Raw genomic sequence first — 90,509 nt, 5'->3', positions numbered from 1 at the left:
CCCCGAAAGGCCTTACCGCTCGACTTGCATGTGTTAAGCACGCCGCCAGCGTTCGTCCTGAGCCAGGATCAAACTCTCCGTTGAAGACTCTAGATATCACCAACCCGAAGGCCGGCTAATCAGTCATAGACAAAAAGAGTCAAATCACTAGCAAAAAAACTCAACTAGCAAAAAATGTGTCGGCAACCATTCAGACGGAAGAATGAACAATCACCGACGAAAAATACTCACACCACACACAAACCAACCAAACCCCAAGAGGCGGTTGATCATTCGCGGATGTGAAGTACCAAAAAATTTTGGCACTGACATTCATCGACACACTGTTGAGTTCTCAAAGAACACGCACACACCATCACCACGACCCTATGGCCGCCGCTCCGGGGCAACTTTTCCAGCCTACCCCAACCAGATCACCGGCGCAAACCGGAACCTCGTGAAGAACAACTGGATTGTGTTCGCCAGGCACTTCGTACAACCTCGTGTCACTCACCCTCGCAGGTGGGAGTCGGTGTCCGTGTCGCTCTGACCTGGACAAAGTTACGCGAAGATCAACACAACACCAAATCGCCAGGTCAGAGCACTGCTGGGGGTTAACAACCGAAAATTTCCGCGAATTTTCTCCGACCGCGATGATTTTCTGTTGCCGTTGCAGTCTGTATGAGCAGGAACCAACAGGAACCGAAGCGATCAGTAATCAGTCCACCGACTTCAAGGAGCACTCCATGTCTCGTCTTCTCTTCGTCAACATGCCGGTCAAGGACGTCGCTGCCACGCGGGCATTCTTCAGCGGCCTCGGCTTCGAGTTCAACGACATGTTCAGTGACGAGAACACCGTTTCGATGATCGTCAGCGATTCCGCCACCGTCATGTTCCTGAACGAACCGCGTTTCGGGGACTTCATCGCCGACGACATCTGTGACACGTCGAAAGCTCGCGAGGCACTGATGTGTGTGTCGGCCGACAGCAGGGAGGAAGTTGACACCTTCGTCGACGCGGCTATTGCTGCCGGCGGTAGCAAGTGGATGGAGCCCCAGGATCACGGCTTCATGTACGGACGCGCATTCCGCGACCTCGACAACCACGTCTGGGAGGTCATGTGGATGGACCCGGCCGCGACGGTTCCCCAGCAGTAACGCACAGCGAGAGCAGTAACGAGCAGCTGCGCGGGTCCTCCAAACCGGAGGGCTCGCGCAACTCCTTGCCCCTACAGTTCTGCGGGCAATCCGAACCGTGCGAACAGGCTCAGATCGAAGAAACACGTCACGTGCGAGATCCCTGACTCGGTGACATCGAGAACGTGCAGCTGAAAAGCTCGGTGAACGCCGTCGGGCTCGCGCATATAGAGGCCGAACGCCGGCTGTCCGTTGGCAGCGGTCGGAAGTAGGCGCATCGCCCCTGGTCCGTCGGCCGGGCATTTGGTTCCGATGAGCTGCCCGATTGCCTCGGGGCCCTGGTACCAACCCTCGAACGGCGGCATCTCCCAGATGGCCTCGCGCGTGAACAGCTCAACGATGGCCTCGACGTCGTAGCTCTCGAAGCTGTGCACGTAGTCGCGAAGCAGTTTCCGGGCAGCCTCGGTAGTCGGTTCCACGAGGTCGTCCTCAGTGGGCGCGATGTGATTGATCTGTGCGCGAGCCCGCTGCAGCAGGCTGTTCACCGCAGTGGTTGTGGTGTCCAGGGCCTCCGCAACTTCCGATGCCTTCCACTGCAGAACGTCGCGCAAAACCAGAACTGCACGTTGGCGCGCGGACAAGTGTTGCAAAGCGGCGACAAGCGCGAGCCTCACCGAGTCGCGATTGACGACCATGACGGCCGGATCATTGACGTCGCCCAACGCAGAATCGGCGATCGGTTCCAACCAGGCGATCTCGTTGCGCTCGATCAAATCGTCGGCCGGGTCCGAACTAGGTGCGCCGAGGCCGGTCGGGAGGGGACGCCTCGATCTCCCCTCCAGCGCGGTCAGGCACGTATTCGTCGCGATGCGGTAGAGCCAGGTCCTGAGCGACGACTGGCCTTTGTAACCGTCGAACCCGCGCCAAGCCCGGATGAACGTCTCCTGGACCTGGTCTTCGGCGTCGTGAATCGACCCCATCATGCGATAGCAGTGCGCCAGCAACTCGCGGCGGTACGGATCGGCAAGAGTGAGGAAATCACTGTCCAACGCCTGATCGACTGTCATTTGTTCAGACTAGTGGCCGAGCGCCCGAAACACAGGCGTCGGCGAGAATTCGATCAGGCAGGCGCCTGCACCGCGGTCAACCGGGACTTCTTCCGCAGCACGAATCCCAGCGATTCGTAGAGTCTGATCGCATTCGTATTCGATTGCACTGCATGGAGAAACGGCAGCTCGCCGCGCTCGCGAATCCCGGCGGCGACGGCTCGGATCAGGGTCGTACCCAGTCCTCGACCTCGAAAATCGCTGTCAGTGCACACCGCGCTGATTTCCGTCCATCCCGGAGGGTGCAGCCGCTCCCCCGCCATGGCTACAAGTCTTCCGTCGACGCGAATGCCGTAGTAGCTCCCCATCTCGACGGTGCGAGCGAGAAAAGGCCCGGGTTTGGTGCGCTCGATCAACGCGAGAATTTCGGGAACATCGCTCGTTCCGAGAAGTTCGACCGACGGATCAACAGAGACTTCGAGTGCGGAGCCGTCCATCTGCACCGAGCCGAACTGATCCACAACGCGCCACCCCACCGGCGGATGATGGTCGAATCCTCGCAAACCTACTGTGCCGCCCGGACCTACGAGTGTGCGCAGGTTCTCCCAGTCTTCGGCGTCCAACTCGGGCGGATGACCGACAAACGGCGCGACCGTCGGGTCGTATCGTGCAACCCTCCCTGCCCAGTGAGCGAACTGCGCATGTTGTCCGCGAAGACCTTGTCGCACAGGGTCGTCCAGTGGATGGATGTCGACATCCGTGTGAACTGTCTCGACAAACGACGCCAGGGTCGCCTCCGTGGTCATCGAACCTCTTCCTGCCCTAGTCTGCTTGTGATGGACGCGAACGAAACTCCCCGCCGACCTCGATGACAACGCTAGGAACACTTGCTGTCGCAGTCGCCGGATAGAATCAAGATGATTCTGACCTCGGCCCGTATTTCCGGCGTCAACCAGGGCTCGATCGCAGATCCGCACCAGGACATTCGTCGCGACGCCTCACCAAGCGGAAGGCTATTCGGCATGAGCAACTCCGACCCGATCAGATCTGCATTCGATCAGTTGCCCCTGAAAGAGATGGACGCTGCGACGCTGGTCTTCGCCATCGAGAGCGCCGTCGACGAGCTGGCGATCCCGGGTGAAACCCTGCGGCTCGCCATGGAGGTCGCGACCCTCGCGCACCTCGATCAGTTCAGAAAGAACGGGATAAAGTCCGACGAGGATCCCTACATCGTTCATCCCCTACGAAATGTATTGCGCCTGCTTCGGTACGGGTGCTCCGATGTCGAGATCCTGAGCGCAACTGCGCTTCACGACACGGTCGAGGACCGACCACACGCCGTCATCGCGCTCCTCGGTGGTCAGACTGCAGACGATATGTCCCCTTCCGATGCGCAAGAACGTGCGTCAACACTCATCGCCTCGCGCTTCGGCCACAGAATCTCCGAACTTGTTGAGGCAGTTACCAATCCGATCGAATACCCGCACGACAACACCACCGCCGGATACCAGGATCACGTCATCCGCGCGATCACGGATCCCGCAGTGTTCCTCGTGAAGTTCAGCGACTTCGTCGACAACGCGGGAAGCTTGAAGTACCTGAACGAGACCGACAGACTGAGACTGGTCACGAAATACGAACCACTTGTCGAGCACTTCAAGCGGACTTCACTTGCCCTCGGCGACGCATTGGAACTCCCTTCCGGAGGACACGATGCGATCGCAAAGCACATCGCAACCATCGAAAGCGATTTCTCGAAAACGGTCCGACAGGACATAAAAAATACTCGCCAGTAGTACCGATCAGTAATAATCGAGCAATCGGGAGAATTCTCCGAATATGCGATTTTGTTACCAGCGAGTATTCACTTTCTTGCCAATTTCATTACCATCGTGATCCGTGTCACAAGAGCGAATCCTGTTGCACTGCAATGGTTTAACACCATATATGTAACCGTGGTTCACGTTGACTAATATTCTTCAATTCGCCCAGGTGACATGAGCGTCGACATACTGCATCCTTAGATAAACCAGGGATTCCCTGGAAGCAGACACAATATGTTGCTGATTCGTGATTGGAGCGGTTCTGAGTCCACGCCTGCAGGGTGGCGTACAAGGCACACGTGGTGCATCAGCGCACACGGTGCTTCGGCGCAAGGGACTCGACGAACCGGAAGAGCAATCACCTGCCGACGCGCAACCGGGGGAAAGACAGCGCATCGCGGCGTAGTTCACGAACCGGACAATCCGGGTATGTGGGACACGGTCGGCTCATATCGCAACGTACGTGACGAAGAATCTCATCAAGGGACGGTGGCAGTGACAATGTTCAAACGAATCGCAGTGGTCAATCGAGGTGAGGCCGCGGTCCGCCTGATCAGGGCTGTACGCGAACTGAACGCCGAACACGACCACGGCATTCGCGTCATTGCACTGCACACAGAGGCCGAGCGTCGGGCCATGTTCGTTCGCCAGGCCGACGAAGGTGTCACTCTCCGCAGCACCGGCACGGGCAGCCCGTACCTCGACTACGCCGAACTCGAGCGAGCACTTCTCGCAGCCAAGGCCGACGCCGTCTGGGTCGGCTGGGGCTTCGTGGCCGAGGACCCCACGTTCGCCGAGATCGTCGCGAAGCTGGGCATCACGTTCATCGGTCCGAGCGCCGACGCGATGCGCCTGCTCGGCGACAAGGTTGCCGCCAAGATCCTCGCCGAAAAGGTCGGCGTACCGGTCGCCCCGTGGAGCGGCGGGCCGGTCGAGACTCGCGCCGACGCACGCCGTCACGCGCAGGCGATCGGCTACCCGCTGATCATCAAGGCTCGCAGCGGCGGCGGCGGACGCGGCATCCGCAAGGTGTGGGCCGAGGACGAGCTCGAAGTTGCGCTCGAGCGCACTCAGGGTGAGGCCGAGCGCTCGTTCGGCGACCCCGTCGTCTTCCTCGAACGCCTTGTCACCGATGCGCGCCACGTCGAGGTACAGATCATCGCCGACAACCACGGCAACGTCTGGGCTCCGGGCGTTCGTGACTGCTCGATTCAGCGTCGCAACCAGAAGGTCATCGAAGAATCCGCTTCCCCCGTCCTCACCGAAGAACAGTCGGACCACCTCAAGGAGGTCTCGGCCGAACTCGTCAAGGCAGCCGGGTACCACGGCGCCGGCACGGTCGAATACCTCTACCAGCCCGAGAACAAGCTCTTCACCTTCCTCGAGGTCAACACGCGCCTTCAGGTCGAGCATCCGATCACCGAGGTCACGACAGGCATCGACCTCGTCAAACTGCAGATTCTCGTGGCCAGCGGTGAAGAGTTGGTCGGCGACTGCCCACCCGCGTTCGGTCATGCCGTCGAGGCTCGCCTCAACGCCGAAGACGCGGACAACGATTTCGCTCCGGCGCCGGGCACCGTTCAGCTGCTGAAGTTCCCGCTCGGCTCGGGCATCCGCGTCGACACTGGTATCGCAGCCGGCGACGTTATTCCGCCTGACTACGACTCGATGGTCGCGAAGGTCATCGCGTGGGGCCGCAACCGCTCGGAGGCACTCGCGCGTCTACGCACCGCCCTCCGTGAAACCACCGTCGTACTCGACGGCGGCACCACCACCAAGTCGTTCCTCCTCGATCTCCTGGATCGCGACGAGGTCATCTCGGCATCCGCAGATACCGGCTGGCTCGACCGCACGGGCGCCCTCACCGGCGCCACGCGCCGCGCCGACGTCGCACTGATCGCCACCGCCATCGACGCCTACGACGCCGAAGAGTCCCTTGAGCGTGCGGCCTTCCTCGCCTCGGCACGTGGCGGTCGTCCCCGCGCGAATCACGCGATCGGACGTAGTGTCGAGCTCAACTACCAAGGTCAGGCATACAAACTGACCGTCGGGCGCATCGGCCCGCACCGCTACCGCGTCGACGGAGACGCAGGCGACATCGAGGTCGACGTCGATCGTCTCGGTGACTTCGAGTCACGTCTGGTGATCGGTGATCGCCGCTTCCACGTCGTTTCCGTCGTGAGCCCGGCTCGCTATCTCGTCGAGGTCGACGGCATCAGCCACCAGATCAGCCAGGACGACGCCGGAGTGGTCCGCGCGCCGGCTCCTGCCGTCGTGGTAGCCGTACCGGTCGCGGTCGGCGACGACGTCGAAGCCGGCTCCACTCTGGTCGTGCTCGAATCCATGAAGATGGAGACCGCAGTTCGCGCTCCCTACGCGGGCAAGGTGCGAGAAGTTCTCGCCACCGTCAACTCGCAGGTCGATGCCGGCGCGCCGCTCCTGCGCGTCGACCAGGTCAGTGAGGAAGCTGTCGCGGAAAAGGCTCCGCGCGTCGAATTCGACCTTCCTGCTGCGACTTCCGGTACCGACGCCCGCGACGACGCGCTGGCACAGCTCGAAGCGCTGACCGCGATGCTCAGTGGCTACGACGTCAGCGGCAAGCACGCCAACGCTGTTCTGGCCGAGTACGACGCACTTCGCAGCGCACTCGAATCCGAGGACCGCGAACTGGTACAGGCCGAACTCGCCGTGCTGACCACGTTCGCCGACATCTGTGAGCTCTCGCGCAACAAGCCCACCTCGGGTGAGTCGGCGAAGGACGAATCCGTCCACAGCCCCCGCGAGCACTTCCACACCTTCCTGCACTCGCTCGACGCCGAGCGTGAAGGTTTGCCCGCGTCGTTCCGCACGAGACTCGAACGCGCACTTCGCCACTACGACGTCACCGACCTGGAAGATCGCCAGGCAGTCGAGGAAGCGGTCTACCGACTCTTCCTGGCTCTGCAGCGCATGGAAGCCCAGATCCCGGTCATTGCAGCACTTCTCGAAGGCTGGCTGGTCGGCGACAAGGCTCCCGGTTGCTCGGCTCAGGAGCTGAACGAGGTTCTCGATCGACTCATCGTCGCGACGCAGGTCCGCTACCCCGTCATCGGCGACGTCGCCCGCAACCTTCGCTTCCGGTTCTTCGACGAGCCGCGAATCCGTAAGGTTCGCGAAGACGTCTACGACGGAGTACGCGGCAACCTCGCCTACCTCGAAGAGCAGCCGGACGCTGCTGATTTCAACGAGCGGATCGCCAACCTCGTCGCCACCCCTGAACCGCTTCTGGACCTGCTGGGTCGAAAGATCGGCCTCGGCAACCGCGACGGCGGACCGCTGCTCGAGGTCATCACACGTCGCTACTACAAGATTCACTCCTTCGAGGACGTCCGCGTTTTCGAGCACGTCGACCGCCGTTTCGTAACCGGCAACTTCGATCTGAAGGGCGACGGTCTGCACCTGGTCTCGACGGTGGCCGAATTCGACGCTCTCGGAACCGCTCTCGACGATGTCGCCACGATCGCGCAGGATGCTCCGTCGGGTCGCGGCCTGGTGGTCGACATCTACCTCGACTGGCCGAATCAGCCCGCTGACGGCGACGCGCTCGTCGAGACGCTGCGTACCGAACTCTCGCGCAACGAGACGATCACCCGTTCACGGCGCGCCACGGTGATCATCTGCAACCCCAACGGGGATCCGGTCCGATGGGTCACCTTCCGGCCGGTCGACGGTGAACTGGTCGAAGACCACATCATTCGCGACATGCACCCGCTCACGGGTCAGCGTCTGGACATGTGGCGCCTGAAGAACTTCAACGGAAAGCGCCTACCGGCTCCGGAGAACACCTACTTGTTCCATCTCTCCGCCAAGGAAAACCCGAAGGACGAGCGTCTGATCGCGCTGGCCGAAATCCGCGACGTGACACCGCAACTCGACGACGAAGGTCAGATGGTTGCTCTGCCGGCCATCGAGCGCACTCTTGCAGCCTGCCTCGACGGCATCCGCCGTGCGCAGTCCCAGCGCGGGGACAAGCGTCGACTCGCGGCCAACCGCGTCGTGCTCTACGTGTGGCCGGTCGCCGACGTTCCCAGCGAACGCTTCTCGGTGATCGCTCAGAACGCAGCCCGACTGACCGTCGGTGCCGGGATCGAAGAGATCACGCTCATCACCCGCTTGAAGGACCGGAAGGGTGGCGCACCCAAGGAAGTTGCGCTGCGCTTCTCCTACCGCGCGGGTGCCGGTGTGGTCATCAACAAGACCACTCCCCCCACCGAACCTCTGCTCCCCCTCGACGCCTATGCGCAGAAGGTTCAGAGTTCGCGGGCACGTGGCACGGTGTACCCGTACGAGCTGATTCCGCTCCTGACCGGTACCAAGGGCACCTTCGTCGAGCACGACTTCGACGAAGCGGGCATCCTGTCCCCCGTCGAGCGTCCGTACGGACTCAACAAGGCCGGAATCGTCGTCGGCCTCGTGAACACTCCGACGCCGCGTTATCCCGAGGGAATGACCCGCGTAGCGCTTTTCGGTGATCCGACCAAGGCGCTCGGCACTGTCGCCGAGGCCGAGTGCTCACGCGTGGTAGCCGCCATCGACCTGGCCGAGAAGTTGAACGCTCCGGTCGAGTGGTTCGCACTGTCCTCGGGTGCCACCATCTCGATGGAGAGCGGCACCGAGAACATGGACTGGGTCTCGCGTGGTCTGCGCCGGATCATCACGTTCACCCAGAACGGCGGCGAGATCAACATCGTCGTCACGGGAATCAACGTCGGCGCTCAACCCTACTGGAACGCCGAAGCCACCATGTTGATGCACACCAAGGGCATTCTGGTGATGACCCCGGACAGCGCAATGGTGCTGACCGGCAAGCAGTCTCTCGACTACTCCGGCGGTGTGTCGGCCGAAGACAACTTCGGTATCGGTGGTTACGACCGCGTCATGGGCCCCAACGGCCAGGCCCAGTACTGGGCCCCCGACCTCACCGCGGCGTGCGAGATCCTGTTCCGTCACTACGCACACTCGTACCTCGCTCCCGGCGAACGGTTCCCGAGGCGCGCGGCGACCACGGACCCCGTCGATCGCGACGTGCGTAGCTTCCCGCACACCCACCCGTCGAGCGACTTCGAGACTGTCGGCGACATCTTCTCCTCGGCGAAGAACCCGGATCGCAAGAAGCCCTTCGACATTCGCACCGTCATGCGTTCGGTGGTCGACCAGGACCACTCGGTACTCGAGCGTTGGGCCGACATGGCCGGCGCCGACACCTCGGTCGTTCTGGACGCGCACCTCGCCGGACATCCGGTCACGGTGGTGGGCATCGAGTCCCGCGCGATCCCGCGTAAGGGTCGATTCCCCGCCGACGGACCCGACACCTGGACATCGGGAACGCTGTTCCCGAACTCGTCGAAGAAGACGGCCCGCGCGATCAACGCTGCGAGCGGCAACCGTCCGATCGTGGTGCTGGCCAACCTGTCCGGCTTCGACGGTTCGCCGGAGTCGCTGCGCAACATCCAGCTCGAGTACGGCGCCGAAATCGGCCGCGCCATCGTCAACTTCGACGGACCGATCGTGTTCTGCGTCGTTTCCCGCTACCACGGCGGCGCGTTCGTCGTGTTCTCCGGCGCGCTCAACGACAACATGGAAGTTCTTGCTGTCGAAGGTTCCTTCGCCTCGGTACTCGGCGGCGCCCCGGCCGCCGCAGTGGTCTTCACCCGCGAGGTGAACACCCGCACCAACAACGATCCGAAGGTGCAGCAACTCGAAGCAGACTTGGCAGCAGCCAAGGACGACACGGAGAAAGCACATCTGCGCGTCGAACTGAACGCTCAGCGCATCGCCGTCCGCTCCGACAAGCTCGGCGAAGTGGCATCCGAATTCGAAGCGATCCACAACATCCAGCGGGCCCGAGAGGTCGGCTCGGTGGATGAGATCGTCCCTGCCGCAGAACTGCGTCCGCAGATCATCGCAGCAGTCGAACGCGGCATGAAGCGCGCACTCGCGCAGTAAGTTTCTCCGCACGTCGAGCGGCCCCCGCGATATGCGGGGGCCGCTCGATTTGTATTCGTACCGCAGGATCGTCTCCAGACCGCACCTCGCTCAGACGCCTTCGAGGATTTCATTGTGCTGCTCTGTTGCGAGCAGATGCCCCGCGGCGCCGATCGCCCTATCAGCAGTCCATCGAAGAATTCAGTATTCGGGGCCAACCTACGCCGACGGCGGCCATCACGATCCGATACATTTTTCGGCGAACCTGGCGAGGGCGCGCCATCGTCAGTGCCATGAGAGGGTACGGTGCGGGATGCAGCGACCACCTTCATCGACGGGAGTTCCACACAGTGGCGATCATCGGAAATTCGGACCTCGACATCTTCCGACTTAGCTTGGGCGGCAACCCTTTCGGTTGGACCGCAGACGAGAAGACGTCCTTCGAGATCCTCGACTCGTTCGCCGAAGCCGGTGCAAACTTCATCGACACCTCCGACTCGTACACGGCGTCGGCTCCCGGAAATTCCGGTGGGGAATCCGAAACAATCATCGGGAATTGGATCACCGATCGCGGACTACAGAACGACATCGTCGTCGCCACCAAGGTGGGTAGCCATCCCGATTTCAAAGGGTTGAAGGCAGACAACATCGCAGCCGCAGCAGAGGCGTCGCTGCGCCGTCTGCAGACGGACTGCATCGATCTGTACTACGCGCATTTCGACGACCCGCAGACTCCGCTCGAAGAAACGCTCGAAGCCTTCAATGCATTGGTCGTCGCGGGCAAAGTTCGCTACCTCGGAATCTCCAACTACAGCGCCGACCGCATCCGGGAGTGGTTGCGGATCACCGAAGAGAACGGTTACGCCGCGCCGATCGCGCTGCAACCGCATTACAACCTGGTGCACCGTAAGTCGTACGAACCCGAACTCGCCGAGATCGCCACCGACAACAACATCAGCGTCTTCCCCTACTTCGCTCTCGCGTCCGGCTTCCTGACCGGAAAGTACAAGACCCGCGCAGACATCGAAGGCAGCTCCCGCAAACGACTGACCGCTGGATACTTCAGCGATGCCGGACTCGACGTCGTTGCAGAACTGGCGACAATCGCGCAGGCACACGACACCGAGATCTCGACCGTCGCGCTGGCCTGGCTGCTGACTCGACCGGGCATCACCGCACCGATCGCGAGCGTCAGCCGGCCGGAGCAGCTCCCCGCGCTACTGGACGCCCCGAACCTCGTGCTGTCGTCGAATGAACTGGACACGCTCGAACGGGTGTCGGCGGCAGTCGGCGCCTAGATCAGGCAGTTTTGAGATGGGCACCGAGCGCCGTGTTGTTGATCGTCCAGAACGACCAGCCGTCATGGCTCTCGGTGTCGCCTGAAATGTGACCGGTGACGGCATTAGCGGCCGCGGTCGGATCGGGGAACCGGCGGCCTTCCATCGGTCCGCGCATGATCTCGACCACCTCGGTGGTTTCGTCGAAGCGTCCGACCCAGCGGTATCCGTGGCAATCAGCCGTCATCTCGAGGCGATTGTCGACAACTTCGATCTCCTCGACTCCGCTGGCGCGGCGCTTCTTCGCCGCGACCGGCGAAGCCTTGCGCTTGGCTGCGACCGGTGTCTCGACGTGAATGCTCGGATCCTTGACGGCAGCGAGGCCCAGAGCGTCCCAACGATCATGGCCGTGCACGACGCGTCCGCGCGGGATCGCATGATGACCGGTGCGATTGCGTCCGGGGCTGTCCATGATCCACAGGTCGACCTCGGCACGGATGTCGTCCGCGACCTCGTTGGAGGGCAGCATGAAGAACTCGTGCGGATCTGCCGCCAGGTCCACGAACACCCAGAACTCGGAGCGCGTGTCGTCACTCTCGAGCGACTCGTCTTGACGCCTGGCCTGCCAGTCGCCTTCGAGCTTCGAACGCACTCGGACGATACGACTGGTGCCGTCTGCACCCGTCACCTCGACGGGATTACGACGCGAGTGTGTGAGCCGGACGGCCTTGCCCCCACGCTGCGTAGCTTCGGAAATGAACGCATTGATGCCGCGGCTTGCGGTGTCTTCCATGATCGACCTGTCTTGAAGCGGATACGCCCGCATCACCGGATCGGCACGGGGTCGAGCAAGGAGCGAATTCTCGGCCTGTTCTTCGATCGTGCGGCCGGTCAGTACCTCCGACCTTACAGCTCCGACGTCGGCCTGACTACGGCGCCCGACGCTCGTTCCCAGAGGTCAGCAGTGCAATGTCCCCGTAAAGAGCCGCGCGGTGAGCGAACATCAGCTCTTCCACACCGTCGAATTGATCCCCGACGTAGTGCGTGTTTGCGGCCGAAAGTTCACGTGAACCGGAGCGCGCAAGTAGGTCGTCGATCCGGCTGTCGAGGCTCGCTGCATGCGCAACCGCGCGCTGCGAACTCAACTGATCCTCGGCCCGCGCGACCAGGTCACCGATCCGCGCGAGCGCCGCGACACGTTCGACCAACTGGTCCCAGACCGCGCCGAGCGCTTCCTTGCGCGAAGCGATCCCGGCTCGGGTTCCCTCGTCGCGTGCCAACGCAGCCGCGTCGTCCAACTCCGCGAGAATCGAACGCAGCGCTACGGTATCGACCGCGATCTGGGTGATCTCGTCGGCCAGGTCGAGTTGATTGCGTTGAATGACAAAGTGGTCGGAATGCCAAGCACTGGAGCTTTCGATCCGGTCGAACAGATTTCCGGCGAGGTAAAGCAGAGCGTCGTACTCCCCTGCACGTCCTTCGGGCTCGGAATCGACCAGTCCGTCGAGGACCTCCGCGATCCGCCTACCCGCGTCGGCGATGACACCGGTTCCCTGAACCTTCCCCAGCTGGGCGGCAAGTTTGTCGAGCGCAGCGTTTCCACCACTTGCCACGACCCCCAACCCCACCGGCAGCTTGGCTGGAACCGGGGTGCGGGTGAGCCCGGCAAAAAGTGCCTCTCGTTGCTCGACGTCGAGATGAAGGCCGTCGCGGCGGTCCTTGCGAATGGCACGGACGCTGCTCGCGAAGTGGCGATTGGAATGCACTATCGCCGAACGCATCGACTGCACGCGCTTGTCGAGCGTCTGCACCCGCCGTTCGAGGACTACCTGAACAGGACCGATGCGGGTCGCGAGCAGTCTGCGTCTGGTGCGAGCCAGTTCGTCGGTGAGGTAGCGCAACTCCGAGAAGCCGCCGATCTCCGGGAACGAGCGCCCGACACTGCGCCGGTTCGCCAGGATCGATCGCGTCGACTCGTCCGCACAGCCACCGGCAATCAGCAGTGCGACGTCGTCGGACAACTCCGGCCGGTTCGACTCGACGGTTCCCGCCGCACACCACTCCCTCACTCGGGTGGAGATGAGCGTTCGCCGTTCGGTCACCGACGCCACGACAAAGGCGTCGTCAGTTCCGTCTGTCATCTCACGCCTCCTGCTGGTCGCCGGTTACCACTGTTCCAGAATCTGCCGACACGCGCCCGACCCCTGCCCCTGAGCTCGACGCACCCCTGCCATACCGTAGGCGGGTGACCTCCCTGCGATCAGACGCGCACGCAGGTCACTCGCGCGCATCGAAGACTGATCCAGTGATTCAGCCGCTGCTTCCCGACCTCGCGATCGAACAACTTCAGTCTCTGTTGCAGGTTCGTTCCTGGACGCTCGCGGAATGGTTCGCGGTGGCCGACCAACGCGGATTCCTCGCGCCCGCTGCCAGCGTTCCGCTCTTCATGGAAGCCGCGCTGAAATATCCCGAGCACCGCGAAGCGCTACTACGCCTCGCCGGTCGACGTGGGCAGTATCTGGCGGAGCAGAACCCGGATTGGGCACAGCTACGACGAATCGGATCACGCCGGGACGAGCTGTGGCTTTCGCCCGATCCGGACGACCGTACGGCCTGGTTCGATTACATACGTACGGTCGACCCGGAACTGGCGAGCGAAGAGCTCGAGATCGCTTGGGACGACGAGGCCACGGCAAGCCGCCTGCATTTTCTCGACCATCTCGACGTCGGGCTGGGCGAACACGACTACGCCCTCCTCGAGCGCGCACTCGACGATTCAGCCGTGCGGGTCCGTGAGCGCGCAATTCAACTCCTGCGGCAACTCCCCCGATCTCCGTTTGCCTCTCGCATGGTCACTCGCGCTCAGTCGTGGGTGCGGCTCGAGACGAAGCCGTTGCGACCCCGCCTGGCCGTCCGATTGCCGGGATCGCTCGACGACCTCGCATTTCGAGACGGCATCGAAGACGTCCACTACAAGAACAAAGGCATCCGGCGCTGGTGGTTGCGGCAAGTCGTGACCGCAACTCCCCTGACGCTCTGGGAATCGATGGCCGGTTCACCGCGCGGCGCCCTCACCATCCCCGTCGAGAAGCAGTGGCGCGACGTGATGATCGAATCATGGACTGCGGCAACTGTTCTCCAGAATAATACGGCATGGGCGTCGGCATTTCTGGAGCGGGACGGGCGCACGACGGACCGCAGAATCGTCGCCATCGCGGACCCGCGCGAGCGCGTCGAGTACATCGTCGCCGGACACGCGGACGAGTACCTTCTGGGAGTCGACGGCAGCGCGCTACTCGACGGCATCGACCGCCCCTGGCCACTGGCCGTCGCCGAAAAACTGTTGAATGCCTTGGAAAACGAAGCGTTGGAGCACGCTGCGACGGGCGAGGACTTGGGCATCCACTCGCGTCACAGTCACTTCTCCACCCTGCGAAGTGTGCAGGCGCGCTTCCCTTTCGACGCAATTCCGCTTCTGCACGACGCGGCGTCCCGAACGGGCGACCCCGGCTGGAAACAAGCATTCACCGACAGCGCAGTCAATATCGAGCAGCGCCGACTCCGTTTGGATGTATTGCGCAATCACCGCTGAACGACGAGAGGGCCGCATCCTTGGAACGGAATGCGGCCCCTCTGTCGTTCGTGAAAGATCAGACCACGCTGACCATCTCGTGATCAGCCACACCGGCAGCCAACACCCGAAGGTGGTCTTCGGCACTACCGAGCGTGTGCTCGATGGCGACGAGTCGGCTCACGTAATGACCCACCGGATATTCGGCGGTCATACCGATACCACCGTGCATCTGGATTGCTTCTTGACCGATGAGCCGAGCCGAACGCCCGATCTGCAACTTCACCCGCGAAGCGATCACGGGATCGACGACGCCGTCGGCAAGGGACATCGTCGCGTAGAGACTCATACTGCGCGCCAATTCGAGCGAGACGTACAGGTCCGCAGCGCGGTGCGTCAGCGTCTGGAACTTTGCGAGCGGAACACCGAATTGCTTACGCGTCTTGAGGTATTCGGTGGTCAGTCGCAGCGCCTCTTCCATCGCTCCGACAGCCTCGGCACACAGAGCAGCCTGCTCACGGATCTGCGCTGATTGAATCAGAGCGGAAGCGTCGCCGCCCTCACCGAGCGCTTCGGCCGGAGTGTCCGTGAACTCGATCTGCGCACCGCGCAAACCGTCGTGAGTGGCGTAGGACTTGCGCACCAAACCGGAGGCATCGCTCTTGACGAGGAACAGTCCGACGCCACCGCCGGGGAGCGCAGCGCTCACGACGAGGATGTCCGCCGTCGCGCCGTGCCCGACGGGATTCTTGATCCCTGTCACGACCCAACCGCCGTCGACCTGCGCCGCGGCTGTCGCACGTTCGGTTGCCGGCCAACGGATTCCGGGTTCCTGATCGGCGAACGCCAGGAACGTGACGCCCTCGGCAACACCGGGAAGAATCGACGACCGCTGCTCTTGGCTGCCGCCTTCGGAGATCAGCCCGCCCGGCGTCACGACCGCGTCGAGTACCGGCTCGGGTGCCAAGCGTCGACCGATCTCGGTCATGACCGCGCCGATTTCCACCGGGCCGGCGTCCATGCCGCCGTCGTCCTCGGAGAAGGTCAGGCCAAGCAAGCCGACCTCGGCCAACTGCTTCCAGACCTGCGGGCTCCACCCGGGATCGGAGTCGATGATCGCATTGCGCTTCTCGGCGTCGTAGCTGCGCGCGAGGAGATCCTTGGTGGTGTCGCGGAGAAGTTTCTGCTCGTCGTTGAGTTCGAAGTCCATGCCACGCCTCACAATCCGAGGATCGAGGAAGCGATGATGCTGCGCTGCACTTCGCTCGATCCGCTGTAGATGGATACCTTGCGGTAGTTCAGGTACGTCGGGGCAGTGTGCTGCGCCCAGCTCGCGGAGGCGATGTCACTGCCCGCGTCGTACGGCAGTGAATCGGGGCCGGCCACGTCCATCAGCAGTTCGACACTCGCCTGCTGCAATTCAGAACCGCGAAGCTTCAGCAGCGACGAGGCCGGATTCGGCTGGCCGTCAGCGGAACTGGCGACCACCCGGAGCTGAGTGAGCTCGAGGGCAAGCAATTCGTTTTCGAGTTCGGCGAGGCGGGCAGCGAAGAGCGGATCTTCGAGCAGTGTTCCGTTACCGACCTTGACCTCGGCAGCGCGAGCCTTGGCCTGCGCGAGACGAACCTTCGAGAAACCGACGCGTGTGACACCAGTGCGCTCGTTGCCGAGCAGGAACTTGGCGGAACCCCAGCCCTGGTTCTCTTCACCGACCAGGTTCTCCCCCGGGACGCGGACGTCCTCGAAGAACACTTCGTTGACCTCGTAGCCGCCGTCGATCAGCTTGATCGGGCGGACCGTGACGCCAGGCGTCTTCAGGTCGACGAGGATGAACGAGATGCCCGCCTGGCGCTTGGGCGCATCGGGGTTGGTACGCACGAGGCAGAAGATCCAGTCGGCGTACTGTCCCAGCGTCGTCCACGTCTTCTGGCCGTTGATGACCCAGTCGTCTCCGTCGCGGACCGCGCGAGTCTTGAGCGAAGCGAGATCGGAACCGGCCTCGGGTTCGGAGAATCCCTGGCACCACCAGATGTCGAGGTTCGCGGTCGCCGGAAGGAACTTCTCCTTCTGCTCTTGCGAGCCGAAGGCCGCGATGACCGGACCGACCATGTTGGCGTTGAACGCCAACGGTTCGGGGACAGACGCGAGCTGGAGTTCGTCGAGCCAGATGTTGTGCTGGACCGGGGTCCAGTCCTTACCGCCCCACTCGACCGGCCAGTGCGGCACCGCCAGACCGTGAGCGTTGAGGATCTGCTGCGCCTCGACCATACGGTCGCGCCCCAACTCCTCGCCGTGGGCGTACGCCTCCCTGATGTCCGCGGGGATTTGCGTACGGAAGAACGTCCGCATCTCGTCGCGGAACGCTAGTTCCTCGTCGGTCAATGCCAGGTTCATCGGAATTCCTTCGCACTCGAAACCGGATTCATGTTCGGTTCGACCGTACCCCGACGACACTGGAGGCGGAACAGGTACCGCGAAAGACGGCCCCCGAACTGCGCTCCTACACGGTTTTGAGGACCAACAGGTAACCCCCACCCGCGGCGTCGATGCTCGTTTCGACGTTCAATGCGGGAGCCAGACGCGACAACCGATCGATCAGCCAGTCGGAGGCTTCCTGGGCGTCGTCCTTGCCGGGGCAGCGAGCGACGGCGACGCGGCCACCCTTGCGCTCGAGCTGCTCCACAACCCCGATGATCGGAGCGGGATCGACGACGAACAGCCGATCCGGCCATTCCACAACAGGTTTGACCGCACCTTTCTTGGTGTTGCATGCGCGATGTGCCAAACGTTCGACGCCACCTTTGGTCTTGCCACCCTTTTTTGCGGTGTTGATGCTGTCGATGCTCGGGCCACGCGGATCGTTGACGGACATGTCGGGGTCGACCGGTTCGTCGCACAGCCAGCAGCGCCAGGATTCACGTTCGCCGACTTCTTGAAGGGTGCTCATGCGGCAACGGTACCGTGCGCACTTTCGGCTGCTTCCGCTACCAAAAGTGCGCACGGGGCCGAAGGCCCTACATGTCCGCAATCGCCTCCAGCGGCTTCGTCTTCGCCGCTCTGTTGGCCGGCCACAGCGCCGCCAAGACGCCGACCACACCGGAGCCGATCAGCATTCCGACTACCTGACCCCACGGGATCGTGATCTTGTCGAGGCCCTGATCCGCGAGAGTGCTCACGAACGCCCAACCGAACGCGATGCCGAGAACAACTCCGACTGCCGCGCCGTACACCGCGATGAGCACCGATTCGAGGTAGATCGTGCGTCGCATCTGTCCTCGCTGCATGCCGACGGCTCGCAGCATTCCGATTTCTCGTCGCCGCTCGACCACCGAGAGTGCCAACGTGTTGATGATGCCGAGGATCGCGATCACGACCGCGAGTGCTAGGAGACCGTAGAGGATCGCCAACAACGTATTGATCTGCTGACCCTGAGTTCCCTTGAACTCCTCACGATCCTGCACCTGGACGACAACGTACTTCTCTGTCGCCGTTTCGAGTTCGGATCGCAGCGTCGTCAGATCCGCCCCCGGCTTCGCCTTCACCAGAACCACGAAGTCCGGCAGGCTCTCCGCCGGCATCAGCTTCCGGTACGCCTCGTCCGAGACGATCCACGAACCGATCAGCTGGTTGTCCTCGAACACTCCCGCGACAACGGTCTGGTACTCGACGCCGCCGGGACCGGTGAGCGTCTGAGTCGAGCCGACAGTCCACCCCTTGTCGTCCGCAGTCGACTTCGAGACGAGCATGTTGTTGCCGGTCAGATCGACCGTGCCCTCGAGGATCTTGTACTCGAGCACGCCTTCGATCGGGCCGTCGAACGAAGCGCCCTGCTCGTCCTCACCGTCGACCTTCGCGCGCACTCCGTGCAAGGACGTCGCGCTCTGCACGTCGGGCACCTGCCGGACGGCGTCGGCCGCACCGCGCGGCACACCGATCGCGTTGGGACCGGTCAGGATGTAGTCGGCCGAGACACCCACGTCCACAAGAGCATTGATGCTCGCCTTGGCCGAAGATCCGAACACTCCGATGACGGTCACCAACATCAGGCCGAGAGTCAGTGCGAATGCCGTTGCGGCCGTGCGACGGGGATTGCGCACCGCGTTGGTACGAGCCAGCCGCCCGATGGCACCGAACGGCTTGGCGAACACGGCACCGAGCGCACCGACGATCGGCCGCGACAGCGCCGGAGCACCGAGAAGAACCGCGATGATCAACGAGAACGCGCCGAGTCCGACTATCAGAGCGGCGCCGCCGCCGGTCCCGCGAGAGCCGAACACGAGCAGTGCCACACCGATCACGCCGAGGATCGCGCCGATCAGCGTCCGCACCCGCAGCGAGTCGCCCGTGGAGGCGAACTCCTCACGCATGGCCGCTACCGGCGGGATCTTCGACGCACGCCGAGCGGGAGCGTAAGCGCTGAGCGTCGTGACGACGACGCCCACCACCAACGCGACGATGATCGTGCGCGCGCCCACCTGAAGCGGGCCTTCCGGCAGACCGACGTCGAATGTGTTGAGCAGACTGCGCAATCCGTAGGCGAGACCGATACCACCGAGCAGACCGATGATGCTGCCGATGAGCCCGACCACCAACGCCTCGGTGACCACCGAACGACCGACCTGCGCTCGGCTCGCACCGATCGCACGCAGCAGCGCCAGCTCACGAAGACGCTGCGCCACGATCATCGAGAAGGTGTTGTAGATGATGAACGTGCCGACGAGCAGAGCAATCGCACCGAACGCCAGCAGGAAGTAGTTGATGAAGCTCAGCGCCGAGTCGACCTCGGCCTTGGTCTCCTCGCGAACCTGGTCACCGGTCTGCACCTTGAGATCGGGGAAAACCTGCTCGACGCGTTGCTGCAGTTCCGTCTGCGAGACCCCGTTGCCCGCGACGTCGATGTACTCGACATGCCGGCCGTCGGTGAAAAGTCCACGGGCCTGTTCGTCGGTGAAGAGCGCGCCGATGAATCCACCGGTGTCACTACCGGCCCCTTCGTAGATGCCGGACAACGTCACGTCCACGATTCCGCGGGCCGGAGCCAGAACCTTGGCAGTGTCCCCCACCTTCAGACCGGCTCGCTCGGCGGCGCTCGTGTTCAGCGCGACCTGACCGGTCTGCGTCGGAGGCGCGCCCTCGACGAAGGTGTCGGGTTCGGCAATCGCCTGGCCCGGAGGTAGGTAGGACTGCCCGATACTCGGCGCGCCGCCGGTCTGAACGGCACCACCGTCTGCGTTGATCAGGACGATCTGTCCGCTGACGGCCGGCGCGATCGCCCGGACGCCGTCGACAGCCGCAAGTTTGTCGACGTCCTCCACCGGAACGCCGCTGGTGTTGCGGTCTTCCATCGATACCCGAACGTCGACGCCCTGGGCAGTGTTCTCGAAGATCGAATCGAAAGTCTTCTGGAGGGTGTCGGTGAAAACGAAGGACCCCGCGACAAAAGCCGTGCCGAGCACGACGGACAGAACCGTCAGCGCAAGTCGCACCTTGTGTGCCGCCAAATTGCGCAGGGAGACCTTGCGCATCGGCGAGTTGCTTACCGAAGCCATGTGCTCAAGCCCCGGCTTCCACGTTCACGACCGCCTGCGGAGCGTCGAGGCGCTTCATACGATCGAGGACCGAATCCGCCGTCGGCTCGCGCAATTCGTCGACGATCTTGCCGTCCGCGAGGAACACGACCCGATCGGCGTACGCCGCTGCCCGCGGATCGTGCGTCACGATCACCACGGTTTGGTTGAACTCGTCGACCGCTGCGCGCAGGATCGAGAGCACTTCCCCGGAGGACTTCGAATCGAGGTTTCCGGTCGGCTCGTCGCCGAAGATGATCTCCGGCTGACCCGCCAGCGCACGCGCGCACGCCACACGCTGCTGCTGACCACCCGACAACTCTCCCGGCCGGTGATCGAGCCGATCCCCGAGCCCTAGCTTGGTCAGGACGCTGTTCAGCCAGGTCTGATCCGCTTTGCGTCCTGCGATGTCGAGGGGCAACGTGATGTTCTCGAGCGCCGTCAGCGTCGGCACCAGGTTGAACGCCTGAAAGACGAATCCGATGCGATCGCGTCGTAGTTGCGTCATCTGTTTGTCGGAGAGCGTCGTGAGTTCAGTGTCGCCGATGAGGACAGAACCCGAACTGGCGGAATCCAGACCGGCGAGGCAATGCATCAGCGTCGACTTGCCGGAACCGGACGGCCCCATGATCGCCGTGAACTCACCGCGGGCAAAATCTGCGGACACCGAACTGAGGGCGTGCACCTGGGTATCTCCGGTGCCGTAGGTCTTGGACAGGCCGACTGCGCGGGCCGCGACATCCTGGGCGTGCGAACTCATGATCGCCTTTCCTGTTCACTTCGGTGCTACTTTGCGGGCGTGACGGGCGCCCGTGAAAACACGGACGCCCGCGATGGTTGGTTCCATCCTGTCGGGTGTGGGGCCCGCCCGCCATCGGGGACCACCCTGATATCCACGGCCGAGCCGATCAGGGTCTGAGAATTCACGGCCCTCCAAGGGCGTGCATTGGCGAGAAACAGCGATATGAATGACGGGCGCACACTAACCTTGTGACACCAATCACACGAGAGAGGCGGCCGAATGTCCGACGCCACCGCTGGAATCATTTTCGATCGGCTAGAGCACTGGGCGACGGTCAAGCCTGATCAAGCAGCGATGACCTTCCAAGGGACCGAGTACACGTGGGCCCAGTGGCGGGACCGCATCTTGCGTATCGCCGCCGCCCTCGCCGAATCAGGCATCGGTGCCGGCGACACTGTCGCGTTCGTCGACAAGAATCATCTGTCCTGTCTCGAAGTCACGTACGCCGCCTCACTGCTCGGGGCCGCGAATGTCATTCCCAACTGGCGACTTTCGGGCGAAGAGCTGGATTACGTCCTCGCGGACTGTGGCGCACGCATTCTGTTCGTCGGCAGCGACCTCCTGCCCCAGATCGTCGCCATGCGCGATCGATTGACGGCCGTCGAGTCGATCTTCGCCGTCGGCGGTGAACACGACGAGTTCGAACCGTGGATCGACGAGGTCACTCCACTGAGTTCCCGACCTGAGGTGAGCCCCGATGCCACCGCTCTGGTTCTCTACAGTTCCGGAACGACCGGTCGACCCAAAGGTGTCCAACTCACTCATCGAAACCTGTTCGCGCACAGCAACAGTGTTCTCGAAATCCTGCCGGCTCACGAGGATCATCGATTCCTGATCGCGATGCCGATGTTCCACGTCGGCGGAACGTGCTACGCCATCATGGCAATTCACACCGGCGGACGCTGTCACTTCACCAGAGAAGCCGACGGGCCGTCGATCTTCGCCGGTCTCGCCGCCGGAGCGAACATCGCCTTCCTCGTCCCACCGGTCATTGCCGGAGTCCTGGCCGCCGGCGAGCAGGCAGTCGCCGCCTTCAAGGCACTCAAACGCATCACCTACGGCGCCGCCCCCATGCCCCTCCCTTTGTTGCGGGCGGCACTCGCAGCCTGGCCGGACACCGAATTCGTCCAGGTCTACGGCATGACCGAAATGGCAGGTGTCGTCACCGCGTTGATGCCGGACGTTCACCGCGACGAGTCGCAGGTCGAGCGCATGGCATCAGCAGGTACAGCGATCCCCGGCGTCGAGATGCGCGTGGTGGACCCCGTCACGCTCGAGGACGTGCCCACCGGTACGACCGGCGAACTGTGGTGGCGATCCGAACAGTGCACACCCGGATATCTGGGCAAGCCCGAGGCGACGGCCGAAACCATCACCGCCGACGGATGGTTGCGCAGCGGCGACATGGGCCGCGCCGACTCCGGCGGCTTCGTGTTCATCGAGGACCGTCTCAAGGACATGATCATCACCGGCGGCGAGAACGTCTACTCCCCCGAGATCGAACGCGTATTGGTGGAGCATCCGGCAATCGCGGAGGTCGCGGTCATCGGCGTTCCCGACGACCGCTGGGGTGAAACCGTCAAGGCCGTCGTGGTTCTCACCGCCGATGCGCAGATCGACGAAACCGAACTGATCACCTATACACAAGAACGCCTCGCAAAGTTCAAGTGCCCGACCAGTATCGACGTCGTCGAGATCCTTCCTCGCAATCCCACCGGAAAGATCCTCAAACGCGACCTCCGCAAACCGTACTGGGAGAACCGCGAACACAAGCTGGTCTGAGAACCCGTGCTGTAATGGGGCGGTGACCTCGAGCCGCCCCACCACACCCCGACCGAACGATCCATGCCCGTGCGGCAGCGGCAACGCGTTGGTCGAGTGCTGCGGCAAGTACATCAGGGGGGCCGCGCATGCTCCGACCGCCGAAACCCTGATGCGTTCGCGCTACACGGCTTTCACTGTGAAGGACGACGAATACCTCACGCGAACTTGGCATCCCGACAATCGCCCCACCGATCTCGATCTCGACCCCGACCAGAAATGGCTCCGGTTGGAGATCCTGGACACCGAACGAGGTGGCCTGTTCGATTCCGACGGCATCGTTGAATTTCGCGCTCACTACGCATTCGGGCGCGAGCGGGGAATGCTCCACGAACGCAGTCGATTTGCGCGAACGGATGGCAAGTGGCTCTACGTCGACGGCGATATCGGTTAGGTAACTCCGGGCACCGCCGCCGCGGAACCCGATCACGCGAGCCCTACGATCGAGTCATGACAACGAACCGGACGAGATCATTTGCCGCTGTCGCTGCCATCGCAGTGGGCGTGAGCCTGACTGCCTGTTCGCAGGACGCGGAGACCACTCCCACGGCAGCCACCTCGGCCGTCACCTCGACCTCGAGTGCCGCAGCGTCGACCACAGAACAAGTCCCGACGGACAGCTCCGACAAGACATCGGCAGCGGGCACCGAATCCAAGCTCACCGTCGTCGACGTCCGCGTGGGCGAGCACGACGGATTCGATCGCGTCGTCTACGAGATGGGCGGCACCGGCACACCCGGATGGCGCGTCAAGTACGTCGACGCGGCGACGCAGGAAGGCAGCGGCAAGCCCGTGGACATCAATGGTGCCGCAGTGATCCAGGTCCTGATCGACGGTTCCGCCTATCCCTTCGACAGCGGAGTCGAACAGTACTCCGGACCCAACCCGGTGCCCGGCGTCGGCGGCGTCGTGACCGAGGTCAACGGGTCCAACGTCTTCGAAGGAGTCACACAGTCGTTCATCGGGGTGACCGAGAAGCAGCCGTTCACGGTGACGACGCTCAGCGACCCTCCGCGAGTGGTGGTCGACGTCGCCCGCTGAGGCCACACTTGACCTGAAGTTTGGTTTAGGTTCTACCTTCGTGTCGTACCGGCCGCGTAATCTTCGTGGCCGGCGACCGGAGGGGCGAAGTCATGAGTATGGAAGTCACCGCGTGGAACGCGATGTACAACGCGATGCACGCGCAAGAAGATCGGCGCCCGTTCTCGAAGGCAACACTGAAGCGGATCGCGACGTTCGCAGTCCCGCAGAAACGCAATCTCAGCTGGTACCTCGTACTGAGCGTCGTCACGGCTGCGCTTGCCGTGGCAACACCCGTCCTCGCCGGGCGCGTGGTCAACGCGATAGTCGGCGGCGACGCCGTCGACGTGGTCGTCAAACTTGCCGCCTTGATCGCACTGGTCGCAATTCTGGAAGCTGCGCTGGGCCTGTTGACCCGGTGGCTCTCGGCCAGCATCGGTGAAGATCTGATCCTGCACCTGCGCACCACCGTCTTCGATCACGTCCAGAAGATGCCGATCGCGTTCTTCACCAGAACTCGAACCGGAGCACTGGTCAGCCGTCTCAACAACGACGTCATCGGCGCTCAGCGCGCCTTCAGCGACACATTGTCCGGAGTGGTCAGCAATCTGGTCACGCTGGTGATCACGCTGATCGTCATGCTCGGGATCTCGTGGCAGATCACCGTGCTCGCGTTGTTACTTCTCCCGATCTTCGTGATCCCCGCACGGCGGATGGGCGCAAAACTCGCGGCACTCAATCGTGAAGCTGCCAACCATAATTCGATGATGAGCACCCAGATGACGGAACGGTTCTCCGCTCCCGGCGCGACTCTGGTCAAGCTGTTCGGTCGCCCTTCGCAAGAGTCTGCGGAGTTCGCGGTTCGTGCCAGGCGTGTGCGCAACATCGGAGTCCGGACCGCGATGCTGCAGTCCGTCTTCGTCACAGCACTGACGCTGGTCTCCGCGCTTGCCCTTGCCCTCGTCTACGGCCTCGGCGGCTTCTACGCGCTGCGCGGTCAGTTGGACGCAGGCGCCGTCGTCGCGATGGCGCTGCTGCTCACGAGGCTGTACTCGCCGCTGACCGCACTGGCCAGCGCCCGGGTGGACATCATGAGCGCTCTGGTCAGCTTCGAGCGGGTATTCGAGATTCTCGATCTGGCACCACTCATCACCGAGAAGCCCGATGCACGCACGGTGCCGGAGGGCCCGATATCCGTCGAGTTCAAGAACGTCACTTTTGCTTACCCCTCTGCCGACAAGGTGTCACTCGGTTCGTTGGAGGAGGTCGCGATCCTCGACACCCGCGGCGGCGAGGACGTGTTGCACGACCTCTCGTTCCGCACCGAAGCGGGACAGATGGTCGCCCTGGTCGGCACGTCCGGTGCCGGAAAGTCGACCGTGGCGCAGATGATTCCGCGCCTCTACGACATCGACTCCGGATCGGTCGAGCTGGGCGGCGTCGACGTCCGAGACCTCAGTTCCGATTCCATCCGTGCGACCGTCGGCATGGTCACGCAGGACGGGCACCTGTTCCACGAGAGCCTTCGATCCAACCTGCTCCTCGCGCGACCGGATGCCACCGAAGAAGATCTGCGTGAGGTTCTGGAGCGAGCACGGCTCACCGACCTGGTTGCGTCGCTACCCGACGGATTGGAGACAGTGGTGGGTGAACGCGGATACCGCCTCTCGGGCGGTGAGCGTCAACGCCTGACCATCGCACGACTGCTCCTGGCCCAGCCTCGCGTCGTCATTCTGGACGAGGCCACCGCGCATCTCGACTCGACGTCGGAAGCCGCGGTTCAGGAAGCACTCGGCGAAGCACTCGCCGGGCGGACTGCTGTGGTGATCGCACACCGTTTGTCCACAATCCGGGCAGCCGACCTGATCCTTGTCGTCGAGGCGGGCCAAATCATCGAGCGCGGCAACCATGAAGAACTGCTTGCACGCGGTGGTCGCTACGCCGAGTTGTACCGCACGCAGTTCGACACCAACGCGAGGAAGAACGGCGCCCTCGAACCGACGCCGATCTGATACTGCCCGCCCCTGCCACCGCCCCACAAAAACAGGCGCTGACCTCCTCACGGAGGGCAGCGCCTGTTTCAGTCTTCATGTCACGACGTTGAAAGCTGTACGTCAGTCGTTGTAGCGTTCGCGTCCGCCACCACGGCGGTCGTCACGTCCACCGCGATCATCGCGGCCACCACGGTCGCCACGCCCACTCGGACGTCCCTGCGGCGGGCCGAAATCAGGCTGCAGTTGGATCAGAACTCCGGAGATGCGTGTGCGACGCAGAGCTTCGAGAGTCTCGTTGGAGAGATCGGCCGGCAACTCGACAATGCTGTGATCCGGGCGAATGCTGATGTGCCCGAAGTCGCTTCGACGAAGCCCGCCCTCATTGGCGATTGCACCGACGATGGCACCGGGCACGACGCGGTGACGCTTGCCGACTGCGATGCGGTACGCGGCCAATTCCTGACCCTCGGGTCCACGCGAGCGAGGAGCCGGGCCGTCGTCGAAACGGCGAGGGGGACGAGGTTCACGGGGCTCACGCTCACGACGCGGCGGTGCCGGCGGCTCGGGAGCGAGCAGGAATGCCTCACCGTCGCGCGACTGCAGCGCCAAGGCGGCAGCGATGTCGATGAGCGGAACGTCATGTTCCTGGTCGTAGTCCTCGATCATCTTGCGGAACATCGCGAGATTCTCCGATGCCAAGCTCTCGGTGATGGAGTCACCGAACTTGGTCACACGCTGGGCGTTGACGTCGTCGACACTGGGAAGCTGCATCTCCGCAAGCGGCTGACGCGTCGCCTTCTCGATGGACTTGAGCAGATGACGCTCACGCGGAGCGACGAACAGCAACGCGTCACCCTGACGACCGGCGCGGCCGGTACGACCGATGCGGTGAACGTACGACTCCGTGTCATGGGGGATGTCGTAGTTGACGACGTGGGAGATGCGATCCACGTCGAGGCCTCGAGCAGCAACGTCGGTCGCGACGAGGATGTCGAGGGCGCCGTTCTTGAGCTGACCGATGGTCCGCTCACGCTGTGCCTGCACGATGTCGCCGTTGATCGCGGCAGCCGAGTGCCCGCGGGCCCGCAGTTTCTCCGCCAGGTCTTCGGTGGCCTGCTTGGTACGGACGAAGATGATCATCGCCTCGAAAGCCTCGACCTCGAGGACTCGGGTCAGTGCATCGAGCTTGCGCTGATGAGCAACCTGAATGTAGCGCTGCGTGATGTTCGAGGCGGTCGACGTCTTGGACTTGACGGTGATCTCGACCGGATTGTTCAGGTATTGCTTCGAGATCCGGCGAATCGAGCCGGGCATCGTTGCCGAGAACAGGGCAACCTGCTTGTCGCCGGGGGTGTCGCGGAGGATGCGCTCGACGTCCTCCTGGAAACCCATCTTGAGCATCTCGTCGGCCTCGTCGAGAACGAGGTACTTGAGATTGGTCAGGTCCAGGGTGCCCTTTTCGAGATGGTCGATGACTCGACCCGGGGTGCCGACGACGACGTGCGCACCGCGGCGCAGGCCGGACAGCTGGACGCCGTAGCTCTGGCCACCGTAGATCGGCAGGACGTTGAGTCCGGGGATGTGGGCGGAGTACTTGCCGAATGCCTCGGCAACCTGAAGCGCCAGCTCACGCGTGGGAGCAAGCACCAGCGCCTGGGTCTGCTTGATCGACGTGTCGATCCGCGACAGAACGGGAACTGCGAAGGCTGCGGTCTTGCCGGTACCGGTCTGTGCGAGACCGACGACGTCCTTGCCTTCGAGCAGTGGCGGAATGGTGGCAGCCTGAATGGGCGAGGGCGACTCGTAGCCCACGTCTGACAGTGCCTTCAGTACCCGATCATCGATGTCGAGGTCGGCAAATGTTGGGGGTTCGGGGTCACGCTCAATATCACTCATTTGACCAGCAGTTTAGCGGATAGAGTATAGACACGACGACATACCGGGGGTGCATTTACGACAGATCCACCCTCCCAGCGGGTTTCGCCTAGCGTAGGAAGCATGACCGCAGCCACCACAGCCACCCCCTCCCAGACCGTTGTCGCGATTGCCCAATTCGCTCCGGGGACGGACAAGAAAGCCAACCTCGAATCACTGCGATCACTGGCTTCCGACGCAGCAGCACGGGGCGCGAAAGTTGTCGTGGCGCCGGAGTACTCGATGTTCACCGCCCCGAAGACGGACGAGCGACTGATCGAGTCCGCGGAGGCCCTGGACGGCGAATTCGGTTCGGCACTGGCGGCGGTCGCCGCGGAGTTCGGAATCTTCCTCGTGGCAGGAATGAACGAGCGAATCGACGACGTGAGCAGAATCTCCAACACCCTCGTCGCGGTGGACCCCAACGGCGAACTGGTGGCGACCTACCGCAAACTGCATCTCTACGACGCCTTCGGCTACCAGGAATCGGCCGTGATCCGCGCGGGTGACATCACCGAACCGCAGACTTTCGGGTGCGACGGCCTGACCTTCGGCCTCCAGACCTGCTACGACCTGCGCTTCCCGGAAGTCACCCGACGCATCGTCGACGTCGGCGCTGACGTCTTGCTCCTGCCCGCCCAGTGGGTGCCCGGGCCGCTCAAGGAAGACCACTGGACCACTCTCGTGCGCGCCCGGGCCATCGAGAACACGATGTACATCGCAGCGGCGGATCAGAGCGCGCGCGGCGGCGCGGGTGCCAGCATGATCGTCGACCCGATGGGCGTCGTGATGTGCTCACTGGGCGAGCAGGTCGGGGTCGCCACCGCGACTGTCACGGCCGCTCGAATCGCCGAAGTACGCGAGAAGAATCCCGCTCTCGCGCTGCGGAGGTTCACAGTCTCGTCGCGGTGACGTGCAGCGAGTAGCGTCGAATTGGTCGGGGTTCGAGCTTCTCGAGGACAAAGCAGTGGCCCAATATCGGGATCGATCTTCCGCCGGCAAATTTCTGGCCGGGCGGCTCGAGGCTCTGCGTATGGACAAGCCGGTCGTTCTCGGACTCCCACGCGGCGGAGTACCCGTCGCAGCCGAGGTTGCTGCAGCACTGAACGCACCCCTGGACATCGTGGTGGTGCGCAAGCTCGGCAGTCCGTACAACCCGGAACTCGCGATGGGCGCTATCGGCGAGGGCGGGGTGCGAGTCCTCAACCAGGACGTCATCGCAGCGGTTCGCGTCTCGAAAAGAGAACTCGCCGCCGTCGAACACGACGAACGACTCGAGTTGGAGCGGCGAGCGCGTCTCCTGCGTGAAGGACGGACCCCGGTTTCCCTCCACGGACGCACCGCGGTGATCGTCGACGACGGAATGGCGACGGGAGCGAGTGCCGCTGTTGCCTGCCGGTGTGCGCGCACCGCGGGTGCTGCCTGCGTGATCGTCGCTGTACCCGTCGCCTCCCCCGAAGCCATGAGAGTGATCGCGTGCTCGGCCGATCGCGTCATCTGCCCCTTCGTTCCTGCCCTGTTGGGCGGCGTCGGTGCTGCATTCGAGGACTTTCATCAACTCAGCGACGACGAAGTTCTGACCTTCCTCGCCTGAGCCCTGACTCTTTCTCACCTGAGCGCAGTCCAAGAAAACTATGTGAATTTGTGATGTGTGCAACATTTCGCTCCTCGGTGCCGATAGCCCAAATGGAACAAAAAGAATCAGCTTTCTGGAGGAACCGTGACCATCTCGACCGATACCGTCGACGCCGTCGCAGCTGCGTGCCGTGACCGCCTGGGCGACCCGTCCGCATGGGTTGCGTCAGACGCTTATCGACAGAGCCTCGCCCTGTGCATCATCGAATCCGTTCAGTCCACTTCGGGCCACAGCGAAGTGACCGTCGTCGATCGCTACCTCGCCTACCGGAAAGCCCGCGAAGACAAACCCGTCACGGACGGCGCACGCGAACTCCTCCGCACGTTCGAGGAAGCCGGGAGCTCGGACCAGTGGGCAGGCAAGATCGGCTCGTACAAGCGCCGCTACACGGCGACGGGCGTCCCGATCGAAGCACGTCACATCCAACAGGTCGCCGAGAAACTCCATCACTTGCGGATCAACAGCGTCGAGGACCTGCTGTCCGCTGCTGATTCCGACAACGCTCTCGATGCGGTTCACCACGCCTGGGTCGACGCCTGTGGCGACGGTTCCGAAGTGACCTGGGCGCACCTGTTGATGCTGGCCGGAATCCCCCACACTGATCTGGGCACCGCCGCCGACACCTTCATCAGCGCAACACTCGGCACCACCGAACTGCCGGGAGACACCTCGGAGATCCTTGCAGCTACTGCAGAGCAACTCGGAGTGGATCCGGACCGATTGGACTACGCGATTCGCCGCTGGTTGTCCGTGCACGGCCGCACGCTTCAGCACGTCGCCTGAGTACCTGTAAACAGCCGGTCACACTAAACTGCAGGTCAGCGCCCGACCAGTTCTACCGAATAGTAACGACAGTGCAAAATGACGACTAATGTGATGCAATGCACATCAGAAATGTCAGTAGTCACTGGAGGGGTCAATAGTGCGCGAGTTCTCAGTTCCACAGTCGTTCTCAATTCCGGAGAACGTTTCAATGGCCGACTCCGTGTTCCGTCATGCCGAAGAAGACCCCACATTCGTGCCGTTCAAGAGGCCGTCGAACGGTGGATGGGTCGACGTCACCGCAGCTGAATTCGCGAAGCAGGTCTCCGCAGTTGCCAAGGGTCTGATCGCTTCGGGTGTCGAGCTCGGCGACCGCGTCGCTATCCTGTCCGCGACTCGCTACGAGTGGGTCGTTCTCGACTACGCCATCTGGACAGCCGGCGGATGCACCGTCGCGATCTACGAGACCTCCTCCCCTGATCAGGCACAGTGGATCCTCGAGGATTCCGCGACGACGCTTCTGGTCGTCGAAACGGCCAAGCACGCGGAGACCCACAAGGAAGTTACAGACGGCGCAGAAGCCCTACGCGAAGTCCTGGTCATCGAGTCGGGTGCGATCGACGAGTTGTCCAGCCGCGGTTCCGCAATCACCGACGAAGAACTGCACACTCGTCGTCACCAGGTCACCGCAGCCTCGCCCGCGACCCTGATCTACACCTCCGGAACCACCGGACGCCCCAAGGGTGTCCAGCTGACGCACTCCAACTTCTACGCCGAGTCCAACGCCTGCCGCCTGGCGATGCCGGAGTCGATGGTCCCCGGCAAGAAAACGCTGATGTTCCTGCCGCTCGCCCACGTGTTCGCGCGAGCGATCTCGTTCGGCGCATTCGACGCCAAGGTCACCGTCGCCCACACGTCGGATCTGACGACGCTCCTCGAGCAGTTCGCCGGCTTCAAGCCCAACTTCATCCTGTCGGTGCCCCGCGTGTTCGAGAAGGTATACAACTCGGCTCGCCAGAAAGCCGTCGACGGCGGCAAGGGCAGCATCTTCGACAAGGCTGCGGCCACAGCCATCGAATACAGCGAATCCCTCGAAAAGGGTGGCCCCGGACTGGCACTCAAGCTCAAGCACGCGGTATTCGACAAGCTCGTCTACTCGAAGCTGCGCGCAGCACTGGGCGGCGAGTGCGAGCGTGCGGTCTCCGGCGGCGCAGCTCTCGGTGCGCGCCTCGGCCACTACTTCCGCGGCGTCGGCATCCCGATCTACGAGGGCTACGGACTCACCGAGACCAGCGCCGCAATCACCGTCAACACCTCGAGCGCGCAGCGCGTCGGCACCGTCGGCAAGCCGATCAACGGCCACGCCGCCCGGATCGCCGAAGACGGCGAACTCCTCCTGCAGGGCCCGGTCGTGTTCGCCGGCTACTGGCACAACGAGAAGGCCACTGCCGAATCCATCGTAGACGGCTGGTTCCACACCGGCGACCTCGGATCGATCGACAACGAGGGTTACGTCTCGATCACCGGCCGCAAGAAGGAAATCATCGTCACCGCCGGCGGTAAGAACGTCGCACCGGCAGGCCTCGAGGATTCCCTGCGTGCGCACGCTCTGATCAGCCAGTGCCTCGTGGTCGGTGACGGTCAGCCGTTCATCGGTGCACTGATCACCCTCGATCCGGAAACACTGCCCGGTTGGGTCGAGCGCAACGGCCTGCCCGCAAACACCGCGATTGCCGATCTGGTGAAGAACGCCGATCTGATCGCCGAGATCGACTCGGCCGTTGCCGACGCCAACAAGAAGGTCTCCAACCCCGAGCAGATCAAGAAGTACACGATCCTCGAGGTCGACTTCACGCAGGAGACCGGCGAATTGACGCCGACGCTCAAGCTCAAGCGCAACATCATTCACGAAGCTCACAAGACCAAGATCAGCGACTTGTACGCCTGATCCTCGTCTTTCAAGCGTCTGGCCCGGTTCGAATGCGAACCGGGCCAGACGCGTTTCAGTCTCCGGCGGAAAGAAGTTCTCTTTCGATCTCCGGAGGCAATCCGTGCACCGCACGATCCTCCCGCTGGGCCGGCAGAGTTTCCTGTTGCATCCACGCCCAGGTATCTCGCACGGTGTCTTCGACCGGACGGCATCGCAGCCCCGCCTGCCCTGCGTGCCCTGCTTGTGCCGCCTTGGCGGTGTCGGCTTCGAGGAAGCCTGCGAACTCACCCTCTTGCGGCACCCAACACGGAAGTTGTGTCCACGGCTGCGCTCCAGCGGCCGCCAGCCTGTCCTCGTCGATCCACACTAATTCCGCGCCCGAACCGGTGGCGTCCACGCACGCCTGAAGGAGCCCGGAGGTTGTGGTGTGCCCGGACGGGCTGATGACGTCATATGCCCCGCCGATCCCTGCGGCCAGTCCGGACAGGACAAAGGATGCGATGTCACGGACATCGACGTATTGAAGTGGCCTGGTCGGCACCCCGGGAGCAACGACGCGGCCTCCTGCGCCGATGCGCTGCAGCCACCACGGCAATCGCCCGATGTCCTCGTGTGGTCCGAGGATCAGCCCTGCCCTCGCGAGCAGTGCATTCGGGAACAATTCCAGGACAGCGAGTTCGGCGCCGCGTTTGGCGGACGCGTAATCGCTGCCGTCGTCGGACGTCGCGGAAGCGGCAACCACAGGTGAGCTCTCGTCGACGTGCAAGCCCCACTGGTAGACGGATCCGCTGGAAATGTATGCGTACCGTTCGACGTGACCGCGCAAGACGCGTGCATTCTCACCGACCACCCGCGGGCTACCCGACCACGTGTCGACGACGAAGTCCCATCGACGGTCACCGAGCGTCTCGGCCATCGCTCGCTGGTCGGTGCGATCAGCGAGCAGGACCTCCGCCGTAGACGGCGGTGCTCCGGTGAGCCCCCGATGGAGCACTGTCACTTCCCAGCCCCGCGCCAGAGCGTCGTCGACGAGGGCGCGGCCGAGGAACCGTGTTCCTCCGAGCATCAACAGCTTCATGACGGCCATCGTCACTCGAAAAGCGTCGTGCTGCAACACGTTCGTCTGGTAGCGCAATTCCCGGCGAGTGAGGCTCGTACGAAACGCTCAGATACCTCGTCCGGGATTGAGAATGTTCTTCGGATCGAATGCGGCCTTCACTGCAAGCATCATCTCGCGTTCGGTCTGACCGACCATGTCTGCCATGTACGGTGCTTTGAGCACGCCGATGCCGTGTTCACCGCTGATCGTTCCGCCCAACGCCAGCGCCCCGGCGACGATGTCGTCGAACGCTCCACGCGCACGATTCTGTGCTCCGACTTCGGCGGCGTCGAACACGATGGTCGGGTGGAGATTTCCGTCGGCGGCATGACCGAAGGTTCCGATCGTGACACCGTGACGCTCGGCCGCCTCACGAATGCACCCCAGCATCGACGGCAACGCGGGCACGGGCACCGCGACATCGTCGAGTAGCACCGTGCCCATCGCCTCGAGAGCGGGTAATGCCATCCGGCGAGCCGCGGTGAACTCGTCACCTTCCACCGGATCGTCGGTGTGGAAAACCTCTCTCGCCCCGACGCTTTCGCACGCTGCGGCACAGTCCGCAGCTTCGGCGGCAGCTGACCTACCGTCGCACTGGATGAGCAGCATCGCCCCGGCCGACTCGTCCAGCCCCATCTTCGTCAGGCGGTTGACCGCGCCGATGGTGACGTCGTCCATCAACTCCATCTGACACGGTTCGGCCACTGCCGACACGGCGAGGACCGCATCGATCGCGGACTCCGCGGAATCGAAAAACGCGACGACGGTGGTCGCTGCAGTGGGCGCCGTTCGCAGTCGCATCGTAGCTTCGACGATGACGGCCAACGTGCCCTCAGACCCCACGAGCAGATGTGTCAGGTCCAACCCCGCGACATTTTTGCGCGTCCGCGCACCGGTACGGATCAGACGCCCATCCGCCAGTACCGCCGTCATGGCCGCGACGTGATCGCCGGTGACACCGTACTTTGCGCAACAGATGCCGCCCGCATTTGTCGCCAGGTTGCCGCCGATACTCGAGATCGCCCGGCTTCCCGGATCAGGAACGTACCAAAGGCCCTGCTGCGCAGCAGCTTCGGCGAGGTCGCCGTTGATCACTCCGGGCTCCACCGTGGCGGTGCGCGCGGCGGGATCGATCTCCAGAATGCGATCCATGCCCGCGACGCTCAGAACGATGCATCCGTCGAGCGCGTTGGCGGCGCCGGCCAACCCGGTACCCGCCCCTCGCGTCACCACCGGAACGGAGAGTTCGTGGGCCACCGTCATGACGGCGACGACGTCGTCGACCGTCTGCGCCTTGACCAGTGCAGCAGGCTTTCCGGCCGCAGTGAGCAGTGATTGATCCCGGACGTACGCGCCCATTCGGTCGGGGTCGGTTGTGGCCCTGTCCCCCAACGCTTTCTGCAAGCGTTCGCCCAACAGATCGATACTCGTGGTCATTCCGTTCGTCCTTCGTAGAATCCGCGCACGTGGCGCTCGACCAAATCGGCAGCCTCGTCGGAGGCGCCGCGCTCGATGGCGTCGGCGATTCCCTCGTGTTCTTTCAGCAGTGCGCCGAGTGTGGCTTCCGAGTTCTCGCGCGCGTCGAGTTCGCTCAGCAAGTAGCCGGCGATGCTGTCCCGCAGAACCGTCATGACCAACCCGAACGCCTTGTTCCCGCCCGCTCCGGCGAGCGCGACGTGAAAGTCGACGTCCGCGTCGTGGAAGGCGACCGAGTCGTCGGCAAGCGTCGCGACGCGCATCCGCTCGATCGCGTCCCTGGCCTCGCCTGGAACCCCACCGACTGTGCGCAGTGCGGCGGCTTCGAGCAGCACTCGTAGTTCGACAAGATCGCCCAGGGGAACTGCACCCACCTGCAACGCCGTACTGAGGGCGGTGGCTGCGGAATCGGCCGTATGCTCGTGCGTCACCCGAGGTCTGGCAGTCGACGTAGTGTCCGCGCCGGTCAGCAATCCCTGCGCTTGCAGGACGCGAAGTGCCTCACGGACCGTCGATCGACCCACCGAGAACGTCTGTGCAAGTTCCTGTTCGGTCGGCAATGCCTCACCGACGGGAAGCGAGCCGTCGAGAATGGCAGCGCGGATTCTTCCCGACACGGCAAGGCTGAGCGGCATGCGCGACAACGGAGTCGTATCCATGCCGCGACGCTACCACCCCTTGCCTGCTTGTCTGACAAACTGTTTAATTGAGAAGATTCGTGACCCGGACCACAACAGAGAAGGTGCCGACCATGCCCGACAAGCTCGAATTGGACCCCGCAACCACCGCCGTCGTGCTCATCGAGTACCAGAACGACTTCACCACCGAAGGCGGCGTCCTCCACGAGGCCGTCGCACCTGTCATGGAATCGAACGGACTCCTCGCGAACACCGCCGCACTGGTCGATGCGGCCCGCGCGGCGGGTGTCACCGTGATGCACGCACCGATCACCTTCGCCGAGGGGTACAACGAAATCACCTCGCATCCGTACGGAATCCTCAAGGGCGTCGTCGACGGCAAGGCTTTCGTGAAGGGTTCGTGGGGCGCCGCGATCGTCGACGACCTCACCCCGAAGGACGGCGACATCGTCATCGAGGGCAAGCGTGGACTCGACACATTTGCCAGCACCAACCTCGATTTCATTCTGCGCAGCAAAGGAATTCGCACGATCATTCTCGGCGGTTTCCTGACCAACTGCTGCGTCGAATCGACCATGCGCACCGGATACGAGAACGGCTATCGGGTCATCACTCTCACCGATTGTGTAGCCGGAACTTCGGTCGCCGAACACGAGAACGCGATCACTTACGACTATCCGATGTTCTCGCATCCCGTCACGTCGAACGAGGTGCTTGACGCGCTCTCCTGAGAGGCCTATCTGGAATGCGCGAGAAGGAATTCACGGCTGACGTTGGTGACGCTGGCGTGAACCTTCTCGTGCAACAGGTCGTGACCGGCGTCCTCGAACTCGCGCATCTCGACGTTGCGCAGCGTCCGGGCCCAGTCTCGGACCGGATCGACCGGCGCGATCCGGTCGTCGGTGCCGTGGACGACCAACACCGGAATCCCGGCTTCGGAGAGTTCCGCCCACCCGTGTTGCTCGACCGCACTGCGCGGGATGCCGCACAGCACTGCGGAGGCAAAATCGTGATCGCGATGAGCCAGCATCGTCAGCGCCGTCACCGCACCCAAGGAATGGCCCATCACCGCCTGCGGGACTTCGGGCAATTCCGCCAGAGCGATGTCAGCGAGCGCGGCTGCGTCGGCAGCAAGATCCGACAGCGGAGCGCCTACCCCCGGGTCCCCCTCCGACAAGCCGTGCCCCGTGTGATCGATCGCCCACACGTCTATCCCCGACGCCGCCATAGCGCCAGCGAAGCGGTGATACTGCCCGCTGTGCTGACCGAGACCGTGCAGAAAGACCAATGACACCGTGGGCACCACACCCCCTGCCGCCGGCCAATGCCGAAAGTGCACCTGACCGGTTCGTCCGTCGAAGAAAGGCATGATCGTCATTCTGCACTCCGCGACCGGTATCCGCGGCGCGTGGGCGATTACTGGTGGGTTGCCTTGTCGGTGAGCGATGGCACAATCGCCCTGTGTTCCTACTCGATGATCAGATCGTCTACAGCGCCAGCGACCTCTCGGCTGCGGCCTCGTGCGAGTTCGCACTGCTGCGGCAACTCGACGCCCGTACCGGTCTGATCGCGGCCGAGGCCGCCGAGGCGGATCCGATGCTCGAGCGAACGTCGAGCCTCGGCGACTCGCACGAGCGCGAACAGCTTCAGAAGTTCATCGATCAACACGGTGACGGCGTCGTCGTCATGCCGCGGCCGGAACACTCACGCGCGGGGTTGACCGCCGCCACCCTGTCCACCGTCGAGGCCGCCCGATCCGGTGCGCCCGTCATCTATCAGGGAACCTTCTTCGACGGCCGATTCCTCGGTTTCTGCGATTTCCTCGTCCGTGAGGGCGACACGTACGCCGTCTACGACAGCAAACTCTCCCGGCATGCCAAGGTGTCGGCGCTCCTCCAACTCGCCGCGTACGCAGACGCGTTGGAGCGCAATGCAATCGCCGCCTCCGATCAGGTTCATCTACTGCTCGGAGACGGCAGCACGTCGTCACACGACATCGGAGACATCGCACCGGTGTTCGCGGCGCGCAGAGCTGAACTCGAACGAGTCCTCGACGAGCACCGCGCCGAAGGAAAACCAACCCAGTGGCTCGACGATCGGTACCTGCGTTGCGGCCGCTGCGACACTTGCAGCGTCGAGGTCGAAAGCCATCGGGACCTCCTGCTGGTTGCGGGTGTCCGCGGCAATCAGCGCGAACAACTGATCGTCTCGGGGATCACGACAATCGACGAACTTGCCTCGAGCACTGGCGCAGTTGAGGGAATTCGCCGGGAAACCCTCGACAAACTCCGTGCGCAGGCAGCCGTTCAACTACGCCAGGAACAATCCGGCGACGCCGAATTCGAGGTCTACGAGCCCTCGGCGCTCGGCGGTCTACCCGTCCCCGACGACGGCGACATCTTCTTCGACTTCGAGGGCGATCCACTCTGGGCCGAGGACGGATCCACCGACTGGGGATTGGAGTACCTGTTCGGCGTGGTCGAAGGGCCGGCGGACAACTATGTGTTCAAGCCGTTCTGGGCACACGACCGCGAGGGTGAGCGCCAAGCGCTCCTCGACTTCCTCGACTACGTCACCGCGCGCCGTGAAGCCCACCCCGGCATGCACATCTACCACTACGCCGCGTACGAGAAATCGGCGCTGTTGCGCTTGGCCGCACGTCACGGTGTCGGCGAGCAGACAGTGGACACGCTGCTCAGCGAGAACGTGCTCGTCGACCTGTATCCGATCGTCCGCGCGTGCCTGCGGATCGGACAACGCTCGTACAGCATCAAGAAACTCGAGCCGCTCTACATGGGTGAGCACGGCCGCGACGGTGACGTGACCAACGCCGCCGCCTCGGTCGTCGCTTATGCCGACTACTGCGAATTGCGCGACGGCGGACAAGCCGACCAGGCCAGGGAACTTCTTCAGGGCATCTCCGACTACAACGAGTACGACTGCGAATCCACTCTCCGCCTGCGTGATTGGCTCGCCGAGCGCGCCGCAGAACATGGTGTCGAACTTCGTGAGCCGACCGGACAGATCAAGATTCCACTCGAAGAACTCACCGAATCGGAAATCGCACTCCGCGACTTCGCCGGCCACAAGGCCGGTTCGACACGCACCCCCGATCAGCAGGCTGCTGCTCTATTGGCCGCAGCAGTCGGTTACCACAATCGCGAACGGAAGCCGTACTGGTGGGCCCACTTCGACCGATTGGTCACACCGATCGAAGACCTCGTGGACATCCGCGACGTCATGGTGGTCGAGCAGTCCGAAATCGAAGCGGACTGGCACAAGAGCACCCCGCGGCAGAAGAAGTTTCGTCGCCACATCCAGTTGACCGGAAGTTTCGGCACCGGAACGTCTTTGAGCCCGGGCAGTGATCTTTTCGCGCTCTACGCAACCCCCTCCCCGGATGCCGTTGCAAGCGAGAACCCCACCCAGCGCGGCACCAGCAGCGTCAAGGTCACCGCCGTCGTCAAGTCCGAAGGGCTCGACGTGGTCACCGTGGAAGAACTGCTCAGCGGTGACGAATACATCGATTCCCCGGTCGCGTTGGCACCTGGTCGTCCGATTCCCACCGGACGTATGGAGAAGTCCATCGCCGCTGCCGCGTCCGGCGCCAGTGAGAGCCTGCCCGAACTGCCACACATCGCGGCAGTCGACATTCTCAGGCGCAGCACCCCGAGAACCCTCTCGGGTTCACCGCTGCCACCTGTCGGCGCCGACAACAACTACGCCGACGCCATCACCGCCGCACTTCTCGACCTCGACGATTCCTACGTGGCGGTGCAAGGTCCTCCCGGTACGGGCAAAACCTACACGGGCGCTCGCGTCGTCAAGACACTGATCGAACAACACCATTGGCGAATCGGCGTGGTGGCACAATCACATTCGGTGGTAGAGAACATGCTCGGCGGCATTCTGAAGGCCGGCGTGGACCCCGCACTGGTCGCAAAGAAGGGTAGCCGCAGCAAGACCGCGGAATGGCAGGACATCGCGTCCGAGGAATACGCCGGTTTCATCGCCGAAGCGGAAGGCGTCGGCTGCGTCATCGGCGGCACTGCATGGGACTTCGCGAACACCGATCGTGTTCCCGCCGGCAGTTTGGACTTGCTCGTGGTCGACGAGGCAGGTCAATTCGCGCTGGCCAACACGATTGCCGTCGCGATCTCCGCGCGAAACCTGTTGCTACTGGGCGATCCACAGCAACTGCCGCAGGTCAGCCAAGGCACGCACCCCGAACCTGTCGACGAATCGGCACTCGGTTGGCTCGCCGAGGGACACGGTGCACTGCCACCCCAACTCGGCTACTTCCTCGAGAAAACGTGGCGGATGCACCCTGATCTGTGCGCCCCCGTGTCTGCACTGTCGTACGAGGGCAAACTCCACTCCCAGGAAACCGTCAGTGCAGCAAGGAAACTCGACGGACTCGCCGCCGGAGTGCACACGGTGTACGTCGATCACCGCGGCAATTCCACGTACTCTCCGGAAGAGTCGCAGGAGATCGTTCGCCAGATCCAGGAACTTCTCGGTACACCGTGGACCGACCCCAGCGAGTTCGAGGGAACCAGGCCGCTGGAGCAGTCGGACATTCTCGTGGTCGCGGCGTACAACGCCCAGGTGGGCACCGTCGAGCGCGATCTCACCGAGGCCGGTCTCACGGAGGTTGAGGTCGGCACCGTCGACAAGTTCCAAGGACGCGAGGCCGCGGTGGCAATCGTGTCGATGGCTGCCTCCGCCGTCGAGGACGTCCCGCGAGGAATGTCGTTCCTGCTGTCGCGGAACCGCCTCAACGTTGCTGTCTCACGCGGCAAGTGGTGCGCGATCATCGTCCGATCGCACGCATTGACGCAGTACATGCCGAGCACGCCCGCGGGATTGGTGGAACTGGGCGCGTTCATGAGGCTGACGAGCTAGCCGAAGCCTGCCTTACCCGAAACACTGCCCTACCCGAAACACTGTCCTTCACCGCGGTAGGTGGGAACCGAGGTTCGGGTGCCGTCGGCTTCGACCACGTACACGCGGTCGAAACGCTCGCACAACTCGCCGGCCTTGGCGTGCCGGAACCACACGCGGTCGCCGATCGCGATGTTTCCGGCTTCCTTTCCCGTGACCGGGGTCTGAACTTCGCCTGCCCCTTCGTTGCGGAGCAGTTTGAGACCGGCAGGCCAAATCGGCGACGGAACGCGGGTGGCTCCCGCAGGTCCCGACGCGATGTATCCGCCGCCGAACAGGGTCGTGACGGACGGAGTCGGCTTGCGCACTGCCGACAGAGCGAAGAACAGCGCAGGATCGGGCCGGAAGGCGCGGTAGCGGTCGAACAGGGTCGGTACATACAACCCGGAGCCTGCTGTTACCTCGGTCACCACAGGATCGGCCGAGCTGACCTCCAGCGACCCCGTGCCGCCGCTGTTGACGATCTCGAGTCCACCCACGGCATCGGTGACGGCCGCGACCACAGCGCCCCTTCTGGACGCCAATTCGCGCGCAGAGGCTTTCTTGACCCAACCGATCGGAGCACTGGTGTCAGGAAGGCCGGCAATCTGAGCTTCGTAGAACATCACTCCTACGACGGAGAATCCGCGTTGGCGCGCACGCGCCGCGAGTGCGGCGACCGCGGCAGGTTCGCGCAGCGGTGAGCGTCGTACGCCCAGATGGATCGGGCCGATTCGCAGCGACGCGTCGACGTCGAGGCACACCCGGACAGGCGCATCCCCCGTCGACGCCGAACGAATGAGATCCAACTGTGCATCGTCGTCGATCATCAAGGTGATCGATTCGAGAGCGGTGTCGTCGGCAGCGAGATCCGCGATGGCGCCGCGATCGGCGGTCGGGTATCCCATCAGGATGTCCCGTGCGCCCAACCCGACCAGCCACAAAGCCTCGCGCAATGAGTACGCCATGATTCCGCGGAATCCGCCGGACGCGGTCAGTGTGTCGCCGAGAGTTTCAGCCAGAACCGTCCGACAACGAACCGATTTGCTCGCCACTCGCACCGGCGTTCCACCGGCGCGGCGCACCAGGTCGGCTGCATTACTGCGCAGTGTGGTCAGATCCAGAGCGGCCAGAGGCGGGTCGAGTTCTCGCGTGGCAGCAGTGAGTCGATCGAGGGTCCGGGTCACAGATGATCCAATCGTCGCGGCGTGCGACCAGTCAATCACCAATACTGGACGTATGTCCAGGATGGCACTTCTACTGGGGCGCGATCACTGCTTTGTTGGCAATTACCTGAACCATTTCTCCGAACTCCGCAATAGTCGCGTCGGAGTCACGATCGACCAGCCAACGCAGGACGAGGCCGTCGATAAGTGCAAGGCTCAGGCGCGCAATCGAACTCAACGGCTCGGTCCACACGGTGCCGGAAATCTTGGCGCACTCCTCGAGAAACGAAACCGCAAGCTCGTCCATGATTCGGTACTGCTCGAAAGCAACAGCCCCAGCGCGTTCGGCACCGAGATTACGACTGCGGAGAGCCTGCGCGGTGATTTCGTAGGTCAACAACTGCCTGTCCGGCGTTGCCTCGATAGTGGGCCACATTCCGGTCAACCCGATATGCAGCAATTCCTTGAGCCCCTGCACGCCACTGAGATCCGGTGCGTGTCGGACCTGCGCAAATGCGTACTGCATCGACGCACTGAGCTGCAGAATGAGCGTCTCACCCATTGCCGCGATCAGCGCTTCCTTGCTCTCGAAGCAGTAATGAACGACGCCGAGCGATACGCCGGCCTCCTCTGCCACCGCCCTTACCGTCACAGAACTGACACCGCGCTGTTCCGCAATGGACAAAGCGGACTCGACCAATTGTGTGCGGCGTTCGTCCGCCGGGAGCCTGTTCAGCATCCAATGATCGTAGAACGCAAATGACAAAATCTTCGCGCAATACTTGCCTGGACGACCGTCCAAGTACATTATTGCGTAATGGCTTCGGACACTTGGCAGAACTGGGCGGGCACTCAAAGCGCCGCGCCGCGTCGCTTTGCGACGCCGACAAATACCCGTGAACTTTCGTCGTTGGTCGCCGAGGCTGCGGCGCGTGGCCAACGTGTGAAGGCCGTCGGCGCAGGCCATTCGTTCACCGGTGTCGCGGTCACCGACGGAATCCTCGTCAGCCTGGACAACCTGAGCGGAATCGATTCGATCACGCCGACCGACGACGGCGCGCTGGTCACTGTTTTTGCAGGCACTCGCCTTCACGCCCTCAACGACGCCCTGTGGCAACGCGGATATGCGATGGCCAATCTCGGCGACATCGACGTCCAGTCACTGGCCGGCGCGACATCCACCGGCACGCACGGAACCGGCGCCCGATTCGGCGGTATCGCCACACAGATTCGCGGAATCGAGATCGTTCTCGCCGACGGATCCGTGGTTACCGCAAGTGCCGACGAAAATGTCGAATTGTTCGAAGCGGGGCGCCTCGGATTGGGTGCAATCGGCATCATTTCGAAGATCACCCTCGCCTGCGTACCGCGATTCACGCTCCGCGCAATCGAGGAACCCGACACGCTGTCTCACATACTGGACACCCTCGAGAGCGATCGTCTGGGCCTGGATCACTTCGAGTTCTATTGGTTTCCGCATACCGACCGTGTGCTCACGAAGAGCAACACCCGACTCCCCGGAGACACCGAACCCGATCCGGTGGGCAAGGTCCGCGCGTTCGTCGACGACGAACTCCTCTCGAACACACTCTTCGAAGGCGTCAATCGCGTCGCGACCCTGGCACCGGCCGCGATCCCGAGAATCAACAACGTGTCGTCTCGACTGCTCGGCGCCCGCGAGTTCACCGATCGCAGCTACCGAGTATTCGCGTCCTCGCGCCGGGTGAAGTTCAAGGAGATGGAATACGCGATTCCCCGCGAACACGTCACCGAGACGCTCCACGAAATCGATCGCTGGATGAAGAAGTCCGGAACGAACGTCGCTTTCCCCGTCGAAGTACGTTTTGCTGCCGCCGACGACCTCTGGCTTTCGACCGCTCACGGACGCGACACCGCCTACATCGCGGTCCATCAGTACCACCGCCGACCTGAAACCGAATACTTCGCCGCAGTGGAAGCCATCGCGCGCGCCGTCGACGGCCGGCCGCATTGGGGGAAAATGCACAACCGGACCGTCGACGACCTGCGTCCTACGTACGATCGACTCGACGATTTTGTCGCCGTTCGAGACAAGTACGACGCGAATCGAGTGTTCGACAACGAATACCTACGTCAGGTGCTCGGCGACTGACGGTCAGTGCCGCAGCAGTTAGTGCCGCAGCAGTTAGTGCCTCAGCAGTTCCGCTTTTCGCGCGTCACTGGCGAACGAGGCTTTGATCGAGTTCCGGGCGAGGGTGTCGCGCTCGGCCTCGGTCAGCCCCAAGGCTCGGCCCAGTTCGGTGAAATTGTCGTCGACGTATCCCCCGAAATAGGCCGGGTCGTCGGAGTTGACCGTGACGATCAAACCCATCTCGAGCATCGATCGAAGCGGATGGTCCGACAGCGAATCGAACACTCGCAGACGAACGTTCGACAAGGGGCAGACCGTCAGTGGAATCTCCTCGTCGACCAGACGCTCGATGAGGGCAGGGTCCTCGAGCGCCCGGACGCCGTGGTCGATGCGCTCGGCGCCGAGAATGTCGAGCGCCTGCCAGATGTACTCGGGCGGTCCCTCCTCACCGGCGTGAGCAACGACGTGCAAGCCCTCGGCACGCGCACGGGCGAAGACATCCTCGAACAGTGAGGGCGGGTTGCCGACCTCGGCGGAGTCGAGTCCGAGTCCGACGATCGGCGCCTGCAAGCGAATGATCTCGGAGAAGACCTCTTCGGCGTCCTTGACCGGCTGATCACGGAGAATGGCGGCGATTGCCGCACTGCTGAGCCCGAACTCGCGCTCACTCGATGCCACCGCATCCATGATCCCGTCCAGGACCTCGGTCAGCGGAACACCGCGGACTACGTGCGCCTGCGGATTGAAGAAGAACTCGGCATGCGCCACTCCAGCGGCTGCTGCCCGACGGAAATACGCCCGCGTCAGGTCGGCAAAATCCTCCGCGGTACGCAGGACGGCCATGTTGGCGAAGTAGAGATCGAGGAACGACTGCAGGTCGGTGAACTCGTACCTCGACTTCAGATCGTCGATGTCCTTGTACGGCAAATCCATTCGATTGCGCTCGGCGAGCCGGTAGATCTGTTCGGGTTCCAACGAACCCTCGATGTGCATGTGCAGTTCTGCAACAGGAGTAGCCATTTCGGTTCAGCGCCCCTTCCAGACCGGGGCACGCTTCTCGGCGAACGCCGTTGCACCCTCGCGTGCATCTTCGGATGCGAACACCGGCGCCATAACCTGCAACTGCTTCGCGAAAGCTTCGTCGTCGGACCAGCCGCCGGCCTTGACGATGATCTCCTTGGTGACGGCAACAGCGAGCGGTCCGTTGCGGGTGATTCGATCTGCCAGGTCGAGTGCGCCTTCGAGCGCCTTGCCCGGCTCGGTCAACGTGTTCACGAAACCGTAGCGGTATGCCTCCTCGGCGGTGAAACTGTCGCCGGTCAGGGCCAGTTCCAGTGCCTTCTGGTACGGAATCCGCTTGGGCAGGCGCAACAATCCGCCGCCACCTGCAACCAGTCCTCGCTTGACCTCCGGGATACCGAACTTCGCTTCGGACGACGCCACCACCAGGTCGGTGGCGAGCACGAGTTCCGTGCCGCCTGCCAACGCGAAGCCCTCGACCGCCGAAATGATCGGCTTACGTGGGGGCCCTTCCGTGAATCCGAGGCCGCGTCCCGGCACGAGTACGTTCTCGCCGGCCACAAATGCCTTCAGATCCATACCGGCACAAAAGTTTCCGCCTGCACCTGTCAGCACCGCCAAGGACAGATCGTCGTCCGCATCGAGCTCTTCGACCGCAGCGGCCAACGCGTGACTGACCGCCGAGTTGATGGCGTTGCGCGCCTCGGGTCGGTTGATGGTGATGATCAGTGTCCGCCCGCGCCGCTCGGTGAGAACCTCGTCCGCCATGATGTCCCTCTCGTTTGTCGACCACACTCGCGTGACTACGCGACGTTGCGTTCGACAATACGGACGAAGCCATCGGGGTCGATCTGCGCGGTGTCGTGAGTGCAGAACCACCCCTGGGTGAATCTCGTCGAGGTCGCTTCCGGCGAATTCCAATACCGACGCGTGACACTCGGCCCGCGGCACAGCAACTCACCGAAACCACCTGGCGCGTCCGGGCCGTACAACGCCACTTCCATTCCGCCGAAGGCGATTCCGACGCTGCCGAGGTGTGTGGGTGCCGACTCGGTCGGCAGAATGAGACCGGCCCCACAGGTTTCGGTTTTACCCCAACCGATCACATGTCGAGCGGCCGGGAACATCGTCAGCAGCTTCGCTTCCTGCTCGGCCGTGATCGGCGATCCACTGCAGTCGATCCACTGCACCGACCTCGAACCGGCACGCGCCGCCGGTCCGAGGGTGAGCAACCGTGGCTCGAGCAAGTCCTCGGGTCGCCCCGTCACGATGTCGACGGTGTGCACACTCTCGCGCCAGAAGTCGCCGGCGAGGACCACCGTTCCACCGACCACCAGCGTCGCGAGCACGTGCACGAACTGACGCACGGACTTGAAATCATTGTCCACCAGCAGATTCCGCACACCTTCGACGCCGTAGTCGCGCGAGTGCAGAATACCGACGATAGCGGAGAGCACGTTCTCGTTACTCAACTCGACGCCCAGCATCTCGCCCGAAGAATCGGCGGTGTACGCGAGGATCGCCATCTCGTCCGGGGCCGCGCCGTCGTCAATGAACGGAACACCGTGTGGGAGTTCCCCATCGAGCACCAGCACCGAGCCACTGTCCGCGATGACGAAGTCCGCTGCGTCGTCACTCAGGTGCACACCGACAGAGACCGGGACACCTCCCGCGAGGATGACGCCGAGGCACGCCTCCATCCACCGCACCCCCGCGGCGACACGAATCGCCACACGATCGCCGATCTCGACGCCTCGCGACTTCAGTCCGCCTGCCACCCGCGACGCCTCGGCCCACAGTTCCGCGAAGGTGACGTGCTCGCCGTCGACCTCCTCGACCGCGATGCGCGAGGAGAACCGATGAACGGCAATATCTAGGAGTTCGGACAGCGACGGGTCCAGTTGGCTGTACCGAAGCACTCCGTCCCCCGCGCGAGTGACGCGGGCGTCGGCGAGGAGCAGATTCGAACACGGGTATTCCACAAGCGTCGACCGCATCGATACCTCCACGTCACTGACGAACCCACCGGCCCTTCGACTATATGACGTGGATCACAGTTCGTGGAGGTCTCTGACGATAAAGGTCGTATATCTACTTTCCGGAGTAGACGGCCTTACCCGGGCCGACGTCGAGGAAACTGCGGACGGCGCCGCGCAGGTCGTCGGTGTCGAACAGCGCGCCGGACACCCCGGGAGTCACCGAATCCGCATGAGCGATGCCGCCGGAACGCCACGCCGCCACGATCTGCTTGGTGGCGTCGTGTGCTCGCGTGGGTCCGTCCGCCAACCTGGTCGCGAGGGACCGCGCCGCACCGTCGACGTCGTCGTGAACTGCATTGACGACGCCCCAGGCGTGCAGGGTTGCGGCGTCGTACAGATCGCCGGTCATGACCAACTCCCGAGCCCGTCCGGAACCGGCGCGCTCGGCCAGGCGTTGCGGTCCACCCATGGACGGCGTCAGACCGACCACTGTCTCGACCAGCCCGAACTTTGCCTTGGGCGCCGCGAGAATGATGTCGCAGGCCAAGGAGATCTCGAATGCCGCAGTCAGCGTCAACCCGTGCGCCGCGTAGATCACCGGGCACGGCAACGCCTCGAGCGGATGGCAGATCTGGGCGAACAGCTCGCGCCACAATTCCGCGCCTTGCTCCGGGTTCAGTCCGTCGAAGACGTGGACGTCGACGCCGGCCGAGTTGACCTTGCCCTCCGCGCGCAGGAGGACAGCCCGCGGCGGATTCTCGGTCAACGCCGCAACGTCGGCGATGACCGCGTCGAACATGGCCTGGTCGAACAGATTGAGTGGTCCGTGCGCGAACGTCAGGACAGCCACCTCGGCACCACCATCGGTGGTGAAGCGCTCGAGACGGGTGGGGTGCGATTCGGGAGCAGTCATGCCGCCACACTGCCACATGGAACCGGCCTACGATCGTCGGGTGGACGGTCTGAGAAATGCACTCGCGGACGTTGTGGGACACCGGTTCGTCGTCGACGACGCCGACGTGTTGGCTACCCGTTCCACCGACCAGACGGGGCGCTACAGCGGGCACGCCAGCGCCCTGGTCCGACCCGGAAATACCGCCGAAGTCTCGGCGGTGCTGAACGTGTGCCGCTCCCACGGCGTACCGGTCACCGTTCAGGGCGGACGAACCGGCTTGGTCGCGGGCACGGTGCCCGAGCACGACGACGTCCTGCTCTCCACCGAACGTCTCACGACGACCGGTGAAGTCGACGCGGCCGGCAGGCGGATCACCGTCGGAGCGGGAGTGACACTCGCGCAGGTACATTCCGCTGCGGCCGACGCCGGCCTGAAATTCGGCGTCGACATAGCTTCACGGGACACGGCGACCATCGGCGGCATGGTCTCCACCAATGCCGGTGGCCTGCACACGGTTCGATACGGGAACATGGCCGAGCAGGTGCTCGGCCTCGAGGTGGTGATCCCCGACGGAACCACCGTGCGCCGGTCACCGAAAGTGTTGTCCGACAATTCCGGATACAACCTGCCCGCACTGTGGGTGGGCAGCGAAGGAACTCTCGGTGTGGTCACGGCAGTCGATCTGGAACTGCGCCAGGTGCCGGCTCACCGGGTCACCACACTGACCGGTTTCGACAGGCTGGAGGACGTCGTCGATGCGGGGCGAACGTTGCGCACTCTCGACGGCGTCGACGCACTGGAATTGTTGGACGGCCGCGGACTCGAACTTGCCGCCCGACACGTGAACGCCGCGGTGCCGACGGGGCGGGCGTGGTACCTGCTCGCCGAGGTGTCAGGTGCCCACGATCCGCTGGAACGCCTGGGCGAAGTACTCGAACGCATCGGCCCGCCGGAAACCCCGGCGGTAGCGGTCGACGATCCCGGCTCGACGCGCTTGTGGGCAGCGCGGGAGTGCTTCGCCGAAGTGGTCGGACTGTTCGGTCCCCCACTGAAATTCGACGCGGCACTGCCCCTGGACTCGCTTGCCACCTTCGCCGAAGACGCCGCGGCCGTGATCGCGAGTCGCGCCCCCGAAGCGATTCCGATCCTCTTCGGCCACGTCGCCGAGGGAAACATCCACCTCAACGTCCTGAACTGCCCGAACGCCGACACCGTGTACCGCAGCGTCCTCGAACTGGTTCGCGATCACGGCGGAAACGTCAGTTCCGAGCACGGGGTGGGCTCGCTCAAACGCAACTATCTGGACCTGGCCCTCTCCGCGGAGGACATAGCCACGATGTGGGCGATCAAGCGAGCCCTGGACCCGAGCGACTATCTCAATCGTGCAGTGATGTTTCCCGACGCGCTTCGGCACTGACGGCCATCGCGTCGTCGTGTGCATCTCCGCGCAGAGGCCGAGCGAAGCACACCGAAGCGACGAAGCCGATGAGCAGCACGCCTGCAGGTAGCCAGATCGACTCCGACATCGCCGTGCTGAACGGTTCACGAACGAACTCGGGCAGGTGACCCACTCCAGCTTCGGAACTGCCGCCGGTCAGACCCTGAGCCGCCAATCGTGCGGTGATCAGTGCGCCGATCGCGGCACTACCGAGAACCGCGCCCACCTGCCGGGTGGTGTTGTAGACGCCTGCGCCGGCGCCGGCCTGCATCGGAGGCAGGTTGTGTGTGGCGGTGGCCGCGAGCGGCGACCAGATGCATGCGTTGGCGAAGCCGATCAGGCCGATCGGCAGGAGCAGTTCCCAGATCGCGACGTCGGGAGACATAACCAATGCCAGCCAGCCCAGGGCGATCGCGAACAGCAGGAAGCCGGTGCCCGCGATGTAGCGCGGATGCGTCTTGTCGACGAGCTTGCCGATGATCGGCGCAAAAATGCCGGTCAGCACGGCCATCGGAACGAGGAGGAGCGCCGACTGCGTCGGGGAGAGTCCGCGAACTGCCTGGGTGTAGAACATCAGCGGAAGGACCATCGACGTGATCGCGAAGCCCATTGCGGTGATGGCGACGTTGGCGAGCGAGAAGTTGCGGTCCTTGAAGAGTTCGAGTGGGAGCAACGGCTCGTTCTTGTTGCGCGACTGGTAGAACACGAACACCGCGAGCAGCACCACACCGGCGCCGATCAGGCTCCAGACGAATCCGTTCCAGTCGTACGAACTGCCTTCCTGGATTCCGAACACGAGCAGGAACATGCCTGCGGCGCTGAGAATCACGCCGGGAATGTCGAACTTGTGCTCGCTGGTCGGCAACGACGGAACAAGCTTCCAGGCGAGCAGGAAAGCGATGACACCGACCGGGACGTTGACGATGAAGATCCATTCCCAGCCGAGATTGTCGACCAACACACCACCGGCAAGCGGACCGACCAGCGTCGCAACACCGGCAACCGCGCCCCACAGGCCCATTGCGGCGCCACGCTTGTTCGGCGCGAACGTGCGCGTGATGACCGCCATGGTCTGAGGCGTCATCATTGCGGCGCCCAGACCCTGGAAAGCCCTTGCCACGATGAGCATCTCGACACTGCCGGACAGACCACACCACAGTGAAGCGCCGGTGAACAGTACGAGGCCGATCATGTACAGGTTCTTCGGTCCGAACCTGTCACCGAGCCGGCCGGTGACGAGCAGCGGCACCGCGTACGCCAGCAGGTACGCGCTGGTGACCCAGACGACCTTGTTGATGTCGGTGCCGAGGTCCTCCATGATCGCAGGGTTGGCGACAGCGACGATGGTGCTGTCCACCAGAATCATGAAGAACCCGATACACAGCGCCCACAGCGCGTGCCAGGGATTGACCTGCTTTTCCATCTTCAGTCCTTAGGTAGTGCGGACGAGCCTGCGGAGCCGGCCAGCCGGTCGAGAAGTTCTTGTGAGAGCCAGGGCATTTCGCCGCTCTCGATGTCTGTCACCAACGCGCCGATCCACTCTCTTTCGGCGATCGTGAGTGCGTGGGCGTAGTCTGCGCCCACCGTGAAGATTCGTGGTTTTTCCGCGGCCTTCACCGCTTCGTAGTCGACCTCGAATTTCGCAATCGTCTTGTCGAGGTGCGCGAGACGGATCCGAAGCATCTGACACGCAGTTGATGCGGAAAGGTTGTGCATTTCGGCGAGCGCGAGCGGCAACCGCGGATACTCCCGCACCGGAACCGCCAACATCTCACGTAGTTGGTGCTCGAGAGCATCACGGCCTCGGGCGGTGATTTCGTACGTCGTGCGCTCTGGCCGATTGCCCTCACGATCGGTCCCGATCGAAGCCAGCAATTCCTGCTTCTCCAGCCGCGAAACCGTGTGATAGAGCGATCCCGGCTTGATCTTCACCAGCTGATCGCCCCGACGAACCGAGGCGAGTTGATACATCTCGTACGGGTGCATCGAACGCTCGGACAGCAGACCCAGAACGGTGATTCCCAAAGGCGTCAGTGACACGTCACCCATGAGTCCCCTCCCTGACAAGCCGCAATTGACTATTTCTTGACTATTCCACGCGAAATAGTCCACATGGAATATACGACCTTCGGCCATCTCGATCAACCCGTTCGAACCGGACTAGCCTGTAGCGAGTGGACGATCATCACCTCGACATCATCCGACTCGCATGGGCGCGCGAACTGGGCCTCGGCGACTCCGCGTTGCGACCGGCACACACCGCCAGGGTGGTCGGCGACGACATCCACGTACTGGACCTGGCCGGCGGTGGCGCGATTGTCGGACCGCAGTGGTTCATCGAGCGCACGGCGGACATCTCCGTCGAAGCGCTTCTACAACCTGCACGCCTACTCGACGTCACCGGCGATCACGGCGGCCGAATCACCGGACCCGTCGACCTCGCTTTCCTCGGCGACTACACCGAGACACCACCAGAGGAACACCTGTTGATCTCCCACGAGATCGACGACGCCCTCGCGGTTGCCGCCCTGTGCCCACCCGACGACAGCACCACCGCTGACCTCGAGAACCGCACGCGGTGGTTCACCGCACTCACCGACGACAACGAGGTACTCGGATGCGCGGCGTACTCCGAATTCCAAGGTTTCGTGGCAGATCTCACGACCCTGACAGCCCCAGCGCACCGCCGGCGCGGAATCGGCTGCGGAGTAACACTTCTGGCTGCGGAGGACGCACTGGATTCGGGATTGATCCCACAACTACGAACGAGTCGGGGCAGCGCCATCAGCGCAACGCTTCCACGTAAAGCCAAATTCGACGTTCTGGGGGCATACGCTCGAGTACACGTGCACCTGCCCAGTTGACACTCGAACGAGAGGAACCGCAGATGAGTACGGAAGATGGCGCGAGCGAACCGACATTCGTCGAAGAGGGTCGTGAATTCAAACGCGACACCAACTACATCCAGACCCGGATCACCGAGGACGGTCGCGACGGTTACCCCGTCGAACCGGGGCGATACCGGTTGATCGTGGCGCGTGCCTGCCCCTGGGCAAACCGCGCCATCATCGTCCGCCGCCTGCTCGGCCTCGAAGACGTACTGTCGATGGGCATCTGCGGTCCGGTCCACGACAAGCGAAGCTGGACTTTCGATCTCGATCCCGGCGGCGTCGATCCGGTACTGAAGATCCCGCGACTACAGGACGCGTACTTCGCCCGAGATCCCGACTACCCCAGGGGAATCACGGTGCCCGCCATGGTGGAGATCTCCACGGGCAAGGTGGTCACCAACGACTACCCACAGATCACCCTCGATTTCTCGACGCAGTGGAAGAAGTACCACCGCGAAGGTGCACCGGATCTGTACCCGGAGCCTCTGCGAAACGAGATCGACGAAGTGGCCGAGTACGTGTTCCGCGACGTGAACAACGGCGTCTACCGATGCGGGTTCGCCGGTTCACAGCAGGCGTACGACGAGGCATACGACACGCTGTTCGCCCGGCTCGACTGGCTCACCGAACGTCTTGCGCGGCAACGCTTCCTGGTAGGCGAGAGCATCACCGAAGCTGATGTACGCCTGTTCACGACACTGGCGCGATTCGATCCCGTCTATCACGGTCATTTCAAGTGCAACAGAAGCAAACTCAGCGAGATGCCGGTGCTGTGGGACTACGCACGCGATTTGTTCCAGACCCCAGGATTTGGTGACACCATCGACTTCACGCAGATCAAAGCTCACTACTACATCGTGCATTCCGAGATCAATCCGTCCGGAATCGTGCCCAAGGGACCGGAATTGACGCACTGGCTCGAACCACACGGCCGCGAACAGTTGGGCGGCCGACCGTTCGGAGACGGCACACCGCCTCATCCGCCCATCCCATCCGAAGTGGTTCCAGCGCAGCACTGGGCCACCAGATAGATCGCGGCTACTCCCCTGCGTACGTCCCGAAACTCCAGTACACACCTTCGGGATCACGGCAGGTGAATCCTCGCGAACCGTAGTCTTCGTCGCGCAATCCCTGCGTGATCGTGGCGCCGGCGGCGACAGCGCGTTCGTAGAGTGCATCGGCGGCGTCTGCGTCGTCCACCACGATGTACACCGAACCGATTCCGGGTGGTAGGCCGGCGATCGCCGAATCGGTGCGCGGCGAACCCAGCATGATGCCGCCACCGCCGGGCCAGTCGAGTTGGGCGTGGTCGACCACGTCGCCCTCTCCGTAGACGGCCTTCTCCACGAAACCGAAGGTGCTCACCAGAAAGTGGATCGCCGAACGGGCGTCGAGGTAGCGCAGTGTCGGCCAGATGGTCGTCGAACGAGGTTCCGAAGTGGCGGTCATAACACTCGAACTCCTGCCTGGGAAAACTCACGAAGAAAACCGAGTCTCGTACGAGCCTATGGCCCCTGCGATCACCGCCGCTACCGAAAACTTCACCTATTCTCGAGATACGGTCCACCTCGTTTCAGAGGAGGACAACTGTGGAGGGGCAGCAATGAGCAAGTCGACGAACAACGACAGCGGGCGTATCGAGAAGGTCCTCGTTTCCGTTCTCGACAACGGAAGCCGCCTGCAAGCGCCCGCAGTGGCCAAATACGTCAACCATGTCCGTAAGGCGCACCCCGACGAGTCGCCCGCTCAGATCGTCGAGCGGATGGAGAAGATGTTCATTCTCGCCGTGACCGGAAGCGGCAGTGCCGTCGGTGCCACGGCCGCGGTGCCGGGCGTCGGCACGGTCGCGTCCATCGCTGCCGTCGGTGCGGAATCGGCTTTCTTCCTCGAAGCGTCCGCGCTGCTGACGTTGGCGATTGCGTCAGTGCACGGAATCTCCGTGCAGGATCACCAGCAACGGCGCGCCCTGGTCCTGGCAGTCGCCCTCGGCGAATCCGGCATGGAGATCGTCCAGAAGGCCACCGGTATCACGGCCAAGAACTGGGGAACCGCGATCACGAGCAAGATTCCCGGACCCACGATGAAGGGAATGAACAGCACCCTCGTGCGGAAGTTCGTGACGAAGTACGCCGCCAGGCGCAGCGCACTGATCCTCGGCAAACTCGTTCCCGCCGGGATCGGAGCCGTCATCGGCGGTGCGGGTAACCGGGCCATCGGCAAGGGCGTCGTCAAGAACGCGCGTGAAGCCTTCGGACCCGCGCCCGCCAGGTGGACCGATCACCTCATCGTGATGCCTGCCGACGATGCCGCCCTCCTCCCCGAAACGAAGACACGCCGGGCAATCCGCAGATAGCTGTCCGGGCCGTAGGCTCGCATCACGTATTCGCCGCCGACCCGGGAGCAGCATTGACGAACACCGCACTGGGATCCTTCTCTGCGCCGATCGAGATTCGTGGGTTGACGAAGACGTTCAAGGCGGCGCACGCGGTCAACGACCTGAGCTTCGACGTACAGGCGGGCTCGATCACCGGCTTTCTCGGCCCGAACGGTTCGGGCAAGACAACCACGTTGCGCATGCTCCTCGGCCTGGTGTCGCCGACATCGGGATCGGCCACCGTCAACGGAGCGCCGATGCGTTCGCTCCCCAACCCGGCGCGGACCGTCGGCGCCGTCCTCGACGTGGGCAGCCTCCATCCGAAACGCACTGCGCTGGCACACCTCGAGATCTACGCGGCCGCGATCGGTATGCCGACTCAACGCGCCGCGCAGGTACTCGGAATGGTCGGTCTGGGTTCGGTCGGAGCCCACAAGACCGGCACATTCTCGCTCGGGATGCGCCAACGCCTGATCCTTGCCACCGCGATGCTCGGTGATCCCGAGATCCTCGTACTCGACGAACCCGCGAACGGACTCGATCCGGAAGGCATGGCGTGGCTACGTCAGTTCCTGCAGACCTTCGCCGGTTCCGGCCGAACAGTTCTGATCTCCAGCCACGCGCTCCGTGAGGTGGAAGCAACCGTCGACAGCGTGGTCATCGTCAGTGCCGGCTCACTCGTCTACCAAGGGACCATGGACGAACTTCGCCGCTCCCAGCGCAGTCGACTGCTCGTCTCCTGCTCCAACCCCGCGCTCCTCGCCACGGCATTGGCCGCTCGCGGAATCATCGACGCCCAGATCACTCAGGACGGACGGCTCGCGGTGGGCGGCACGGACACGTCCGCGCTCCCACCGGTGGCGACGGCGGCCGGAGTCACGATCTTCGGCGTCGCGTCCGAAGGCGCAGATCTCGAGCAACTGTTTCTGGCGATGACAACGCCGCAATATGCCGTCCCCCAGGTCGGATACCACCGCCCACCCGGCCCGGGTTCGGGACCGGGCTACTACGGCCCTGCCGCATACGGACCCTCCGGAGGACACCGATGACCACGCTCGTGCGCGCGGAGACACTCAAAGTTCTCACCCTGCGCTACTGGTGGGCACTGGCAATCGCCCCGGTCGTCGTGGCTGTGCTGATTGCTGCCTCCACCAGGACGTTCGTCGAAGTTGTGGCCGATTCCGCCGACACGACTTTCGACGTCAATGTCGTCTCCACCGGCGTCAGCCTGGGTGTCTCCAACACTCTTGTCCTGGTGTTCGCGGCGGTCTTCGGAGCGCTCACAGCCGGTTCCGAATTCGGCTACAAGACTCTCACCACGACATTTCTCACCGCTCGTGGGCGCGACGGCGTTCTCGGCGCGAAGCTTGCCGTCGTCGCGGTATTCGCCGTCGGCTACGCGCTGGCGGTCGAAATTGTCAGCATCGGTGCGATGTTGCTCTTCGGCCGGGATTTCAGCTTCACCACCGATCTTTTTGCCATCTGCGCCGCAGGCATTCTGGCGTGTGCGCTGTGGGCACTGCTGGGTGCCGGGGTAGCACTGCTCACCGGATCGTCGATGGCGGGTGCACTCTCGGTCATTTTGTGGTTCGTCTTCGGTGAATGGATCGTCCGCGCAGTGCTGCTCGCGATGGATCTCGGCGGGATCGGCGCCGCGCTTCCCGTTTCGGCCACGATCGGCACGATCGTCAACGCGGCACCGTCGATCGACGTCGACGCCTTTGCGTCCTGGCCGAGTGGCCCGATGATGCTGGCCGCTTGGGTCGTTCTGTTCTGCGGACTCGGTTGGCTGCGAACCCGGACCCGCGACATCACCTGAAAAAGCTGTCTGGGGCCGGGTCTACCGTGGATCTCGATGAACACGATCAACACGGACAGTCCGGTAGCTGGAGACGTGGATCGAGCTCCGGGCTGGATCCGCCGCTTGGCCCACGCATGCTGGTTGCACCGAAGAGTTGCCATCGGCGCGCTACTCGTCACCGTCATCGCCTCTGCGATCGACATCTCGTTTCCGCTCCTGACCCGCTATGCGCTCGACGCCGCCGGCCAGGAGAACCCTGGCAAGGTGATCGGCTTCGTCGCGTTGGCGATCGCGTTGCTAGCGATCGTCCGCTTCGCGTGCCAGTACGGCCGACGGATGCTCGCCGGCCGACTCTCGCTCGACGTTCAACACGACTTGCGGCTCGCCCTCCTCGGTTCGCTGCAACGCCTCGACGGACGAGGGCAGGATCAGATCCGCACAGGCCAGGTGGTCTCCCGCTCCATCACCGATCTACAACTCGTCCAGGGTTTGCTCGCCATGGTGCCGATGTCGGCGGGTGCACTCCTGCAATTCGTACTCGCGATCGGCATCATGGCATGGCTCTCCCCGCTGCTGACTCTCGTCGCTGTCGCCGTCATCCCCGCCGTAGGACTCGTGGTGTTCCTAATGCGCCCGATGCTGTTCGCCGCAACGTGGTCCGCGCAGCAGCGGGCAGCCGACCTCGCCCAACACGTCGAGGAAACCGTCACCGGCGTTCGCGTCGTCAAGGGATTCGGGCAGGAACAACGAGCAGTCGACCAGCTCGAAAAGCACAGTCGCACGCTGTACTCCGAGCGCCTTCGCGCCGCGTGGTTGAACGCGAAATTCGCGCCAACTATGGCCGCCTTGCCCCAGCTCGGGCAGGTGGGTGTGATCGCCCTCGGTGGGTATCTCGCGCTACACGACAAAATCACTGTGGGAACGTTTCTCGCGTTCGCCACCTACATCGTCACGATGACCGGAGTCACCCGAACCCTGTCGTCGGTGATCGTCATGGCGCAGCTGGCGCGCGCCGCTGTCGAGCGTGTCTACGACGTCATCAACGCCCAGCCGGACATCGCCGATCCTGACCATCCGGTGGACCTGCCCGACGGTCCGCTCGGAGTCACCTTCGAAGACGTCGCTTTCGGGTTCGACACCGAACGCGACGTCCTGACCGGGCTGAACCTTCGCATAGAACCAGGCGAGACCGTCGCCGTCGTAGGTCCGGCTGCGTCGGGGAAGACCGCCTTGTCTTTGCTTCTCCCCCGGTTCTACGCGCCGACATCGGGTCAGGTCAGCGTCGACACCGCCGGCGAGACGTTTCCCATCGCCGAACTGCGCACCGAACAGTTGCGTGCCGCCGTCAGCCTGGTCTTCGACGAGCCTTTCCTGTTCTCCGACACCATTGCCGCCAACATCGCACTCGGCCGCGAGGACGCCTCCGGCGAGGACATCCGTGCCGCCGCGGCTTTGGCACAGGCAGACGCCTTCATCGAGGCACTCCCGGACGGGTACGACACCGTCGTCGGCGAACGCGGCCTGACGCTGTCGGGTGGACAGCGTCAGCGCATCGCGCTTGCCAGAGCCCTGCTGGTCGACCCGAGGATCCTGGTCCTCGACGACGCGACCTCCGCGGTCGACGCGGCAACCGAAGCCGCGATCTTCGACGCTTTCCGAGCCAGACGACGGCAGACCACCCTGATCCTCGCCCACCGGCGATCCACCCTGACGCTGGCCGATCGGGTCGCAGTTCTCGACGGTGGGCGGATCATCGACTCCGGAACCGTGGACGAACTGGAAGCGCGATGTCCGCTCTTCCGAGCCCTGTTCTCCTCGCCGCCGGAACTACCAGCCGAACTCGACGTAGGCGCCCCCGATGCCTTCGGTCGTGACCACCGCGAGCCGACAACCGCGCAGTTGTGGCCGCAGGCACCTGAATCCGAAGCCGACAACACAACGAATGCCTCGCAGGGTGCAGGCGGTCCGATGGCCGGAGCACTCAGCGGAATCGCTGTGACGCCGTCCTTACGGGCGGCAGTCGATGCTCTTCCACCCGCTCGCGAAGATCCCGGAGTCGCACCCGAAAGTCTGCGCGAATCGAATCCGCACTTCTCACTCCGACAGATCCTGAGGCCGGTTCGCTGGGTTCTGCTGGCAGTAGTCGCATGTCTCGCTCTGGACTCCGCCGCAGCGATCGCCTTCCCCTCCCTCGTCAGATATGCGATCGACCACGGGGTCGTGACCGCGGACAGCAACACGCTCTGGATCGCGACGGCTTTCGGCGCGCTCCTGGTCGCCGCAGACTGGGTTGTCGTCGCGGTCATGACGGTGCTCACCGCCAGGGCAGGCGAACGCGTGTTGTTCGGACTCCGCGTCCGCAGCTACGCACACCTGCAGCGGCTGGGCCTCGACTACTACGAACGAGAACTGTCCGGGCGCATCATGACGCGCATGACCACCGACGTCGACGCGCTCTCGTCGTTCATCCAGACCGGCATGTCGACGGCGATCGTGAGCGTCCTGACCGTCGGCGGAATATCGATCGCACTCCTGGCGACCGACGTGACGCTCGGTCTGGTGGCGCTGGCCGTCATCCCACCGCTCGTGGTTGCGACCGTGATCTTCCGCAAGATCTCCTCGGTGGCCTACAGCCAGTCTCGCGAGCGGATCTCGCTCGTCAATGCCGACTTCCAGGAGAACATCGCCGGTCTGCGAGCGGCCCAGGCATACCGCCGCGAGGAAGGTGCGGCGCGTAGGTTCGCAGAACGCTCCGAAAGCTACCGTCGATCGCGGATGCGGTCGCAGCGAGCCATCTCGGTCTACTTCCCGTTCATCTCGTTCCTGTCCGACCTGGCGTTGGCCGCGGTCGTGTTCGTCGGCGCGCACCAGATCGCCAACGGGTCGACGTCTCCCGGCGTGCTGATCGCGTTCGTGCTCTACCTCGGTCTGCTGTTCGGACCGATTCAGCAACTCTCACAAGTGTTCGATGGTTACCAACAGGCAAACGTCGGATTGCAGCGAATCGGCGACCTGCTGCGCACTCGAAGTTCGATCGAGACTGCCGACAGCGAGGATCTGATCGCGATCTCCGGAAGGCTCGACGGCTCCGTCCATCTCGACGGGGTCGGGTTCCGGTACTCGGGTGCGGACGTCGACGCGCTCTCCGACTTCGATCTGCAGATTCCGCCGGGCACGACGGTCGCTCTCGTCGGCCGAACCGGCGCCGGTAAGTCCACGGTGGTGAAGTTGCTCGCCCGCTTCTACGACCCGACATCCGGATCCGTCGACGTGGACGGAACCGACATCCGGAACTTCCACCTCTCGCAGTACCGACGTCGCCTCGGCGTAGTACCGCAAGAAGCGCATCTGTTCACCGGCACGGTCGCCGACAACATCGCGTACGGCAGGCCTTCGGCTTCGCATGCGGAGATCGAGGAAGCAGCGCGTTCCGTCGGCGCGCTGAATTCGATAGCCGACATGCGTGGAGGCATGAATCATCCCGTCGGCGAGCGCGGCCAGGGGCTCTCGGCGGGCCAACGCCAACTCATCGCATTGGCCCGTGCCGAACTGGTCGACCCGGACCTTCTGCTCCTCGACGAGGCGACCGCGACGCTCGATCCCGCGACCGAACGAATGGTGCTCGAAGCAAGTCGGTCGGTCACCCGGAAACGGACTTCCGTCGTCGTAGCTCACCGCCTCGCGACAGCTGCCCGAGCGGACCTCGTTGTCGTAGTTGACCGGGGACGTATCGTTGAATACGGCCCGCACGATGTTCTGCGGTATGCCGGTGGTCACTACTCGGGACTCTGGGATGCATCGCAGGCGCGTGAGGGGAATAATCTGACGTCGAGAACTGTCATCGAAGGCAACCCCGTCGCGTGACAGTCGGCACGGATTTGTACCGCCGAGAGGTAGTGCGCGATCGCAAGATCACGGACTTCCGTGAGACAGCTCACAAATTGTGTGCCGCACAATTGCTCGTCACACGCTCGGGCTAATCTCACATATATAGGCGCTCTGATCGGGTACCGAAATAGAAACGAGGCGAACACCTGCCGTGAGCAGCAGTTCTACATCCCAATTCGGACAGAACCAGTGGCTGGTTGACGAGATGTACCAACGCTTCCAGGACGATCCGTCGTCCGTGGATCCCAGTTGGCACGAATTCTTGACCGATTACTCGCCGGACTCGGCGAACACGGGAGGTGGAAACGGGACTGCCTCGAACGGCAACGCGGCTGCACCCGCCGCTGTTGTAGCTCCGCCTGCTGCTCCCAAGGCCACGCCTCCCGCCCCCAAGACCGCACCTCCTGCGCCGCCCGCCAAGGCGGCCGCACCGGCCCCCGCGAAGACGGCAGCGCCCGCCGCCAAGGCCGCCCCTTCCAAGCCCGCAGCAGCCAAGCCCGCGGCCGCTCCTGCGAAGCCCGCCCCTGCCGGTGGAGCTGAGGAAACCAAGGTTCTCCGCGGTGCCGCAGCCGCAGTCGTCAAGAACATGTCGCTCTCGCTCGAGATCCCGACAGCAACCAGCGTGCGTGCCATCCCCGCGAAGCTGATGTTCGACAACCGCATCGTCATCAACAACCACCTCGCACGTACTCGTGGCGGCAAGATCTCGTTCACCCACCTCCTGGGTTACGCGATCATCCAGGCAGTCAACGCGTTCCCCAACATGAACCGGCACTTCGCCGAAATCGACGGCAAGCCGAACGCGGTCACGCCCGAGCACACCAATCTCGGACTCGCGATCGACCTTCCCGGCAAGGACGGCAACCGCTCACTGGTAGTTGCCGCCATCCGGAACACCGAGTCGATGAACTTCGTCCAGTTCCACGCGGCATACGAGGACATCGTCCGACGCGCCCGTGAAGGCAAGCTCACCGGCGAAGACTTCACCGGCGTCACCATCTCGCTGACCAACCCGGGCGGCATCGGCACGGTTCACTCCGTTCCCCGCCTAATGAAGGGTCAGGGCGCCATCATCGGCGCCGGCGCGATGGAATACCCCGCCGAGTTCCAGGGCGCCAGCGACGAGAAGCTGGCCGAGATGGGCGTCGGCAAGTTGATGACTCTCACCTCGACCTACGATCACCGCATCATCCAGGGTGCCGAGTCGGGCGATTTCCTGCGCACGATCCACAACCTGCTGATCAGCGACGAGTTCTACGACGAGATCTTCCACGCGCTCGGCAACCCGTACGAGCCGGTGCGTTGGCGCAAGGACGTGCCGGAAGGCGCCGTCGACAAGAACACCCGTGTTCTCGAACTGATCGCTGCATACCGTGACCGCGGCCACCTCATGGCCGACACGGACCCGTTGCAGTTCGTCAAGGACAAGTTCCACAGCCACCCCGACCTCGACGTCATCAGCCACGGCCTGACGTTGTGGGATCTGGACCGCGAGTTCAAGGTCGGCGGCTTCCACGGCCAAGAGAAGATGAAGCTGCGCGACGTGTTGAGCGTGCTGCGCGACGCGTACTGCCGCCACGTCGGCGTCGAGTACACGCACATCCTCGAAACGGATCAGCGTCAGTGGATCCAGGACCGCGTCGAGGGCCATCACGCCAAGCCTTCGGTCGCTCAGCAGAAGTACATCCTGAGCAAGCTCAACGCCGCCGAGGCCTTCGAGACGTTCCTGCAGACCAAGTACGTCGGCCAGAAGCGCTTCTCGCTCGAAGGCGCCGAAGCCGTCATCCCGATGATGGACGCCGTGATCGACCAGGCCGCCGAGCACCAGCTCGACGAGGTCGTCATCGGTATGCCGCACCGTGGCCGACTCAACGTGCTGGCCAACATCGTCGGCAAGCCGTACTCCAAGATCTTCACGGAGTTCGAGGGCAACATGAACCCGGCAGCCGCTCACGGCTCCGGTGACGTGAAGTACCACTTGGGTGCCAGCGGAACGTACATCCAGATGTTCGGTGACAACGACATCGCTGTCTCACTGACCGCAAACCCGTCGCACCTCGAGGCCGTCGACCCGGTTCTCGAAGGCCTGGTTCGCGCCAAGCAGGACATCCTCGACAAGGGCGAAGAAGGCTTCACCGTCCTGCCGCTCATGCTGCACGGCGACGCTGCATTCGCCGGTCAGGGTGTTGTCGCCGAGACGCTCAACCTCTCGCTGCTGCGCGGTTACCGCACCGGCGGCACCGTGCACATCGTCGTGAACAACCAGGTCGGCTTCACCACCGCACCGGAACATTCACGTTCATCCGAGTACTGCACCGACGTCGCGAAGATGATCGCCGCACCGGTCTTCCACGTCAACGGCGACGACCCCGAGGCTTGTGTCTGGGTTGCTCAGCTGGCCGTCGACTTCCGTGAGAAGTTCGGCAAGGACGTTGTCATCGACCTCATCTGCTACCGCCGCCGCGGTCACAACGAGGGCGACGACCCGTCGATGACCCAGCCGGCCATGTACGACGTCATCGACACCAAGCGCAGCGTTCGTAAGAGCTACACCGAGTCCCTCATCGGTCGCGGTGACATCTCGCTCAAGGAAGCCGAAGACGCACTTCGCGACTACCAGGGCCAGCTCGAACGGGTCTTCAACGAGGTCCGTGAACTCGAGAAGTTCCAGCCCGAACCGTCCGAGTCCGTCGAACTCGACCAGACGCCGCCGGCCCGCCTCACGACGGCTGTCGCTCCCGAGGTTCTCGAGCGCATCGGCGACGCGTTCGTCAACGTCCCCGAGGGCTTCACCGTGCATCCGCGCGTCAAGCCGGTAGCCGAGAAGCGTCGCGAGATGGCTCGTGACGGACACGTCGACTGGGCGTTCGCCGAGTTGCTCGCGTTCGGCTCGTTGGCCGAGCAGGGTGCTTTGATCCGCCTCGCGGGTCAGGACTCCAAGCGAGGAACGTTCACGCAGCGCCACTCGGTTCTCATCGACCGCAAGACCGGCAACGAGTACAGCCCGATCGCCAAGATCGCGGCAGACGCCGAAAACGGCGGCAAGTTCATGGTCTACGACTCCGCACTCACCGAGTACGCAGGCCTGGGCTTCGAGTACGGCTACTCGGTCGGCAACCCCGACGCCCTCGTCCTGTGGGAAGCGCAGTTCGGTGACTTCGTCAACGGCGCGCAGACCATCATCGACGAGTTCATCTCTTCGGGTGAGGCCAAGTGGGGTCAGCTCTCCGACGTCGTGCTGCTCCTGCCGCACGGTCACGAGGGTCAGGGTCCGGACCACACCTCCGGCCGTATCGAGCGTTTCCTTCAGCTGTGCGCCGAAGGCTCGATGACCGTTGCGGTTCCGTCGACTCCGGCCAGCTACTTCCACCTGCTGCGTCGCCATCACCTCGACGGCATCCGCCGTCCGCTGGTGGTCTTCACGCCCAAGTCGATGCTGCGCAACAAGGCTGCAGTCAGCAACGTCGAGGACTTCACGACGGGCAAGTTCCGTTCGGTCTTCGAGGAGCCTGCATTCGAGAGCGGCGAAAGCGCCCGCGAATCGGTCAAGCGGGTTCTGCTGGTCAGCGGCAAGCTGTACTGGGAACTCCTGGCGAAGAAGCACAAGGACGAGCGCGACGACATCGCCATCGTGCGCATGGAGCAGCTGTACCCCGTGCCGAAGCGTCGCCTCAAGGAGACCCTGGACCGTTACCCGAATGCGGATCAGTTCCGTTGGGTCCAGGAAGAGCCCGCGAACCAGGGTGCGTGGCCGTTCCTCGGACTGGCACTGCCGGACCTTCTGCCGGAGACCTTGACCGGCATCAAGCGCATCTCGCGTCGTCCGATGTCCGCTCCCTCCTCGGGATCGAGCAAGGTGCACGCGGTGGAGCAGCAGGAGATCTTGGACGAGGCGTTCCTGCCGACCAACTGAACAGTGGCGTTCCTGCCGACCAACTGAACAGTGGCGTTCCTGCCGACCAACTGATCTCAGTAATTTGACCAGGGCCGGGCCCCACATTCCGCAAGGAGTGTGGGGCCCGGCCTTTTTGCAGACATGTCAATTCGATTGCAGCAGACCCAGATCCGGCCCGGCATCGAAGCCGACGGCAGCCAGTGCCAACGCAGGCAACGACTGAACGGTCAGGTCGATCAGTTCCTCGCGGGTGATGGCGGGCGCGCGGAGCCAACTGATGGTGGCTTCCTCGACAAACGCGATCCAACCGCGAACGGCCAACTCCACCTGAGGCGTTCGAGTCAGGCCGATCTTCGGGAGCTGATCGAGGGTCCTCTTCGCCATGATGTCGCGGGTCTGCTCGAACACCTCGCGCATCTGCGGATCCCCGCTGGCGGTCCCGCGGAGCAGTGAGACGTAGGTATTGCGGTTCTCGGTCACGTAGTCGACATACGACGCCAGCACCGAGCGGAGGGTGAGCATCGGATCGTCCGATTCGCTCGGCTCGGTGCGCTGAAGCATCTGCTCACTGCTGTGTCGGACGATGGCCAGATGGAACTCGCTTTTCGACGCGAAGTAGTGGAACAGAAGCCCACGAGATACTCCCGCTTGATCGGCGATGTCCTCGACGGAAATCTGTTCGAGCGGCCGTTCGGCCAGCATGCGTGCGCCGAGGTCGATCAGTTGAGCTCGGCGTTGCGCAGGGTCGAGTCGCGTTCGCTTTACTGCGTCCATGCCCAATAGACTACTGAATATTCGTCAATAAGCTATTGACCGTGACTCAACAAAGGCATATCGTTCCCTACATGAGTCTTCCAGTTACAGATACCTCAGCACCTGCCGCGGATACTCGCCACGTCGGCACACTGATCATCGGCAGTGGTTTCGCCGGTCTCGGTGCGGCGATCAAACTGGCTCAGGCCGGCATCACCGACTACGTCGTTCTCGAGCGCGGCAACGACGTCGGCGGAACCTGGCGTGACAACAGCTACCCGGGCGCCGCGTGTGACGTGCCGTCGCATTTGTACTCGTACTCTTTTGCACTCAACCCGGAGTGGACACGCTCCTTCTCCACTCAGCCCGAGATCTACAAGTACATCCAGTCGGTGGCCAACCGCCACAAGGTGCTCGACAAGCACATCTTCGGCTGCGACGTACTCTCCGCCCGTTGGGACGAGGCGTCTGCTCGGTGGCATGTCAGCACCAACAAGGGCGAATTTGTCGCAAAGATCGTGGTCTCGGCCGTCGGTGCACTGTGTGAGCCTTCACTTCCGGACATCAAGGGCATCGACGGCTTCAAGGGCGAGATCTTCCACTCCTCGCGTTGGAACCATGACGCCGATCTGACCGGCAAGCGCGTCGCCGTCATCGGAACCGGCGCCTCCGCCATCCAGATCGTGCCCGCCATCGGCAAGAAGGTCGCACATCTCGACGTGTACCAGCGCACCGCGCCGTGGATCCTGCCCCGCGCAGACCGCGAGTACACCAAGATCGAGCACCTCGCGTTCAAGTACCTCCCCGGCTTCCAGAAGCTGTGCCGTACCGGCATCTACTGGATGCGCGAGACGCAGGTCGTCGGCCTGGCCAAGGCACCGGTGTTCATGAAGCCGCTGCAGTTCGCCGCCGAGCGTCATCTGAAAGCTCAGATCAAGGACAAGGACCTCCGTAAGAAGGTCATGCCCAACTTCCAGATCGGCTGCAAGCGCATGCTGATCTCGAACAACTACTTCCCCACCCTCGCCCAGGACAATGTCGATCTGGTGACCGAAGGCATCGAGGAGGTCACCGCCAACGGGATCGTCTCCAAGACCGGCACCACGCGTGAGATCGATGCAATCGTCGTGGCGACCGGTTTCCACGTCACCGACTCCCCCACCTTCGCGGGAATCTTCGGCAAGGACGGGCGTTCGCTCGCCGAGGTCTTCGAAGAGACCGGCATGCAAGGATACAAGGGCGCGGCAGTGGCCAACTTCCCCAACATGTTCTTCCTCGTCGGACCCAACACCGGCCTCGGACATTCGTCGATGGTCTTCATGATCGAGTCGCAGATCAACTATTTGGTCGACGCGATCGCCACCATCGACAAGTACGACATCGGCACCATCGAGGTGCGCAAGGACAAGCAGGACAAGTACAACAAGGACCTGCAGGCAGCTATGTCCAAGAGCGTGTGGAACAACGGCGGTTGCGCCAGTTGGTACATGGACAAGCACGGAAACAACACCACCCTGTGGCCGGGCTTCACCTTCCAGTTCCGCAATGCCACCAAGCATTTCGACCTCGCGGCATACCGCAGCGTCGCCACGTCGGATCTCGGCGCCGTCGGCACCGCGACCACTTCACAGATCGACCTCGACGACGAGAAGGCAGTAGCACAATGAGTGATTTTGCAGGCAAGGTCGTAGTCATCACCGGAGCGGGATCGGGCATCGGTCGCGCACTCGCACTGAACCTGGCCGGCCAGGGCGCCAAGTTGGCAATCTCCGACGTGGACACCGTGGGTCTGGCCGAGACGAAGCGTCTGGTGGAGGCCATCGGCGCCGAGGTGAAGTCGGACCATCTCGACGTCACCCAGCGCGAAGCGGTTCTCGAGTACGCAGACGCGGTTGTCGCCCATTTCGGCAAGGTCAACCAGATCTACAACAACGCCGGAATCGCGTACCACGGCACCTTCGAGAAGTCCGAGTTCAAAGACTTCGAGCGCGTCATGGACGTCGACTTCTGGGGAGTTGTCAACGGCACCAAGGCATTCCTCCCCCACGTCATCGCCTCCGGCGACGGGCACATCGTCAACGTGTCGAGCCTCTTCGGTCTGCTGTCGATGCCGGGTCAGAGCGCCTACAACTCGGCTAAATTCGCCGTTCGCGGCTTCACCGAGTCGCTTCGCCAGGAAATGCTGATCGCCAAGCACCCCGTGAAGGTGACCTGTGTGCACCCGGGCGGAATCAAGACGGCCATCGCGCGCAACGCCACCGCAGGCCCGGGCGAAGATCTTGCGGTCTTCTCCGAGTTCTTCGACCGCAAGCTCGCGCGTACCACTCCGGAGGACGCCGCCAAGACGATCGTCAACGGCGTTCGCAAGAGCAAGCCGCGCGTTCTCATCGGCATGGACGCAATAGCACTCGACGCCTGGGTTCGCCTCGTAGGATCGGGCTACCAGCGCATCGTTTCGATTGTCGCCGGCCGAATGATGCCCAAGTCCAGCTGAGATTTTTCAGAGTCAGGAGCCCTGCCGGTGAGCACGTTCACCCTTCCGCTGCCCGTGGTCGCATTCTTGTTGAAGCCGTACTTCCGTCTGGCTTTCAACTCGCGACTGCCGTACCGGATTCAGCGTCTGTTGCTCGAGGCCGGGGCACCGCTACAGCAGGTTCCAGCGGGCGCCGTCGTGCGCCCGCTGGAGCTCGCCTGCCGACCGGCGGAGAAGATCACCGTCGGCGCAACCGAGCGCCCCACCGCAGTTCTGTACCTGCACGGCGGGGCGTACACACTGGGTTCGCTGGCCACCCACCGTTCTCTCGCAGCGCATCTCGCGCGTGAATCGTCCAGTGCGGTCTTCACCTTGGACTACCGTCTCGCACCGGAGAACCCGTATCCCGCCGCGCTCGACGACGCGGTCTCCGCCTTCATGCAGTTGGTGACCGAGTTCGACTATTCCGAAGACCGCGTTGCCATCGCGGGCGATTCGGCCGGTGGCGGTTTGGCCGCCGCGACCGCTCTGCGTCTGATCGAACGTCACGGTGTGACCCCGGGTGCGCTTGCACTGATCTCACCGTGGGTCGATCCCGGCGATCGGGGTGCCACCAAGAAGGCCGACCTGGTGGTCAACACGGCGTGGTCCTTCGATGCCGCCGACGCTTACCTTGCCGGCGGCGATCGCACAGATCCGGGCTACGCACCGATGCACGGCAAGCTCGACGGGTTGCCGCCCACCAGGATTCACGTCGGTTCCGAAGAAGTTCTCTATCCGCAGATCATGACGTTCACCGACAAGCTCTCCGCTGCCGGCGTCGATGTGTCCCTGGTCGAGTACGCAAGACTGTGGCACGTGGCCCACGCACAGGCGTCACTGGTCAAGGAAGCAGCAGACGCCGTCACCGATCTGGGCCGCTTCATCGCATCGAAACTGATTCGTGCCAAGGATGATTCGAGTTCAGCGGTGGGATCGAACAGTCACTGACGGGTCCCACTCCGTTGCTGTTACTGACGGGTGCCCCACTCCGTCCATGTCACTGACGGGTGTCCCACCAGGTGCGGGCGACGTCCGAGGCTGATGCCTTGCCGGTCCGCACCTGATCGATCATCGCAGCGAGGTCGGTGGTGGACAGTTCACCGGCCACGACGCTGAGCGCCCTGATCGCCGAGTCTCCGAGTGCGCCCGTCCGAAAGAGCGGAACGACATTCTGTGCGGCCAGAACGTGATTCGAATCAGCGAGCACCGTGACGGCATCGGACTGCGCCAGCGCTGACAGCGTCGTGGTTCCGAATACTTGCGCACCGCGCACGTCCGCCGATGTTGTCTGATCGATGCCGGCGAAGACACACTCGGCGCCCTCCGCCAACTGCTCCACCGCCCCGTCCTCGACGAATCTCGCAGAGACGAGCGGCGTCGCCGCGGCGCACGAAGGGGCAAAGGCTTCGATTGTCTTCGCTCCCAACGACTGTGCGTATGCGGTGTCGAGCGCAACGACCGCGCGGTCTTCGGCCATCGCGTAGTCGGAGACCGAAAGGCCCTCAGGCAGAGAGCGACTCAAGGCTTCGAAGACGTCGTCCGCCTTGCGAGCCGGGGCGGACGGGTCGTAATGATCGAGTAGCGCGCCGGTGAACTCGGGCACCAACGTGACCCTCGCAGCGTCCAGAGCCTCGAGGGATTGGTTCCTGCCCCCTCCCAGCGATTCGACGCGAGCCGACAGGCCGGAGGAGGAGAGCACTGTCGAATACACCTCGGCCAACACCGAACTCTCCACCGATGCGTCAGCGGCCACCACGATCTGGTCACGAGACTCCGCTTCGGCGCCCTCTACCACCGAATCACCGTTTGCGCATCCGCTGAGAATCGGCAGGACCATCAGTGCTGCAACAACAGTCGAATACTTCGTGCGCGTGCTCATCACCGAAATCCTCACATCCAATCCCATGGATCGAAAACCGTGCCATGTCGGTACCTATCGTTACACTTGTCGGGCGATGCGCGGTAACCAGTCCTGACGCAGCCACTCGGTGGCGGCGCCGTCGAAGCCACTCGGGTGGCTTCGCCACAAGGGGATGGTTACCGACGCCCGAAACACGGGACGCCCGAAAAACCGGAAGGACGCTCATGCGCACCTCACGATTTCGTTCCAACCGTTGGCTCGTAGCCGCGGCAACTGTCGTCTCTCTCACTGCGCTCACAGCGTGCGGTAGCAGCGACGGTGACTCCAACAGCGATCCCAACTCGGTCGTCGTCGGCTCCGCCAACTTCACCGAATCCGAGACGATCGCCAACATCTACGCCGAAGCACTGCGTGTCAACGGGTTCGATGTGTCCACGTCGTTCAACGTCGGCAGCCGTGAGGCGTACATTCCGGCGCTCAAGGACGGGTCCATCAGCGTCATTCCGGATTACACGGGAAACCTCCTGCAGTACTTGGATCCCGACAGCACAGCCACCAGCTCCGCTGACGTCCTCGCTGCCCTTCCCGCAGCTCTCGGGTCGGAATTGGCGATTGCGACACCCGCGTCCGCCGAGGACAAGGACGCCGTCGTCGTCACCAAGGAAACCGCGGACAAGTGGAACCTGAAGACGATCGCCGATCTGGCTCCGCATTCCGCCGAGGTCAAGTTCGGTGCTCCGGCCGAGTTCCAGGAACGTCCAGCCGGATTGCCCGGTTTGAAGTCCAACTACGGCCTCGACATCTCGGCTGCCAACTTCGTCCCGATCGCCGACGGCGGTGGACCGGCAACCGTGAAGGCTCTCTCGTCCGGTGACATCACCGCGGCAAACATCTTCACGACGTCGGCCTCCATCCCGGAAAACAACTTCGTGGTTCTCGAAGACCCGAAGAACAATTTCCCGGCTCAGAACGTGGTGCCGGTGCTGCGTGCCTCGAAGTCTTCCGACAAGTTGAAGACGGTCCTCGATGCGGTGTCCGCCAAGCTCACCACCGAAGAATTGTTGGCACTCAACGTCCAGGTGTCCGGTGACACCAAGACGGAGCCGGCAGCGGCGGCCAAGGCGTGGGTGACGGCGCAGGGCCTCGACAAGCCGGTCTCGTAGTCACGTGATCACCTTCGAGGGTGTCACCAAGCAGTATCCGGACGGCACCACCGCCGTCGACCGTCTCGATCTCACCATCGAGGCCGAGTCGTTCACGGTGTTCGTGGGGCCGTCCGGGTGCGGCAAGACGACGTCGATGCGCATGATCAACCGGATGATCACACCGACGTCGGGCAAGATCTTCGTCGACGGTCGTGACATCGCCCAGACCGACGCGGTGAAACTGCGCCTCGGCATCGGGTATGTCATTCAGAATGCCGGCCTGCTTCCCCACCGCACCGTGATCGACAACGTCGCAACGGTTCCGGTGCTACGCGGTGAGTCCCGCCGCGCCGCACGTAAAGCCGCGTTGGGTGTGCTCGAACGAGTCGGACTGGACATTTCACTTGCCACTCGCTATCCCGGGCAACTCTCGGGTGGGCAGCAGCAACGTGTGGGAGTTGCCCGCGCTTTGGCAGCCGATCCGCCGATCCTGTTGATGGACGAGCCCTTCAGTGCCGTCGATCCTGTGGTGCGTGAGGATTTGCAGACCGAAATGCTCCGTCTGCAAAGCGAACTGAAGAAGACGATCGTCTTTGTCACCCACGACATCGACGAAGCAGTCAAACTCGGCGATCATATTGCCGTCTTCGGTCCCGGTGGGCGTCTTCAGCAGGTGGCGGCGCCTCGCGACGTGTTGGCCGCTCCGGCAACAGATTTTGTCGCCGGATTCGTCGGACGCGATCGCGGCTATCGGGGATTGTCGTTCCGCGCTGCCGACGAGGTTCCTCTTCACCCGGTCCGTACGGCCGTCGAGAACGAATTGAAGGCTCTGCGTCTCGAATTGGGCGAATGGGTTCTCGTGGTCACGGACAGCGGAAGCCCCCAGGGATGGATCGACGTGACCGGCGTCGAAGGTCTGCGCTCGGGACGCACCCTTGCTCAGTCGACGTCGGCCGGTGGTTCGCTGTTCTCCCCCGGCGGCGATCTCCGTCAAGCACTCGACGCGGCAATCTCGTCGCCTTCCGGTATCGGCGTTGCGGTCGACGGCGAGGGTTCGGTCATCGGCGGGATCCTCGGTTCCGAAGTCGTTGCGAAATTGGCAGATCAGCGTCGACGCGAGGACGAGGAACGCAACCAAGTCGCCTTCACCGAGGGATTCGGGGCGTAGCGGCATGCGCTGGCTCATCGACAATTTCTCGACGGTTGTGGACTACTCGAAGACCCATCTGTATCTGGCGCTGCTGCCCTTGCTGATCGGTCTCCTGATTGCCGTGCCGGTAGGAACAGCGATCCGCAACGTCCGGTGGCTGCGCCGAATCACGTTGACCCTGGCGAGTATCGCGTTCACGATTCCGTCGCTCGCGCTGTTCGTGACAATCCCCCAGTTGTTCGGTCTCAAGACCCTTGATCCGCTCAACGTGGTGATCGCACTCAGCGTGTACGCGACGGCACTGCTCATCCGGGCTGTGCCCGAAGCACTCGACTCGGTGCCGGACAACGTCATCGACGCCTCCACCGCCGTCGGGTTCACACCGCTACGACGCGCCCTGACGGTCGAGTTGCCGTTGGCGCTGCCGGTGATGATCGCGAACATCAGAGTTATTGCCGTTACCAACATTTCGCTGGTTTCGGTCGGATCACTGATCGGAATCGGCGGTCTGGGAGTGCTGTTCAAACAGGGCTACGACCGTGACTACCCGGATCAGATCGTTGCCGGCATCATCGCGATCGTCGTGCTGGCACTGGCGCTCGATCTGATCCTGTATCTGATCGGCCGATTCCTGACCCCGTGGACCAGGACGTCGCGCTCGTCGAAGGTTCCGGCCGTCCTGTCAGCCGAGGGGGAACCCGTATGAGCATCTTCACCGGAGCCTGGGACTTCATCGTCGATCCCGGAAACTGGAGCGGCGACACCGGTATCGGCACCCGCATTCTCCAGCACCTGTGGTACAGCGTTCTGGCCGTGGCACTTTCGGCCGTGATCGCGGTACCGATCGGATTGCTCATCGGGCATCTGCGCCGCGGTGAGATCGTGGTCGTCAGTCTGGTCAACGCACTGCGGTCACTGCCCACACTCGGCCTGCTGACCTTCCTCGTTCTGCTCATGGGACTCGGAGTCATGCCGCCGATTCTCGCGCTCGTGATCCTCGGCATTCCTCCGCTCCTCGCCGGCACGTACGCCGGAATCGCCAGCGTCGACCGTGGCGTCGTCGAGGCCGCGCGAGCGATGGGCATGACCGAGCTCCAGGTGCTCTTCCGAGTCGAGATTCCCAACGCGCTCCCGCTGATTCTCGGCGGACTGCGTAACGCGACGCTGCAGGTGATAGCCACAGCGACCGTCGCCGCCTACGTCAACCTCGGCGGCCTCGGCCGGTACATCTTCGACGGTCTCGCGCTCTACAAGTACGACCGCGTGGTCGTCGGCGCAATCCTGGTCGCGGTGGTGGCTCTTGTCGTCGACGGATTACTGGCACTGGTGGTCTGGGCTTCTGTTCCCGGTACCGGCAGGCTGCGTCGAACACCTGACCTCGCCCGTCTGTAGCTCGGATACCCACGAAAAAGCCCCGATCGGAACCTTGTGTGCGGGTTCCGATCGGGGCTTTCGTAGTCCCTCTTAGCTGGTCACGCCCTCAGCATGCGCTGCGGCCGCGACGGCTTCCGCTACTGCGGGTGCCACGCGAGGGTCGAGTGGGCTGGGGACGATTTTGTCCGCTGCTAACTCGTCGCCGACCACCGACAGGATTGCCTCGGCGGCAGCGAGCTTCATACCTTCGGTGATGCGACGGGCGCCGGCGTCGAGCGCGCCCTTGAAGACACCGGGGAAGGCGAGAACGTTGTTGATCTGGTTCGGGAAATCGCTACGGCCCGTCGCCACGATCGCCGCGTACTTCGACGCGGTTTCGGGGTGAATCTCCGGGTCCGGGTTGGAGAGTGCGAATACGATCGACTCGGGAGCCATCGAAGCGATGAGCTCCTCGGGGATCTTGCCCGCCGAGACACCGAGGAAGACGTCGGCACCTTCGAGCGCCTCGATGGCACCACCGTGCAGGTCGCGCGGATTGGTGCGGGCCGCGAGTTCTGCCTTCACCTCGTTGAGGTCACTGCGCTCACCCGAGATGATGCCCTTCGAGTCCAGCACGATGACGTCGGCGATTCCCGCGGCGAGCAGGATGTTCGCGCAGGCAACACCAGCAGCACCGGCGCCGGAGATGACGACCTTGAGTGCGGTGATGTCGCGGCTCTGGACCTTCACTGCGCCCTTGAGCGCCGCGAGGACCACGATCGCGGTTCCGTGCTGATCGTCGTGCATGACAGGGCAGTCGAGAGCTTCGATGACGCGCTTCTCGATCTCGAAGCAACGCGGCGCCGAGATGTCCTCGAGGTTGACCGCGCCGAAGCTCGGACGCAAACGGATGAGCGTCTCGACGATCTCGTCGGGATCCTTGGTGTCGAGAACCAGCGGAATGGAGTTCAGTCCGGCGAAGTTCTTGAACAGTGCCGATTTGCCCTCCATGACGGGCAGCGACGCGCGGGGGCCGATGTCGCCGAGTCCGAGAACCGCGGTGCCGTCACTGACCACGACGACAAGTCGGTTGGTCCAGGTGTATCGATCGGCGAGGGTTTCGTCTGCAGCGATGGCGCGGCTCACCTGAGCAACACCCGGTGTGTAGGCGATCGAGAGGGCGCGCTGCGTATCGAGCGGCGCGGTGGTCTCGACCGAGAGCTTGCCACCGACGTGAGCGGCAAAGATTTCTTCGTCGGTCAGCTCGACCTTGGGTACGTTGATGGCTTCAGTCACGAGGGACACGATGACACTCCTGATTAGTCCAGCCTCATTCGGGGCTGGGTTACTGGGAAGTAATCCTTCGGACCGGTGCAAAATCACGTTCACAACGGTCAGAGATCATTTCTTCCGCGAACGACTACTGAGAAGAAGAGCATTCGGCGTGCGCGAAAAAGTGGGCCGCAATACATCCGAAGCGTCATGGTGTGGGGCGGGTGAGCCCTGGCGTATCCATGCAATCTAGGTTCCGGGAGAGATTCTGACGAAACCTGCACTTCGGGGCCGGGCTGTGGCGCCGCCTCGAAGTAACTCCAGTTTGCCACCACAGTCGGATCACAATCAAATCCTCCAAGCGGTCGGATTCCTCACCAGACTCGAAACCGAGCCGTCATCCCCGCCGTGTCATCCCCACCGTGTCATCCCCACGGTGTCATCCCCACCCAGTCATCCCCACCGTGTCATCCCCGCCGTGTCATCCCCACCACTGCGTCACCAACAACAGCCCCGCCACCACGAGCACGACCACCGATCCGGCAACCGCCGCGATACCCCGCCTACGGTCACACCAGATCTGCGCGGCAAGAGCAACCACCGAGGCCGCAATGTGCGCGGTGATCGATGTCGTTCCCGGCCCCGGGAATCCGCGGTTTCCGCCAAGATATGCCGAGCCGATGATCACGAGCGTCAAAACCACGATCCCGGCCGCCACGGTGCCGCTCAGGGCACGTAGAGCGCGGACCAGCAGCCATTGACGATTGTCGGCGGGATAATGGCTGTAGTCGTCTTCGTACTGATAGTCCTGATAATTCTGGTACTGGTATTCGTCCTCGTACCTGTCGTTCCGGTCGTACCGGTCGTCGTATGTCATCTCTTACGCTCCCGCGACGAATCCGCGGACTGATTCCGCAATGAGTTGAACCGCGATAGCGGCGAGCAGAAGACCCGCGATGCGTGCCAGCAGGCTGATGCCGCCCTCGCCCAGTATCCGGATCAGTGCCGTCGAGAACCGCAGGACCACGAACAGCACGAGGTGAATGGACAAAATCGCCAACGCGATCGCCAGATACGACGCCGCTTCACCGTCGGCCTGGGCGACAAAGACTATGACGGCTGCAATCGCACCGGGACCGGCCATCATCGGCGTTCCCAATGGAACGAGTGCGACGTTGACGTCGTCGGCTCCCTGCGGACGGTTGGAGGCCTTGCCGGTCAGCAGTTCGAGTGCGATGAGAAGCAGGAGTAGTCCGCCGGCGCCCTGCAACGCCGGAATGCCGATGTGGAGGTAGTTGAGAATCGCCTGACCACCGATGGCAAAGACCGAGATGACCGCAAGCGAGACGGCCGGGGCCTGCCATGCCGCCCGATTGCGATCTTCACGGCTCTTGCGGCCGACCAGTGACAAGAACACCGGAATGACTCCGGGTGGATCCATGATCACGAACAGCGTGATGAACACGGTGAGGTAGAGCGTGGTGTCGAGCATCAGCGCCCCAGTACCTCCACGCCGGTGGCGGCAGAGACGAGTTTGTCGAACTCGGCCTCATCCGTGAGCTCGTCGCCGAGTCCGATCGTCTTGTTCTCACCGTGATAATCCGAGGATCCGGTGACTGCCAGTCCGAGGTCGCCGGCCAGGCGCCTCAAGACGTCGCGATCGTCGCTGCGATGGTCCGGGTGATCGACTTCGAGACCCCCGAGACCCAGCGCCGCCAGATCACGGATGTGGTCGAGTGCAAGCAGTCCGCCGCGCGACCGCGCCCGTCCGTGCGCAAGGACGGTCACTCCCCCAGCCGCTGCCACCAGTTCGACGGCGTACTCGAGCGGAGTGTCGTACTTGGGCACGTCGTATCGCCCGCGACTGGACAACAGGTCGGAGAAGGCTTCGCTGATGCTCGACACCACGCCGGCTCGCATCAGGGCCGCTGCGACGTGCGGGCGTCCGACGGACGGACCGGCGTCGGCGAGGATCTGATCGGGATCGACGGGCAGACCGTCACGCGCCATCATCGTCGTCATCACGCGGATGCGTTCGACGCGTTCGGCGCGCAGTCGCTCACGTTCTTTGGCGAATTCGGGGTGCGTCGGATCGAACAGGTACGCCAGCAGATGAACAGCCACGGGCCAACCGCGCTCACCTCGACCTTCGCACGACATCTCCATCCCACGAACCAGGGCGACGCCGGCCGGTAAGGCGTGCGCGGCCTCTGCCCAGCCTGAAGTCGTGTCGTGATCGGTGATGGCGACGACGTCGAGTCCGGCGTCGGCTGCGGCACGCATGAGGGCAGCCGGGGTATCGGTGCCGTCCGATGCGTTGGAGTGGGTGTGAAGGTCTATTCGCACTGTTCCAGTGTGTCAGCAATCGGCAACTTCATCGCGCTCCGGTGGGCGAGCCGGAAGCTGACGTACGATTACGCCGCAGCGGCAGCGCAATTCGATCAGGTGTCGCTGCAGTGCCGTTCCCCTGCCGTTCCACTGCATTACAGACCGAGAAGGAGCGAGCGTGCCAACGATGCCGTCACTGCCGAATTGGTCGAACGGCAAATCGACGCAAGCTGATGCGCCCAAGATCCCCGTTCCTGCTGCACGCGCGATCGTCGACTGCGCGGTTTACGTGGACGGCGTGCGGTTACCGGGCAAGTACACGCACCGCGCCGCGTTGGCCGAGGTTCGTAGTCGCGACAACGCGTTCGTCTGGGTGGGAATGCATGCACCCGACGAAGGTCAGATGCAAGATGTCGCAGCAACTTTCGGACTGCACGAGCTGATGGTCGAGGACGCCGTTCATGCACACGAGCGTCCGAAACTCGAACGCTACGACGACGTCATGTTCCTGGTGCTGCGCACGGTCGTCTACGTTCCGCACGAGTCCGTGGCCACGGCGAGCGAGATCGTCGAAACCGGTGAGATCATGGTGTTCGTCGGTCCCGACTTCGTGGTGACCGTCCGCCACGGGGATCACTCCGAACTGGCGAGCGTGCGCAAGTCACTCGAGCAGAATCCCGAGCGCCTCACCATGGGCCCGTTCGCGGTGTTGCACGCGATTACCGACCACGTCGTCGACAGCTATCTCTCCGTCATTCAGCTGGTCGAACAGGACGTCGACAGCATGGAAGAGTTGGTATTCAACCCGCGAAACACCGTTGCGGTCGAGCACATCTACCTGCTCAAACGTGAAATCGTGGAACTACGACGCTCGGTCACTCCACTCGGATTGCCACTGCTCCAACTCACCCAGCCCGCGGGCGGTCTCGTCCCGAAGGAGATCCGCCGGTACTTCCGTGACGTCCGCGATCACCACACGATCGTGTCCGAACGCATCTCGGAATACGACGAGGTGTTGAGCTCTCTGGTCGATGCCGCGCTGGCGAAGATCGCGGTGCAGCAGAACACCGACATGCGCAAGATCTCCGCGTGGGTCGCCATCGCCGCCGTGCCGACCGGCGTTGCCGGAATTTACGGAATGAACTTCGAGAACATGCCGGAACTCGGCTACAAATACGGCTATCAGTCCATCCTGTTTCTCATCGCTTCGGTATGCGTCGGCTTGTTCTTTCTCTTCCGTCGCAACAACTGGCTGTGAACAACTCCTTCTGACTCCCTGTACTTGCCACCGTCGCAGGCGGACAATGGATATGGGTACGCATTTTCATTCCGTTCCCGAAATCCATTTTGCGACAAGCAAATTCAGGCCCAAGGAGTAGTGGAGGAACAACCATGCCTACAGTCGAGCAATCCGTAGAGATCGCGTTGCCACCCAAAGACGTCTGGGAGTACCTGTCCGTCGCCGAGAATTGGCCCAACTGGGAAAACTCGATGGTCGAATGCAAACAGATCACCGACGGCCCGATGGGCGTGGGAAGCCGCTGGCACGGCGTCTCGCGAATTCTGGGCAAGCGTCTCGAGTGGACATCCGAATTCACCGAGTACGACGCACCGAGATCGTCGAAATCGACGTCCGTCGAAAGTCCGGTCAGCTTCTCGCAAACCACAACCTGCGAAGAAGTCGGTGACGGCACTCGGGTCACCTACCGACTCGACAGCGAAAGCGGACTCGGCGGTGTATTCGGCAAGATGGCCGACCCGATCGTCACGAAAGCATTTTCACGGACGGTTCGGGTAAGTCTCGAGAACTTGGCAGACATCCTCGTGCACGCCGAATGATCTGACGGACGAAGCGCCAGCGCAGCTAGAGCGAGGCGGCGGAACGGTGCGGATCGCGGATGTCGATCCCCGCCTCGGTCCACGCTTCCCGCAGCGCCTCTGCGCCGCGCAGACGCACCCAGGCGGCTTCGGTACCGGTGAGGGGGACCACGCCGAGGAAGCGCACCGGATCGAACGGCTCCGGCAGCGTCAGGTCTTCGATCCCGCTGTCACCGAGAAGCACCGCCGTGAACGCGGTGTCCTTCCAGAGCGGCTCGCCCAGGTCCAGCAGCGCGTCTTCGAGCAGCACGACGCCTTCGACGGAGGGTGCGGCAGCCAGCACAGCGAGAGTCCTGGCCACACCCGACGCGATACCCGTTCCTCCGCGCAGGGTGAGCACCAACTCGGCGCGGGGTCCGCGCGTGGGGTCTGCGACCAGTTCGTTGGGGTCGCCCATCGGATGACGCGAGCAACCGAGGGTGATGTAGCGGACCAGGCCGTCGGGTGATTCGAAACGCAGCACGTCCAGCGGTTCGACGCCCAGGAACGTCACCGAGGCAGCGGCGGGCTCCGGCCCCTCGATGCTGCTGACGAGATGGGCCCGGACGGAAGATACGACGCTGTCTGACACTCGTCCATCTAAACACCGTGCCCTCGAGGTTCGCAGCGCAGATACCTCGCGCTGGCGGTAGCGTCGTCGAAATGGTCTCCGTTCTTGCTGTCAGCGACGAGACCGTCGAATACCTGTGGAGCAGTCAGGTTCGTTCACTCGGCGTCGACGTGATCCTCGGTGCGGGCGATCTGCCGTTCGCCTATCTGGAGTACCTGTCGGATCAACTGAACGCACCTTGCGTGTTCGTTCCCGGAAACCACGACGTCGATCTGTCCGGATACTCGAACAAGAGATCGGGTTGGATGCGGGCGGGCATGCCCGCGCAGTGGCCAGGGCCCACCGGCGCGGTCAACGCCGACGGACGCATCGTGACCGTCGCCGGTCTGCGGATCGCGGGCCTCGGCGGTTCCATCCGATACAACACCGGCCCCAATCAGTGGTCCGAGCGCCAGCAGAGCCGACGCGCTCGCTCGCTCACCTGGCGAAACGCCTGGCAATCGCGGCTTTCCGGCAGCCGGGCGGGCGTGGATGTGCTGCTCACCCACAGCCCCGCCCGTGGCGTCGGCGACGCCGAGGATCGACCACATCGAGGGTTCGAATGCTTCACGCCGTTGATTCACAACCTCGATCCGACGGTCATGATTCACGGACACATCCATCCGCACGGGCGAACACCTCTCGATCTGGAGGTGGGCCGGACTATCGTGCTCAATACCGTCGGCTTCACGCTGATGGAGATTTCCCCAGGTACTCCGCCGACGATCGTGAGGCGCCGACATGGCTCGTGACACCGGTTTTCCCACAGCCGACGCGGAAAACGACTTTGCTCGTCAGCGTCGACGCGCCGACGTGGCACGTCTGGTCAGTTGGCTACGACGCGAACCGGACGACGTCAACGCGATCCTGCCGTTCGACGAGGTTGTCGCCGCTCTCGGCAAGGTCGGCGAGAAGTCTCTGGGTCTGCAGGTCGTCACCATCGAATCGATCGTCGGAAGTGTCGACCGCACAGGCGATTTCGACAGGTACTTCCGGCCGACGTCAACTCACTCTCGTGCGCGTTGGGAGCGGCTTGCCGTGGCACAACGACGCGGCGAATCGGTTCCACCTGTGCAGCTGTACCGCGTCGGCTCCATGCACTTCGTGATCGACGGACACCACCGAGTGTCCATCGCGTGTGCGATGCACCAGAAAACCATCGACGCGTACGTCACCGAGATCATCACGCGTATCTCACCGGAAGGCATCACTCAGCGCGCCGACCTGCTCATCAAGGACCATCGCCGCCTCTTCCTCACCCGCGTTCCGCTGCAGGGCTCTCAACGCGAAGCCGTACAAGTCACGGACCCGTGGGAGTACGCCGAACTCAGTGAGTGCGTGGAGGCCTGGGGTTTTCGCCTCATGCAGGAGAAGGGTGAGTTTCTCGGCCGGGACACCGTCGCCCGCCGCTGGTTCGGTGAGGAGTTTCTCCCCGTCGTGCGAATGCTGCGGGGCGCCGACATGTTGCCCGAGCACACCGATGCCGAGGCATATCTGTGGATTGCACGCGAGCGGTACCGGTTGGTGCGGCGCCACATGTGGAACGACGAGATCGTGGCCGAACTGCGCGATCGAGCACCCCGAAAGCACAAGCCCGCTACGTAGATACAGTGAAGTGAACCTCGCGGTTCGGGATCTTCGGGTGCATGAACTTCAGCAACGAACGCGCTTCTTTCTCGATGGACACGAGGGCGGTCTTCGGTTGCTGCGCAAACAGAGTCGCACCCAACTCGACCGTCTCCTTTGCCGGCGTCACCGTCGCATATCCCACCACCTTCCCGCGCACCAGGATGGCGGGCTTGATGATTCCGTTCACGGTGAAGACGCGAGTTCGGTACTGCTCGTCCATGATTCGAGAGCGGTCGGCGTGCGAGAGCAAGATGTTGTCGAACGGTGCGAGTATGCGAACCGGGGGTGTTCCCGAGGTCGGTCGTGGCGCGTCCGGCAGGTCGAACACCTCGGCCCCATTCTCGTTGACAAAGGTGACCAAGCCGGGTCGTAGCCGCTCGAATACTTCGGCGAGTCTGGTCAGACCCGACCACGCTTGGGCGTCCTTCACGCTCGCGGGGCCGAACGCGGCCAGGTAACGCAGCACCAGTGTGTCGGGCACCGGAATCGAATCCACTTCTGCGCTCAGCCAATTCTCCAACGTCGTCAGCGCCGGTGCGCCGGATTGTCCCCACAACCCTCGCGGTGGAACCTGCACCATCGGCAACAGTCCGCGAACTCCATGTGCCAACCCTTCTGGCGCGTGGCCGGGAAAACGCTCCGCCAGTAGAGGCCTCATCTGCATTTGGGTAAGCGGCCCGTCCGCTACCAGGTCCCGTCCCGCCTGCGCGAGAGCGTCGAGATCCAACCCGGTGAGCGCCGCACGCTGAGTGCTGTTGGTGTGGAGATCGCGTTCCATGATCGTCTGAACCGTGGCCCGGAAGGGGCCCGCATCTACGGCCGAGAGAGCAAAAACCGTGCCCCGCATGGCAACCAGCCGCACCACCTGGCGCTTCTCTACAAGGGTGGAGAGGTCTTCTGCCGCAAAGTTCTTCAGCCGCGCCCACAGTGCCAGATAGGGAGGCGTCGGCGCTTGCGCTTGCAGACCTGTCAGGTGCTCGATCGCATCCAAGGCGCTGACCTCGGCGCGCCGCAGGAGGAGTTGCCTCGCCAGTGTCGCCAGGTTGAGCTCGCGATCGGTGATCAGCGTCATCGACAATTCCTCAGCGATCGTGGTCGAATTCGGTGACGATCTGGAACGGTATCTCGACTCGCGCGAGGGTTCCGGACTCTTCACCCAGCCCGACCGAGAACGAGCCGCCCGCGGCAACCGCCCGCAGCTCGTGCGAGAGCAGCCCTATGTGGCCGGCAGCTCGTCGTTCGGCAATCCGATCGGCGCTGATCCCCCGACCGTCGTCCGAGACCACCAGCACCGCATGGTGGTCCAGTCGTGCGAGCTCGATCCGAACACTGTGCGCACCGGCATGTTTGACGACGTTGGCCAGCAGCTCTCGTGCGGCGCCGAACAGAACGTCGTCCGCAGACGTGCGCAGATCGTCGTTCCAGCCCGAAGTGTCGACGTCGACCACTACTCCGCCGCGGCCCTGCGCCGATCGCGCGAGGTCCCCGATTGCGCGGGCAAGACCCACGTGAACAAGGACAGTGGGATGCAACTCCGAGACGGAGGATCTCAGCAGCGTTGTGGCTTCACCGAGCGCTTTCGCGGCACGCGCCAAGGCGACAGGTTCCGCACTGTCGGCCAATTCGTCGAGATCCATCCGCGCCGCTAGGACGTACTGCAGCGCCCCGTCGTGTAATTGCTCCGACAGTTCCGTGCGCTCACGCTGCTCGAGCCCCATGAGCTCGGCCAGAAGACTCGTTCGATGGCCGACGAGTTGTCCGATGGTCAGCACGCGTGATCGTTGAATCCGAGTCAATCCGACGGCGCCGGCGCCCACTCCGACCAATGCCATGGTGCTCAACAGAATCGATGGCCACGGCTCGGAGTTCGAAGTCATCGTTGCCCAACTGGAAACAAAGAACACACCGATCGTGCAGGCCACGACGCCGACACACACGTCGGTTCGCAGTTGTGTACACGCCAGAACCGGAATGACGAAGAGCCCGTTGCTCAAGATGTCGGCGGTCCAACTCTGCTCGGCGGCGAGACCGGTCAGGAGCGTCAGAGTTGCGAGCACAGCAAGGTCGACGAACAACCCGAGCCAGATCATCGTCACCGGGCCGGTGCCGCCCCTGCGGATCCACAAAGCCACCGCTGCCGACCAGAGGGCGTACGCGCCCAGGATGGCAAAACACCATCCCGCGTCGTTCATGGGCGGGACGAATATCAATGTCAGGGCGATGAACAGCACCAGAGCGCCGCGCACCGCCAACTGGAGGTACGCACCACGGTATGCATGTTCGCGCAGTATCCGTTCGAGGTCCGGGCCGCCGGGCAGGTGTTCGGTTCGTACCGAGGATCCGTTCATGTGTCCTCCTGTGCCACCCATCCCAGTTCCCTGTGAATGAGCTTCGCACACGAGATTTCACAATCAACCCGCAATACCGTGAATGGCAGGTTCACCCCCCACACAGCTATTTCAGGAGAGAGCATGATTCGGACCCGAGCAGGTAAGCGTCGCATCGCCACTCGATTTGCCGTCGCCGGCGCCCTGGCCGCCGCACCGATAGCAGTGGTGACCGGGACAGCACAAGCCGCCCCGGCCACGACCCATCACGAACAGTTCGGCCTGCTGATCCCCCTGCCCGAGCCGACCGACGCCGCGCCCGGCCCGGAACAGGTACCGCTCCCCTGGGCCGCGACGTATTCGGTCACCTTGCCCGGGTAGAGGTTCACAGCAGCAGATTGGCTCCCGTACCGCCGTCGAACACCGCGATCTTGGCGGGGTCGAACCAGAGATCGATCGACCTGCCCTGGGACACCGTTGACTCGGACGAGAGCCTGGCAACCAGTTGACCGCCACCAGCGACAGCTGTTCCCGAATCTGCGGCGAGTTCCTCGAGTTCACGAGAATTGACGGCAGGACCACCGGCAAGGAAATACGCGTACTTGTCCGAACCCATCGACTCCAACACGTCGACGTCGACAGTGAACGTCCCGCCGTGCGGCGCCTGCGCGGCATCGACCAGTGCGACATCCTCGAAATGTTCCGGCCTGATCCCGACCACCACGTCTTTACCCGATCCACTGCCCGAAATCTTCGACTGCGCCGCCGCTGGTAGGCGAACGTCACCGATCGGCGTGCTCACACCCTCGGCAGTCAACTGCCCGGGGAAGAAGTTCATGGACGGGGACCCGATGAACCCCGCCACGAACAGATTGTTCGGACGGTCGTAAAGCTCCTGCGGCGCACCGATCTGTTGCACAATGCCGCCGCGCAGCACGACCACCCGATCGCCGAGCGTCATCGCCTCGGTCTGGTCGTGGGTCACGTAAATCGTTGTCGTACCGAGTCGCTGCTGTAGGCGGGCGATCTCCGTCCTCATCTGCACGCGCAGTTTGGCGTCCAGGTTGGAAAGCGGCTCGTCCATGAGAAACGCCTTCGGGCTGCGCACGATTGCGCGTCCCATCGCGACACGCTGACGCTGACCACCCGACAGGTTCGCCGGTTTGCGATCGAGATGCTGGGTGAGGTCCAGTACCCGCGCTGCGTCGTCGACCTTGGCATTGATCTCGTCCTTGGACATCTTCGCCAATGTCAGTGGGAACGCGATGTTCTGGCGCACCGTCATGTGCGGATACAGCGCATACGACTGGAACACCATCGCGATGTCGCGGTCCTTGGGGGCGCGTTCGTTGACACGCTCACCCGCAATCCTCAGCTCACCGGTCGAAATGTCTTCCAGCCCGGCAATCATGTTGAGGGTCGTGGATTTTCCACAACCGGACGGGCCCACGAGAATGATGAATTCTCCGTCGGCGATGGTGATGTCGACATCACTGACCGCCTTGGCTCCGTCCGGGTACAGCTTGGTCACCTTGTCCAGCACGATCTCGGCCACAGGCTTATCCCTTCACTGCGCCGGAAGTAAGCCCGGCCACGATACGACGTTGGAAGAACAGAACAAAGATGATGATCGGAATAGTGATGACCATTGCGGCCGCGGCGATGGACCCGGTGGGCTCCTCGAATTGTGAAGCGCCGGTGAAGTTCGCGATGGCCGCAGGGGCGGTGATGGAGCGTTCGGTCGACGTCAGCGAAATCGCGAACAACAGATCGTTCCAGCAGAAGATGAACACCAGAATGCCCGCGGTGACGATGCCGGGCGCGGCGAGCGGAGCTACCACCTTCCGGAACGCCTGCCCGGGCGTCGCGCCGTCCATCTGCGCCGCCTTCTCGAGCTCCCACGGGATCTCCTTGAAGAACGCCGAGAGTGTGTAGATCGCCAACGGCAACGCAAAGGTGATGTACGGCAGGATGAGTCCAGCCCAGGTGTCGAAAAGTCCGAGCCGTCGTTCGATGTCGAACAGCGGGCTCACCAACGAAATCTGCGGGAACATCGCGATCAGCAGGGCAACGGCCACGAGCAGCTTCTTGCCCGGAAAATCCAGGCGGGCGATGGCGTACGCCGCCATCGTTCCGATCACCACGGCGATGACCGTCGAGATGAGTCCGATGCCGATGGAGTTGATCAGCGCACTGGTGAAGGCGCTGGTGTCGAAGATCCCTCGGTAATTGTCCAGGGTCCACTTCTCCGGAATGAACTTGCCGTCCTTGATGGTTCCGGCAGGTTTGAAGGACAGGCTGGCGATCCACAGAACAGGAACCAACGCGTACAGCAAGACCAGAAGGTTGACCACGGACCAGCTGATCTTGAGTCTGGGAGTCACGGTCATGTCAGCGTCCTTCCGTATCGGATCCGGGAGCCGAGGCACCGAAAAGTTTGATGAAGACGAACGCGATCAGGGCGACACACACGAAGATCAGCACACTGATCGCCGATCCGATGCCCAGGTTGAACGCCTTGAACAGGTTGTCGTAACCCAGGATCGACACCGACCCGGTGTCGTTCGCTCCCTTTGTCAGCACGTAGATGTTGTCGAAGATGCGGAACGCGTCGAGCGTGCGGAAGAGCAGTGCGACGAGGATGGCGGGCTTCATCAGCGGAAGGATGATGCGTACCAAGCGAGTCCACGCCCCGGCGCCGTCGACCTGAGCCGCCTTGAGGAGGTCGTCCGGAACCAAAGCCAACCCGGCGAGCAGGAGCAGCGCCATGAACGGCGTTGTCTTCCACACCTCGGCAAGGACGATGATCGCGAGCGACGGGATCTGGTCGGTGAGCGGTGCACTGCCGTCGGGCAGCAGGTTGGCGAGGTAACCGGTACCCGGCGTCCACGCGTAGTACCAGCTGTACGCCGCAGCGACGGTGACGATGCCGTACGGGATGAGCACTACAGTGCGGACGAGGCCCTTACCCACGATCGTCCGGTGCATCACCAGCGCGATGGTCAGGCCCAGGACGAACTCGATGACGACCGAGACGACGGTGATCGATGTCGTCACGGCAAACGCCTGCCACCAGTATCCGTCGGTCAGCACCGATACGTAATTGTCGAACCATACGAACTTTCGTTGGTCCGGGAAGCGCAGGTCGTACCTCTGCAAACTCAGCCACACTGCGTAGACCACGGGATACGCGGTCACTGCGATCATGAGTATCGCGGCCGGCGCCACCAGCCAGAGACCGAGTCGACGCTCGGCCGCCTTTCCGTCCGACATCTTCGACTTCTCGGTGTGCTTCGGCTCCGGCGAGGGGTCGGCGACTGCCGTTGCAGCTCCGGAGTTTTCGCTGTCGATCGTCACGGAATCAGCCCCTCGGAATTGACTGCCTTGCGTACCTGCTCGGCAAGATCGTTCACGGTCGATTCCGGATCGATGTTTCCCACAGGGTTGAGCGTGGCAGTGATGAGCGTCGAAATACTCTGATAGGCAGGAGAAACGGGACGAACCGACGCGGTGTCCAAGCTGTCGCGAACCTCACGCCACGCCGGGTACGCCTCCTGGAACGCCGGGTCGTCGTACAGGCTCTCGAGCGTCGGCGGGACGCCACCGGCGACGGCGTTGTTGCGCTGATTCTCCTCGTTGCGCAGGCAGGTGAGCGCTTCGAAAGCGAGGTCCGGATGCTGACTGGTCTTGGCCACGGCTACGTTGAATCCGCCGATCGTGACCTCGGCCGGTTTGCCTTCGATCACCGAAGGATAAGGAGCGGCAAGGAAATTCCGTTCTCCGTTCACCGTCAGCACCGTATTTCCGGTGTTTTGGCTGGTGACGTTGCCCTTGTCGTCGATGTACGGAAGATCGCCCTTCTCAGCGTTCTCCATGATGCCGGGAAGCACGAACGGCCAATTGACCTGGAAGGCGGACTTACCGCTCTCCATTCCCAGGCGCGACGACGCTTCGTCCCCCTGCGAAATCGAGGGATCCGCGCCCTTCGCGGTGGCGACGCGCTTCATGACGGTGAGTGCCTGTTGGGCAGCATCACCGTCGGCGACCGTCACCGTGGTTCCGTCCGGCCCCACCACTGATCCACCCGCACTGGCGAGAAGCGTGTTGAACCAAACCATCAATCCTTCGTACTGCTTGCCCTGCACGCCGATCCAGCTGGGTCGTCCCTCCGCAGCCAGACCTTCGGAGATGTCGATCATCTGATCCCAGGTTTGGGGCGGTTGGCCGTCCGGCATCAAATCCTTTCGATACCAGAGCAATTGGGTGTTGGTGTTCAGCGGCGCCGCGTAGAGCTGGTCCTGCCACTTGGCCGATTGCAGCGGGCCCTCGAGAGTCCCGTCGCTCACCTCGGCCGCGACGTCGGAAGGAAGCGGCAATGCCCAACCGGCTTCGGCGAATTCGGCGGTCCACACCACGTCGAGCGTCATCAGATCGAGTGACTTGTCGTTGCCGGTCAGACGCCGGGCCAATTGAAGTCGCTGGTCGTCAGCACCCTTGGGCAGAGTTTTCTGCTCGACCCGGTACGCGCCGTTCGAAGCCGCCGAACAATTGGCGGCGGCTTCCGCATACTGCTCGGCGCCGTCGGCGGCGGTGTAGAAGGACAGCACCACCCCGTCGTGGCTGTCTGATCCACACGCACTGAGCAAGGGCGCCAACAACAAGGTTGCCGCGCCGAGCAGCCCCACCCTGTATTTCTTTTTCTGCCCCGCCCGCGATCTCTTGTTCTGCACAGCCGTCCTCCTCGGGCGGCGAGACGGCGCAGTCGTTACGGCTGGCCGACGCACCACACATCGGCACTTTTGCCGGAGAAGGGACCTATTTCCTTGTCCGGCAAACGGTCACGGGAAGGTGAGTGTTACCTCGCCCGCGTGTACATAAAGTAACCGAGATCACACAAGTTGGCAGCCCGAGCAAGAATGTCAGATGGCGAGCTTGGCAAGAAGGTCGCGCGCCGACTCCGCCGTCTTGGGCTCGCACAGTACGTCGTAGCGTCCGGCGACCAACTGCATCGTGGAGGCAAAGTCCCGCTGCCCCCGCGTCGCGGCGTACGGGATGGTCGTGGAGATGACGCCGAAGATGATGCCGCCCACGATGCCCGCGATCAGCGGGGCCAGGAAGCCACCGGTGACGATTCCGAGCACCAGGCCGAAGAACACACCGAGCCAGGCACCGGAGACGATGCCGCCACCGATCACCTTGGCCCACGTCAACCGACCGAGGACTCGCTCGACCTGCATCAGGTTCACGCCGACGATCGTGACGTCCTGAACCGGGAATTCTTGATCGGAGAGGTAATCGACTGCGCGCTGCGCTTCGGCGTAGGTGGGGTACGACCCGATGGGCCATCCCGAAGGCGGTGTCGGCAACGCTCCACGGCGCGACCCATTCGACGATTGACCGAGCGGATTGGACATGGCTGGCTGCGCTCCTCTTTTCGGGCACGTCATCCACGTGGATGACGCAAGTACATCTACCCCTATTGTGCCCTTTACAGACCTGATTCGTTCGGCTATGCGAGCGTCAGGCGTGTTCGGGTGGCGTGAATTCCGACGTGCGCGTCATCCCCGCGGCGCGCCCCTTGGCCGAAATCACCAGTGCCATCTTGCGACTCGCCTCGTCGATCATCTCGTCGCCGAGCATGACGGCGCCCCGCCCTCCCCCGGCGGCCGAGGTATGGAATGCGTACGCGTCCAGGATGAGTTCCGCACGGTCGTAATCGGATTGGCGCGGACTGAACACCTCGTTGGCCGCCTCGATCTGCGTAGGGTGCAGTACCCATTTGCCGTCGAAGCCGAGCGCTGCCGTTCGCGCCGCCGAACGAGTGAAGGCCTCGACGTCGCGGATCTGAAGGTACGGCCCGTCGATCGCCTGGACTCCGTGTGCCCGTGCGGCCATCAAGATGGTCATCAGAATGTGGTGATATGCATCACCGCGGTCGTAACCGTCCGGTTGCTCGCCGACCACCAGAGTTCGCATGTTCAGGCTCGCCATGAAATCGGCCGGACCGAACACGAGCGCTTCGACACGGGGGCTCGCGGTGGCGATCGCGTCGATGTTGGTCAATCCGATCGCGTTCTCGATCTGCGGTTCGATTCCGATTCTGCCGACCTCGAGACCATTGGCTTTCTCGACCTGCGTCAACAGCAAATCGAGCGCCTGCACGTGACTCGCGTCGGGAACCTTGGGCAGCAGAATGGCGTCGAGATGGGCTCCGGCGCGGCCCACCACCTCCACGACGTCGGCATACGTCCATTCGGTGGTCCAGTCGTTGACCCGGACGACCTTGACCTGTTTGCCCCACCCGTCCTCGGCCAACGCGTCGCCGATCGACTCGCGAGCAGCCTGCTTCGCCAGCGGCGCCACTGCGTCTTCGAGGTCGAGGAAGATCTCGTCGGCGGGCAATCCCTTCGCCTTGTCGATCATCTTCCGACTGCTGCCGGGAACTGCCAATACCGATCGACGGGAACGGTTGCGTGAAGTCATTTGCGGACTGCCCTTCTCGATTTTCGGTGGCGCCGTTGCAGATTTTGACGCTGGACGAATTAGCCTTGCAATCATGGCAGCAGCAGGCAAGGTATTTGCAGCCAGGCTTGCCGGCCTGGTTGTCCTCGGCCCGGACGGCGAATCGATAGGTCGTGTGCGCGACGTCGTCATCACGGTCCGCATCGGACGCCAGCAACCGCGAGTTCTCGGTCTGGTGATCGAAATGTTCACGCGCAAACGCATTTTCGTCCCGATGTTGCGAGTGACCGCTATCGAGCCGAGTGCGGTCACCCTGACCACGGGCAACGTCAGTCTGCGGCGCTTCAACCAGCGTCCGGGCGAGGTTCTCGCTCTGGCACAGGTACTCGATTCGCATGTGCGCGTGGACGACCCGGAACTCGAAGAGCTTCACGGCGCCGACACGATAGTCGTCGACCTCGGGATCGAATCGACGCGAACCCGCGACTGGGTCGTCTCGAAGGTCGCAGTTCGCGGCCATCGAGGACGCCTCGGTCGACGCGCGGCGATTCACGTCGTCGACTGGCAGCACGTCGCCGGCCTCACTCAGAGCGACCTCTCGCTCCCCGGCCAGGGCGTCGCTCACCTTCTTCTGCAGTACGAAGGGATGCGACCCGCCGACGTGGCCAACGCCATGCGCGAACTGCCGGAGAAGCGCCGCCACGAACTGGCCGTGGCACTCGACGACGAACGCCTCGCCGACGTCGTCCAGGAACTGCCGGCGGACGATCAGACCGACCTGCTGATGCACCTGGAAGTCGAACGTGCCGCCGATCTACTCGAAGCAATGGATCCTGACGACGCCGCCGACCTGCTGGGCGAGCTGCCCGAGACCGAAGCCGAATCACTGCTGCAGTTGATGGACCCGCAGGATTCCGAACCCGTTCGACGCCTGCTCGAGCACTCCCCGGACACCGCCGGCGGTCTGATGACACCCGAACCGGTGGTACTGACGGCCTCGACGACCGTCGCCGAGGCTCTTGCCCGCGCCCGCAACTACGACGTCACTCCGGCCCTGTCGAGCATGGTCTTCGTCGTGCGTCCGCCTACCGCGACTCCGACCGGGCGCTACCTCGGCTGCGTCCACTTGCAGAAACTTCTGCGCGAGCCTCCCGCCAGCCTGGTGGGCGGAATACTCGACACCGACATGCCCAGGTTGGCCCCGGACGACTCGCTGGCGTCGGTCACTCGATACTTCGCGACCTACAACTTGGTGTGTGGGCCGGTCGTGGACGACGAGAATCACCTGATCGGAGCCGTGACGGTCGACGACGTGCTTGATCACCTCCTGCCGGAAGACTGGCGTGAGGATTACTCCGACGACGAGGAACTACTCCGATGAGCGAACGGGCGTCGAGCACGACCGCACGGCA

Annotated in this window: 76 protein-coding genes and 1 rRNA gene (1 of these 77 cut by a window edge); 38 read left to right on the top strand and 39 right to left on the bottom strand. The window is 63.2% G+C overall.

Annotated features, from left to right (window positions below; all coding sequences use genetic code 11):
* A 16S ribosomal RNA gene (locus tag ACFQ6Y_RS12935) occupies positions 1–84 on the bottom strand; the annotation flags it as partial.
* Positions 85–725: 641 nt separating this feature from the next.
* Between ACFQ6Y_RS12935 and ACFQ6Y_RS12930 the strand changes: the two genes are divergently transcribed.
* A complete protein-coding gene (locus tag ACFQ6Y_RS12930) occupies positions 726–1,136 on the top strand; it encodes a VOC family protein (protein WP_003945103.1) in 411 nt (136 codons plus the stop codon).
* A gap of 71 nt (positions 1,137–1,207) precedes the next feature.
* Here the strand turns inward: ACFQ6Y_RS12930 and ACFQ6Y_RS12925 are convergent, their stop codons facing one another.
* Positions 1,208–2,182 (bottom strand): sigma-70 family RNA polymerase sigma factor, encoded by a 975-nt coding sequence (locus ACFQ6Y_RS12925; protein WP_378539148.1) that lies wholly within the window; start codon positions 2,180–2,182, stop codon positions 1,208–1,210.
* 53 nt (positions 2,183–2,235) lie between these two features.
* On the bottom strand, positions 2,236–2,967 hold the full coding sequence (locus ACFQ6Y_RS12920; RefSeq protein WP_378632810.1) for a GNAT family N-acetyltransferase: 732 nt from the start codon (positions 2,965–2,967) through the stop codon (positions 2,236–2,238).
* A 216-nt stretch (positions 2,968–3,183) separates the two neighbouring features.
* On the opposite strand from ACFQ6Y_RS12920, the gene ACFQ6Y_RS12915 reads away from it, so the two are divergent.
* The 3 genes from ACFQ6Y_RS12915 to ACFQ6Y_RS12905 all read left to right on the top strand — a co-directional run bounded on the left by ACFQ6Y_RS12915 (position 3,184) and on the right by ACFQ6Y_RS12905 (position 11,246).
* Positions 3,184–3,957 (top strand): hypothetical protein, encoded by a 774-nt coding sequence (locus ACFQ6Y_RS12915; protein ID WP_378632806.1) that lies wholly within the window; start codon positions 3,184–3,186, stop codon positions 3,955–3,957.
* Positions 3,958–4,485: 528 nt separating this feature from the next.
* The gene (locus tag ACFQ6Y_RS12910; protein WP_378632889.1) at positions 4,486–9,969 is read left to right on the top strand and encodes a carboxyl transferase domain-containing protein; all 5,484 of its coding nucleotides are present in this window, start codon (positions 4,486–4,488) and stop codon (positions 9,967–9,969) included.
* Positions 9,970–10,298: 329 nt separating this feature from the next.
* Positions 10,299–11,246 carry an aldo/keto reductase gene (locus ACFQ6Y_RS12905; protein ID WP_378632885.1) on the top strand — a complete coding sequence of 316 codons (948 nt, stop codon included), beginning with the start codon at positions 10,299–10,301 and terminating at the stop codon, positions 11,244–11,246.
* 1 nt (position 11,247) lies between these two features.
* On the opposite strand, the gene ACFQ6Y_RS12900 is transcribed toward ACFQ6Y_RS12905, so the two are convergent.
* The gene (locus ACFQ6Y_RS12900) at positions 11,248–12,018 is read right to left on the bottom strand and encodes a hypothetical protein (protein ID WP_283302988.1); all 771 of its coding nucleotides are present in this window, start codon (positions 12,016–12,018) and stop codon (positions 11,248–11,250) included.
* A gap of 136 nt (positions 12,019–12,154) precedes the next feature.
* Positions 12,155–13,366 (bottom strand): hypothetical protein, encoded by a 1,212-nt coding sequence (locus tag ACFQ6Y_RS12895; protein ID WP_378632801.1) that lies wholly within the window; start codon positions 13,364–13,366, stop codon positions 12,155–12,157.
* A gap of 164 nt (positions 13,367–13,530) precedes the next feature.
* Here ACFQ6Y_RS12895 and ACFQ6Y_RS12890 point away from each other — a divergent pair, with 164 nt between their 5' ends.
* Entirely contained in the window at positions 13,531–14,817 is a 1,287-nt protein-coding gene (locus tag ACFQ6Y_RS12890; RefSeq protein ID WP_378632797.1) for a DUF5691 domain-containing protein, read from the top strand.
* A 58-nt stretch (positions 14,818–14,875) separates the two neighbouring features.
* Here ACFQ6Y_RS12890 and ACFQ6Y_RS12885 read toward each other — a convergent pair whose 3' ends face one another.
* The 5 genes from ACFQ6Y_RS12885 to ACFQ6Y_RS12865 all read right to left on the bottom strand — a co-directional run bounded on the left by ACFQ6Y_RS12885 (position 14,876) and on the right by ACFQ6Y_RS12865 (position 21,123).
* Positions 14,876–16,006 (bottom strand): acyl-CoA dehydrogenase family protein, encoded by a 1,131-nt coding sequence (locus ACFQ6Y_RS12885; RefSeq protein ID WP_378632792.1) that lies wholly within the window; start codon positions 16,004–16,006, stop codon positions 14,876–14,878.
* Between the two features lie 8 nt (positions 16,007–16,014).
* A complete protein-coding gene (locus tag ACFQ6Y_RS12880) occupies positions 16,015–17,190 on the bottom strand; it encodes an acyl-CoA dehydrogenase family protein (protein ID WP_378632787.1) in 1,176 nt (391 codons plus the stop codon).
* A 106-nt stretch (positions 17,191–17,296) separates the two neighbouring features.
* Positions 17,297–17,743: a hypothetical protein gene (locus ACFQ6Y_RS12875; RefSeq protein ID WP_007736175.1), complete on the bottom strand. Its 447-nt coding sequence runs from the start codon at positions 17,741–17,743 to the stop codon at positions 17,297–17,299.
* A 67-nt stretch (positions 17,744–17,810) separates the two neighbouring features.
* Positions 17,811–20,345: an ABC transporter permease gene (locus ACFQ6Y_RS12870; protein WP_378539165.1), complete on the bottom strand. Its 2,535-nt coding sequence runs from the start codon at positions 20,343–20,345 to the stop codon at positions 17,811–17,813.
* Between the two features lie 4 nt (positions 20,346–20,349).
* A complete protein-coding gene (locus ACFQ6Y_RS12865; protein WP_092763254.1) occupies positions 20,350–21,123 on the bottom strand; it encodes an ABC transporter ATP-binding protein in 774 nt (257 codons plus the stop codon).
* Positions 21,124–21,384: 261 nt separating this feature from the next.
* Between ACFQ6Y_RS12865 and ACFQ6Y_RS12860 the strand changes: the two genes are divergently transcribed.
* The 4 genes from ACFQ6Y_RS12860 to ACFQ6Y_RS12845 all read left to right on the top strand — a co-directional run bounded on the left by ACFQ6Y_RS12860 (position 21,385) and on the right by ACFQ6Y_RS12845 (position 26,018).
* On the top strand, positions 21,385–22,947 hold the full coding sequence (locus ACFQ6Y_RS12860) for a long-chain-fatty-acid--CoA ligase (protein ID WP_378632769.1): 1,563 nt from the start codon (positions 21,385–21,387) through the stop codon (positions 22,945–22,947).
* A 22-nt stretch (positions 22,948–22,969) separates the two neighbouring features.
* Positions 22,970–23,380: a YchJ family protein gene (locus ACFQ6Y_RS12855; protein WP_378632764.1), complete on the top strand. Its 411-nt coding sequence runs from the start codon at positions 22,970–22,972 to the stop codon at positions 23,378–23,380.
* Between the two features lie 56 nt (positions 23,381–23,436).
* Positions 23,437–24,027: a hypothetical protein gene (locus tag ACFQ6Y_RS12850; RefSeq protein ID WP_378632760.1), complete on the top strand. Its 591-nt coding sequence runs from the start codon at positions 23,437–23,439 to the stop codon at positions 24,025–24,027.
* Between the two features lie 92 nt (positions 24,028–24,119).
* On the top strand, positions 24,120–26,018 hold the full coding sequence (locus ACFQ6Y_RS12845; protein WP_378632755.1) for an ABC transporter ATP-binding protein: 1,899 nt from the start codon (positions 24,120–24,122) through the stop codon (positions 26,016–26,018).
* Positions 26,019–26,120: 102 nt separating this feature from the next.
* On the opposite strand, the gene ACFQ6Y_RS12840 is transcribed toward ACFQ6Y_RS12845, so the two are convergent.
* A complete protein-coding gene (locus ACFQ6Y_RS12840) occupies positions 26,121–27,896 on the bottom strand; it encodes a DEAD/DEAH box helicase (protein WP_230817450.1) in 1,776 nt (591 codons plus the stop codon).
* A 102-nt stretch (positions 27,897–27,998) separates the two neighbouring features.
* Here ACFQ6Y_RS12840 and ACFQ6Y_RS12835 point away from each other — a divergent pair, with 102 nt between their 5' ends.
* From ACFQ6Y_RS12835 to ACFQ6Y_RS12820, 4 genes are all read left to right on the top strand, one after another.
* Complete coding sequence (locus ACFQ6Y_RS12835; RefSeq protein WP_378632746.1) at positions 27,999–28,826, top strand: carbon-nitrogen hydrolase family protein; 828 nt, start codon at positions 27,999–28,001, stop codon at positions 28,824–28,826.
* 55 nt (positions 28,827–28,881) lie between these two features.
* Complete coding sequence (locus ACFQ6Y_RS12830) at positions 28,882–29,508, top strand: phosphoribosyltransferase (protein WP_378632743.1); 627 nt, start codon at positions 28,882–28,884, stop codon at positions 29,506–29,508.
* 126 nt (positions 29,509–29,634) lie between these two features.
* A complete protein-coding gene (locus ACFQ6Y_RS12825) occupies positions 29,635–30,333 on the top strand; it encodes a hypothetical protein (RefSeq protein ID WP_058228429.1) in 699 nt (232 codons plus the stop codon).
* A 139-nt stretch (positions 30,334–30,472) separates the two neighbouring features.
* Positions 30,473–32,260 (top strand): AMP-dependent synthetase/ligase, encoded by a 1,788-nt coding sequence (locus ACFQ6Y_RS12820; RefSeq protein ID WP_378449081.1) that lies wholly within the window; start codon positions 30,473–30,475, stop codon positions 32,258–32,260.
* A gap of 55 nt (positions 32,261–32,315) precedes the next feature.
* On the opposite strand, the gene ACFQ6Y_RS12815 is transcribed toward ACFQ6Y_RS12820, so the two are convergent.
* From ACFQ6Y_RS12815 to ACFQ6Y_RS12805, 3 genes are all read right to left on the bottom strand, one after another.
* Positions 32,316–33,320, bottom strand: a complete 1,005-nt coding sequence (locus tag ACFQ6Y_RS12815) for an NAD-dependent epimerase/dehydratase family protein (protein WP_378632739.1) — start codon at positions 33,318–33,320, stop codon at positions 32,316–32,318.
* Positions 33,321–33,407: 87 nt separating this feature from the next.
* Positions 33,408–34,778 carry an FAD-binding oxidoreductase gene (locus ACFQ6Y_RS12810; RefSeq protein ID WP_378632735.1) on the bottom strand — a complete coding sequence of 457 codons (1,371 nt, stop codon included), beginning with the start codon at positions 34,776–34,778 and terminating at the stop codon, positions 33,408–33,410.
* Positions 34,775–35,476 carry a FadR/GntR family transcriptional regulator gene (locus tag ACFQ6Y_RS12805; protein WP_378449079.1) on the bottom strand — a complete coding sequence of 234 codons (702 nt, stop codon included), beginning with the start codon at positions 35,474–35,476 and terminating at the stop codon, positions 34,775–34,777. The genes ACFQ6Y_RS12810 and ACFQ6Y_RS12805 overlap by 4 nt, the downstream gene beginning before the upstream one ends.
* 92 nt (positions 35,477–35,568) lie before the next feature.
* On the opposite strand from ACFQ6Y_RS12805, the gene ACFQ6Y_RS12800 reads away from it, so the two are divergent.
* Positions 35,569–36,186, top strand: a complete 618-nt coding sequence (locus ACFQ6Y_RS12800) for a cysteine hydrolase family protein (protein ID WP_378632731.1) — start codon at positions 35,569–35,571, stop codon at positions 36,184–36,186.
* A 5-nt stretch (positions 36,187–36,191) separates the two neighbouring features.
* Here ACFQ6Y_RS12800 and ACFQ6Y_RS12795 read toward each other — a convergent pair whose 3' ends face one another.
* Positions 36,192–36,833 carry an alpha/beta hydrolase gene (locus tag ACFQ6Y_RS12795; protein WP_378632725.1) on the bottom strand — a complete coding sequence of 214 codons (642 nt, stop codon included), beginning with the start codon at positions 36,831–36,833 and terminating at the stop codon, positions 36,192–36,194.
* A gap of 83 nt (positions 36,834–36,916) precedes the next feature.
* On the opposite strand from ACFQ6Y_RS12795, the gene ACFQ6Y_RS12790 reads away from it, so the two are divergent.
* A complete protein-coding gene (locus ACFQ6Y_RS12790; RefSeq protein WP_378632721.1) occupies positions 36,917–40,360 on the top strand; it encodes a TM0106 family RecB-like putative nuclease in 3,444 nt (1,147 codons plus the stop codon).
* Between the two features lie 29 nt (positions 40,361–40,389).
* Here ACFQ6Y_RS12790 and ACFQ6Y_RS12785 read toward each other — a convergent pair whose 3' ends face one another.
* Both ACFQ6Y_RS12785 and ACFQ6Y_RS12780 read right to left on the bottom strand, forming a co-directional pair.
* Positions 40,390–41,565, bottom strand: a complete 1,176-nt coding sequence (locus ACFQ6Y_RS12785) for an amino acid deaminase/aldolase (protein ID WP_378632717.1) — start codon at positions 41,563–41,565, stop codon at positions 40,390–40,392.
* A gap of 70 nt (positions 41,566–41,635) precedes the next feature.
* On the bottom strand, positions 41,636–42,283 hold the full coding sequence (locus tag ACFQ6Y_RS12780; RefSeq protein WP_230817438.1) for a TetR/AcrR family transcriptional regulator: 648 nt from the start codon (positions 42,281–42,283) through the stop codon (positions 41,636–41,638).
* Between the two features lie 78 nt (positions 42,284–42,361).
* Between ACFQ6Y_RS12780 and ACFQ6Y_RS12775 the strand changes: the two genes are divergently transcribed.
* A complete protein-coding gene (locus ACFQ6Y_RS12775) occupies positions 42,362–43,675 on the top strand; it encodes a D-arabinono-1,4-lactone oxidase (protein ID WP_029255793.1) in 1,314 nt (437 codons plus the stop codon).
* A 33-nt stretch (positions 43,676–43,708) separates the two neighbouring features.
* On the opposite strand, the gene ACFQ6Y_RS12770 is transcribed toward ACFQ6Y_RS12775, so the two are convergent.
* From ACFQ6Y_RS12770 to ACFQ6Y_RS12755, 4 genes are all read right to left on the bottom strand, one after another.
* The gene (locus ACFQ6Y_RS12770; RefSeq protein ID WP_378539179.1) at positions 43,709–44,674 is read right to left on the bottom strand and encodes an adenosine deaminase; all 966 of its coding nucleotides are present in this window, start codon (positions 44,672–44,674) and stop codon (positions 43,709–43,711) included.
* Between the two features lie 6 nt (positions 44,675–44,680).
* A complete protein-coding gene (locus ACFQ6Y_RS12765; RefSeq protein WP_230817435.1) occupies positions 44,681–45,442 on the bottom strand; it encodes a crotonase/enoyl-CoA hydratase family protein in 762 nt (253 codons plus the stop codon).
* Between the two features lie 35 nt (positions 45,443–45,477).
* Positions 45,478–46,671 (bottom strand): class I adenylate-forming enzyme family protein, encoded by a 1,194-nt coding sequence (locus ACFQ6Y_RS12760; protein ID WP_378632714.1) that lies wholly within the window; start codon positions 46,669–46,671, stop codon positions 45,478–45,480.
* Between the two features lie 94 nt (positions 46,672–46,765).
* On the bottom strand, positions 46,766–47,566 hold the full coding sequence (locus ACFQ6Y_RS12755; protein ID WP_378549572.1) for an enoyl-CoA hydratase/isomerase family protein: 801 nt from the start codon (positions 47,564–47,566) through the stop codon (positions 46,766–46,768).
* On the opposite strand from ACFQ6Y_RS12755, the gene ACFQ6Y_RS12750 reads away from it, so the two are divergent.
* Positions 47,565–48,965 (top strand): FAD-binding oxidoreductase, encoded by a 1,401-nt coding sequence (locus ACFQ6Y_RS12750; protein WP_378632711.1) that lies wholly within the window; start codon positions 47,565–47,567, stop codon positions 48,963–48,965. The genes ACFQ6Y_RS12755 and ACFQ6Y_RS12750 overlap by 2 nt on opposite strands.
* On the opposite strand, the gene ACFQ6Y_RS12745 is transcribed toward ACFQ6Y_RS12750, so the two are convergent.
* Both ACFQ6Y_RS12745 and ACFQ6Y_RS12740 read right to left on the bottom strand, forming a co-directional pair.
* The gene (locus ACFQ6Y_RS12745) at positions 48,925–50,409 is read right to left on the bottom strand and encodes a DHA2 family efflux MFS transporter permease subunit (protein WP_003945132.1); all 1,485 of its coding nucleotides are present in this window, start codon (positions 50,407–50,409) and stop codon (positions 48,925–48,927) included. The two genes, ACFQ6Y_RS12750 and ACFQ6Y_RS12745, sit on opposite strands and share 41 nt — an antisense overlap.
* 2 nt (positions 50,410–50,411) lie before the next feature.
* On the bottom strand, positions 50,412–51,035 hold the full coding sequence (locus ACFQ6Y_RS12740; RefSeq protein ID WP_230817430.1) for a PadR family transcriptional regulator: 624 nt from the start codon (positions 51,033–51,035) through the stop codon (positions 50,412–50,414).
* A gap of 125 nt (positions 51,036–51,160) precedes the next feature.
* Here ACFQ6Y_RS12740 and ACFQ6Y_RS12735 point away from each other — a divergent pair, with 125 nt between their 5' ends.
* Positions 51,161–51,850, top strand: coding sequence for a GNAT family N-acetyltransferase (locus ACFQ6Y_RS12735; RefSeq protein WP_378632705.1), 690 nt, complete (start codon positions 51,161–51,163; stop codon positions 51,848–51,850).
* A gap of 23 nt (positions 51,851–51,873) precedes the next feature.
* Positions 51,874–52,908, top strand: a complete 1,035-nt coding sequence (locus ACFQ6Y_RS12730; protein WP_378449069.1) for a glutathione S-transferase family protein — start codon at positions 51,874–51,876, stop codon at positions 52,906–52,908.
* A gap of 7 nt (positions 52,909–52,915) precedes the next feature.
* On the opposite strand, the gene ACFQ6Y_RS12725 is transcribed toward ACFQ6Y_RS12730, so the two are convergent.
* The gene (locus ACFQ6Y_RS12725) at positions 52,916–53,326 is read right to left on the bottom strand and encodes a VOC family protein (RefSeq protein ID WP_317555185.1); all 411 of its coding nucleotides are present in this window, start codon (positions 53,324–53,326) and stop codon (positions 52,916–52,918) included.
* 154 nt (positions 53,327–53,480) lie between these two features.
* On the opposite strand from ACFQ6Y_RS12725, the gene ACFQ6Y_RS12720 reads away from it, so the two are divergent.
* From ACFQ6Y_RS12720 to ACFQ6Y_RS12700, 5 genes are all read left to right on the top strand, one after another.
* Positions 53,481–54,230: a hypothetical protein gene (locus ACFQ6Y_RS12720; protein ID WP_378449067.1), complete on the top strand. Its 750-nt coding sequence runs from the start codon at positions 53,481–53,483 to the stop codon at positions 54,228–54,230.
* A gap of 68 nt (positions 54,231–54,298) precedes the next feature.
* Entirely contained in the window at positions 54,299–55,300 is a 1,002-nt protein-coding gene (locus ACFQ6Y_RS12715) for an ABC transporter ATP-binding protein (RefSeq protein WP_378549638.1), read from the top strand.
* Positions 55,297–56,070, top strand: a complete 774-nt coding sequence (locus ACFQ6Y_RS12710) for an ABC transporter permease (RefSeq protein ID WP_378632698.1) — start codon at positions 55,297–55,299, stop codon at positions 56,068–56,070. Before ACFQ6Y_RS12715 ends, ACFQ6Y_RS12710 begins: the two co-directional genes overlap by 4 nt.
* A gap of 36 nt (positions 56,071–56,106) precedes the next feature.
* Positions 56,107–59,916: an ABC transporter ATP-binding protein gene (locus ACFQ6Y_RS12705; protein WP_378632693.1), complete on the top strand. Its 3,810-nt coding sequence runs from the start codon at positions 56,107–56,109 to the stop codon at positions 59,914–59,916.
* A 175-nt stretch (positions 59,917–60,091) separates the two neighbouring features.
* A complete protein-coding gene (locus ACFQ6Y_RS12700) occupies positions 60,092–63,853 on the top strand; it encodes a multifunctional oxoglutarate decarboxylase/oxoglutarate dehydrogenase thiamine pyrophosphate-binding subunit/dihydrolipoyllysine-residue succinyltransferase subunit (RefSeq protein WP_378549589.1) in 3,762 nt (1,253 codons plus the stop codon).
* Positions 63,854–63,979: 126 nt separating this feature from the next.
* On the opposite strand, the gene ACFQ6Y_RS12695 is transcribed toward ACFQ6Y_RS12700, so the two are convergent.
* On the bottom strand, positions 63,980–64,609 hold the full coding sequence (locus tag ACFQ6Y_RS12695; protein ID WP_007736130.1) for a TetR/AcrR family transcriptional regulator: 630 nt from the start codon (positions 64,607–64,609) through the stop codon (positions 63,980–63,982).
* 71 nt (positions 64,610–64,680) lie between these two features.
* Between ACFQ6Y_RS12695 and ACFQ6Y_RS12690 the strand changes: the two genes are divergently transcribed.
* The 3 genes from ACFQ6Y_RS12690 to ACFQ6Y_RS12680 are packed head-to-tail and all read left to right on the top strand — an operon-like array spanning position 64,681 to position 68,051.
* On the top strand, positions 64,681–66,255 hold the full coding sequence (locus ACFQ6Y_RS12690; RefSeq protein ID WP_378549592.1) for a flavin-containing monooxygenase: 1,575 nt from the start codon (positions 64,681–64,683) through the stop codon (positions 66,253–66,255).
* Positions 66,252–67,082, top strand: coding sequence for an SDR family oxidoreductase (locus ACFQ6Y_RS12685; RefSeq protein WP_230817421.1), 831 nt, complete (start codon positions 66,252–66,254; stop codon positions 67,080–67,082). Before ACFQ6Y_RS12690 ends, ACFQ6Y_RS12685 begins: the two co-directional genes overlap by 4 nt.
* A gap of 27 nt (positions 67,083–67,109) precedes the next feature.
* On the top strand, positions 67,110–68,051 hold the full coding sequence (locus ACFQ6Y_RS12680) for an alpha/beta hydrolase fold domain-containing protein (protein WP_378632675.1): 942 nt from the start codon (positions 67,110–67,112) through the stop codon (positions 68,049–68,051).
* 49 nt (positions 68,052–68,100) lie between these two features.
* Here the strand turns inward: ACFQ6Y_RS12680 and ACFQ6Y_RS12675 are convergent, their stop codons facing one another.
* Positions 68,101–68,982, bottom strand: a complete 882-nt coding sequence (locus ACFQ6Y_RS12675) for an ABC transporter substrate-binding protein (protein ID WP_378632670.1) — start codon at positions 68,980–68,982, stop codon at positions 68,101–68,103.
* 206 nt (positions 68,983–69,188) lie between these two features.
* Between ACFQ6Y_RS12675 and ACFQ6Y_RS12670 the strand changes: the two genes are divergently transcribed.
* The 4 genes from ACFQ6Y_RS12670 to ACFQ6Y_RS12655 are packed head-to-tail and all read left to right on the top strand — an operon-like array spanning position 69,189 to position 72,651.
* Complete coding sequence (locus ACFQ6Y_RS12670; protein WP_317555195.1) at positions 69,189–70,127, top strand: ABC transporter substrate-binding protein; 939 nt, start codon at positions 69,189–69,191, stop codon at positions 70,125–70,127.
* Between the two features lie 4 nt (positions 70,128–70,131).
* Complete coding sequence (locus tag ACFQ6Y_RS12665) at positions 70,132–71,277, top strand: ABC transporter ATP-binding protein (RefSeq protein WP_378632665.1); 1,146 nt, start codon at positions 70,132–70,134, stop codon at positions 71,275–71,277.
* Between the two features lie 4 nt (positions 71,278–71,281).
* The gene (locus ACFQ6Y_RS12660; protein ID WP_378449059.1) at positions 71,282–71,965 is read left to right on the top strand and encodes an ABC transporter permease; all 684 of its coding nucleotides are present in this window, start codon (positions 71,282–71,284) and stop codon (positions 71,963–71,965) included.
* Positions 71,962–72,651 carry an ABC transporter permease gene (locus ACFQ6Y_RS12655; RefSeq protein ID WP_095972891.1) on the top strand — a complete coding sequence of 230 codons (690 nt, stop codon included), beginning with the start codon at positions 71,962–71,964 and terminating at the stop codon, positions 72,649–72,651. Before ACFQ6Y_RS12660 ends, ACFQ6Y_RS12655 begins: the two co-directional genes overlap by 4 nt.
* Positions 72,652–72,723: 72 nt before the next feature.
* Here the strand turns inward: ACFQ6Y_RS12655 and ACFQ6Y_RS12650 are convergent, their stop codons facing one another.
* The 4 genes from ACFQ6Y_RS12650 to ACFQ6Y_RS12635 all read right to left on the bottom strand — a co-directional run bounded on the left by ACFQ6Y_RS12650 (position 72,724) and on the right by ACFQ6Y_RS12635 (position 76,230).
* Positions 72,724–73,917, bottom strand: coding sequence for an NADP-dependent malic enzyme (locus ACFQ6Y_RS12650; RefSeq protein ID WP_230817414.1), 1,194 nt, complete (start codon positions 73,915–73,917; stop codon positions 72,724–72,726).
* A 448-nt stretch (positions 73,918–74,365) separates the two neighbouring features.
* Positions 74,366–74,761, bottom strand: coding sequence for a hypothetical protein (locus ACFQ6Y_RS12645; RefSeq protein ID WP_378632661.1), 396 nt, complete (start codon positions 74,759–74,761; stop codon positions 74,366–74,368).
* 3 nt (positions 74,762–74,764) lie between these two features.
* Complete coding sequence (locus ACFQ6Y_RS12640; RefSeq protein WP_164490628.1) at positions 74,765–75,379, bottom strand: MarC family protein; 615 nt, start codon at positions 75,377–75,379, stop codon at positions 74,765–74,767.
* Complete coding sequence (locus ACFQ6Y_RS12635; protein ID WP_230817411.1) at positions 75,376–76,230, bottom strand: PHP domain-containing protein; 855 nt, start codon at positions 76,228–76,230, stop codon at positions 75,376–75,378. The genes ACFQ6Y_RS12640 and ACFQ6Y_RS12635 overlap by 4 nt, the downstream gene beginning before the upstream one ends.
* A gap of 169 nt (positions 76,231–76,399) precedes the next feature.
* Here ACFQ6Y_RS12635 and ACFQ6Y_RS12630 point away from each other — a divergent pair, with 169 nt between their 5' ends.
* A complete protein-coding gene (locus ACFQ6Y_RS12630; RefSeq protein ID WP_003945070.1) occupies positions 76,400–77,470 on the top strand; it encodes a magnesium and cobalt transport protein CorA in 1,071 nt (356 codons plus the stop codon).
* Positions 77,471–77,604: 134 nt separating this feature from the next.
* Entirely contained in the window at positions 77,605–78,051 is a 447-nt protein-coding gene (locus tag ACFQ6Y_RS12625) for an SRPBCC family protein (RefSeq protein ID WP_378632657.1), read from the top strand.
* Positions 78,052–78,076: 25 nt separating this feature from the next.
* Here ACFQ6Y_RS12625 and ACFQ6Y_RS12620 read toward each other — a convergent pair whose 3' ends face one another.
* Positions 78,077–78,661 carry a suppressor of fused domain protein gene (locus ACFQ6Y_RS12620; RefSeq protein WP_219466400.1) on the bottom strand — a complete coding sequence of 195 codons (585 nt, stop codon included), beginning with the start codon at positions 78,659–78,661 and terminating at the stop codon, positions 78,077–78,079.
* A gap of 71 nt (positions 78,662–78,732) precedes the next feature.
* Between ACFQ6Y_RS12620 and ACFQ6Y_RS12615 the strand changes: the two genes are divergently transcribed.
* Together ACFQ6Y_RS12615 and ACFQ6Y_RS12610 are read left to right on the top strand one after the other, a co-directional pair.
* Positions 78,733–79,431 (top strand): metallophosphoesterase, encoded by a 699-nt coding sequence (locus tag ACFQ6Y_RS12615; RefSeq protein WP_378632652.1) that lies wholly within the window; start codon positions 78,733–78,735, stop codon positions 79,429–79,431.
* Positions 79,421–80,284, top strand: coding sequence for a hypothetical protein (locus ACFQ6Y_RS12610; RefSeq protein ID WP_003945080.1), 864 nt, complete (start codon positions 79,421–79,423; stop codon positions 80,282–80,284). Before ACFQ6Y_RS12615 ends, ACFQ6Y_RS12610 begins: the two co-directional genes overlap by 11 nt.
* Here ACFQ6Y_RS12610 and ACFQ6Y_RS12605 read toward each other — a convergent pair.
* Both ACFQ6Y_RS12605 and ACFQ6Y_RS12600 read right to left on the bottom strand, forming a co-directional pair.
* Positions 80,277–81,380, bottom strand: coding sequence for a winged helix DNA-binding domain-containing protein (locus tag ACFQ6Y_RS12605; protein WP_378632648.1), 1,104 nt, complete (start codon positions 81,378–81,380; stop codon positions 80,277–80,279). The two genes, ACFQ6Y_RS12610 and ACFQ6Y_RS12605, sit on opposite strands and share 8 nt — an antisense overlap.
* A 10-nt stretch (positions 81,381–81,390) precedes the next feature.
* Positions 81,391–82,656 carry a sensor histidine kinase gene (locus ACFQ6Y_RS12600; protein WP_378632643.1) on the bottom strand — a complete coding sequence of 422 codons (1,266 nt, stop codon included), beginning with the start codon at positions 82,654–82,656 and terminating at the stop codon, positions 81,391–81,393.
* A 123-nt stretch (positions 82,657–82,779) separates the two neighbouring features.
* On the opposite strand from ACFQ6Y_RS12600, the gene ACFQ6Y_RS12595 reads away from it, so the two are divergent.
* Positions 82,780–83,016 (top strand): hypothetical protein, encoded by a 237-nt coding sequence (locus ACFQ6Y_RS12595; RefSeq protein ID WP_378632638.1) that lies wholly within the window; start codon positions 82,780–82,782, stop codon positions 83,014–83,016.
* 4 nt (positions 83,017–83,020) lie between these two features.
* Here ACFQ6Y_RS12595 and ACFQ6Y_RS12590 read toward each other — a convergent pair whose 3' ends face one another.
* The 6 genes from ACFQ6Y_RS12590 to ACFQ6Y_RS12565 all read right to left on the bottom strand — a co-directional run bounded on the left by ACFQ6Y_RS12590 (position 83,021) and on the right by ACFQ6Y_RS12565 (position 89,118).
* Positions 83,021–84,190, bottom strand: a complete 1,170-nt coding sequence (locus ACFQ6Y_RS12590) for an ABC transporter ATP-binding protein (RefSeq protein ID WP_378539199.1) — start codon at positions 84,188–84,190, stop codon at positions 83,021–83,023.
* Between the two features lie 4 nt (positions 84,191–84,194).
* The gene (locus tag ACFQ6Y_RS12585) at positions 84,195–85,025 is read right to left on the bottom strand and encodes a carbohydrate ABC transporter permease (RefSeq protein WP_003945075.1); all 831 of its coding nucleotides are present in this window, start codon (positions 85,023–85,025) and stop codon (positions 84,195–84,197) included.
* 1 nt (position 85,026) lies between these two features.
* Positions 85,027–85,908, bottom strand: coding sequence for a carbohydrate ABC transporter permease (locus ACFQ6Y_RS12580; RefSeq protein WP_172436712.1), 882 nt, complete (start codon positions 85,906–85,908; stop codon positions 85,027–85,029).
* Between the two features lie 80 nt (positions 85,909–85,988).
* Positions 85,989–87,365, bottom strand: coding sequence for an ABC transporter substrate-binding protein (locus ACFQ6Y_RS12575; protein ID WP_378632635.1), 1,377 nt, complete (start codon positions 87,363–87,365; stop codon positions 85,989–85,991).
* 189 nt (positions 87,366–87,554) lie between these two features.
* Positions 87,555–88,049 (bottom strand): general stress protein, encoded by a 495-nt coding sequence (locus tag ACFQ6Y_RS12570; RefSeq protein ID WP_003945065.1) that lies wholly within the window; start codon positions 88,047–88,049, stop codon positions 87,555–87,557.
* Positions 88,050–88,155: 106 nt separating this feature from the next.
* Positions 88,156–89,118, bottom strand: coding sequence for a CoA ester lyase (locus ACFQ6Y_RS12565; RefSeq protein WP_003945087.1), 963 nt, complete (start codon positions 89,116–89,118; stop codon positions 88,156–88,158).
* 73 nt (positions 89,119–89,191) lie between these two features.
* Between ACFQ6Y_RS12565 and ACFQ6Y_RS12560 the strand changes: the two genes are divergently transcribed.
* Complete coding sequence (locus ACFQ6Y_RS12560) at positions 89,192–90,478, top strand: magnesium transporter MgtE N-terminal domain-containing protein (RefSeq protein WP_378539200.1); 1,287 nt, start codon at positions 89,192–89,194, stop codon at positions 90,476–90,478.
* Positions 90,475–90,509, top strand: the start of a protein-coding gene (locus ACFQ6Y_RS12555) for a DUF1003 domain-containing protein (protein ID WP_003945067.1). 508 nt of this gene lie beyond the right edge of the window; 35 of the gene's 543 nt are visible here — the first part of the coding sequence; the start codon lies at positions 90,475–90,477; the stop codon falls past the right edge of the window. The genes ACFQ6Y_RS12560 and ACFQ6Y_RS12555 overlap by 4 nt, the downstream gene beginning before the upstream one ends.

Origin of the sequence: Rhodococcus sp. NPDC056516, from assembly GCF_042794655.1 — a bacterium.
In the GTDB taxonomy this organism is placed as follows: domain Bacteria; phylum Actinomycetota; class Actinomycetes; order Mycobacteriales; family Mycobacteriaceae; genus Rhodococcus_F.
This window is presented reverse-complemented; position numbering and strand designations above follow the sequence as displayed.

What these genes read in the sequence shown, in the direction of transcription:
- ACFQ6Y_RS12765 (WP_230817435.1), bottom strand. Translation starts at nt 45,442, where the DNA reads ATGGCGGACGAGGTTCTCACCGAGCGGCGCGGGCGGACACTGATCATC.
- ACFQ6Y_RS12875 (WP_007736175.1), bottom strand. Translation starts at nt 17,743, where the DNA reads ATGAGCACCCTTCAAGAAGTCGGCGAACGTGAATCCTGGCGCTGCTGG.
- ACFQ6Y_RS12570 (WP_003945065.1), bottom strand. Translation starts at nt 88,049, where the DNA reads ATGTCCAATCCGCTCGGTCAATCGTCGAATGGGTCGCGCCGTGGAGCG.
- ACFQ6Y_RS12670 (WP_317555195.1), top strand. Translation starts at nt 69,189, where the DNA reads ATGCGCACCTCACGATTTCGTTCCAACCGTTGGCTCGTAGCCGCGGCA.
- ACFQ6Y_RS12850 (WP_378632760.1), top strand. Translation starts at nt 23,437, where the DNA reads ATGACAACGAACCGGACGAGATCATTTGCCGCTGTCGCTGCCATCGCA.
- ACFQ6Y_RS12910 (WP_378632889.1), top strand. Translation starts at nt 4,486, where the DNA reads ATGTTCAAACGAATCGCAGTGGTCAATCGAGGTGAGGCCGCGGTCCGC.
- ACFQ6Y_RS12560 (WP_378539200.1), top strand. Translation starts at nt 89,192, where the DNA reads ATGGCAGCAGCAGGCAAGGTATTTGCAGCCAGGCTTGCCGGCCTGGTT.
- ACFQ6Y_RS12695 (WP_007736130.1), bottom strand. Translation starts at nt 64,609, where the DNA reads ATGGACGCAGTAAAGCGAACGCGACTCGACCCTGCGCAACGCCGAGCT.
- ACFQ6Y_RS12630 (WP_003945070.1), top strand. Translation starts at nt 76,400, where the DNA reads ATGCCGTCACTGCCGAATTGGTCGAACGGCAAATCGACGCAAGCTGAT.
- ACFQ6Y_RS12745 (WP_003945132.1), bottom strand. Translation starts at nt 50,409, where the DNA reads ATGGAAAAGCAGGTCAATCCCTGGCACGCGCTGTGGGCGCTGTGTATC.
- ACFQ6Y_RS12930 (WP_003945103.1), top strand. Translation starts at nt 726, where the DNA reads ATGTCTCGTCTTCTCTTCGTCAACATGCCGGTCAAGGACGTCGCTGCC.
- ACFQ6Y_RS12835 (WP_378632746.1), top strand. Translation starts at nt 27,999, where the DNA reads ATGACCGCAGCCACCACAGCCACCCCCTCCCAGACCGTTGTCGCGATT.
- ACFQ6Y_RS12675 (WP_378632670.1), bottom strand. Translation starts at nt 68,982, where the DNA reads ATGAGCACGCGCACGAAGTATTCGACTGTTGTTGCAGCACTGATGGTC.
- ACFQ6Y_RS12615 (WP_378632652.1), top strand. Translation starts at nt 78,733, where the DNA reads ATGGTCTCCGTTCTTGCTGTCAGCGACGAGACCGTCGAATACCTGTGG.
- ACFQ6Y_RS12685 (WP_230817421.1), top strand. Translation starts at nt 66,252, where the DNA reads ATGAGTGATTTTGCAGGCAAGGTCGTAGTCATCACCGGAGCGGGATCG.
- ACFQ6Y_RS12780 (WP_230817438.1), bottom strand. Translation starts at nt 42,283, where the DNA reads ATGCTGAACAGGCTCCCGGCGGACGAACGCCGCACACAATTGGTCGAG.
- ACFQ6Y_RS12725 (WP_317555185.1), bottom strand. Translation starts at nt 53,326, where the DNA reads ATGACCGCCACTTCGGAACCTCGTTCGACGACCATCTGGCCGACACTG.
- ACFQ6Y_RS12740 (WP_230817430.1), bottom strand. Translation starts at nt 51,035, where the DNA reads ATGGGTGACGTGTCACTGACGCCTTTGGGAATCACCGTTCTGGGTCTG.
- ACFQ6Y_RS12860 (WP_378632769.1), top strand. Translation starts at nt 21,385, where the DNA reads ATGTCCGACGCCACCGCTGGAATCATTTTCGATCGGCTAGAGCACTGG.
- ACFQ6Y_RS12600 (WP_378632643.1), bottom strand. Translation starts at nt 82,656, where the DNA reads ATGAACGGATCCTCGGTACGAACCGAACACCTGCCCGGCGGCCCGGAC.
- ACFQ6Y_RS12895 (WP_378632801.1), bottom strand. Translation starts at nt 13,366, where the DNA reads ATGACAGACGGAACTGACGACGCCTTTGTCGTGGCGTCGGTGACCGAA.
- ACFQ6Y_RS12880 (WP_378632787.1), bottom strand. Translation starts at nt 17,190, where the DNA reads ATGAACCTGGCATTGACCGACGAGGAACTAGCGTTCCGCGACGAGATG.
- ACFQ6Y_RS12815 (WP_378632739.1), bottom strand. Translation starts at nt 33,320, where the DNA reads ATGAAGCTGTTGATGCTCGGAGGAACACGGTTCCTCGGCCGCGCCCTC.
- ACFQ6Y_RS12610 (WP_003945080.1), top strand. Translation starts at nt 79,421, where the DNA reads ATGGCTCGTGACACCGGTTTTCCCACAGCCGACGCGGAAAACGACTTT.
- ACFQ6Y_RS12885 (WP_378632792.1), bottom strand. Translation starts at nt 16,006, where the DNA reads ATGGACTTCGAACTCAACGACGAGCAGAAACTTCTCCGCGACACCACC.
- ACFQ6Y_RS12760 (WP_378632714.1), bottom strand. Translation starts at nt 46,671, where the DNA reads ATGCGGTCGACGCTTGTGGAATACCCGTGTTCGAATCTGCTCCTCGCC.
- ACFQ6Y_RS12625 (WP_378632657.1), top strand. Translation starts at nt 77,605, where the DNA reads ATGCCTACAGTCGAGCAATCCGTAGAGATCGCGTTGCCACCCAAAGAC.
- ACFQ6Y_RS12920 (WP_378632810.1), bottom strand. Translation starts at nt 2,967, where the DNA reads ATGACCACGGAGGCGACCCTGGCGTCGTTTGTCGAGACAGTTCACACG.
- ACFQ6Y_RS12925 (WP_378539148.1), bottom strand. Translation starts at nt 2,182, where the DNA reads ATGACAGTCGATCAGGCGTTGGACAGTGATTTCCTCACTCTTGCCGAT.
- ACFQ6Y_RS12730 (WP_378449069.1), top strand. Translation starts at nt 51,874, where the DNA reads ATGAGTACGGAAGATGGCGCGAGCGAACCGACATTCGTCGAAGAGGGT.
- ACFQ6Y_RS12870 (WP_378539165.1), bottom strand. Translation starts at nt 20,345, where the DNA reads ATGGCTTCGGTAAGCAACTCGCCGATGCGCAAGGTCTCCCTGCGCAAT.
- ACFQ6Y_RS12705 (WP_378632693.1), top strand. Translation starts at nt 56,107, where the DNA reads ATGAACACGATCAACACGGACAGTCCGGTAGCTGGAGACGTGGATCGA.
- ACFQ6Y_RS12605 (WP_378632648.1), bottom strand. Translation starts at nt 81,380, where the DNA reads ATGACGCTGATCACCGATCGCGAGCTCAACCTGGCGACACTGGCGAGG.
- ACFQ6Y_RS12840 (WP_230817450.1), bottom strand. Translation starts at nt 27,896, where the DNA reads ATGAGTGATATTGAGCGTGACCCCGAACCCCCAACATTTGCCGACCTC.
- ACFQ6Y_RS12755 (WP_378549572.1), bottom strand. Translation starts at nt 47,566, where the DNA reads ATGACTGCTCCCGAATCGCACCCCACCCGTCTCGAGCGCTTCACCACC.
- ACFQ6Y_RS12580 (WP_172436712.1), bottom strand. Translation starts at nt 85,908, where the DNA reads ATGTCGGACGGAAAGGCGGCCGAGCGTCGACTCGGTCTCTGGCTGGTG.
- ACFQ6Y_RS12865 (WP_092763254.1), bottom strand. Translation starts at nt 21,123, where the DNA reads ATGAGTTCGCACGCCCAGGATGTCGCGGCCCGCGCAGTCGGCCTGTCC.
- ACFQ6Y_RS12645 (WP_378632661.1), bottom strand. Translation starts at nt 74,761, where the DNA reads ATGACATACGACGACCGGTACGACCGGAACGACAGGTACGAGGACGAA.
- ACFQ6Y_RS12795 (WP_378632725.1), bottom strand. Translation starts at nt 36,833, where the DNA reads ATGACGATCATGCCTTTCTTCGACGGACGAACCGGTCAGGTGCACTTT.
- ACFQ6Y_RS12595 (WP_378632638.1), top strand. Translation starts at nt 82,780, where the DNA reads ATGATTCGGACCCGAGCAGGTAAGCGTCGCATCGCCACTCGATTTGCC.
- ACFQ6Y_RS12655 (WP_095972891.1), top strand. Translation starts at nt 71,962, where the DNA reads ATGAGCATCTTCACCGGAGCCTGGGACTTCATCGTCGATCCCGGAAAC.
- ACFQ6Y_RS12565 (WP_003945087.1), bottom strand. Translation starts at nt 89,118, where the DNA reads ATGACTTCACGCAACCGTTCCCGTCGATCGGTATTGGCAGTTCCCGGC.
- ACFQ6Y_RS12810 (WP_378632735.1), bottom strand. Translation starts at nt 34,778, where the DNA reads ATGACCACGAGTATCGATCTGTTGGGCGAACGCTTGCAGAAAGCGTTG.
- ACFQ6Y_RS12585 (WP_003945075.1), bottom strand. Translation starts at nt 85,025, where the DNA reads ATGACCGTGACTCCCAGACTCAAGATCAGCTGGTCCGTGGTCAACCTT.
- ACFQ6Y_RS12845 (WP_378632755.1), top strand. Translation starts at nt 24,120, where the DNA reads ATGAGTATGGAAGTCACCGCGTGGAACGCGATGTACAACGCGATGCAC.
- ACFQ6Y_RS12660 (WP_378449059.1), top strand. Translation starts at nt 71,282, where the DNA reads ATGCGCTGGCTCATCGACAATTTCTCGACGGTTGTGGACTACTCGAAG.
- ACFQ6Y_RS12900 (WP_283302988.1), bottom strand. Translation starts at nt 12,018, where the DNA reads ATGGAAGACACCGCAAGCCGCGGCATCAATGCGTTCATTTCCGAAGCT.
- ACFQ6Y_RS12720 (WP_378449067.1), top strand. Translation starts at nt 53,481, where the DNA reads ATGAGCAAGTCGACGAACAACGACAGCGGGCGTATCGAGAAGGTCCTC.
- ACFQ6Y_RS12800 (WP_378632731.1), top strand. Translation starts at nt 35,569, where the DNA reads ATGCCCGACAAGCTCGAATTGGACCCCGCAACCACCGCCGTCGTGCTC.
- ACFQ6Y_RS12750 (WP_378632711.1), top strand. Translation starts at nt 47,565, where the DNA reads ATGCCGCCACACTGCCACATGGAACCGGCCTACGATCGTCGGGTGGAC.
- ACFQ6Y_RS12775 (WP_029255793.1), top strand. Translation starts at nt 42,362, where the DNA reads ATGGCTTCGGACACTTGGCAGAACTGGGCGGGCACTCAAAGCGCCGCG.
- ACFQ6Y_RS12915 (WP_378632806.1), top strand. Translation starts at nt 3,184, where the DNA reads ATGAGCAACTCCGACCCGATCAGATCTGCATTCGATCAGTTGCCCCTG.
- ACFQ6Y_RS12710 (WP_378632698.1), top strand. Translation starts at nt 55,297, where the DNA reads ATGACCACGCTCGTGCGCGCGGAGACACTCAAAGTTCTCACCCTGCGC.
- ACFQ6Y_RS12690 (WP_378549592.1), top strand. Translation starts at nt 64,681, where the DNA reads ATGAGTCTTCCAGTTACAGATACCTCAGCACCTGCCGCGGATACTCGC.
- ACFQ6Y_RS12770 (WP_378539179.1), bottom strand. Translation starts at nt 44,674, where the DNA reads ATGGCTACTCCTGTTGCAGAACTGCACATGCACATCGAGGGTTCGTTG.
- ACFQ6Y_RS12805 (WP_378449079.1), bottom strand. Translation starts at nt 35,476, where the DNA reads ATGGATACGACTCCGTTGTCGCGCATGCCGCTCAGCCTTGCCGTGTCG.